Source organism: Microbacterium sp. ER1 (assembly GCF_023383675.1).
Classification (GTDB): domain Bacteria; phylum Actinomycetota; class Actinomycetes; order Actinomycetales; family Microbacteriaceae; genus Microbacterium.
Genome location: NZ_QCXO01000134.1, coordinates 1 through 112,239, shown reverse-complemented (window position 1 = coordinate 112,239; position 112,239 = coordinate 1). Strand labels below are relative to the sequence as shown.

The following is a 112,239-nucleotide window of genomic DNA, read 5'->3' as shown; positions in this document are numbered from 1 at the left end:
CATGCAGGGCGGTCGCCTCTGCGTGCGTTCCGTTCGAGGACCAGCCGATCCCCGCGCTTCGCGGCGTGGGCGCACTGGCCGGTGCGCTGCCGAGCGCCGATCGGGCACCGGACAGCGTCTCCTCGATCCGCCCCATGTTGCGTGACACGATGTTCGCGTCCGTCTTGTCGATCCGCATCGCCCCGTCGCGGACCGGATACTCGCCCAGGGTGGACGCGTCGAGGTTGTAGCTCACGAGATCACCGCGGATCGTCGCTTCGGCGGACGTCAGCATCGTGGCCAGCGCCTTCTCCTGGGCGGTGATCGTCTCGTCCAGCTTCTCCAGCGCGTCGGTCAGGGACTTCAGGATCGTGTCGTAGGAGCTCCCCGAGATCGCGGCATTGGCGGTGATACCGGCGAGGGCCGTGTTCGCCGCGAAGGCCACACCGCCCAGACCGGCGACGGCAGCGACGGTTCCCGCGCCCGCCGTGACGATCGATCCCACTGCACCGGCGACCGCGGCGAGCACCGTCAACTGGAACGTCGCGGTCGCCGCCGACGAGTTCTTCGCCTGGGTCTCCCAGGCCACCCGGGCGCTGTCGCAGATCGTCGCGACGTCGTCACCCACCGCCGGCCACATCGCCCCGCACGCGGCGTAGTTCGCCTGGAGGATCTTCGCGGCCTGCCCGATGCCCGGGTGCACCGCCGAGAACTGGGTGTAGTACTTGTCGACGAAGGGATCCCGGAAGCTCCCGTCCATCCGGTTCAGGACCACCTCGGCGACGGTCCCGTTGGATGTGGCGATATCGCTCCCGCCCATGGCGTTCGGATCCGTCCCCGAGGCGCCGAGCTGAGCTGCCGCCGCGTTGGCGGCACTCTGCGGGGTGGCACACGCGGAACCGTCCGGGAGATTCCGCCACCGCTCGACGAGGCCGTCGATCGTGGAACGGATGGCGTCGAACTGGGCGACGCAGGACACACCGTCCCCGTACCCCACGCTCTCACCGCCGCCGGAGCCGTCGGCTTCGGGCCGGAAGTACTGATACGGGGCCCAGCCCCACTTCGCGTAGGTGCCCTCGTTCCCCCACACGGGGTCGAAGCCCTGGTCCGCCATCCAACAGTCGATGGCGGCTCGTTTCATCTTTCCGATGATCTCGTCCAGCTCGGCGTATCCGGCCACTTCTCATCCCCCCGTCTCGTCGAATGAGGGCGGCATCGATCCGGTCGACCATGCGAACCGGAGGACGTCCGTATCCCCCCGGGTATGCTATTCGAACCGTCGATGAGCGGGAAGTGCTGTCCCAGCGAGAGGCCGCGATGACCCACCAGCAGACCCATTCCGACTCCGGTTCCGAGACCACCCGCGACGGCAGGCGGACTCGGACGCTCCCCACCGCGGCGATCGCCACGGGAGTCGTCTCTCTCATCCTCCTGGTCGCCCTCGCCGTTCCGTACTACGCGCTCCAGAATCCCTGGCTGATCCCCGTCTTCGTCCTCGGCGCCGCAGCCGCGATCGGCGGAATCGTCCTTGCCCGCCGCGCGCGCCGCGCTCCTTCGGACGAGCGCCGCACGGCGGGTCTCGGGCTGGCAGCCGCCCTCGCCGCCCTCCTCCTCGCGCTCATCCTGCTGATCGTCTTCCTGAGCGGACTCTGGTCACCCCCGCTGAACAAGGTGTTCCTCGAAGGAACGGGACCGCAGTCCGGGGTGACAGCCACCTTCAGCAGCGACACCGAGACCAGGACCCTCCCCTGGCCGGCGGTCGGGAACGCGCAGTACACCACGTCGGAGTCGTCGGCCTGGATCACGATCACGGCACCCACCGACAGCGACGATCAGACGGTGGGATGCAAGATCTACTGGAACGACGAGCTGGTCGTCGAGGAGACGTCGGATTCCGGCACGGTCAGCTGCGAGTACGACGCCGACTGAGAGCACTCGCCTCCGCTCCACACAGGAGCTATCCACAACCCCGGCCACGCGACCGAGCCGCCACGGGGCTTGATTCTCCGCGGCAGGTTGCCGTTCCCGACGACGATGACTAGCGTGGGCATCCGTAGTTATCCACAGGGCAGCCTCTCCCGCGCTCCCTTCCCGAACATCGTCCGGAGCACCATGTCCTCATCAGCCCAGCCCGAAGTCCCGATCTGGACCACGGTGCAGGAGCTGCTGGAAGCCGACGACCGGGTCACCCCCCAGCTCCAGGGGTTCCTGAGTCTCGCGGTACCGGCCGGCGTGATGTCGGCGACGCTCTACCTCGAGGTGCCGAACGACCTCACCGCGGCCCAGATCAACAAGCGCCTCCGGCTGCCCATCATGGAAGCCCTCGCGCACATCGGCGAGGAGGTCACCTCGTACCGGGTCGTCGTGAACCACGAACTGGCCGAGCAGCCCACCGCCCCCATCGCCGTGGCGGACTTCGGTCGGCAGGAACCGGTGCGCGCCGAGTCCCCGATGGAGCAGCCCGCGGCCGTGCGTCACGAGTCGCGCCTCAACCCGAAGTACACCTTCGACAACTTCGTGATCGGCCAGTCCAACCGGTTCGCCCATGCCGCGGCGGTCGCGGTGGCCGAAGCGCCGGCCAAGGCCTACAACCCGCTCTTCATCTACGGCGACTCCGGACTGGGCAAGACCCACCTCCTCCACGCCATCGGCGACTACGCGCAGTCCCTCTATGCGGGGGTCAAGGTGCGGTACGTGTCGAGTGAGGAGTTCACGAACGACTTCATCAACTCGATCGCCAACAACCGCGGTGCCGCGTTCCAGGCGCGCTACCGCGACGTGGACATCCTCCTCATCGACGACATCCAGTTCCTCCAGGGGCGCGCGGAGACGCAGGAGGCGTTCTTCCACACCTTCAACACCCTGCATGATCACAACAAGCAGGTCGTCATCACGAGCGATGTCGCGCCGAAGCACCTGACCGGCTTCGAGGACCGCATGCGCAGCCGCTTCGAGTGGGGCCTCATCACCGACGTGCAGGCACCCGACCTCGAGACCCGCATCGCGATCCTGCGCAAGAAGGCGCAGAGCGAAGCCCTCCACATCCCCGACGAGGTGCTCGAGTACATCGCCACGGTCGTGTCCTCGAACATCCGCGAACTCGAGGGCGCACTCATCCGCGTCTCGGCGTTCGCGAGCCTGAACCGCTCGGCCCTCGACATCTCCCTCGCCCAGACCGTGCTGCGGGACATCATCGACACGGCCGAGGACAACATCATCTCGCCGACCGACATCATCACGGCGACCGCACAGTACTTCAAGCTCACCGTCGACGATCTCTACGGCTCCAGCCGCTCGCAGCAGATCGCCACCGCACGGCAGATCGCCATGTACCTCTGCCGTGAGCGCACCAGCCTCTCCCTCCCGAAGATCGGGCAGCTCTTCGGCAACCGGGACCACACGACGGTCATGTACGCCTACAAGAAGATCAGCGAGCTCATGAAGGAGCGCCGCTCGATCTACAACCAGGTGACCGAGATCACCACGCAGCTCGGTCGTCGCTGACGCCTGAGCGCACGAGAGGGACGCCATCCGACACCGGAGGGCGTCCCTTCGGCGTTTGACAGGTCCCTGACCGCCGGATAAATACGTCTATGCACATGTGGATAACTTGTGGATGACCGTGGAACGCGCCGACGCAGATGTGTGTCGATCGGGGAAACCTGTGGATAACCGCGGGACGGTCTGATCGCGACGGACCCTCGTCCACCCGCGGATTCCTCAGGGTCTCCACAAGTGACAAGTGTGTAGTTCCTTACTCGCGCTTGCTTTCCACCGACTTATCCACAGTATCCACAGGTGTTAACACCGTTAAGGAGTTAAGTCATTCAGGGTGCGATCCGATCACCAGACGGTGGGGAGAACCGGTCCGGGGCATCACAAGTCCTCCGGCGTAGGGAAGCGCAGGACTGTGGGGCTAGCATGGGATTCCCTGCACAGGCAGGGCCCGACGACGACCCGTCATGTTCGACGACAAGGGAGCACCCGTGAGGTTTCAGGTCAACCGCGATGTCTTCAGCGAGGCTGTGTCCTTCGTCGTCAAGCTGCTCCCCCAGCGCAATCCGCAGCCGATCCTCGCCGGAGTGCTGATCGAGGCCGACGGTTCGGGACTCACGCTCTCGGCCTTCGACTACGAGGCCTCCGCACGGACCACCATCGAGGCGACGGTCGAGACCCCGGGCACGATCCTCGTCCACGGCCGCCTGCTCTCGGACATCGCGAGCCGCCTCCCGAACGCCCCCATCGAGATCGCCGTGGAGGATGACGGCGGGATCGCGGTGACCTGCGGCTCGGCGCGCTTCACCCTCGCGGCCATGCCGGTCGAGGAATACCCGTCGATTCCCGAGGTCTCCGGATCCTCCGGCGTCGTCCCGGCCGACGAATTCGGCACCGCGATCGCCCAGGTCGGCTTCGCCGCATCCCGTGACGACGTGACTCCGGTGCTGACGGGTGTCCAGCTCGAGGTCACCGGACACACCCTCAGCCTCGTCGCCACCGACCGCTACCGGGTCTCGCTCCGTGACGTGCCGTGGGATGGAGAAGCCGTCGAGGCCACCGCGCTGGTCCCCGCTCGCACGCTCGTCGAGGTCGGCAAGACCTTCGGGCACGCCGGCACGATCCAGATCGCGTTCTCGGGGGCCGGAGACCGCGAGATCATCGCGTTCACCGCCGGCAACAAGACCGTGACCTCGCTGCTCATCAAGGGCAACTTCCCCCCGGTCCGGCGCCTCTTCCCCGAGCAGACCGACCACTACGCCGTCGTCAACACCGCCGACCTTATCGAGGCCGTCCGCCGCGTGTCCCTCGTGCTCGACCGCGCCGCGCCGCTGCGCTTCACGTTCTCGACCGACAGCGTCACGATGGACGCCTCCGGTAGCGAGCACGCCCGCGCCTCCGAGTCGGTCGACGCCATCCTCTCCGGCGGCGACGAGGTGACCCTGGGGCTCAACCCGCAGTACCTCATCGAGGCGCTCGGCGCGGTCAAGAGCGAGTTCGTGCGGGTGACCTTCACCTCCAGCGACAACGCCAACAAGCTCAGCCCCGTGCTCATCACCAGCCAGACCTCGGTCGACCAGGCGGGCCTGGACTCGTTCAAGTACCTGCTGCAGCCCAACCTCCTCCTGCGCTGAGCGCGAGCTCTCGCCCCGAGGGAGTGTCCGACCCGGAAGGTAGGCTGGCTCCGTGATTGTGGAGCACCTCAGCCTGGTCGATTTCCGCAATTACGCGACCGCGGAACTCGCCCTGCACCGAGGGCCGAACGTCCTCGTCGGGCGGAACGGCCAGGGCAAGACGAACCTCGCCGAAGCCGTGGTCTTCCTCGCGACGCTCGGGTCGCATCGGGTGTCGTCCGACGCTCCGATGGTGCGGGACGGCCAGGACTACGCGGTCATCCGTGCGCGGCTCTCCCACGGTGAGCGGCGTGTGCTCGTCGAGGTACAGCTCAATCGACAGGGGTCGAACAAGGCGCGCATCAACGGCTCGCCGTCGAAGACCAACGAGCTCCCCCGCTACGCGCACGTCGTCCTCTTCGCGCCGGAAGACCTCCAGATCGTCCGTGGAGACCCGTCGGCTCGGCGCCGGTTCGCCGATCAACTCCTCATCCAGCGCACCCCGCGCCTCGCCGCGGTACTGGCCGACTACGATCGCGTGCTCAAGCAGCGCAACGCCCTTCTCAAGTCGGCGCGGGCCCGCGGCATACGCGGTGAGGCCTTGAGCACCCTGGACGTCTGGGACGACAAGCTCGTGTCCCTCGGATCGGAGATCATCACGGCGCGACAGCGGTTGGCTTCCGATCTGCAGCAGCCGGTGGCCGATGCCTATGCGGCGATCGCGGGCGCCGATCACCGACCGCAGCTGGACTGGGCCCTGTCCGTCGCCGGCAGCGATCCGGAGGACGACGACGATCGGGACGCCGCCGACGGCTCCACCCCCGTGGATGACGTGCGCGGAGACTCCCGTCGCATCGCCGAGATGTTCCGCGCCTCGCTGGCGGCCAAACGATCGAATGAGCTCGACCGCGGTCTCACCCTCACCGGACCCCATCGGGACGACTTGGTGCTGCGGGTCCGCGACCTTCCCGTGAAGGGCTACGCCTCGCACGGCGAGTCCTGGTCGGTCGCGCTCGCTCTGCGGCTGGCATCCGCCGAGCTGCTGCGCAGCGAGTCTCCCGCCGGCGACCCGGTGCTCATCCTCGACGACGTCTTCGCCGAGCTCGACGCCGATCGGCGCCAGCGTCTCGCCGCCCTCACGGCGGGCTATGAGCAGGTAGTGGTGACTGCCGCGGTGGAGGAGGATATCCCCGATGTGCTTCACGCCCACGTCGTGCGCATCGCAGCGGGGACCATCACCGACGAGCGCGACCGGTCGCAGGAAGAGGAGGGTGCGCAGGATGACTGACGTCGTCACGGACAGCGCAGCTCCGGCGGAGGCGCCGGAGACCGTCGCCACCTATCTGCGGCTGCGCGGGCTCAAGCCGAGCGCCAAGAACTGGAAGCGCAAGCGACGGATCTCGGTCGACGACGACAACGCGCCGTTCACTCCCGGACGCGATCCGGGAACCCTCGGTGCGGTCCTCGACACCCTCACCCGTGAATCCGGCTGGGAGACGACGCTCGCGCGGGAGGACCTCGTCCGGCAGTGGGCCGACCTCGCCGGAGCGGACACCGCGAAGCACTCGGAGCCGGTGTCGCTCGAGCGGGGACTGCTCACCGTGAAGTGCGATTCGACGGCGTGGGCGAAGAACCTGCAGTTCATGCGTGCGACCATCCTCACCGAGATCGGACGACGGTATCCGGAGGCGGGGGTGGAGAACCTCCGCTTCATCGGACCGGACGTCCCCTCGTGGAAATGGGGTCCCAGAGCCGTTCCAGGGCGGGGCCCGCGCGATACCTACGGGTAGGGCACCATGCAAGGGGTCCGAAACGCTCAGAGGGCCACACGCGGCCGTTGAGCGGCATTTCGACTCGAAACCCGGCTAGAATGGGAGTTCGAGATATCGATCTGGAGAATGCCCTCTGATGACGCCTGAATCCCCTGCTGACGAGACGGAACCGAACAACGACGCTTCGTCGGGCTCACAGGCCGGAGAATCGGCGGCACCCGCACCGAAGAAGCAGCAGCCCGGTGAGTACGGCGCCGACTCGATCCAGATCCTCGAAGGACTCGAGGCCGTGCGCAAGCGCCCCGGCATGTACATCGGCTCGACCGGACCCCGCGGACTGCACCACCTCGTCTACGAGATCGTCGACAACTCCGTCGATGAGGCGCTGGCCGGCTACGCCGACACGATCCTCGTCACCCTTCTCGCCGACGGCGGCGTGCGCGTGGTCGACAACGGCCGCGGCATCCCCGTCGACCCGCACTCCTCCGACCCGTCGAAGTCCACGGTCGAGGTCGTGCTCACGATCCTGCACGCGGGCGGCAAGTTCGGCGGCGGGGCCTACGCCGTCTCCGGCGGTCTGCACGGCGTCGGATCCTCGGTGGTGAACGCGCTGTCGACCCGCTTCGACGTGGAGGTCAAGCAGAAGGGCTTCGTCTGGCGGCACAGCTTTGCCGAGGGCGGCGTCCCGCAGCAGAAGCTCGAGAAGGGCGAGGCCACCGAGGAGACCGGGACGAGCATCACGTTCTGGCCGGACGCGGAGATCTTCCAGGAGACGGTCGAGTTCGACTACGACACGCTCCGCACCCGGTTCCAGCAGATGGCGTTCCTCAACAAGGGACTGCGCATCGAGCTGTCCGACGAGCGGCCGGAGTCGGCGTACGAGACGGAGGAAGACGGCCAGGCGGTCACGAAGCAGCCGAGCGACGTCTTCTTCTACGAGCGCGGTCTCGTCGACTACGTCGAGTACCTGAACAAGGTGCGCCACGCCGAGGTCGTCAACGAGGAGATCATCGCCTTCGAGTCGGAGGACACGGCGCGCAAGATCTCCCTCGAGGTCGCGATGCAGTGGACCACGTCCTACACCGAGAACGTGTTCACCTACGCCAACACGATCAACACGCACGAGGGCGGCACGCACGAGGAGGGCTTCCGGGCGGCGCTCACCACGCTCGTCAACCGCTACGCCCGTGCGAACAACCTCCTCAAGGAGAAGGACGACAACCTCTCCGGCGACGACGTGCGCGAGGGACTGACCGCCGTCATCTCGATCAAGCTCGGCGAGCCCCAGTTCGAGGGGCAGACCAAGACGAAGCTCGGCAACACCGAGGCGAAGGCGTTCGTGCAGAAGGTGGTCGGCGACCAGCTCGGCGACTGGTTCGACCGCAACCCGAACCAGGCGAAGAACGTCATCCGCAAGGCGATCGACGCCGCGACCGCGCGGCTCGCCGCCCGCAAGGCGCGCGAGACGGCCCGTCGCAAGAGCGTCTTCGAGTCGGCGGCCATGCCCGACAAGCTCAAGGACTGCACGAGCAAGGACCCGTCGATCAGTGAGATCTTCCTCGTGGAGGGAGACTCGGCCGGTGGTTCGGCGGTGCAGGGTCGCGACCCGCACACGCAGGCGATCCTCGCGCTGCGCGGCAAGATCCTCAACGTCGAGCGCGCGCGTCTCGACAAGGCGCTCGGCAACAAGGAAGTCCAGGCGATGATCCAGGCCTTCGGCACGGGCATCGGCGAGGAGTTCGACATCGAGAAGGCGCGCTATCACAAGATCGTGCTGATGGCCGATGCCGACGTCGACGGCCAGCACATCACCACCCTGCTGCTCACGCTGCTGTTCCGCTACATGCGCGGACTCATCGAGGCCGGCTTCGTGTACCTCGCGATGCCGCCGCTCTACCGCCTCAAGTGGTCGAACGCGGCGCACGAGTACGTGTTCAGCGACGCCGAGCGCGACGCGCTGCTGGCCTACGGGCTGGAGAACGGCAAGCGCATCCCGAAGGACGCCGGCATCCAGCGCTACAAGGGTCTCGGCGAGATGAACGCCAAGGAGCTCTGGGAGACCACGATGGACCACACCACCCGGACGCTCCGCCAGGTGACCATCGAGGACGCCGCCGCCGCGGACGAGATCTTCAGCGTGCTGATGGGCGAGGACGTGGAATCGCGTCGGAGCTTCATCCAGCGCAACGCCAAGGACGTCCGGTTCCTCGACATCTGATCACCGCGGGGTCCCTGAGCGTGTGCCAGGGGATCCGACGCCTCGACAAGCTCAGCCAACCAGGAAAGACACATGACTGACGAAGAACGCCCCGACATCACCGAGGGCCACGAGCACGGCAAGATCGACCAGGTCGATCTGCAGTCGGAGATGCAGCGCAGCTATCTCGACTACGCCATGGCGGTCATCGTCGGCCGTGCTCTCCCCGATGTGCGCGACGGTCTCAAGCCGGTGCACCGCCGAGTGATCTACGGCATGTACGACGGCGGATTCCGCCCCGACAAGTCGTTCTCCAAGTGCGCCCGCGTCGTCGGCGAGGTCATGGGTCAGTACCACCCGCACGGCGACTCGGCGATCTACGACGCGCTCGTCCGTCTCGTGCAGCCGTGGTCGCTCCGGTACCCGCTCGCTCTCGGCCAGGGCAACTTCGGCTCGCCCGGCAACATGGGCGCGGCGGCACCGAGGTACACCGAGACGAAGATGGCCCCGCTCGCGCTCGAGATGGTGCGCGACATCGAAGAAGACACCGTCGACTTCGCCGACAACTACGACGGCCAGACCCAGGAGCCGACGGTTCTGCCGTCCCGGTTCCCGAACCTCCTCGTCAACGGCTCGGTCGGCATCGCGGTCGGCATGGCGACCAACATCCCGCCGCACAACCTCCGCGAGGTGTCCGATGCCGCGCTCTGGGCGCTGGACAACCCGGACCTCCCCCGGGAGCAGCTGCTCGACGGGCTGATCCAGCGCATCCCCGGACCGGACTTCCCGACCGGCGCGCAGATCCTCGGCACGAAGGGCATCCACGAGGCGTACCGCACCGGCCGCGGCTCGATCACGATGCGCGCGGTCGTCAACGTCGAGGAGATCCAGGGGCGGACCTGCCTGGTCATCACCGAGCTGCCGTACCAGGTGAACCCCGACAACGTGGCGGTCAAGATCGGCGACCTCGCGCGCGACGGCAAGATCACCGGCATCGCCGACATCCGCGACGAGTCCTCGGACCGCACGGGTCAGCGCCTCGTCGTCGTGCTCAAGCGCGATGCCGTGGCGAAGGTGGTGCTGAACAACCTCTACAAGCACACGCAGCTGCAGGAGAACTTCGGCGCGAACATGCTCGCGATCGTCGACGGCGTCCCGCGGACGCTCGCGATCGACGGCTTCATCTCGAACTGGATCGCCCACCAGATCGACGTCATCGTGCGACGGACGCAGTTCCGGCTGAACGAGGCCGAGAAGCGCATGCACATCCTGCGCGGCTATCTGAAGGCGCTTGACGCGCTCGACGAGGTGATCGCGCTCATCCGCCGTTCCCAGACGACGCAGGATGCGAACGAGGGTCTGCAGAAGCTCCTCGACATCGACGAGATCCAGGCCGATGCCATCCTGCAGATGCAGCTCCGTCGCCTCGCCGCGCTGGAGCATCAGAAGATCATCGACCAGGCGAACGAGCTCGAGGCGCTCATCGCGGACTACAAGGCGATCCTCGCCGATGAGGGCCGGCAGCGGACGATCATCCGCGAGGAGCTCACCGCGATCGTCGACCGGTTCGGGGACGAGCGGCGCACGCACATCCTGCACGGCTTCGACGGCGACGTGTCGATGGAAGACCTCATCGCGGAAGAGGAGATGGTCGTCACCGTCACGCGCGAGGGCTACATCAAGCGCACGCGCAGCGACAACTACCGCTCCCAGCACCGCGGCGGCAAGGGCGTCAAGGGCGCCCAGCTGCGCGCCGACGACATCGTCGAGCACTTCTTCGTCACGACGACCCACCACTGGCTGCTGTTCTTCACCGACAAGGGCCGGGTCTACCGCGCGAAGACGTACGAGGTGCCGGAGGCCGGGCGTGATGCGAAGGGCACGCACGTCGCGAACCTCCTCGCGCTGCAGCCGGACGAGAGCATCGCGCAGGTCCTCGACATCCGCGACTACGCCGTTGCCGACTACCTCGTCCTCGCCACGCGCGACGGCCTGGTCAAGAAGACCCGTCTCGACAACTACGACACCAACCGTCAGGGCGGCGTGATCGCGATCCGGCTGAACGACGAGGACGAACTGGTCAGCGCCCTCCTCGTCAACGCCGAGGACGACATCCTCCTCATCAGCCGCAAGGGCATGTCGGTGCGGTTCCAGGCGACCGACGAGGCCCTGCGCCCGATGGGTCGCGCCACCGCCGGTGTGAAGGGCATGAAGTTCCGCGAGGGCGACAGCCTGCTGTCCGCTTCCGTCGCTGCACCCGGGAAGTATGTGTTCGTCGTCACCGACGGCGGCTATGCCAAGCGCACCGCCGTCGAGGAATACCGGGTCCAGGGGCGCGGCGGATACGGCATCAAGGTCGCCAAGTTGAACGACGATCGGGGCACTCTCGCGGGTGGTCTGATCGTGTCCGAGGACGACGAGGTCTTGGTGGTTCTGTCCAGCGGCAAGGTGGTACGCTCTGCCGTGGCCGAGGTCCCCGCCAAGGGTCGCGACACCATGGGAGTGGTGTTCGCCCGCACGACGGAGGCCGACCGCATCCTCGCCATCGCCCGGAACGGCGAGCGTGGTCTCACCGAAGAGGAGACCGAGCCGGATGCCGATGCCGAGGCCCCCCAGACGACTGAGACACCCGAGGATACAGACGCATGAGCACAGTGGCCGACAAGCTGGCGAAGAAGTCGACACGGAAGACCGGCGGTAAGCAGGTCCGTCTGCGCCTCGTCTACGTCGACTTCTGGTCCGCCGTGAAGCTCTCCTTCCTGGGAGCGGTCGCACTGGCCGTCGTCACGATGGTGTCGTTCTTCCTGATCTTCCTCGTGCTCCAGGCCACCGGCATCATGTCCACGGCCGACGAGTTCGTGCGCAGCTTCACCGACGGCGCCATCCCGCTGTCGGAGCTCGTGGGTCTGCCGCAGGTCATGGCGTTCGCCGCCGTCGTCGCGATCCTCAACCTCATCGTGTTCACGGTGCTCGGTGCGGTCGTCGCGGGTATCTACAACCTGGCCGTGAAGGTCACCGGAGGGCTGCTCGTCGGCTTCATGTCGAACTGAGCCTCCGAGACCCCGTCTTTCCGCCGAAACCCCGGCCTGCGCACCGACGCAGGCCGGGGTTTCGGCGATAGAGCGGGGTTTCGGCGGGGTAGGGAAAACCCGAACGGGAGTGTCCGGCTGACTCGGTGGGCGAGGTCGTGCGGCGGCCCTACCGTGGAAGCATGACCACACAGACTGCGACTCCCGAGGCCGCTGCGACCGGGAAGCCGCCGCTGCGCATCCCGCTCACGATCCTGCACCTCGCCGGAGTCGGGGTGATCGGGGGCGGCATCTTCGGGATGCTCGGCGGCCTCCTCGGCACCGGGCTCGGACTCCTCTTCGTCTTCGGCGTCGGCATCGTCGTGCTCGTGGGCCTCGTCTATGCGCTCTTCGGCGTGGGCTGGTTCGAGATCGCCCGCGTCGCCGGCCTGTACCGCGTGCCGAACGCCCCGCTCCGGCTCCAGCCGCGGGACCGTCCCGGCTTCGGCGGCTGGCTCCGCTCACTCGGGCGGCAGGCCATCGACGGACGGATGTGGCGCGCGGTCGCGAACTTCGCGATCACCGCGGTCCTCGGCTTCGTGGTGCTGCGGCTCTTCTGGGCCCTCCTCTGGTCGATCATCATCGCCTTCGCGCCGCTGACCTCGGCCGAGACGATCATCGGTCCCTTCGGCGGCGGGCAGATCCCGGTGTCCTGGGCGCCCCTGATCGGCATCCTCGGTGCGCTCGCCTCGGCCGCCGGCATCATCGGCCTCGCCCTCCTGGCTCGCACGCTGGCTTTGGCGATCGTCGCCCGGGCGCGGGAGGTCGAGCTCACCGAGCGCGTGCGGGCATCCACCGCCCAGCGGGAGGGAGCGGTCCGCGCGGCCGACCTGGAACGGACGCGGATCGAACGCGACCTCCACGACGGCGTCCAGCCGCGGCTCGTGTCCGTCGGGATGACCCTCGGGCTCGCGCAGCAGAAGATCGACACCGATCCCGACGCCGCGAAGGAGCTCATCTCCGAGGCGCACACGTCGACCAAGGCGGCGATCACCGAGCTGCGGCAGCTCGCGCGGGGCATCCACGCGTCAGTGCTCGACGACCGCGGCCTGGACGCCGCACTGTCGGCGCTCGCCAGCCGCTCCCCCATCCCCGTGCAGTTGGACGTGCGGATGGACCCTTCGACAGGCTCAGGGACCCAGGGTTACGGCGCAGGGACCCAGGGTTACGGCTCAGGGACCCAGGGTGGCGGCGCAGGGACCCAGGGGTACGGCTCCGGGGCTCCGCGGCCGGGGCGCGATGCGGAGGCGGCGGTGTACTTCTCCATCGCCGAGTCGCTGACCAATGCGGCGAAGCACTCCCGGGCCAGCGAGGCGCGGGTCACGGTCCGGCTCCGCGAGGGGAACACCGTCTGGGCGCGGGTCGAGGACAACGGCATGGGCGGAGCCCAGGTGATCCCGGGCGGAGGCCTCGACGGCATCGCGAACCGGATCCTCGCCGCGGGCGGGACGTTCCGTCTCGACAGCCCGCAGGGCGGTCCGACCAGCCTGGAGGTGAACGTGCCATGCGCATCCTGATCTGCGAGGACTCCGTCCTCCTGCGCGAGGGGCTCGTGCGTCTGCTCGAGGACGCCGGCCACGAGGTGGTCGCCGCCCTCACCGACACCACCGACCTCCGTGCCACTGTGGCATCCACCTCCCCGGACCTCTGCATCCTCGATGTGCGGCTCCCGCCCACGTTCACGGACGAGGGCATCCGCGCGGCGCTGGACCTGCGTGCCGTGCACCCGGCGCTCGCCATCCTCGTGCTGTCGCAGTACGTGGAGGAGCGCTACGCGTCCGACCTCATCGCCGCGCAGGGCGGTCCGCTCGGCTACCTCCTGAAGGACCGGGTGGCGGATGTCGCCGAGTTCATCGATTCGGTGCAGCGGATCGCCGACGGGGCCACGGTGCTCGACCCGGAAGTGGTGGCTCAGCTCCTCACCCGGCGGAACCGCGACGACCGCATGATGCGGCTCACCGAGCGGGAGCGCACCGTGCTGGCCCTGCTCGCCGAGGGCAAGTCGAACCAGGCGATCGCCGGCCTCCTCTTCCTCTCGGCGGCGAGCGTCGAGAAGCACATCACCTCCATCTTCCAGAAGCTGGGCTTCGAACAGGACGAGTCGGGCAACCGCCGCGTGCTCGCCGCCCTCGCCCACCTCGAGAACACGGGCGGCACGACGCCGCCGAAAGGCCAGACAGGAGTCACACGATGACCACCGAGAACACCGGAGCACAGGGCGGCCACACCCCGATCACTCCTCCCCCGCCGCCGTCCGCGGCTTCCCCCACGCCGGCGCCCGGCGCGCCCGGACCCCGGCGCTCGTCCGGAGCGACCGCCGTCATGATCGTCACCGCGGTGGTCGGTGGGATCGCGCTGCTCGGAGCCGGAGGCACGGCGGCCGTCGCGGCGACCGGCACCCTCCTCTCCTCCAGCCGACCGGATTCGGTGCAGACGGTGGACGTCGACGGCGTCACCGCGATCGATCTCGACGCCGACGCGAGCATGGTCCGCATCGACTTCGGCGATGTCGACGCGGCGGAGCTCTCCGTGACCAACGGCCGCGGTGCGTGGACGTTCGAGCGCGAGGCGGACGAGCTCGTCGTCCGGAGTCCTCGACCGGCCTTCGGCTGGTGGTTCGGCAACTGGTTCGGCGACGACGAGCGCGCAGTCCTCACGCTGCCGGAGGAGCTCAGCGGCTCCGACCTCGACGCGAGTCTCACTCTCGATGCCGGCGCTCTCGACGTCTCCGGTGAGTTCGGCTCCCTGGAAGTCCAGATCAACGCCGGATCCCTCGACGTCTCCGGTGCGGCCTCGGCCTTCGATGTGCAGATGAACGCGGGACGCGCGGACGTCCTCCTCGACGGCGTCGACCAGGCGGATCTCGGCATCGCTGCGGGCGATCTGACGGTGGAGCTGACCGGCGATGCGCCGACGACGACCACGATCGACGTGAGCGCCGGATCGCTGAATCTGACCCTTCCCGACGTGGAGTATCGGATCAGTCAGGACGTCAACGCGGGCTCGTTCGATGCCCGGGTCGACGAGTCCCCGAGCGCTCGCCGCACGATCGACGTGTCCGTGTCGGCCGGCAGCGTGGACGTCAGTCCGGGACGGTGACCGGCCGAGGGCGAGGATCCCGGAGGGGGTCCTCGCCCTCGATTCGGATTTTCGGCGAAACTCCGGTAAAGTTCTGGAGGTTGACGGGGCTATAGCTCAGGCGGTTAGAGCGCTTCACTGATAATGAAGAGGTCCCAGGTTCAAGTCCTGGTAGCCCCACCCTTTCAATTCAAGAATTCCCTCACGGGGCCTTAGCTCAGTTGGTAGAGCGCCTGCTTTGCAAGCAGGATGTCAGGAGTTCGAATCTCCTAGGCTCCACCATCCTCCCCCTCACCGGTCGGTCGCCGTGAGTTCATGCGGCGCCGTGTTCAGGCGCTCGGCCCCGTCCGCCGTCACGACCACGATGTCCTCGATGCGGGCGCCCCATTCGCCGGCGAAATAGATGCCGGGCTCGATGCTGAAGGCCATGCCCTCTCGCAGCACGAGGTCGTTGCCGGGGGCGATGTAGGGCTCCTCATGCACCGAGACGCCGATCCCGTGACCCGTGCGGTGCAGGAACGCCTCGCCGAGCCCCGCCTCCGTGAGAACCGAGCGGGCGGCCGCGTCGACCTCCGCCGCCGTGACCCCGGGGCGCACCGCGTCCACGGCCGCCTGCTGGGCGCGGACGAGGGTGGCGATGCGATCGGCTGCCACCGGATCGGGAGTTCCGACGACGTAGGTCCTCGTGCTGTCCGAGTTGTAGCCGCTCGGCACCGCGCCGCCGATGTCGACGACCACCACGTCGTCCTGCTCGATGACCCGGTCGGAGACCTCGTGGTGCGGGTCGGCGCCGTTGGGCCCGGAGCCGACGATGACGAACTCGACGGTCCGATGCCCCTCCTCCACGATCGCCGCGGCGATGTCGGCGGCGACCTCCCGCTCGGTGCGGCCGGCGCGCAGCCATCCGGGCACGCGGCGGTGCACGGCATCGATCGCCGTGCCGGCTCGGCGCAGCTCGGCGATCTCCTCGTCGTCCTTGGTCATCCGGCCCTCGCGGAGGACGGGTGTCGCGAGCTCGAGCCGGGCCTGCAGCCGTTCCCCGATCGGAACGACGTGCAGCGCGGGAAGCGCATCCGACACCCCGACGCGGGAGACGGGACCTGTCGCCGCGGCGACGAGGGCGTACGGATCGTCGCCGTCGACCCAGTCGGCGACGGTCAGTCCGAGCTCTCCGACGGCCGTGCTGCGCACCTTGGCGAGCTCCATCCGCGGGACGATGACCGTCGCCGCGCCCTGCGGCGGCAGGACGAGGGCGGTCAGCCTCTCGATGGTGTCACCCTCGACGCCGAGGAGGTACTGCAGGTCGGGGCCGGGGCCGACGATGATCGCGTCGAGACCAGCCTCCTGGGCGCGCTCCTGCGCGCGTGCCAGACGGCGGACGTAGACGGCGGCGGAGAAGGGAAGGGTGCTCACAGGCACCACGCTAACGCGAGCGGCCCCGCTGCGTCAGACCCACTTCGGGATCAGCTGATCGCCTGGCGGATGCGTCCGGCGAGGAACTCGAGGTCCTTCTCCGTGAGCGCGGTCACCGCGTACGCGGTCGGCCAGACGGTGCCGTCATCGAGGTTGGAGATCGGCTCGAACCCGAAGGTGCCGTAGCGGACCTTGAACTTGCTGGCCGGCTGGAAGAAGCACAGCACCTTCCCGTCGCGCCCCCACGCCGGCATGCCGTAGTACGTCCGGGGCACGAGTTCCGGCGCCACCTCGGAGACCAGCTCGTGCAGCTTCTCGGCGAGCAGCTTGTCCTCGTCGGTGAGCTTCGCGACGGCCTCCTTGAGATCGGCCTCTCCGGCGGCCCGCAGCTCCTCGGGCGACTTCTTGGCCCGCGAGCGTCGGGTGCGGGCCTCCTTGGCGGCGGCCTGCATGGCCTCGCGCTCCTCGGCGGTGAAGTTCTTCTCGGTGTCAGCCATGATGTTCCTCTCGTGGGCCGGATGATGCTCCCAGCGTAGGGACGGCCCGTGATGTCGGGCTTCTCGATTCGTGATCGATCACCCCGATCGTCACGCGGCGGGGGACGGCCCGAGACCCCGATAAGGTGTGACGCATGGACCTGCGCGTCGCCGCATACGGGGTCGTCACCGATGAGGGTGGGCGCCTCCTGCTGGCGCGGTGGACCGAGGGCCGGCGCGTGGCGTGGACGCTCCCGGGCGGCGGCCTGGAACCGGGCGAGGCGCCGGAGGACGCGGTGCGGCGGGAGCTCCGCGAGGAGACCGGGTACACGGTCCGGGTCGGACAGCTCCTCGGCATCCACTCCCGTGTCATCCCGGCCGGACGGCGCGTGCAGAAGTCGTCCGACCCCCTGCATACCCTGCGCATCGTCTATCGGGCCGAGGTCACCGGGGGGAAGCTGCGCTGGGAGACGGAGGGATCCACCGATCGCGCCGAGTGGTTCGCGCTCTCCGCGGTCGCCGGACTGCAGCGTGTACGGCTGGTGGACATCGCCCTGCGGATGGCCGGCCTGCTCTGAGGATCCGGCGACGGTCAGCGCTCTTCGGGCACCGAGATGTCGGCGACGGTCGCGCCGTACGCCGCGATGAGGTCGTCGGCGTCGACGAACAGGCTGTAGCCGTGCGCACCGGCACCCATCGCGATCCGCTTGCCGACGATGGACTCATCGGCGTAGACCGGCCACTCGGTGGTGCTGCCGATCGGGACGATGGTTCCGCGCTCGTAACCGGTCGCTGCGAGAGCGAGCTCGGGTTCGGGCAGACGGAGCTTGTTCACTCCGACGACGGCGCGCAGCTTCGGCCACGAGATGGACCGCCCACCCGGGACCAGCGCGAACAGATAGGTGTCATCCGAGCGCTTCACCACGAGGGTCTTCACGATCCCGGACGGCGGGATGCCGAGGATCTCGGCGGCTTCGACGAGGCTACGCGCCTGCGGCCGCTCGCGGATCTCGATGTCGAGTCCGCGGGCGGCCGCAGCATCCCTCACCCGCGCGTGCGGGTCGGGAGTGGTCACGCGTCGGGAGCCGACAGCGGGTCGTCGGCGACCCAGAGCTCGTCGTCGGCCCGCAGCGCCTGCCAGGCGGCGTAGAGCACGCCGACCGCGGCGGCGGCGCCCAGGACGATGGCGATGACGGATCCGAGGCCCGGACCCTTCTTCTGCGAGACGGCCTTGCGGGCCTTGTACTCGACGCCGTGGCGCTTCGCGTTCGCGACGTCCCAGGCGGTCAGCGCCGTACCCACGACCCCGCCGACGATGGGGACGACCTTGTCGTCCACCACATGCTTACCGGCCTTCACCGAGCGGTCGACGACCGGGGCGACGCGGCGGTTGTAGGTGTCCTGGACCACGGGGACGATCTGCTCGCGATTGAAGTTGCCGAGCTGGCGACCCGCCTCACGAGCGACGTCGGCGGCGTGGCCGACGAGCACCTGCTGGTCTTCCCACAGCTGGTTCGCGTCCTTCTGAAGACGACGAAGCTGCTTCTTCCGCTTGCGGCTGAGGCTCACGATGCTCTCCTGTCCATTGGAGTACGGGTTCCCCATCTTGCCACGAGAGGCTGGATGCGGCGAGGGAATCGCCCGCCCCTTGCATCATCGGCTCCCGCGTTGTACACGCCCGGCCCGCTCACCGGAAGCTCTGCGAGAATGAACGCATGGTTCACGCTTCCCACGTCGCAACTCTGCACACCAACCACGGTGACATCGTCATCAACCTCTTCGGCGACCACGCCCCGAAGACGGTCAAGAACTTCGTCGGTCTCGCCGACGGCTCCCAGGAGTGGACGCACCCCGCCACCGGCAAGCCGGGCGAGGGTCCCCTCTACAAGGACGTCATCTTCCACCGCATCATCCCGAACTTCATGATCCAGGGCGGCGACCCGCTCGGCCAGGGCGTCGGCGGTCCGGGGTACAACTTCGACGACGAGATCAACAACGAGCTCAACTTCAACGAGCCCTACATCCTCGCGATGGCCAACGCGGGCCTCCGCCGCAACGCCATCACCGGCAAGGTCGAGGGCACCAACGGCTCGCAGTTCTTCATCACCACCGACCCGACCCCGTGGCTGCAGGGCAAGCACACGATCTTCGGCGAGGTCGCCGACGACGCATCGCGCAAGGTCGTCGACGCGATCTCCGCGGTCCCGACGGCGGCGGGCGACCGCCCGATCGAGCCCGTGGTGCTGCAGTCGATCGACATCGTCGCCGCCTGACGACTGCGACGGCCGATCCGGATGACGACGCCCGAGTTCACGAACAACCGTGAGAACTTCTGCTACCGGCATCCGGATCGGCAGTCCTTCGTGCTCTGCCAGCGGTGCCTCCGCACCATCTGCCCCGAGTGCCAGACGCCCGCCCCGGTCGGCGTGATCTGCCCCGAGTGCATGGATGCCGAGCGCAAGAACCGCACCCCCGCTCAGAAGAAGGCCGCGCGACGCTGGCGCGGCGGCGGCGCCACGACCATGGGGGCCGTGCGCAGCGGCAAGCCGGTCGTCACGTACGTCCTGCTGGCGGTGACGTCGTTCATCGGCCTCGTGCAGCTCATCCCCGGGCTCAACGCCCCGATCATCCAGGCTCTCGGCTTCTACGCGCCGTTCCTCTACCCGAACCTCTCCCTCCTGCCGTTCGAGCCGTGGCGACTGCTGACCGTGCTGTTCGTGCATGGCGGCTTCGTGCATCTCGCCCTGAACATGCTCGCCCTGTGGATGCTCGGGCAGAACCTCGAACCGATGCTCGGTCGTGTCCGCTATCTCGCGCTGTACCTCATCAGCGGTCTCGGCGGATCCGTCGCGGTGGCCGTCCTCGCGCCGGAGACGTGGACGGTCGGCGCCTCCGGGGCGATCTTCGGGCTCCTGGCGTCGCTCCTGATCATCGGGCGCCACATCGGGGCCAACGTCACGGGCATCCTCGTGATCCTCGGCATCAACTTCGCCTTCGGGTTCTTCGCCGGTGGCATCTCCTGGCAGGCGCACCTCGGCGGCGCGATCACGGGCGCGCTCGTGGCCCTCATCTACGTCCGCACGAAGCGCCGCGACCAGCGGACCTGGCAGATCGTGTCGCTCGCCGCCCTGGTGGTGCTGTTGATCGTCGTGGTCGCCGTGGTGCCGCCCCTCATCCTTTTGGCCTGATCCCGAGTTGTTAACAGGGTTGTTAACCCCTGTGAATAACATCGGTGTAATTCTCCCCAGTGTGGGGATAACCTGTGGATAACCTCGCCTCTCGCACAGACGAAAGAACCCCTCGCCGCAGTGGCGAGGGGTTCTTGTCGTTGCGGCCGGTCAGCGCCAGCGTGTGGTCATGAGGAATCCGATGAGGGCGATGCCCAGACCGATGGCCAGATTCCAGTTGTCGAGGCCGGGGATGGGGAACTGCATGCCCGAGATGTAGAAGACGAGGATCCAGGCGAGGCCGAGGAGCATGAAGCCGATCATCACCGGCTTGAACCAGACGGCGTTGGGAGCGGCGTCGCCCTCGGCGCGCTCGACGGCGGGTTCTTCGGTCTTGCGGTCACGTGCCATGCCGTCATTGTACCCGGGAGACCTCGGCGCGGACGAGACGTGAGGACGCGGATCGGTGGTGCCCCGACTCCTGCTGCACAGGTCGGGCGGATATGATCACGCCCATGACTGCATCTGTCGTGCCTGGGGGGCGGCGCGGACGGCGGCAGCGACCCCGGTCGCGCGCCACGTTCGCGAGTGTGCTCGGCGAACTCCTCCTGACCGCCGGCGTCATCGTGCTCCTCTTCGTCGCCTGGCAGATGTGGATCGGCGACATCATCATCGCCGCCCAGAAGAACGAGGAGGGCGCCGCGATCTCGCAGCAGCTCGCCGCGGGCGAAGCCCCCGAGCCCCCGCCTCTCATCGAGACGGACGACGGCGAGACGGTCTATCAGGCGCCGGTCCCGGCGGCACCGGCCGACGGCGAGTGGTTCGGGCAGATGCACATCCCCCGGTTCGGGGCCGACTACAACTTCGGGATCTACGGGGGGACCAGCCGGGCGCGCACGCTCGATCAGAAGGGCATCGGGGTCTACACGCAGTCGAAGATGCCCGGAGAGGTCGGCAACTTCTCGCTCGCCGGCCACCGCACGACCTGGGGCAAGCCGTTCAACCAGCTCGACAAGCTGCACGTGGGCGACGCGATCGTGGTGGAGACTCCGGACGGGTGGTACACCTACCGGTTCCGCACCCTGGAGTACGTGAAGCCGACGCAGACCGACGTGCTCGCCGACGTGCCGCAGATGCCGGAGCAGCAGACGGGGGAGCAGTACATCACGTTGACGGCATGCTCGCCGCTGTACTCGCTCGCCGAGCGCATCGTCGCGTACGGGGTGTTCGAGAGCTTCCAACCGCGAGCCGAGGGACCCCCGCCGGCCCTGACCGATCCGCCACCGCCGCCGGCCGCGCCGTCCGTGTGACCCCCCCAGGAGAGAGAAGACCCATGTACGCCGCACTCTGGCGCCTGCTGCCCGGCCCGTGGTGGCTGCGCGTGTTCATCCTGCTCGTGGTGATCGCCGCGGTGCTCTACGCGCTGTTCTGGTACGTGTTCCCCTGGGTCAGCCCCCTCATCTCCCCCGGCGAGGTCGACGTCGAATGACGCGCGTCCTGGTGGTCGACAACCACGACAGCTTCGTGCACACCCTCGTCGGCTATCTCCGGGAGCTCGGGGCGGACACCACCCTCGTCGAGTCGGACGCGACGGACGCCGCGGCGGTGGAAGGCATGCTGGACTCCCACGACGCCCTCCTCCTCTCTCCCGGGCCCGGGGCCCCCGCCGACGCCGGGGTCTCGGTCGAGGCCGCCCGGATCGCGATGCGGCGCGGCGTGCCGACGCTCGGCGTGTGTCTGGGACATCAGGTCATCGGAGCCGCGCTCGGGGCGCCCGTCCGGTCGGCACCTGCGGTGATGCACGGCATGGTCTCGGCGGTCCGTCACGACGGCTCCGCGCTGTTCGCGGGGCTCCCGTCGCCGTTCGACGTCGGGCGCTACCACTCGCTCGCTCTCGCGGCGGGTGACCTGCCCGCCGACCTCACCGTGACCGCCACCGCGCCCGACGGCACCGTGATGGCCCTCGCGCACCGGACATTGCCGCTGCACGGGGTGCAGTTCCACCCGGAGAGCGTGCTCACCCGGGGTGGCTATCGACTGCTCGCGAACTGGCTCGGGCTGTGCGGCGACGAGGAGGCCGTCTCCCGATCCGCGCGCCTCGATCCGCTGGCGCGCTGAGCCGGCGGGTCCGGGTCAGGATCCGGTGCAGTAGCGGAGCTCGACCGACGACCCGACGGGAACGTCTCCCGGCGCGACGGACATCGAGTGCACGGTCGCCGGATCCGACGCCGGGCACTCCGGTGCCTCGGTCGGCACCGGGGTGAGCCCGATACTCTCGAGCTCCTCGGTGGCCGAATCCATGGACCAGCCGACGATGTTCTTCAGCGTCACCTTGCCGCTGGCGACCTCGAGGTTCACCACCGTGCCGGGGGCCACCTCGGCATCCTCTTCTTCACTGGCCGTCATGACGGTGTTCGCGGCAAGACCCTTGTCGTTGCGCTGGGTCACGGTGCCGAGCTCGAGTCCCGCGTCCTGGAGCGCCTTCGTGGCGGCATCGAGGGACATGCCCTCCAGCTTCGGTACGACGACCGTCTCCTCGCCCGAGGACACGTAGAGCGTGACGGTCGAGCCCTGCTCCACCGACACCCCGCCCTCCGGATCCGTGCGGATGACGTTGCCCTCCGCGATCGAGGGACTCGACTCGATGACGATCTTGGAAGAGAGGTCGAGTTCCGCGAGGTCGTCCTGCGCACGTTCCGAGGCGACGTTCGTCAGATCCGGGACAACGCGCGAGGTGCTGGGCACGTCGGCGGGCCGCATGCTGATGGTCCAGACCCAGAACAGCACGGAGGCCAGGAGCACCGCGAGCAGGGCGACGCCGGCCCAGATCCACGCGACGGGCGGCCCCGACTGCGTGCGGGCCATGGTGGTGTCGGTGCTGAGCTGACGGAGCGATCGCGCCGTCTCCTGCGCCTGCCGCGGATTGGGTCCGTAGAGCTCGCTGGTCAGCGCGCCGATCTGCTTGCGCGTCGGTGCCGCACCCGTCACCGCCGCGTCGAGGGCGGCGCGGAAGTGGGCGGCGTCCGGATACCGCTGGTACGGGTCCTTCGCGAGGGCGCGGAGCACGATCGGATCGAGGGCCGCGGGAGACTCCTCGTTGACCTCGGAGGGCGGCACCGGCGTCTCGCTGACGTGCTGGTAGGCCACGGCCACCGGGGACTCCCCGCGGAACGGCTGGCGTCCGGTCAGCAGTTCGTACAGCACGACCCCGGTGGAGTAGAGGTCCGCACGCGCGTCGACGGGCTCGCCCTTGGCCTGCTCGGGGGAGAAGTACGCGGCGGTGCCGATGATCTGCGTCGTCTCGGCGACGGTGGAGGAGGAGTCGGACACCGCGCGCGCGATGCCGAAGTCCATCACCTTCACCTGACCCTTGTCGGTGACCATGACGTTGCCGGGCTTGATGTCGCGGTGCACGACGCCGGCGCGGTGCGAGTAGTCGAGCGCTTCGAGGATGCCGTCGACATAACGCACCGCGTCCTCGACGGGCACCGGACCGTCGGCGATGATCTTCTTGAGGAGCGTGCCCTTGACGAGCTCCATGACGATGTACGGCGGCTCGTCGGAGGAGCTGTCGACCGTCGAGGGGTCGCCCGCGTCGTACACGCGGACGATCGACGGGTGCGACATGCGGGACGCCGACTGCGCCTCGAGACGGAACCGCGTCCGGAAGCTGGTGTCGCGGGCGAGCTCGGGATCGAGGATCTTGATCGCGATCTCGCGGCCCAGGGTCAGGTCGTACCCGCGGTACACCTTCGCCATCCCGCCATGCCCGATGAGCTCGTCGACGCGGTACCGGCCCGCGATGACTCGTGGCTCTGTGGACACGGATGAACCCCCTGGAATCGACTGCGGCTGGACTGGCTATTCAGGCTACCCTTCGGTGCTCTCCCCGCTGTCACCCTCGCCGTCCTCCGGAGCGACGATGGTGACGGACAGCGGCGGCGAGGCGTTCGACGTCCGCTGGTCCCCACCCGAGCACAGGCCCTGGTAGGTGGCGATGAGCTGCTGGCCCACGGCGTCGCCGACCGTCACCTGCGCGTTGCGCTGGGTCGGCTGGAAGTTCGGGCCGCCCGCGGCGAAGGTGCCGTTCTGCAGCGAGACGACGTAGCCGGACAGGGTGGTGCCGCTGGGGCACGTGAAACCGGTGCCCCAGGAGATGGTGACGGTGCTGCCCGCGACCGGGTCCCCGGTGATCGTCGGCTTGTCCGTCGGCGTCGGGAGAGGCGTGCGGCCGGCGTAGACGGTCAATGCGATCGGGGTGGTCGTCGCGACGTTGCCCGAGGGCTGCACGCGGTAGACCTTGCCCACCTCGCCGTCGCTCGGCGCGGGGTCGCCGTCGGCGCACGTGATGTCGCTGAAGCCGGCCTCCTTGAGCGTCGCCGTCGCCGTGGCGCAGTCCATGTCGGTGAGGTTCAGCGCCGTCACGTCGACGCGCGTCTCCTGAGGGGTGGGCGGCGCGGAGGGCGTCTCGGACTCGACCTGTGTGGGGGTGCGGCTCGAGCTCCCGGTGGGCTTGGGATCCGCGTCGTCGGTCTGGGGTCCGAACAGCGCCCACAGCGTGCCGCCGGCCACGATGAGCAGCAGCACGAGCAGCGCGATGAGCGGCCACGTCCAGGCGCTCTTCTTCTTCTTTTTCTTCTCCTGCTCCTCCGCGGCGGCCTCGTCGGTGGGAAGCTGCGCGGTGGTGGGGAGGATGCGTGTCGTGCCGTCGTCACCGGTCGCGGTGAGCATGCGCGTGGCGTCGTCGTCGCCGGCGATGCCGCCCGTCGCGATGGCGGGCACGGCGATGGCCGCGGAGTTCAGGTCGCCGCGACGCAGGGCCTGGGCCGCGCGAGCGACCGTGGCCGAGGAGGAGGGGCGATCCGCCGGCTTCTTGGCGATCATCGCCATGACCAGGTTCTGCACGGGGATCGGGACCGTCGGCGGCAGCGGCGGCGGCTGCTCGTTGATCTGCGCCATGGCGATCGCGACCTGCGACTCGCCGGTGAAGGGGCGCTTGCCGGCGAGGCACTCGTACGCGACGATGCCCAGCGAGTAGGTGTCGGTCGCGGGGGAGGCCGGGTGACCCGACGCCTGCTCCGGCGACAGGTACTGCACCGTGCCCATGACCTGGCCGGTCGCGGTGAGCGGGACCTGATCGGCGATGCGGGCGATGCCGAAGTCGGTGATCTTCACACGGCCGTCGGGCGTGATCAGGAGGTTCCCCGGCTTGATGTCGCGGTGCACGAGACCCGCGGCGTGCGCGGCCTGGAGGGCCGAGGCGGTCTGCGCGACGATGTCGAGCGTCTTGTCCGCGCTCAGCGAGCCGTCCCGCTCGAGGATCGTCGACAGGGCCTCACCCGGCACGAGCTCCATGACGAGGTAGGCGCTGCCGTTCTCCTCGCCGTAGTCGAACACGCTGGCGATGCCCTCGTGGTTGACGAGCGCGGCGTGACGCGCCTCCGCGCGGAACCGCTCGAGGAACCCGGGGTCCCCCATGTACTCGTCCTTGAGGATCTTGATGGCGACGGTGCGACCGATGACGTGATCCGTCGCCTCCCACACCTCGCCCATGCCGCCGATCGCAATACGCGACTGCAGCTCGTAGCGACCACCGAACGACACACCCTGCGTCGGCCTCATCTGCCCAGCACCGCCTCTATGACCTTCTTCGCAATCGGAGCGGCGATGGTGTCCCCGCTTCCTGATTGACCCTGTCCGCCGCCGTTCTCGACGACGACCGCTACCGCGACCGCGGGGTCGTCCGCGGGGGCGAACCCCGTGAACCACAGCGTGTGCGGCCTGTTTCCGTTCTCCGCCGTTCCCGTCTTACCGGCTACGTCGACCCCGTCTATTCTTGCACCCTGCGCCGCACCGTTTGAGACGCTCGCGACCATGGCGGAGGTGACGTCGTCGGCGACGTCGGCGTCCATCGCGCGCCCGAACTCGGTGCTCTCGAACGACCGGATCACCGAGAGGTCGTTGCCGATCACGGCGTCCACCATCTGCGGGTTCATGACCACGCCGTCGTTCGCGATGCCCGCCGAGACCATGGCGATCTGCAGCGGCGTCGCGGTGACCTGTCCCTGCCCGAACCCGGTGAGCGCGGTCTGCGCGTCGTCCAGGCCCTGGGGGTAGCTGGAGGGCGTCGAGGTGAGGGGCGTGTCGAAGCTGCGGTTGAAGCCGAACTTCTCGGCCATCTCCCGGATCGTGTCGTCGCCGAGCTCGACCGCGAGCTCGGCCATGGGGATGTTGCAGCTGAGGCGGATCGCCTCGGCGATCGTGACGGTCTCCCCGGGACCGCAGGCGCCTCCCCAGGCGTTGGAGACGCGATTGTTCGAGCCGGGGAGCGTGTACGACGTCGGGTTGGGCAGCGTCGACTCCGGCGTCCAGTCTCCGCTCGCGTAGGCGGCGGCCGCCACGACGATCTTGAAGGTCGAGCCCGGGGGGTTGAGGTCACCCGCGATCGCCCGGTTGGAGAGCGGCTTGCCCGGATCGGCCACCAGCTCGTCGTACGTGGCGTTGGCCGCGTTCGCGTCGTGCGTCGCCATGCGGTTCGTGTCGAAGCCCGGGGTGGAGGCCATCGCGAGGATGCGTCCGGTCTTCGGGTCCATCGCGACGACCGCTCCCTGCAGGCCGTCCAGGGCCTCGACGGCGGCGCGCTGTGCGGCGGTGTCGAGGGAGAGTTCGACGCTGAAGCCGCGCTGAGGCTGGCCGGAGAGGATGCGCTCGATCTCGGCGAAGAAGGCGTTCGAGCCGGTGCCGGAGAGATCGGCGTTCATCGCCTCCTCGATGCCGGTGGCCGAGCCCAGGGCGGGGTTGAAGTACCCGGTGACGGGTTCCCACAGGCCCGGGTCGGTGTACACGCGCTGGAACCGGTACTGGTCGTCGCTCGGGACCGAGTTGGCGATGGCGGTGCCGTCGACGATGATCGCGCCACGCTGGATCTCGTAGCTGTCCAGCCGCGTCCGCTTGTTGTGCGGGTTCTGCGACAGGACATCGGTCTCGACGACCTGGATCCAGCTCGTCGCGGCGAACAGCGCGACGAACATGAACAGCATGACGATGCTGAGTCTGCGGAGCTCTTTGGTCATGTCAGCCGATCACCACCCGGGGCTGACGGCGGACGCCGTCGGAGATGCGGAGCAGGAGCGCCACGATGAGCCAGTTCGCGACGAGGGAGGAGCCGCCGGCGGCGAGGAACGGCGTGGTCAGACCCGTCAGCGGGATGACCCGCGTCACGCCGCCCACCATGATGAAGACCTGGAGGGCGATCGTGAACGACAGCCCCGTGGCGAGCAGCTTGCCGAAGTCGTCCTGACCAGCGAGCCCGATGCGGACGCCGCGGCTGACGAACACCATGTAGAGGCAGAGGATCGCGAAGAGGCCGATGAGGCCGAGCTCCTCGCCGAGGCTGGTGATGATGTAGTCGCTGTGCGCCAGCGGGGTGATCTCCGGGCGGCCCTGGCCCCAGCCGGTGCCGATGAGGCCGCCACGGGCGAGACCGAACAGTCCCTGCATGGGCTGGTAGCCGGCGACGTCGGGGTCGACCTTGGAGGAGTCGAACAGGAACAGCCAGTTGATGAAACGACCCTGCACGTAGCTGAGGATCTGCGAGGCGGCGGCGACGCCGGCCACCACGAGGCCGAGACCGATCAGCACCCAGCTCGTCTTGCCCGTCGCGACATAGAGCATCGCCACGAACATGCCGAAGATGAGCGTTCCGGTGCCGAGGTCGCGCTGGAAGACGATGATGCCGAGCGAGACGAGCCAGACGACGAGGACCGGACCGAGTTCGCGCATGCGCGGCCAGGTGATGCCGAGCACCCGCTTGCCGACCGAGGTCAGGCTCTCCCGCGTGCGCACGAGGTAGCCGGCGAAGAAGATCGCCAGGCAGATCTTGGCGAGCTCGCCGGGCTGGAAGGCGAACATGCCGCCCAGCGACACCCAGACCTGGGCGTTCGCGTCGGGGATCCGCAGACCGGGCACGAAGGGCAGGAGCAGCAGGAGGATGCCGGCGAGGCCGAAGATGTAGGTGTACCGGAAGAGGATCCGGTAGTTGCGCAGCAGGATGACCACCGCGATCGCGCCGGCGAGGGAGATGGCCGTCCAGGCGAGCTGCTTGGTGGAGTAGGCGTTCCACCCGGTGTTCCCGAACGCGATGTCGATCCGGTAGATCATCGCGACGCCGAGGCCGGTGAGCAGCGTCGCGATCGGGACCACGAACGGGTCGGCGTCGGCGGCGACGAAGCGGAGCACGATGTGCAGCGCGAAGGCGAGGGCGGCGAGTCCGCCGCCGATCGCCAGGATCATCGGGTCGATCGTGCCGAGAGCGCCGAGCTGGACGAGGGTGAGGGCGGCGCCGCTGATCGCGCAGGCGAAGAGGAGCAGCCAGAACTCGCGGTTGCGCTGCGTCTGAGGCATGCGCAGGCGGCGCAGGGCCTTGATGACGGTGGTGTCGGCCTGGACGTCGGTGCTCATCCGGCACCTCCCGACGGCGTCTCGCTCGGCGAGGGGAGCGGGGTGGGCAGCGGCGTCTGCTCGATGATGTTGGCCTCGGCGCCGGAGCGGAGCCGGTCGACGATGGCCATCGCGTCCGAGAGCGAGCGGGCGCTGATGGTGCGCTCGACCGAGGCCCGCTGATACGGCGGCAGATCGGCGAGGAGGATCTCGGTGTCATCGACCGGGGTCGACAGGGTGATCGGACCGATGTTCTGCTGAACGCCCTGGAAGATCACCACGCTGTCCTCGTCGGCGCCGATGAAGTAGCGCGTCTGCGTCCAGCTGTATGCCGCGAACGCGGCGAAGCCGAGCATCGCGAGGACGACGACCGCGCCGGCGATCCAGCCCAGTCGGCGGCGCTTGGCGCGACGGCGATCCTCCTCGATCAGCTCCTCGAGGTACTCGGGCGCCGGCTCGAAGTGGCTCGGCTCGTTCGCGGCCTGCCGCACCGGGTGCAGCCAGTTGCTCCGCGGCGCGCGGACCGGCGGCACGTAGACCCCGGACGGGTTCGACGCCGCGCCGACGATCGTGGCGGTGCCGGAGTGGACGGGGTGCTGTCCGCCGACGTCGACGATCACGATCGTGACGTTGTCCGGGGCGCCGCCGTCGAGGGCCTGCTTGAGGAGGTTGTCGGCCGTGCGCCCCGGGGCGAGCCCGAGCTGCATGGCCTTGAGGATGCGCGCCTCGTCCACCACGCCCGAGAGGCCGTCGGAGCACAGCAGCCAGCGGTCGCCGGGCTGCGCGTGCATGACGAACATGTCGAGCTCGGGGTCGGCGTCCATGTCGCTGAGCACCCGCATGAGCACCGAACGACGCGGGTGGTATCTGGCCTCTTCCGGGGTGATCCGGCCGGAGTCGACCAGTCGCTGCACGAAGGTGTGGTCCGCGGTGATCTGCGTGAGCGCGTCGTCGCGGTAGAGGTAGATGCGCGAGTCGCCGATGTGGCCGATGACGGCGTACTCGTCGACCATGATGATCGCGCTGAGCGTGGTGCCGAGCCCGGCGAGCTCGGGACGATCCTTCGCGGCGCGGATGAGATCGCCCGCGGCTGTCGTGGCGGCGGCCTGGAGGGCGGCCTGCGCGTCCTCCGTGGAGGAGTACGGCTGATCCAGCGGCTCCATGCGCTGGATCGCGATGCTGGAGGCGACGTCGCCGCCCGCGTGTCCGCCCATGCCGTCGGCGACGACGAACAGGTTCGCCCCGGAGTACCCGGAGTCCTGGTTGTTGGAGCGGACCTTCCCGGTGTGGGAGATCGCGGCGCTCGAGCCTTCGAAGACCATGCCGGCGTCAGGCCCTCAGCTCGAACGTCGTCGCGCCGACCTTGACCGGGGTGCCGAGGCTGAGGGAGACCGGGCCGCCCGTCACCCGCTGGCCGGCCACGAACGTGCCGTTCGTCGAGTCGAGGTCCTGGATCGCCCACGTGTCGCCGCGGAGCAGGAGCCGGGCGTGATGGCTGGACGTGTAGTCGTCGCGGATCACCAGGGCGGATTCGCTGGAGCGGCCGATCGTCATCGCGTCGGAGCCCAGGGGCAGTTCGAGACCCGCCTTCGGTCCGGACGTGATCACGAGGCGCTTCGCCGTGGCCACGGTCGCGGGGCCGGTCGACGGTCGCGCCGACGAGGGACGGGGCGGGGCCGCCGGTGCCGCGGCCGGAGCGGCGGCGGGTGCTCCCGCTGTCGCCTCCGCGGGGAGCTTCCGAGCCCGCACCCCGAACAGGTCGGCGCGCAGGGAGTAGACGACCCCGAACACGAAGAACCACATCAGCACGAGGAAGCCGATGCGGAGCAGGAGCAGGACCAGTTCACTCATCCGAGGGCTCCGAACACGCGGGTCGCGTCGTCGTCGGGGCGCGACGACCGCGACGGGGTGGCGACGGGGACGATGCGGAACACGAGGTCGGTACGACCGATCGTGATCGTGGTGTCGGAGGGGAGGGCGGCCTCGCGGAGCTTCTGCCCGTCGACCTTCGTGCCGTTGGTGGATCCCATGTCGCGGAGCATCGCGCGCTCGCCGTCCCAGAGGATCTCGGCGTGACGACGGCTGGATCCCGCGTCGGCGATGGTGATGTCGGCGTCGGAGCCACGGCCGATCACGGTGCGGGCACGGGTGAGGGTGTGCCGGCGTCCGTCGACGTCGACCACGGCCTGCCAGCTCACGCGTCCTTCGACGGTGCCCGAGGTGACGCGCACGGTGCCGGTGGCGACCTTGTCGTCCGCCTCGAGTGTGAGGGACAGGGGGCCGGCGAAGCTGTAGCCCTGCGACTTCGCGTGCTTCGTGAGGAGTGCGTGCAGCTCGTCCGTCAGCGCGCCGCCGAGCCCGCGCATGCGCTCCGCGTCGTCGGGGCTCAGGCGCACGACGTAGTTGTTGGGCGCGATGATGCGGTCACGGCTCACCACGGCCGCAGTGGTATCCGCCTCGCGTCGCAGCGCCGAAGCGATCTCCACGGGCTGGATGCCGCTGCGGAAGGTCTTCGCGAACGCGCTGTTCACTGCGCGCTCGAGACCCTTCTCAAAGCTGTCAAGTAGTCCCACTGGGCTCCTCTGGCATGCCGACCGGTAGGGACATCGTAGCCAGGTGACCTGGGGGAACGCCGCCGACGCCCCTGCCGGGGTGTGCAACGCGGGCGAAAACGCGTGATATCCTCGGAAAGTTGAGTTCTTCGGAGCGAGACGCTCGCGCGAGTGGCGGAATGGTAGACGCGCTGGCTTCAGGTGCCAGTGTCCGTATGGACGTGGGGGTTCAAGTCCCCCCTCGCGCACAGCGAGACATTCATGAAAGAGTCGGTCAGAGTCTGACCGGCTCTTTCTGTTTCCCCGCGAACGCTTATCGAACGGTCTGCCGCATGAGCGCCTGGATGCACACCGTCGGACTCGTCCTCGTCCGCATCGTCTTCCCCGGCGCCCTGGCTCTGACCGCGTTGCTGCTCCTCTGGTACGGCATCGGCGTTCTGGACGAGACGCCCGGGTTCGCCTGGGTGATGATCGCGACGGGGGGAGCAGGGTTCCTTCTCTCCCTCTTCCTCCTCTGGCGTCTCAACAATGCCCGCGGTCGCGAGGATTTCCGGTGGTACGTCGTGCCGGAGGACGGGGCGGAGGAGTCCGTCCCGCCGGAGCCGATCTCGGCCGAGGAGAGGGAGCGCCTCACCCTCGAGCTGGACGAGGTGAACCGTCGGTGGCGGGAGGCGCTGGAGGCAGGTTTCCTCTCCGGTGGCTCGCTCGCCGCCCACGAGATCCGCGCGGAACTCGAGGAACGCGCCACGGCGCTGCGCCGTCGACTCGAGGCGCCTTCCACCCCCGATCGCTGACCTGAGTCCTCATCCTGGGGGGACGAAAGTCGCCCTGGAGTTCGCTGATCGCTCGCCTTACCCTCGGCGGTATCCCAGCTCGGGGAGCGGGTGAGCCGGGATCTGGACAGGGGAGTGTTCATGCGGGGTTCTCTGCGCACGCGGTCTGGTCGAGAAGAGAAGATGGATCGGAGAGCGCGACGACGGCCACGGTCATCACCGCGGACGTCGTGGGCGGTGGCGACCATGCTCGCACTCGTGCTGGGATCGCTCGTCGCGCCCGTGGTGCCCGCGACAGCAGCCCCGGGCGACCCGGCTCAGCTGTACCTCGGCGTGTCGTATGAAGGACCCGTCGTCGGGTCGGACAAGGATCTGACCGCCCCCACCGAGTGCCCGGCGAACTCCGTCCTCACGGCCGTGCGGACGGAGAACCGCTCCGCGGACGCGCCGGGCTCCTCAGCGAACTCGATCCTCACGCGCTTCAGCCTCCAGTGCTCGTCGATCACCGTGAGCAATGCGGGGGTCATCACCTCCACGGTTAACCCCACGTGGATCGAGGGGCCGGTCTACGACCAGGGTCGCGGGAACGTGCAGACGGCGACGTGTCCGGCGAACACCTTCGTACACCGCATCACCGGCACCACCTTCGTCGGCGACAACGGCGCGCGGTGGCCCTCGTCCGTGCAGATCACGTGCCGTCCGATGACTTTCACCGCCGCGGGGGAGCTGCGGATCGACCTCGCGGCCTCCGCCACCGTCCTCACCGCCGGGCAGAACTTCAACACGAACGGCGGCCTCAACACGCCGACCCCTCGATGCGGCCCCGCCGGGACCACCGGGACGAGCGACATCGTCGTGCGCGGCTACCGGGCGCAGAGCGGTGGCGAGGGCATCGACGGGTTCAACCCCTCCTGTACGACCATCCCCGACGACTTCGGCGATGCGCCGGCCAGCTACGGCTCGGTCTCCCAGGAGCTGAACGCGGCGACGTATCTGGGCTGGTCGGCCGATGCCGAGACGGCGATGCAGTACAGCGCGAACGCGACGGGCGACAACGTGGTCGGCGGCACGGCCCCGAACCAGACCATCAACGACGAGACGGGGGTGGCGTCGTTCGGGCCGATCATGGCCAGCGTGACGAACACCTATTCGGTGTCGGTGCTGGCGTCGAACAAGGTGCCGGGAGTGCCGGCAACCCTGGTCGGCTGGATCGACTTCAACCGCAACGGCGTGTTCGACGCGAACGAGGGCGCCACCGCGACGGTCCCCGCGGGCACGGCGGACGGCTCATCCGTGACACTGAACTGGTCCGGCATCGCCTCGCAGACGGTGGGCGGGCAGACGTTCGCCCGATTCCGCATCCAGAGCGGGACGGGGTTGACCACGGCGACGCCGACGGGGACGGGCGGTCCGGGTGAGGTGGAGGACTAGGCCGTCACGATCACGGCTCCGGCGCCCTCTCTGGCGTTGACGAAGACGGTCACGCCGACCACCGCCAGCGCGGCGGGGGACACGGTGACCTATTCGTTCGCGGTCACGAACACCGGCAACGTCGCCGTCTCGGGGCTCGGCATCCGCGAGTCCGCGTTCAGCGGTACGGGGACGCTCGGGGCGGTGAACTGTGCGGCGACGACGCTCGCCGTGGGGCAGAACACCACCTGTACGGCGGCGTACACGCTGACCCAGGCGGACATCGACGCGGGCACGGTGACGAATACCGCGCTCGCCACCGGAACCTCCGAGGCCAACACCGGCGTGGAGAGCAACCCGAGCACCGCGACGGTCACGACGACCCGTACCCCGGCGCTCAAGGTCGTGAAGTCGGCGACCCCGTCCGGACCGGACGACTTCACGGTCGGACAGGTGATCGACTACTCGTTCATCGTCACCAACACGGGCAACGTGACCGTCTCGAACATCGCGGTGAACGAGACGGCGTTCACGGGCTCCGGGACGCTCTCGGCGGCCGTATGTCCGACGGCACCGCTCGCCCCGGGCGCGCAGGCGACCTGTACCGCGAGCTACACCCTGACCCAGGCCGACGTGAACGGGGGATCGGTCAGCAACACGGCGACCGCCACCGGTGTGCCTCCCGGGTCGCTGACGCCTCCGGTGTCTCCGCCGTCGACCGTGCGCGTGCCGGTGGACCCGGCTCCGGCGATCTCGCTGGAGAAGCGCTCCGAGACGACCGCGATCACCGGCGCCGGGCAGACCATCGACTACTCCTTCCTCGTCACGAACACCGGGAACGTGACCCTGACGAACGTCAGCATCGACGAGGAGTCCTTCTCCGGCACCGGAGCCCTCGACGTGACCTGCCCCGCCGGCGCCGGATCCCTCGTTCCGGGAGCGCAGGTGACCTGCACCGCGAGCTACACCGTGACGGCCGCGGACTACAACACCTCGGCGCTCACGAACACGGCCACCGCGACGGGAACGCCGCCGACGGGCGCGGCACCCGTGTCGTCGCCGTCCACGGTCGAGATCCCCGTCACCGCCGCCCCGGCGCTCACGGTGGCGAAGTCGGCGGACCGCACGGAGATCACCGCGGCCGGACAGACGATCACCTACTCGTTCCTCATCACGAACACGGGGAACGTGACGATCGCCGACGTCGGCGTGACGGAGACGGCGTTCACCGGAACGGGAACCGCCCCCGTCATCACCTGCCCCGCGGCCGCCGCCTCCCTGGGCCCGGGCGCGCAGGTGACCTGCACCGCGCCCTACGTGGTGACCCAGGCCGACATCGACGCGGGCGGGGTGACCAACACCGCGACCGTGACCGGGGAGCCGCCCACGGGCGAGCCGCCGGTGTCACCGCCCTCGACCGTGGTGGTCCCCGCGGACGAGACGCCCGCGATCACCCTCGTCAAGACGGCCGATCCGACGTCGATCACCGCCGCCGGGGCGACCGTCGACTACGCCTTCCTCGTGACGAACACGGGCAATGTGACCCTCACCGACATCACCGTGACCGAGACCGCGTTCTCCGGCACGGGCACGGCGCCGGAGATCACCTGCCCCGCCGCCGCGGCGACACTCGCTCCGGGTGCCCAGGTGACCTGCACCGCGTCCTACGAGGCGTCGCAGGCGGACGTCGACGCGGGTCAGGTGACCAACACCGCCACCGCGACGGGCACGCCGCCCCGCGACCTCGAACCGCCGGTGTCGGCGCCCTCCACGGCGATCGTCACGGTGCCCGGCGCGCCCGCCCTCACGGTCGCGAAGACGGCCGACCGGACGGAGATCACCGCCGCGGGGGACGTCATCACCTACTCGTTCCTCCTGACGAACACGGGCAACGTGACCATCGCGGACGTGACCGTCGACGAGGTGTCGTTCTCGGGTACCGGTGCGACTCCCGTCGTCACCTGCCCCGCAGCGGCCGCGTCCCTCGAACCCGGAGCTGAGGTGACGTGCACGGCGACCTACGAGGTGACGCAGGCCGACATCGATGCAGGCGGCGTGACGAACACCGCCACCGTGACGGGCGACCCGCCCGGAACCCTCGAGCCGCCGGTGTCGCCGCCGTCGGAGGTCGAGGTGCCGTCGATCCAGACGCCCGGCATCACGGTCGTGAAGTCGGCCGATCCCTCCACCGCCGCGGGCTACACGGTGGGGACGGAGATCACCTACACCTTCGTGGTGACGAACACGGGCAACGTGACCCTCACCGACGTGACGGTGGACGAGACGGCGTTCACGGGCTCGGGAGAGGTGTCGGCGATCACGTGTCCCGCGGGGGCCGCATCGCTCGCGCCGGGGGCGCAGGTCGAGTGCACCGCCACGTACACGCTGACGCAGGCCGACATCGACGCCGGGCAGCTGTCGAACACGGCGACGGCGACGGGCACGCCGCCGTCGGGGACGCCACCGGTGTCGCCGCCGACGACGGTGGAGATCCCCGGCGACCCGGCCCCGGCGCTGACCGTGACGAAGACCGCTGACCGGACGGAGATCACGGCAGCGGGGCAGACGATCACCTACTCCTTCCTCGTGACGAACACCGGGAACGTCACGGTGCGCGACGTCACGGTGGAGGAGGGCACCTTCACCGGTACGGGTCCTGCCCCGGTGGTGACCTGTCCGGCGGGTGCCGCCACGATGGTTCCCGGCGCGCAGGTCACGTGCACCGCCGAGTACGTCGTCACCCAGGCCGACATCGACGCGGGTGGGGTGACCAACACCGCCACGGTGACGGGCACGCCGCCGTCGGGGGAGCCGCCGGTGTCGCCGCCGTCCGAGGTCGAGGTGCCGTCGGAGCCGTCGCCGGGGCTGACGGTGTCGAAGACGGCGGACCGGACCGAGATCACGGCCGCGGGCCAGACGATCACCTACACGTTCGTCGTCGCGAACACCGGCAACGTCACTCTGACGGACATCGAGGTGACGGAGGCCTCCTTCACCGGTACGGGGACTCCGCCGGTGATCGAGTGCCCGCCTGCGGTGTCCTCGCTCGCACCGGGGCTCGACGTCACCTGCACCGCGGAGTACGTCGTCACCCAGGCCGACATCGACGCGGGCGGAGTGACCAACACGGCGACCGCCACGGGCACGCCGCCGTCGGGGGAGCCGCCGGTGTCGCCGCCGTCCGAGGTCGAGGTGCCGTCGGAGCCGTCGCCGGGCCTGTCGGTGGTGAAGTCGTCCGACCGGTCGACGATCACCGCAGCGGGTCAGACGATCACGTACTCCTTCCTGGTCACCAACACGGGCAATGTGACGATCGCGGACGTGACGGTGGACGAGACGGGCTTCACCGGCACCGGCACGGCTCCGGTCGTGACGTGCCCGGCGGGCGCCGCGTCCCTCGCGCCGGGAGCCCAGGTCACCTGCACCGCGCCGTACGTGGTGACGCAGGCCGACCTCGACGGCGGCGGGGTGACGAACACCGCGACCGTGACCGGCACGCCGCCCTCGGGCGAGCCCCCGGTGTCGCCGCCGTCGACCGTCCTGGTCCCCGGTGACCCGGCTCCCGCGCTGACCGTGGCGAAGACGGCTGACCGCACCGAGATCACCGCGGCGGGCCAGACGATCACGTACTCGTTCCTCCTCGCGAACACGGGCAACGTCACGCTGACGGATGTCGGGGTGGACGAGGTCTCGTTCACCGGCACCGGCACGGCGCCGGTGGTGACCTGTCCCGCGGGAGCGGAGTCGCTCGCTCCGGGAGCGGAGGTGACGTGTACCGCGCCGTACGTCGTGACGCAGGCCGACATCGATGCGGGTGGCGTCACGAACACCGCCACCGGCACGGGGACACCGCCGTCGGGGCAGCCGCCGGTCTCGCCGCCGTCGACGGTCGAGGTGCCCTCGGACGGGTCGCCGGCCCTCACGGTGGCGAAGACCGCGGACCTCACGCGGATCAGCGCCGCAGGGCAGACGATCACGTACTCGTTCCTCATCACCAACACGGGCAACGTCACGATGACGGATGTCGGCGTGGACGAGGTGTCGTTCTCGGGGACGGGAACCGCGCCGGTGATCACGTGTCCGGCCGCGGCGGCCTCGCTGGCCCCCGGTGCGTCCGTGACCTGCACGGCGCCGTACGTGGTCACCCAGGCGGATGTGGATGCCGGGCGACTCACGAACACGGCCGTCGCGACGGGAGAGCCGCCGACCAGCGAGCCGCCGGAGACGCCTCCGTCGACGGTGGAGGTGCCCGGTGACCGGAACCCGGCGATCGCCGTGGTGAAGTCGGCCAGCCCCGACACGGCGGCGGCCTACGTCGTGGGCCAGGACATCACCTACTCCTTCGTCGTGACCAACACCGGCAACGTCACGCTGACGGATGTCGCGATCACCGAGGGCGACTTCTCCGGGACGGGTCCGCTGTCGGCGATCGACTGCCCGGCCGGGACCGCGTCGATGGCCCCCGGGGCCCAGCTCATCTGCACGGCGACGTACATGCTGACGCAGGAGGACATCGACGCCGGCCAGGTGACGAACTCCGCGACCGCGACCGGTGTGCCGCCCGGGGACCTGCAGCCCCCGGTGTCGCCGCCGTCCGAGGCGCGCGTCCCCGCGCTGCCGACCCCGGGCCTCAGCATCGTGAAGTCCGCGACCCCGGCCGTGATGACCACCGTGGGGGAGACGCTGGAGTACTCCTTCGTCGTGACCAACACGGGCAACGTGACGCTGAGCGACGTGGCGGTCGAGGAGACCGAGTTCTCCGGAGAGGGCGACCTCTCGGCCATCTCCTGCCCCGATGAGGCCGCGCGCATCATCCCCGGGCAGACCGTGACCTGCACGGCGACGTACACGACGACGCAGGCGGACGTCGACTCCGGCCGGCTGACCAACACGGCCACGGCCACCGGCACACCGCCATCGGGCACGCCGCCGGTGTCGCCGCCGTCGACCGTCGAGGTGCCCTTCGACGGGACGAACGAGCTTGCGATCGAGAAGCGCGCGACGACCGTGGACGTGAACGGCAACGGGATCGTCGACCTCGGCGACCGGGTGGAGTGGACGATCGTCGTCAGCAACATAGGGGCGCAGACGGTCTCCGACATCGTCGTGTCCGATCCGACCGCGGGCCCGGTGACCTGCCCGGCGACCAGCCTCGCCTCCGGGGAGCGGATGACGTGCACCGTGCCGCCGCACACCATCGATGCCGCCGACGTGCGTCGCGGTGAGGTGCGCAACGTCGCAGCCGTGAGCGGGAACACGCCGGGCGGGCCGATCGATCCGCCGACCTCGCAGACGGTCACCCGCGTGGTGCCGACGCCGCCGACCGGGCTCGCGGTCACGGGCGGCACGCTCGCCGCCGGCGGCCTGCTGCTGGGCGGAGTGATGGTCCTCGCCGGCCTGGGTCTCGGCCTCACGCGGGTGCGACGGCGAGAGGAAGAGCAGGAACAGCGCTGACCGAGCGTCGTCCGTGGCGGGTGCGTCCACCCGCCACGGGCGATCCCGGTCGAAGGAGGAGCCCATGATGTCCACACGCCACCGCAGCACTTCGCGCCTCGCGGCACCGATCCTGATCCTCGGTCTCCTGCTCAGCGGTTGCTCCCCCGCCGCCGAGGAGCCGGCCCCGACGCGCACGGCCGCGGAGGGGGCGCCGCAGATCCCCGGTGAGGACGAGGGGGTCGTCGGAGCGACGAGCGTGCCGGAGGACGTGCCGGACGCCCCAGAGGTGCGCGCCGGGACCCAGATCACGACCTGCACCACGGAGGACGACGGCGGGACGGCGGAAGGCGTGGTCGGCAATCCCACGGACGCGGACGCGACCTACGTCGTGACCGTGTTCTTCACCACCGATGCGGCCACGGTCGTCGGGTCCGGTCAAGCGACGGTGGAGGTCCCCGCCGGCGAGGAGGCCGACTGGTCCCTCACCGCGGACTTCGTGCCGCCGAGCGACCTCCGCTGCGCGCTGCGCGGAGCGGGCGCCGCGTCCTGACCCGATCCCGGTCGCGGGGGCGCTACGACACGGGCACGTAGCGCGCGATCGGCTCGAAGGGCGGCTGCGAGGAGAGGTCCGCGACAGCGGCCGCGCCGACAGCGCAGGCCGTCTGCAGGGCCGCTCGCGGGGAGAGTCCGCTCTGCAGGGCAAGCACGAGCGCGGCGCAGAAGGCGTCCCCCGCGCCCACGGTGTTGACGGCGCGGGTGGGCACGCCGTCCGCCCGGGCGATCTCCTCGCCGCCGCGGAACAGGGCCGCGCCCGCGGCGCCGTAGGTCACGGCGACGAGTGCGGCATCCGCCAGCTCGGGCATCAGCTCGCGCTCGGTCTCGTTCACGATGAACAGATCCACCCGCTCGAGCAGCGCGTCAGGGAGGGGCCGTGCGGGGGCGGCGTTGACCGCGACGAACCCTTCGGCGCGGGCGACCACGTTCTCGACGACGGACAGCGCGATCTCCAGCTGCAGCAGAACGGCCTCGTCCGGCGCGAAGGCGACGCCCTCGGGGGAGACGAGCTCGTTCGCGCCGGGACACACCGCGATCTGGTTCTCGGCCTCGGCGTCCACGACGATCAGCGCGGTCCCGGTGGGTGCGGCGACCTGGCGGAGATCGGTGGTGTCGACGCCGGCCCTCGCGAGCTCCTCGCGCATCCAGGCGCCGTCGGCGTCCGCCCCCACCGCGCCCACCATGCGGACCCGCCCTCCCAGCTTCGCGGCGGCGACGGCCTGGTTGGCGCCCTTGCCGCCGAGGTCGCGGGAGAGTCGGCCCCCGGCGACCGTCTCCCCGGCGGTCGGGAGCCGGTCGACGAAGGCGGTGAGGTCGACGTTCGCGCTTCCGACGACGACGAGGGCGGGGGCGAGGACGGCGTCCGGCTTGACGTTCATGAGAAAGAGTGTAAACGTTTACGCACACCCGATTGCAAAGGAGCACCCCATGCCCGTCCCCGTCCTCCTCGACTGCGACCCCGGCCACGACGACGTCTTCGCCATCTGGCTGGCGGCCGGGAACGAGCAGATCGACCTCCGCGGCGTCACCACCGTCGGCGGCAACGGCTACCTGGAGCACACCACCCGGAATGCGCAGATCGCCCTGACGGTCGCGGGCGTGACCGGCGTGCCGGTCGCGGCGGGAGCCGACAAGCCGCTCCGCCGTGAGCTCACGCCGGGGGCCTGGATCCACGGCGACAACGCCCTCGGCGGACCCGTCCTCCCTGAGCCCACGGTCCCGCTCGACCCGCGGCACGCCGTCGACTTCCTCGCGGAGACCCTGAACGCGTCCCCGGAGCCGATCACGGTGATCCCCACGGGCCCCCTGACGAACATCGCCCTGCTCCTCCAGCAGCACCCGGAGGCCGCCCGCAAGATCAAGGAGATCATCTGGATGGGCGGATCGACCGGGCGAGGCAACGTCGGCGCCTACCCCGAGTTCAACGCCTGGGCCGACCCCGAGGCGGCCGCGGTCGTGTTCGCGTCCGGTCTGCCGCTCACCATGGTCGGACTCAACATCTCCCATCAGGCCCTCATCACCGAGGAGGTCGTGCAGCGGATCGCGGCGGTCGGCAACCGCACGGCCGCGTTCGGTGTCGAGCTGCTGCGCTTCTTCTCCGCGTCGTACGACCGGGCCGAGGGGATGCCGGAGGGGCCGCTGCACGATCCGATCACCGTCGCCATCGCGATCGATCGCGCCGTCGCCACCGTGCAGCGCTGCCACGTCGACATCGAGACGGCGGGCGAGTTCACGGCCGGTGCGACCTGCGTCGACCTCCACGACATGCTGGGCAAGGAGCCCAACGCCGACATCGCGCTGACCCTGGACGTGCCGGCCTTCTGGAATCTGGTGACGGATGCCGTCGCAGCGCTGGCCTGACGATCACGCGCCCGGCGGGGGAGACGTCGACTCCGCCACGCGCAGAGTCGGCGTCACGCGCCGCAGGGCGTATGGCGTCTCCGGATCGTCCATCCGCCGCACGAGCGCTTCCACCGCTTCCGCGGCGAGCTCGTCGAACGGCTGGACCACGGTCGTGAGCCGCGGCTCGCACACGTCCGCCAGCATGGTGCCGTCGAACCCTGTGATGAGGATGTCGCCCGGGACGCGCAGGCCTGCGCGCTTCAACGCGGCGATCGCGCCCGCGGCGACCAGGTCGTCCCCCGCGACGATCGCATCGGGAAGCGGACCGCGGGCCCGCAGCCGCGCGACGGCGGACTCTCCGAAGGAGAGAAGGTACTCACCGAACACGTTCTCCTCCACCGGCAGCGACCGCGCGCGGACGATCGACTCGAACGCGGCGCGGCGCTCGCGGCCGACCGACGTCACGTCGTTGCCCGACACAAGGACGATGCGAGAGGCGCCGCGGGAGGCCAGATGGTCGACGGCGAGCCCGATGCCATGATCGTTGTCCACCCCGACGAAGTCGGCATCGAGGTCCAGCACCCGCCGGTCGACCTGGACCAGCGGGAGCCGCTGGGCGGTGTCGGCGACGGCGTCGAAGGACAGCTCCGCGTCGGACGGAACGACGAAGACCCCCTCGACACGGCGCTCGACGAGCATGCGCAGGCGGGCGCGCTCGCGGTCGACATCGCCGTGCGAGTCCGCGATGACGAGATCGAACCCGCGACGCTGCAGGTGGTCCTCGAGCCGATGGACGAGTTCGCCGTAGAACGGGTTGCTGATCACCGGGACGACGACGCCGATGGTCGCGACCGTGCCCTCGCGCAGACCGCGGCCGATGAGGTTGACCCGGTAGCCGAGCTGCTCGGCCACCCGCGCCACATGCTCCGCGGTGGCTCCGGACACGCGCTCCTTGCCGTTCAGCGCGCGGGACACCGTGGCGATCGACACCCCGGCCGCGGCTGCCACATCGTGCAGCGTCACCGACGGCTTCCTCATCCGCACCTCGACTCCCGACGGGCACCGACATCGGCGCCTCGACTCCCAAGATAAGCCGCGCGTAAAGGATTACGCATTCCGGCGCCCCCGCACCGACACGAAGAAGTGAGTACGACATGCACACCACCGCCCTCCGGCCCCGAACGGCCGTCGCGCCCCTGATGGTCGCCCTCCTCGCGGCCTGCCTCGCGTTCCAGCTCAACGCGAGCATGCTCAGCCCGGCGCTGGTCACGATGGAGCGCGAGCTCGACGCGACGGCCTCCGAGATCGCCGCCACCCAGACGGTGTTCTTCACCGCCGCCGCCCTGTTCACGCTCTTCCTCCCGCGGCTGGGCGACCTCATCGGACGGCGCCGGGTGCTCGTCGGCATGCTCGTGGTGATGGCGGTCGGCTGCGTGGTCGCGGCGCTCGCGACCAACGTCCCGATGCTCTTCGTCGGCCGCCTCATCCAGGGTGTCTCCGGTCCCGTCGTCCCGCTGTGTCTGATCATGCTGCGCGCGGCCGTCAGCGACCCGAAGATGTACGGCACCCTGCTCGGCGTCGTGACAGCCGTCAACGGCGGGATCGCCGGCGGCGACGCGCTGCTCGGCGGCTACCTCGCCACGAACCACGGTTTCGCCTCGATCTTCTGGACCATGGCCGGCGTCGCCGTGGTCGCGGCACTCGTCGTGCGCCTTCTCGCCCCGGAGACGATGGCGGAGGACCGCCCGCGCATGGACTGGTGGGGGTCGTTGCTCCTGGTCGTCTCCGTCGGTTCGATGCTCATCGCCCTGAACGAGCTCGGGAAGCTCGCCGAGGCGGACGTGCTCCTGGTGGTCGTGCTGGCCGTCGTCTCCGTGGTGTCCTTCCTCGCGTTCTGGAAGCTCGAGGGTGCGCTGCGGGACCCGCTCGTCTCGCCCGCCCAGTTGAAGCAGCGTGCCACCTGGGCGCTCTCCGCGACATCGTTGCTGACCCTCTCCGGGATCTTCGCGGTGATGAACGGCGTGGTCCCTGCACTGGCGCAGGACACCGCGATGGGACTCGCGATGAGCGCGGAGGAGGTGTCGTTCTGGATCCTGATGCCGTACGCGCTGGCGGGCCTGCTGATGGGACCCCTCACCGGACGGCTCGCCGCGACGGTGGGCTACCGGGCGATGTTGCGGATCGGGCTGGTCGGCACGATCGTGGTGCTCCTGCTGATGGTCGCGAACGTCGGGACCTCGTCGCGGATCACCCTGCTGCTCCTCTCAGTCGCCGCCGGCATCACCTACGCCGGCATCGGCAACATCATGTTGAACGGCCTGGGGGTCGTGCTGTCGCCCACGGAGAAGCCGGGCTCCCTCCCCGGGCTGAACACCGGTGCGATCAACCTCGGGGCCGGGCTGAGCTTCGTCGTGATCTACGCGGCCCAGACGTCGTTCGGCGGCAGCGGGGACGCGGCGGGTGGCTACGTCGCCGCGCTCCTCACCGGTGCCGTCGTGCTCGCCGGCGCGTTGACGTTCTCCCTCTTCATCCCGAAGCCCGTCCATGCCGAGCTGACCCGCTGAGGCGGCTCAGCTGAAGAGGATGAGGACGTAGACGGCGAAGGTCGCCAGGTGCGCCGCACCGTGCATCGCGGTGACCCGCTTCGCTGCGAACGTCGTCGCCGAGAGCAGCAGCGTCACGGCGAGCATGAGGAGGTTCGCCGGCGACTCGGCGAGCACCACCTCCTGGCCGGTGAACATGCCGATCAGGAGGACCGCCGGGATGGTCAGGCCGACCGTCGAGACGAGCGCGCCGTGGCAGAGGTTGTTCACCCGCTGCGCCTCGCCGTTCAGGGCGGCGCGGATCGAGGTGATCGACTCGGGGAGGAACACGATGCCCGCGATCAGCAGTCCCGCCAGGGCGACCGGAGCGCCGAGCCGGCCGAGACCGTCGTCGAGCAGGGCCGCCATGTCGTGCGAGAGCAGCACGATCGGGACGACCGTGACGACGAGGAGCACGAGGCGGGCCAGCACCTCGACGCGGTGGGCCGCGAGCACCTCCCGGATGGGCGTCCGGGGTGCTTCCCTCCCCGCCGCGTGGACGGCCGGTCGCAGCCGCTCGTCCACCTCGGTGAAGTCATCGGCCTGCGCACCCATCTGCCGGAACAGGAAGAACGCGTAGAGGGCGAGGGTGAGCACGATGATCGGGATCTCCTGGCCGATCGTGTACGCACCGTTGTCGCCGATGAGGCCGGGGAGCCCGAACGCCAGGGCGACGAGGACCACGAGCATCGACAGGTACGCGGACGTGCCGGTGCGGTTGTGCGCCATCCCCCGATGGCGGAGGCCGCCGAGGAGGAGGGCCAGACCGATCACGAGGTTGAGGATGATCATCGACACGGCCATGACCGAGTCGCGCGCGATCGTGGCGTGCTCGCCCGGTCCGAGCATGACCGCCGAGATGAGGATCACCTCGATGAGCACGATCGACAGCGTCAGCACCAGAGAGCCGTAGGGGTCGCCCAGTCGGTGGGCGAGGGCCTCGGCCTGCTTCACGACCCCGAAGGCGCACACGAGGATGACGGCGACGATCGCGAGGAGGGCCACCACCAGGAGCGGTCCGGGCACGGGCGGCGCGAGCAGCGGGTGCAGGGCGAACAGGGCGGCGAACGCCCCCCACCCCAGCGCCACGCGCAGCACATCGGTAGGGGTGATGAACGACCGGATCATGACGGACTCCTTCATGAGTCAGTCGTCGTGTGCGGGTACTGCTCCCTCGTCCGCTGCTCCGGGTGCCGGAGACACCCTCAGGATACCCGTGCTCCCGGAACAGCGGCTGAGCAGCGCGGGACTCAGCCCTGCGGGGCGTCGTTCCAGGACCAGATGTCGTCGCCGCGCAGCACCGCGTCGGCCCCGCCGTCGCAGTAGATCGTCTGTCCCGCCATGTGGGTGTTGGCCGGGCTGGTCAGCCAGACGAGCAGCTCGGCGATGGAGGACGCCGGCTGGTGGTAGTTCAGCGGCATCGGCACGGCGGCGTCCACCATGGCCAGGCCCTCGGGCGAGTCGAGCAGGCCGGCCGTCATCGCCGTGGTGACGGTGCCGGGGGCGACCGCGTTCAGCGGGATGCCCGCTCCCGCCCACGCCGGGGTGACGCTCTCGCGACGGACCCAGCGCGACAGGGCGCGCTTGCTGGACGAGTAGTTGAGGAACCCGGCCTCGGGGGTCGCCGCCAGACGGTCGCCGATCTCGATCGCGCGCGCCTCGTCGCCGGCGAGTGCGGCGTCGACGAGCTCGGGCGACACCGGCTGCAGCGAGGCCATCGACGACACCACGGCGGCGCGCGGCGCATCGGCCAGGCTCAGCGTGGGCTGCAGCGCGGTCAGGAACTCCGTCACGCCGAAGAAGTTGATGGACACCGTCTTCGAGATCGGAGCCGAGATGCCGGCGCAGGCGATGACGGCGTCGATCCCGTCGTCGGCCGCCTCCACCACGGCGCTCGCCGCGGCCAGCCGGCCCTCGTGGGTGGACAGATCCCCGTCGACCTCGGCGCCGGCGAGGTCGACGCCGATCACGGTGTGGCCTTGGGCGCGGAGCAGCTCGGTGGTGGCGGCGCCGATGCCGGATGCGGATCCGGTGACGACATAGGTGCGGGTCATGAGGTTTCCTCCTTGATGGACACGACCGGCGGCGTGCCGGACAGTGCGGTGACGAAGCGGCCGAGCTGGCGGCGGAATCCGTCGATCTCGTCCGGTGACCAGCCTGCGAGCGCATCGTCGACCATCCGATGGCCGGCCTCGACCAGGCGCGCATAGGCCGTCCGGCCCGCGTCCGTCAGGCGCACCTCGACCGTGCGTCCCGAGCGCACGGGGTCGACGACGCCCTGCGTCGCCATGCGGGCGACGAGCTTCGACGTGGTCGGCCGCGACAGTGTCGCGTGCGCGGCCAGGTCGCCGAAGCCCATCGCACCGCCGTTCATCCCGAGCAGGTAGAGCGCGCGGATGGCGGACGGATCGAGGGCGACGTCGACGGCTTCGGCGACCTGACGTTGCAGGTCGCTCTCACTCCATTCCGACACCACCCGGACGAGGGCCAGGTGGATGCCGGCGACGTCTTCGCCGGTGGTCATGTGTCCAGGGTACGCCTCAAAGTTGCCTCAGGCAACAGTTGTGATGTACCCCGCGCTCGCCGTGTCCTCCACGAGCGCGAAGAAGTGTCGACCGCCCGCGCGCCGCGCGCGCCGCCACCGGCGCTGCTGCCCGTCGCCGTAGTCGAGCACGATCCACGCGGGCGCAGGCGTGCCCTGCGGGCCGAGGACGAACGAGCACGCCCCGAGGCCGGGGGAGGCGAGCTCGGCGACGAAGCGGTCGTCCCCGGGGGTGAACGGCGCCGTGTCATGGAGCTCGGCCGGCTGCAGGCGGAGGACGGTGTCGGCGTGTTCCTGGGTCTCCGTGCGGAGCCGGCGCCTCATGCGGCACCGCCCTGGCGTGCCGCCCACTCCCGGGTGTCCCGAAGGCCGTGCGCATCGAGGTAGGCGCGGATCACGTCCGCGGTCAGGCGGATCTGCGCCTCCGTGCCCATCGCCGCCTGCATGACGCCGATCGCGGGCGCCGGCTTGCCGTCCACCCGCTCGAGCGCCTCCCAGACGATGTCCTCGCGGCCGCCGCGGCCGAGGGCGTGCGGCATCGAGGTGAACCCCGTCCTGCGCTGATCAGTGGGTCGTGTCTCTGGCATGCGTGTTCCTCTCTCGGGGCGGATGGGCAGGCTCGCGCCGAGGGACTTGGGTCCCTCGCGAGGCGCACGTCGGACGGCGGGGTGGTCTCCCCGGGGTTGGTGCGCGTGATGGGGTGGCGCGCGCTCCGCCGGCGGCCCGGTGAGGGGCGTGCGGAGCGGTCGGCCTGGCTGGTTGCTGTCCTTCGACGGTACCACGTTATTTTGAGTCATTCAAAAGAAGTGGCGAATCGTCTGCACGCCGGGTGGGGTCCTGAGCGATTGCCGCGTGCGTTTTTCTCCCGTTCAGCGGGAAATTTGACTTCCCTGTGCTTCCGGGTATGGTCGGGGGTTACGCCAGCCAGTCACAAAGGGGAAGCGCCATGTCAGGAAAGTCCACACCGGGTCGCGCAGGGAAGAAGGCGCCGCAGCTCTCGCTCAAGGAGAAGCGGGCGGCGAAGCGCGCGAAGAACGCCCCGAACGAGTTCCTCAAGCCTCGCAAGGGCGCGAAGAGCTGAGGACTCCGGCCCGGTGGGGGTGGCGGTGCTCCGCCGCGCCCACCGGGGCTACCGGGGCGACGGCGACCTGTCAACGGGCCTTGTCCTCAGCGCGGATCCGACGCACTCTGGAGTCCCCGCTACGAGAGGAGCGCGTCATGTCGAATCCGGAAGCCTTCATGTACCCGGACGAGCCGTTGCTGTCGGAGGAGGCTCTGCGGCTCGCGGAGGAGGACGCCGCCGCCGAGGCCGAGGAGGAACCGTCCCGCGAGGGCGTCGCGGCGCATCTCGCCGAACGGGGCGGCGACGACCCCGACGCCCTGCAGGACGTGCCCGCCGGTGGCGCCGGTGCGGACGCCGGTGCCGGAAACGCGGCCCGCGTCGACCCGTCGTCGAAGAACCCGCCGGAGCCCGCCTACGAGTCGACCCACAGCAAGGAGCCGGGTGTCGGTCCGCGGCACGAGGGCGACTGATCCGACGCTCAGCGGAAGAGGCGGGTGATCCCGCTCTCCACCTGCGCGAGCTGGATGAAGACGAGGCCGCGCCAGAGCGGACGCAGCGGTGCCCGCAGTGCCCGTCGCACCGGACCGCGGGGCCCGGTCTCCCACGTGATCGTCGCGCGGAGCTGCGTCCCTCCCGCGGCCGGTTCGAGTGCCATCGTGAGGGTGCGCGGATTCGCATGGGGCGCGTCGGGGTACTCGAAGCGCCAGGTGAGCGCCCCGTCATTTTCGTCCCGGATCACGCAGAGGCGATGGAATTCGGGCTTGCGGCGCAGGGGTCGTCCGTCCGGCGATGTGGTCGGGGCGAACGCCTCCCAGGGGCCGTCACTCCCGGCGGGGAGGACGCCGGCGACGCTCTGCTCCCACTCCGGGAGCCGTTCAGGATCGGCGAGCACCGCCCGGACCTCGGCGTCGGCGGCCGGCACGAACATCGAGCGGGACCCGGTGATCCCCCCGGCGACCGGCTTTCGGCCCGGCTGAGGGGAGCGCGCGGTGCCTTCGACCTCGTCGAGCTGGGCCGTGAGGTCGTCTTCCGTCACGGCCAGCCGGCCGAGGATGGCGGCGATCAGGCCGCTGGGTTCCGCGAGCAGGGCGCGAAGCACGGCGGCGGAGTCCCCGCGGCGACCTCCTTGGGATGCGGCTCGGAGGACCGCGAGGGCACGCTCGGTCCAGTCGTAGCCGTCGGTCTCGTGGAAGACGATCCGACCCGGACCCACCGCCGGGGCATCGATCCCCATGGCGAGGAGCTGCCCCGCGTGCTGCGCCTCGACGGCGGCCCGGGCGGAATCGAGGCGGATCCCGGCCCTCCGGAGCACCTGCCCGCCGGTGTCCGCATCGAGCGTGAGAGCGAGCAGCAGATGATCGATGTCCGCGTCATGCACGCCGAGGCGCGACGCCTCCTCCATCGCCGCGAGCGACAGCGTGTGCATGGTGGCAGCCGCCTGCGTGAACCGGCTCATGCGTTCCTCCGCGGCACCGGGATGGTCGGATCGATGCGGCGGCTGTGCTTCTTGTGCACGGCCTGCCGCGTGACGCCGAGGGCATCCGCGATGGTCTGCCAGCTCATTCCGGCGCGGAGCGCGGCCTCCACCTGACGCAGCTCGAGCGCGTCGGCGAGGGTCCGCAGCGAAGCCACGGCGCGCAGCCCGGCACGCGGATCGGTCGTGTCCGCCGCGGTGCGGGCGATGTCGAGGGACTCCATGCTGTCAACCTACGTTGCTTGCCGAGGCTCTGTCAACCCGGGTTGCTCCAGGGCCCCTCGACGTGCCCGTCAGGCGCTGGAGGGGTGCAGCACGACCTTGATGCAGCCGTCCTTCTTCTCCTGGAACGTCCGGTACAGCTCCGGGGCGTCCTCCAGCGCCGCGTGATGCGTCGTCAGATCCATCACGCCGAGCGGGTCGGATGGGTCCTCGACGAGGGGGAGGAGGTCGTCGATCCAGTTCTTCACGTTGCACTGCCCCATCCGCAGGCTGATCTGCTTGTCGAACAGGGTCTTCATCGGCAGGATGTCGGCGTCGCCCGCATACACACCGCTCAGCGAGACCGTGCCGCCTCGGCGGACGGCGTCGATCGAGGCGTACACCGCCGCGAGCCGGTCGACACCGGCCTTGTCGAGCATCTGCCGCGCTGCGGGATCGGGCAACAGGCCCACCGCTTTCTGCAGGAACTCCACTCCGCTGTTGCCGTGCGCTTCCAGCCCCACCGCATCCACCACGGCGTCGGCGCCACGGCCTTCCGTGGCATCGCGGATCTCCTCGACGGTCGTGTCGGTGAGGTCGAGCGTCTCGATGCCGTGCCGCTCGGCCATCGCGCGCCGCTCCGCCACCGGTTCGACCGCGATGACGCGGTGGCCGCGGTGGCGGGCGATCCGGCTGACGAACTGTCCGACGGGTCCGAGGCCCATCACCGCGAGGGTGCCGCCTTCGGGGAGCTGCGCGTACTCCACGCCCTGCCACGCCGTCGGCAGGATGTCGCTGAGGAAGAGGTAGCGCTCATCGGGCAGGTCCGGCGCCACCGGGATGTGGTTGTAGTCCGCCAGCGGCACGCGGAGGTACTCCGCCTGCCCGCCGGGGACCTGGCCGTAGAGCTTGGTGTAGCCGAAGAGCGCCGCGCCGCTGCCGTACTTGCGCACCTGGGTCGTCTCGCACTGCGATTGCAGCCCGCGGAGGCAGAAGAAGCACACGCCGCAGGCGATGGTGAAGGGGATCACCACGCGATCGCCCGGCTTCAGCTTCGTGACGTTCGCACCGACCTCCACCACGACGCCCATCGGCTCGTGTCCGAGGATGTCTCCACGGTCGAGGAACGGCCCCAGGAGCTCGTAGAGGTGCAGATCGGAGCCGCAGATGGCCGACGAGGTGATCCGGATGATGGCGTCCGCCGGCTGCTGGATCACCGGGTCGGCGACCTCCTCCACCGTCACGTTCCGCTTGCCCTGCCAGGTGAGTGCCTTCATCATGTCCTCCACGTCTCGATGTCCGTCGTCCCTCCACGCTCTCGGGCGCGCCGCAGCATGGCCACCCGGTTGACAGGCCCTGGACGACGTGCGACCCCGGGACTCAGTGGAACGGGCAGCCGCGCCCGGAAGCGGCGGCGCGCACCCGCGCTCCGGACGTGGGCTTGGTGGGCAGGCGGCGGCGATTCACGTCGAGCCCCTCGTCGAGCACCGTCAGCTCCGGGTCGCTCAGGACGGCGACGGCGGCGGAGAGCCCGGCGATGACGAGCTTCTCGCCGGGGCAGCGGTGACCGGTGGCGACGTCGCCCCCGCCTTGGGGGACGAAGGTCGTGATCTCCTCGTAGTCGTCCACGTCGGTGAACCGCTCGGGGGCGAAGCGCTCCGGGTGGGACCACGACCGCTCGTCGGTGTTCGTGCCGAGGATGTCGAGGACGACCCGGCCGCCCTCCGGGACCGTGACGCCGTCGATCTCGACCTCGGCGATGGTGCGACCAGGCAGCATCGGCACGAACAGTCCGGTCCGCCGCACCTCCTGCGCGACCAGGACGGCCAGCGTGCCCCCGACCAGGGCGCCGCGCTCCGTCGTCTCCGCTGCGATCCGGGTACGCCACTCGGGGTGGTCGTGCAGCTGCTTCGCGGCGAAGGCCACGAACCGCGCGGCGGCGATCATCGGGCGGATGCTGTTCTGCAGCTCGACGCCGGCCACCTGGGCGGGCAGCAGCTCGCCGTTCTCGTCGCGATGCGAGGCCCACAGGGCGAGCGCGGTGCCTTCCGGCGCTGCCAGATCGCCGGCGCGGACGGCTTCGATGAGGCGACGCGCGTGCCGGTCCGAGAAGATCCGGTTCGCGAAGGCCTCGACGTAGGCGGGGGAGTAGGGGGCGCCGAACCCGTCCACGATCTGCGCGAGGCGCGCGGCCCAGCGGGTCTGCGCCGCCGCCGTCCCCGGCAGTCCGGCCCAGCGCATCATGGCGCGCCCGAAGGCGCCGACGGCCGCGTCGTAAGCGCTGCGGGTGCCGCCGGCGCGCCAGTCCTCACGCTCGGCCGCCCATTCCCGTTCGAGGAACGGTGTGAGCCGTTCGACCTGCGTATCCTCGTACGCGGCTTCGACGAAGGTGGCCTTGCGGTGGCGGTGGGCGGTGCCGTCGAGCGCGTGCACGGACCCGTGCCCGAACAGGGGCTCGCGGACGATCCCCGGCATGGCGCCGGCGCGGGCGATGCGGCTCTCGTCGTAGAACAGCTCCACCCCCTCGGCACCGCGGACGAAGGCCGCCGGGTGCCCGAGGAGGCGCATCGGGGCCGACCGGGCGCCGGGGCGGGCTCGACGCCAGATGTGCTCGCCGAAGTCGTAGCCGCGGGTGAGCAGCGACGGCGAGTCCTCGTGCAGGACCGCGTCGACACCGTCGGACAGTCGGGAAGTCAGTCGCTGAAGCATGATGCGACCCTGACACGGGATCTCGACGGGGCCCAGGGGGAAGCATCCTCGAGACGTTTGTGCTAGCCGGACGGTCGGCTCTGCGGATGTCAAGCACCTGTCCGACCGTCTTCCGGAGCGCGCAGGATGAGGTCGGAACGGAGGAACCATGGCCACCAACACCCGCGACCTGACGTGCACCACCCATGACGTGTTCCGCGTGCTGGCGAACGGCTGGCTCTACCCCGCGTGGGTGGTCGGCGCCTCCCGCATGCGCGACGTGGACGACTCCTGGCCCGCGGCCGGGGCCCAGCTGCACCATTCGGTCGGCACGTGGCCCGCGCTCCTGGACGACACCACCGAACTGGTGGAGTGGCACCCGCCGCACCGTGCGGTCATGCGGGCGCGCGGCTGGCCGGTGGGAGAGGCGCAGGTGACGATCCGCGCGCGGACGACCCCGAGCGGATGCCAGGTGCGCATCGATGAGGAGCCGGTCAAGGGCCCGGCGACGATCCTGCCCCGGTTCCTGACCACGCCGATGCTCCGCTGGCGGAATGCGGAGACGCTGCACCGTCTCGGCTACCTGGCCGAGGGCCGCGCCTCCTGACGCGGGCTCTGTGCATCAGGCTCCGGCGCGCATGAACTCCTCGGCGGCGCGCACCTGCTCCGCCGAGGGGCGGATGCCGGTGTAGAGGACGAACTGCTCCAGCGCCTGTCGAGTCGCGACCTCGGCTCCCGAGATCACGGCCTTGCCTGCAGCGCGCCCGGCCGCGATGAGCGGCGTCTCGGCGGGCAGCGCGACGACGTCGAACACGACCGCGGCGGCGTCGATGGCCGGCTCCGGGAAGGCGAGGGTGTCGGCCTCCGCACCTCCGGCCATGCCGAGCGGGGTGACGTTCACGATCACGTCGGCCCTCGCGTCTCCGACCTCGGCGCGCCAGGCGAACCCGTACAGCTCGGCGAGGGCGCGGCCCGCCGTCTCGTTCCGGGCGACGATGGTCACGTCCGTGAAGCCGGCGTCGCGGAACGCGGCGGCCGTCGCCTTCGCCATGCCGCCCGAACCCCGGAGGAGGACCGACGACTCCGGGTCGAGGTCGTTCTCCGCGATCAGCTGCGCGATCGCCGAATAGTCGGTGTTGTGGGCCGTGAGGACGCCGTCGTCGTTCACGATCGTGTTGACGGAGTCGATGGCCTGTGCCGAGGGGTCCATGCGGTCGACGAGCGCGATGACGTCCTCTTTATAGGGCATCGAGATCGCGCACCCGCGGATGCCGAGGCCGCGCACCCCCGCGATGGCCTGCGCCAGATCGGTCGGCGCGAACGCCTTGTAGATCCAGTTCAGACCGAGGGCCTCGTACAGGTGGTTGTGGAAGCGCGTGCCGTTGTTGCTCGGCCGTGCGGACAGCGAGATGCAGAGCGTCATGTCCTTGTTCAGCATGGTCACCGAATCAGGCTACCCCTGCGTCTGTCAAGGTCCATGGCGGGAGATCGCGTCCTCCCCTATGGTGAAAGTGCATGCAAGGGGATCGATCGTCTACGCCTCTCCCCAGGAGGCGGAGGCCCTCCCCACGGGCCGGGCGATCCGTGCATGCGATTGGGCCCTCTCGAGTAGTTCAGTCCCCAATGAACTCCTCGAGAGGGCCGCTACCCGGCCGTCCGCCACGAAGATTTTCAAATTTGTCCCCCAAAAGGGGGACAAGAAGCGCGCGGAGGGGTTAGGCTGTTTCTGACGCACCCTCCGGTCGTCTTCGGCCCTCATCGCTCCCCCCGCGGTGAGGGCCACACCATTTTCCGGGCGCGTCCGCTCATGCAACATTTGGATTACCTTCTCGCAACGGCTATTCCGCCGGGGGTCCCCTCCACTAGCGTTAGCGATGTCGGTGCACCCCTGCGTCGGCTTCTACATCAGCAGAACAGGCAGTACATGAGCACCCAGGGCACGGTCAAGTGGTTCAACTCGGAGAAGGGCTTCGGCTTCATCTCCCCCGACGACGGAGGCGCTGACGTCTTCGCGCACTACTCCGCCATCCAGTCATCCGGCTACCGCTCTCTCGAAGAGAACCAGCGGGTCGAGTTCGATGTGGCGCAGGGTCCCAAGGGCCTGCAGGCAGAGAACATCCGCCCCGTCTGAGGCGGAAGCAACACCGGGAACTCCCCGTCGGATCCACGCGCAGGCGCTGACCCGGCGGGGAGTTTCGTCTTCCCTGACGGCCCTGGAGCCGGTCAGGGCAGCAGGAGTGCGCGCAGCTCGTCGACGGTCGAGACGCGGAACGCCGCGTCGTCGCCCTCGTGCGGGTCGCTGAAGCCCCAGCCGACGAAGATCACGGGCACGCCGTTGGCGAGACCGCCCTCGACGTCGTGGTGCCGGTCGCCGACGAGGACCGGGCGGGAGGTGTCGGCACCGAGCGCGCGCAGCCGTCGCAGCGCCTCGGCCACGATGTCGGTCTTGGACGCGAGCGTGGCCTCGTCCGGCGTGGCGCCCACGGTCGTGAGGAACGACGGCCGCAGTCCGAAGTGATCCACCAGGGCGTCGACCTGGTTCTCGGGCTTCGAGCTCGCCGTCGCCTGGGGGACTCCCGCCGCGTGCAGGTCATGGATCAGCTCGGCGACCCCCGGATACGTCTGCACGTCGGTCGTGTACCCGTCCGCCTTGCCGAGGGTGCGGTAGAACGCCACCGCCTCGGCCGACTGCTCCGGCGTCATCCCCGCCTGGTCCTGGAAGGACTGGAACATGGGAGGGCCGATCCAGTGCACGAGCTCCTCGCGCGTCGGCGCCGGGTGGCCGAAGTGCGTCAGGGCGATGTTCAGGCGACGCAGGATCCCGACCGAGGCGTCGACGATGGTCCCGTCGACGTCCCAGAGCACACACGAGTAAGGCGAAGAGGGCATGCCTCCAGCCTAGGGTCCCGCGAACGGGTGCCCGCCCGTCCTGCACAGGTGTGCACGAAACGGGTTCATCCACCGAACGCGTGAACACCCTTCACGCCGATCTAGAGTCGTGACAGCGGCGGGATCACGGGTGAGAATGGGGGCATGTACGTGTCGGTGGAAGTCATCACGATGCTGGCGACGGCCGCGACGACTCTCGTCGCGATCATCAGCGGATTCGGCTGGATGATCGGTCGGATGGACACGCGGTTCGCCGCGGTGGACGCGAAATTCGACCGGATCGAGCACGAGCTCACCGAGGTCAAGATCGCGATCGCGCGGCTGGAGGGTCCGCGGCCGCGACTGGTCTCGACGCGCTGAGGTCAGAAGAGGCGGGGGATGCCCGACTCGATGCCCTTCATGTCGTCGTAGTCGAGCACGAGGCACCGGATGCCGCGATCCTCGGCGAGGACGCGGGCCTGCGGCTTGATCTCCTGGGCGGCGAACACGCCCTGCACCGGGGCGAGGTGGGGGTCGCGTCCCAGGAGCTCGAGGTAGCGGGTGAGCTGCTCGACGCCGTCGATGTCGCCGCGGCGCTTGACCTCGACCGCGATCGCCACGCCGTCGGCGTCGCGCACCAGCAGGTCGACCGGGCCGATGGCCGTGGGGTACTCGCGCCGGACCAGGGTGGCGCCCTCGGCGACGCGGTCCACCTGTTCCGCGAGCAGCCGCTGCAGGTCGGCCTCGACGCCGTCCTTCTGCAGACCGGGGTCGATCCCGAGCTCGTGGCTGGAGTCGTGGATGACCTCGTAGATCTGCACGCGGAGGGCATCGCCGGTCTTCTTGTGGGTCACGCGCCACACCTCGACGACGCCGGCGCCGGCCTCCTCCTCGCCCGGTTCCTCGGTCGCGAGCACACACGGCGGGCTCATCCAGTTCAGCGGCTTGTAGCTGCCGCCGTCGGAGTGCACGAGCAGACTCCCGTCACCCTTGTGCACGAGCAGGCGGGTGGCGAGCGGAAGATGGGCGTTGAGTCGGCCGGTGTAGTCGACCGAGCAGCGGGCGATGACGAGACGCACCCGACGAGCCTACTTCGTCGTCGCCGGTCACGCGGTCAGAGGAACGCATCGAAGAGTCCGAGCTCCGTCGCGGCCGAGCGGGCGATGAGGAAGCCGATGATGCCGATGATCCACGCCGTGTTCTCCGCGCCCGTCCGCTCCATCCAGGCAGCGAAGCGCTCCAGCGGACGCTGCACGAGCGGGGCCGCCACGAGTCGGAGCACGAGGAGCACGAGCGCCGGGGCGATCATCAGCGCGCAGTACCCGGCGAGGGAGAGCACCCGGAGCGGCGTGTCGACGCCGGCGTCCGCGAGCATCGTCATCGCCACGATGTACGGGAGCATCGTCGCGACCTCCACGAGCCCCGCGGCGATGGCGACGGCCATGACCGCGAACCCCCGAGTCTGCGGGTCGAGCAGGCGTTCCCGCCACCGAACGATCCGACCGGGACGCGCAGCGGCCGTCGCGGCGGCGGACGGAACGGGAGGGGATGCCGGGGCGTTCGGCCCGGACAGCGGTTCGCCGGCCGGTCCGCCGGGGCCGGTCGCCGCGGTGGTGGCCGCGGGCGCTCCGACCGGCGCCGCCTCCGCAGGCTTCGTCGGCATCACGAAGGCGGTGACGAGCAGCGCGGCACCGACGACGAGACGGGTGATCATGCCCGCGGGAGAGCTCAGGAAGTCGGAGGCGACGTCGACGAGGTTCACCAGCCCCCAGAGGAAGAGGAGCCCGACCACGAGATAGAACACGGCGATCGTCGCGAGATAGAGGAGGATCCGTCCGGCGCGTACGCGTCCGGGGTGCAGGAGGAGGAAGACCGGGATGAGCAGCGTCCCGACGCTCAGACCGTCGATGAGCGCGAGCACGGCGAGGGAGAGGGGCAGCGGCAGCCCGCCGAAGAGTTCCATGCTTCCACGATCCCGGCGGCACGCCGAGCGCGGATCGGGCGAAAGTCGGGGTCGTCCGGATGCCCTCATCCTTTGGTCGGATGCGACGCCGATCGCGCCGTGGTTGCATGAGGACATGCACGATCCGGCCGACGGAGGGCCCGCCGCCTGGTACCGGCGGCACCGGTGGTGGGTGGACCCGCTGGGCATGGCCGCTCTCGCGACGGTCATGGCGGCGCTCGGGTTCCACGGCATCTGGGGACCCTTCTCCCTTCTACCGGAGGACGTCTCGCCGTGGTGGGCCCTGGTTCTCGCGATCCCGGCCTGCGCTCTCGCGCTCGGCAAGCGGCGTCATCCGTGGACGGTGCTCGCGCTCGTCGCCGGGCTCTTCGTCGCCGACCTCCTCACCGTCGGCGGCGTCGGGACACTCGTGGTGCTGCTGGATGTGCTGTGGACGGCGGCCTTCCTCGCCGGCCCACGCGGGCGCCGCGTGCTGCTCGTGCTCCTGGGCGCGGCGACCGTCGTCCTCTTCCTCGCCGCCCTGCTCCTCTCGGCGGCGACGCCCGCGGTCGCGGTCCTGTTCGCGGTGCAGTTCGGCGCGATCTTCGGTACGGACTACTGGTGGGCGGTGGCGGTGTCGCAGGCGCACGAGTTGGCCGACCTGCACCGTCAGCGGGCGGAGGACGCCGCAGCGACCGCCGCCCGAGATCGGGCACAGGCCGTGCAGCGCGAGCGCGAGGCGATGGCGCGCGAACTCCACGATGTGGTGGCGGGGCACGTGATGGCCATGGCCATCCGGGCGGAGGCGGCGCTCGCCGCGCCCGCGGCACGGTCGGACGATCGCGCCGCGCTGCAGGCCGTGCGCGATGCCGGGCTGGACGCGCACGGAGCCCTGCGCACCATGATCGGGGTGCTGCGCCGCGGCGACGGGGCGCTCGCGCCGACCCCGGGATGGGCCGACCTCGAGGGCCTCGCCGCGGAGGCCCGACGCTCGGGCTTGGACGTGCGCCTCGCCGTCGAGGATCCGGGTGCGCTCGGCGGCGGCGGAGAGCAGGCGGTCGTGCGGGTGGTGCGTGAGGCGTTGGGGAACTGCGTCCGCCATGCGAACGGCGCCGTGGTCGACGTGGCCATCGGCCCTGTCGACGGTCAGGCGCACGTGACGGTGCGGTCGCGAGGCGGCGCGCCGACCGTCACCGCCGGGCAAGGCGGCGAGGGGTGGGGGCTGCAGATGCTTCGCGAGCGCATCACCGCGCTGGGCGGGACGTTCCGGGCCGGTGCGGAACCCGACGGCTGGCTGGTCGAGGCGCGACTGCCGGTGGGGGGCCGGGCATGACCGCACCGACCGTGCTGCTCGCCGACGACCACGGCGCGATCCGGGCCGGCCTGCGCATCATGCTGGAGACGCACGACATCACGGTCGTCGGGGAGGCCGCCGACGGCGAGGTGGCCGTGCGCAACGCCGCAGCGCTCCGGCCGGATGTCGTCCTCATGGATCTGCGCATGCCGGGACGCGACGGGGTCTCGGCCACCCGCGAGATCGTCGAGCGCGGACTGGGGGATGTGCTCGTCCTGACGAGCTTCGACGAGGACGAGCTCGTGCTCGCGGCGATCCGGGCGGGAGCGGTCGGATTCCTCCTGAAGACGGTCGACGCGCCGACTCTCGTCCAGGCGGTGCGTGCTGTCGCCGCCGGAGAGGGAGCGCTGGATCCGCGGGTCACACGCCGCGCGCTCGCCGCGGTGGCGGCGTCCACCCCGGAGCCGGCGCCGATGACGACGTTCGCGCTGCCGGAGCTGACGCCCCGGGAGCGCGACGTCCTCGACGGGATCCTGCAGGGGTGGTCGAACGCCCAGCTCGCCGCGCGCCTGCGGATCTCCGTCCCGACGGTGAAGACGCACGTCTCGAACGTCCTCACCAAGCTCGGCGCGCGCAGCCGGTCGCACGCGGCCGCGCTCGTCCGCGGGGTCGAGGACTGAGTCAGCCCTCGACGGTCGGAACCGCCGGAGCCTTCTCCTCCGCGCGGAGCGGGCGGGCGGCGCCGGAGAAGAGCCCGGAGAGCACCACGAGCGCGACGAGGATGAAGAGCGTATTGAGCAGTCCGATGTGCTCGCTGATGACCCCGAGCACGGGCGGGCCGCCGAGGAACGCCACGTAGCCGATGGTCGCCGCCGCGCTCACCCGTGCTGCGGCCTTGGCGGGATCGTCCGCGGCGGCCGACATGCCGAGGGGGAAGCCGAGCGACGCGCCGATGCCCCACAGCGCCGCGCCGACGAGGACCAGCGGCAGCGTGGGCGCGAGGATGAACAGCAGGATTCCGGTGGCGGCGGTCGCGGCCAGGATGCGCAGCACCAGCACCCGGCCGAAGCGGTCGACCAGCGGTCCACCGAAGAGGCGGACCACGGTCATGCCGACGGAGAAGACCGCCAGGGCGACGGCCCCGGTGCCCTCCGCGAAGCCGTGTCCCTGCTCCGTGCCCAGGGCGATCCAGTCGTTGGCTCCGCCCTCCGCGAAGGACATGCCGAGCATGACGGTTCCCAGCAGATACGTGCGCGGTTCGCGCCAGGCCTCGAGCGCCGTGTGCATCCGCTGGCGGAACGGAGGCTTCTCGTGGTCCTCGGGGTCGAGCGCGGCCTCGCGGACGGGCACCTGGAAGAAGCAGACGACGGCGATCACGGCGATGAGGACGCCCATCGACACCGCGTGCGTGCCGACGTCGACCTGGAGGGCCGCGGCGAGGGCGCCGATGCCGGCGCCGAGCACGGTGCCGAAGCTGAAGAACGCGTGGAAGACCGGCAGGATGGTGCGGCCCATCTGCTGCTCGATGGCGGTGGCCTCGACGTTCATCATGACGTCGACGCAGCCGTTGCCGAAGCCGAAGAGCACCATGCCGATGAGGACGACCGGCACGGAACCGAAGACGGTCGCGCCGAGGCCGACGAGCGCGATGCCCGTGGCGAACGTGAGCATCGCCAGGAGCATCCCGCGCCGCGCACCGGTCCGGGCCATGACGGCGGGGCTGGTCGAGATGCCGAGGATGGACGCCACGCCCATGCCCAGGAGGATCAGGCCGACCTGCGCATTGTCGAGGTCGAGCGCCTCCTTGATCCCGGGCACGCGGGAGGCCCAGGTCGCGATCGAGAGGCCGCTGGCGAGGAAGATGGCGAAGATCGCGGTGCGCCAGCGCACGAACTGCGAACGGGAAAGGGCGGTGTCCATGGCGGACAGCCTATCGAATCGATTCGACCTTGCGCGACCGAACCGGGTTATCCTCGGAGTATGACCAGGGAGACGCCGCGCCGGCCCACGATCGCCGATGTGGCTCGCGAGGCGGGGGTCGCCACCTCGACCGCGTCGGTCGTCTTCAGCGGCAAGGCCAAGGTCGCACCCGCCACCCGCGACCGGGTGCTGGCCGCCGCGACCGACCTCGGCTACACGGGGCCCGACCCGCGCGCCGCCTCCCTCCGCCGCGGACGCAGCGGCATCGTGGCGGTGGTCCTCGAGGGGCATCTGCGCGCCGCCTTCCTCGACCCCGTGACGACCGCCATGATGGACGGCCTCACCGACGGCCTGGCCGACCTCAGCGCCGGAATCCTCCTCATGCGCGACGAGCCGGGCGAGGACGGCTCGGCCATCGCGAGCGCCCCCGTCGACGCGGTGGTGCTCATCGGCTGCTCGGGGCGCACCCGCGCGTCCCTGGAGATCGTGCGCGGACGGGGTCTCCCGGTCGTCGTCATCGAGGGGGACGCGGGGCTCGACGTCCCGCGCATCACCCTGGACAACGTCGCCGCCTCCGCCGAGATCGCCCGGCACATGCGCGACCTCGGACACCGGGACGTCGCGCTCGTCACGCTCTCGCTGGACGCCGAGCGCGAGCGCACCCTCATCACGCCGGAGCGTCTGGCCCGCGCCACCGTCGACGTGACGGTCGACCGCCTCGCCGGCATGCGGGAGGTCTTCCCGGACGCACCGGCGATCTCGGCCTCGGGCAGCCTCATCGACGAGGGCATCCTCGTCGGGCGGATGCTGCTCGCCGATCCCTCCGCCCGCCCGACCGCCGTGCTCGCGCAGAGCGACCTGCTGGCCGTCGGTGTGATCCGCGCCGCGGAGGAGCTCGGACTCCGCGTTCCCGAAGACCTCTCGGTCGCGGGTTTCGACGGCATCCCCCTCGACGGCCTCGGCGACCTCACCCTCACCACGAGCGTGCAGCCGGCGGTGGAGAAGGGCAGGGCGGCGGGAGAGCAGGTCGCCAGGATGCTGCGCGGTGAGCCGGGCATCACGCAGGACCTGCACTGCGTCTTCCGCGCCGGCACCACGACCGCGCCGCCTCCGTCGCGCTGACCGCGCGCACCGGTCAGGAGCGAACGGGTCCGAGGGGAAGCGTCGCCGGGGCGTAGTCGAGGATGCGGTATCGCCCGCACGCGATGACGGCTGTCGGGGCCGCAGCGGTCGGCAGGTTCCACGCCACCGTCTGCGCGTCCTCGACGAGGAACGACACCTCCCCCGCCGCGAAGTCGCGGCGGTCCACCAGCCACGCGTACCCGTGGAGCTCGTGGTCGACCTGCACGAGCCGGGCCGGGTCGGTCGCGTGCAGCTTCGGCAGCCGCACGGTCCAGAACTGTCCTGCCCCGGTGCGCCCCGACGAGTCCACCCAGTCCGTGACGCAGGCGAGGTCGGGGTCGGGAGCGCTCGCCGCCTGGACGATGCGGGGTACGGACGCGGAGCCGCCGACGAGGAGGACGACGGCGACGACGGCGGAGACGACCCGCGTCAGCGTGGCTCGCCGCGTCCGGACGCGCGGCAGGGTGAGGAGAGCCAGGATCGGGGCGAAGACGAGCGGCTGCAGGTATCGCGCCGCGTGCGTCCCCGCCGCGATGCCGCCGACGAGCACGATGAGCGGGAGTGCCCAGGCGGCCGTGGCCACCAGGCGGTCACCGGCGTCCGACGCGTGGGCCGTCCGCACGACCGCGAGCAGCGTCAGCGCCAGGACGGCGACCGTGCCGAGCACCCCGCCGGGGGACGACAGCCGATCGATCGCGAGGTCGGCGTAGTACGCGGCGGAGTGGATCCATTCCGCGGGCTGGATGTAGCCCGCGCCGGAGTTCGCGATCCATGCCGAGAAGGGAATGCGACCGAGGAAGCCGAGGATGCTGCCCCCGACCAGCGCGGCGATCAGCGCGAGACCCCGGCGCCGGACCGCGAGAGTGGTGAGACAGAAGCCGCCCAGGACGAGGGAGAGCGGCACCGTGGCCCAAGCGGCGAACAGCGGATTGCTCAGGGTCGCCACCGTCGCGACCATCCCCAGAGACACGGGCAGTGCCGCACCCTTGCGGGGGCGATCGAGGAAACGCCGACACAGGCCGACGGCGAGCAACACGCCCACGACGGTCGCGGAGTAGTACGTGGTCGTCAGCATCAGCGATGCGAGTTCGAGCGCGTCGCGGGACGGCGAGGACTCCGTGGCGATGAGGAGACAGAACACGGCGAGGGCGCCGACCGACCAGGCGACCGGTGCGCGACCCTCGACGCGCCGCCCGGCGACGAGCCGGATCGCCCCGTAGAGCGCGAGGACGTTGACCACCGCATTGACCGCCAGCACGCCGTTCACGTCGAACGGCAGCACGGCATCGAGGGCCGTGAACACCGCGATCTCGGGGAGGAAGAGCACGCTGGACAGCGCCCAGTCGCCCCCACCCCCATCCAGGATCGATCGGCCGACGAGGGCCACGATCAGCGAGTCCCCGTCGTCGAACATCAGGATCGATCGGGGTGACGTCGCCAGGTGTCCCACGGCGAGCAGCGCCAGCGCCAGCGCGGCCGCCCACCCCGCCAGCTCGCGCCCCCAGACCCGCCGCATGCGACCACTCTGACACGCGATCTCGAAGCTCGCGGGGCCGACAGGCGCCTCGGCCCGGTAAACTGTACGGAGACCGCCCGCCTGAGCCACACGGCCGACGAGCCCCGAGGAGCCGCGTATATGCTGATGCTCCTCGCAGTGTTCCTTCTCGGGTCGCTCTTGATGCCCGTCCTGGTGCGCTGGCTGGGAGCTCAGGCTTTCGCCGTCGCCGCCCTCGTCCCGGCCGCAGCGTTCGTGCATGCACTCGTGCTCACGCCGCAGGTGCTCGACGGCCCCGTGCCGTTCGTCTCCGTGCCGTGGATCCCGCAGCTCGGACTGAACCTGTCCATGAACATGGACGTCCTCGGGTGGGTCCTCACGCTCATCGTCACGGGCGTCGGCGCGCTGGTGCTCCTCTACTGCCGCTGGTACTTCCACGACGAGGCCGCCGGCATCGGGCAGTTCGCGGGCGTCCTCCTCGCGTTCGCGGGGGCGATGTACGGTCTGGTCCTCACCGACGACCTCGTGATGCTCGTGATGTTCTGGGAGGCCACGAGCATCCTCTCCTATCTCCTCATCGGTCACTACCGCCGCCGCGCCGCCAGCCGACGCGCCGCGCTGCAGGCCCTCCTCGTGACCACCCTGGGCGGACTGGTGATGTTCGTCGGCGTCGTGCTGCTCGTCGTCGACACCGGGACGTCGAGCATCCGGGAGATCCTCGCCATCGCGCCGACCGGCCCGATCGTCGATGCGGCGATCGTCATGCTCCTGATCGGCGCCATCAGCAAGTCGGCGCTGTTCCCCTTCCACTTCTGGCTGCCCGGCGCCATGGCGGCCCCCACCCCGGTCAGCGCCTACCTGCACGCGGCGGCCATGGTGAAGGCAGGCATCTACCTCATCGCCCGCTTCGCGCCCATCTTCGCCTTCAGCCCGACGTGGCGGCCGATCGTGCTCACGCTCGGCATCCTCACCATGCTGCTCGGCGGCATCCAGGCGCTGCGGGAGACCGACCTCAAGCGCGTGCTCGCGTTCGGCACCGTGAGCCAGCTCGGCTTCTTCGCGGTCGTCGTCGGCTACGGCACGCAGGCGGCGGCGCTCGCCGGCATCGCCCTCGTGATCGGGCACGCGCTGTTCAAGTCGGCGCTGTTCCTCATCGTCGGCGTGATCGACCGGCAGCTCTCCACCCGTGACGTGACCGAGCTCTCCGGCGTCGGCCGCCAGGCACCGGTCATGGCCACGGCCGCGTTCATCGCCGTGGCGTCGATGGCCGGCGTGGCCCCGACCATCGGATTCGTGGCGAAGGAATCGACGCTCACGGCACTCCTGGACGACGCCCTCGGCGGCTCGGTGTGGGGCCTCGTCGCCCTGATCGGCGTCGCTCTCGGATCCATGCTCACTGCGGCATATGGCGTCCGCTTCCTCTGGGGCGCGTTCTGGACCAAGCGCGATGCCGACGGACAGCGGCAGCCGGACACGGTCTGGCCCGACCCCCCGGTGGGTTTCCTCTCCGCGCCGATCATCCTCGCCGGAGTGACGCTCGCCGCGGGTATCGGCGCCCCGGCCCTCGACGTCGCCCTGCAGCCGTATGCGCTGACCGCGACCCCGGGACTCGACCACGAGGGGGCAGCCGTCGAGGGACCTGGTCACCTCGCCCTCTGGCACGGCCTCGAGCCCGCTCTCGGCATCTCGATCCTGTCGATCCTGCTCGGCATCGGACTCTTCCTGCTCACGCGCCGGACCGGGTGGGACCGCCGCCCCCGCCTGCTGCCGTTCACCGCCGCCGACGCCTATTACGTGGTGATGCGCGGCATCGACAGGCTCTCGGTGCTGAGCACGACGCTCACCCAGCGCGGCTCGCTGCCCGTCTACGTGGGGACGATCTTCGTCGTCTTCGTCGCCGCCGAGGTCACCGCGCTGGTGGCGAGCGACATCGACCGCTACCAGCTCTCGCTGTGGCACACGCCGGCCCAGCTCGCCGTCGCCCCGATCATGGCCGTCGCCGGCGTCGTGGCGGTGCGTGCGCGCAAGCGCTACACCGGCGTCGTGCTCGCCTCGGTCACCGGTCTGGGCATGGTCGTGCTCTTCGCCACCAGCGGGGCACCGGATCTCGCGCTCACCCAGATCCTCGTCGAGACGGTGACGATGGTGACCTTCGCGCTCGTCCTGCGCCGACTGCCGGCGCGCATGGGCGAGCACAACGCCTCCGTGAGCCGCATCCCGCGCGCTCTCCTCGGCATCGGCGTCGGCCTCACCATGGCGTTCGTCGCCGTCGTCGCGACCCAGTCCCGCGTGGCGGACCCGATCTCGGCGATCTTCCCGGAGATCGCGTACGAGATCGGCCACGGCAAGAACGTGGTCAACGTGGCGCTCGTCGACCTCCGCGGCTGGGACACGATGGGCGAGCTCTCCGTGCTCGTGCTCGCCGCGACCGGTGTCGCCTCACTCGTGTTCGTCACGCACCGCGCCGATCTCCTCGCCGCCACGAAGACCCTGCCCCGCTCGGTGCGGAAGTCCGCGCGCAGTCGGCCACTCGTGGAGACCACGGACGGCGTGCGGTTCCAGACCGCGGAGAACCGCTCGGCGCCGCGCGCCTGGCTCGTCGGTGGCCAGAAGATGAAGCCCGAGAACCGGTCGATCCTGCTCGAGGTCATCGTCCGCATCCTGTTCCACACGATCATCGTCGTGTCGATCTTCCTGCTCTTCGCCGGGCACAACCTCCCCGGCGGCGGCTTCGCGGGCGGGCTCGTCGCCGGCATGGCGCTCGTCATGCGCTACATCGCGGGAGGGCGCTGGGAGCTGGGCGCTGCGGCGCCGACCGATGCCGGTCGCCTCCTCGGCACGGGTCTGATCCTCGCCGTGGGCACCGCGGTCGTGCCGCTGTTCTTCGGCCTCGCGCCGCTCACCAGCACCTTCTGGGAGTGGGAGATCCCCGGCATCGGGCACATGGAGTTCGTCACCTCGACCATCTTCGACATCGGCGTGTACCTCGTCGTGATCGGACTCGTCCTCGACGTGCTCCGCAGCCTCGGTGCGGAGGTCGACCGACAGGCCGCGCTCCGCCCCGGCGAGAGCACCGCCGTCGACTTCTCCTCGCGGACCGGGGGGAACGGCTGATGGACGTCTCGCTCGCCCTCATCGCGATCATGGCCGTGCTCTTCGCCTGCGGCGTGTACGCGATGCTGGAGCGCAGCCTCACCCGCGTCCTCATCGGTTTCCTCCTGCTCGGCAACGCCACGAACCTCCTGCTGCTCATCGTGATGGGCGTGCCGGGCAACGCGCCGTTCTTCGGCACCGAGGGCGACCTGAGCGACCCGCTGCCGCAGGCCCTGACGCTCACCGCCATCGTCATCACGTTCGCAGTCTCCGCGTTCCTGCTCGCGCTCATCTACCGGTCGTGGCAGCTCGGCCAGGCGGACACGGTCGAGGACGACGAGGCCGACATCGCGCTGCGCGAGCGCACCGACGCCGACGAAGACCTCATGGACGACGAGTCCGAGTCGGGCGACGACGACGCCACCACCGACTTCGTGGGCGTGCAGACCGCTCCGATCACCGTCCTGCACATGCGCGACAACCCGGCGATCCACGATGACGCGCCGTACGACGCGCCCTTCGTCCCCGAGCCGGAGCCCGAACCCGATGGCGCCGCCGACGGCGCTGCAGACCGGGACGACGACACGACAGACGGGGAGGGCAGGCCATGACCACGCTCGTCCCGCTCCTCGTCGCCCTGCCGCTCCTCGGTGCGGCGATCACCCTGGTCTTCGGTCGCAATGCGCGCCTGCAGGTGTTCGTCACCGTCGCGACACTCGCGGTCGTGTCCGTCATCGCGGCGGTGCTGCTCGTCGTCGTCGACGCGGGCTCCCCGCTGGCGGTCTCGGTGGGCGGGTGGCCGGTGCCGTTCGGGATCGTCCTCTACGTCGACCGTCTCGCCGCGCTCCTGGTGCTCGTCTCCAGCGTGGTGCTGCTCGCGGTCCTCCTCTTCTCCATCGGTCAGGGCGTGGCCGACGGGGCGGACGAGACCCCGATCTCGATCTTCAACCCCTCGTACCTGATCCTCGCCGCCGGCATCTTCAACGCCTTCATCGCCGGCGACCTGTTCAACCTGTACGTCGGGTTCGAGATCCTCCTCGTGGCCTCGTACGTGCTGATCACCCTGGGCAGCACGGAGTCGCGCATCCGCACCGGCGCGGTCTACATCGTCGTCTCGCTCGTGTCGTCGATCCTGTTCCTCGCGTCGATCGCGATGATCTACGGCGCCCTCGGCACGGTCAACATGGCCCAGATCGCCGAGCGGATGGCGGAGCTGCCGCAGGACACGCAGCTCGTGCTGCACCTCATGCTCGTGGTCGCCTTCGGGATCAAGGCCGCGATCTTCCCCGTGTCGTTCTGGCTGCCCGACTCCTACCCGACGGCCCCCGCGCCGGTGACCGCCGTGTTCGCCGGCCTGCTGACCAAGGTCGGCGTGTACGCGCTGATCCGGACGGAGACGCAGCTCTTCGCCTCGAACAGCATCGACACGCTGCTGCTCATCATCGCGCTGGCGACGATGATCGTCGGGGTCCTCGGCGCCGTCGCGCAGGCCGAGCTCAAGCGGATCCTGTCGTTCACGCTCGTCAGCCACGTCGGCTACATGATCTTCGGTCTCGCGATCGCGACCCCGGCGGCGATCGGCGCGACCGTGTACTACATCGTCCACCACATCGTCGTGCAGACCACCCTGTTCCTCGCGGTGGGACTCATCGAACGTCGGGCCGGCAGCACCTCCATCCTCCGGGTCAAGGGTCTGCTCAAGATCGCTCCCGTGATCGCGCTGCTGTACTTCATCCCGGCGATCAACCTCGGTGGTCTGCCGCCGTTCTCCGGGTTCATCGGCAAGTTCGCCCTGTTCGAAGCGGCCGCGTCCGTGGGCACGCCGCTCATGATCGTGCTCATCTTCGGCGGCATCATCACGTCGCTGCTCACCCTCTACGCCCTCATGAGGGCCTGGAACCTCGCCTTCTGGCGTGAGGAGGAGGACTCGACCGAGACCGAGGGGCGCATCTCGTACCTCACCGGAGCCCCCGCCGCGGATGAGCAGCAGGAGCGCCGGCACATCCCCAAGATCATGACGGTGGCCACCGCCGGGATGGTCACCGTGACGGTGGCCCTGACGATCTTCGCCGGACCGCTGTACGCTCTGTGCGACCGTATCGGGGCGGGCCTGCTGCAGCCGGTCAACCTCGTCCAGCTGGAAGACGAGGTGGAGGGATGAGCCCCGAGACCAAGAGCGTCTGGCGGGACATCGGCATGCAGCTGCCGTTCCTCGCCTGGCTGATCGTGCTGTGGATGCTGCTGTGGGCCCAGTTCACGGTGCTCTCCTTCCTCACGGGGCTCGTGGTGGCGATCTTCGTGACGCGGGTGTTCCGCCTGCCCACGGTCGAGCTCTCCGGCCGCATCAACCTCTGGTACGGCGCGCTGTTCGTCGTGCAGTTCCTCTTCGCGATCCTCCGTGGCGCGCTCTCGGTGACGGTGCAGGTGTTCGACTTCCGCCGTCAGCCCGGCACCGCCATCATCGCGGTGCCGCTCCGCTATGCCGACGACCTCGTCATGACGCACGTCGCCGTGGTGTCGTCGCTCATCCCGGGCTCCCTGGTGGTCGAGGCCGATCGCGACCGCGGGATCCTCTACCTGCACGTGATCGGCGTGCGCAGCCGGGAGGACGTCGAGAAGCAGCGGCAGGGCGTGCTCGGCTGGGAGAAGCGCATCGTCCGGGCGCTCGGCAATCCGACCCAGTACCGGGCGCTCAAGGCCGACGAACGTGCCGGCCGCATCGACCCCGCGACGATCGGCGGTGCCCGATGAACACCCTGCTCCTCATCATCCTCGCCGTGTTCGGTGTGGCCGCGATCCTCGCCGTCATCCGCATCGTGCGTGGTCCGTCGATCCTCGACCGTGCCGTCGCCGCCGACGTGCTGCTGACCGAGGTCATGTGCGTGCTCGGCGCCGAGATGGCCATCAACGGCCACACCCGCAACATCCCCGTGCTCCTCATCATCGCGGCGGTCGGTGTGTTCGGATCGATCGCGGTCGCCCGGTTCGTCGCGAGAAGGGACAACACGACACCATGAACGTGTTCGGTCTGATGATCCCTGACGCCGTCGTCGACGTGGCGGTGCTCGTGCTCATCCTGCTCGGGGCGATCCTCTGCCTCTCCGCCTCCGTGGGGCTCCTGCACTTCCGCGACGTGCCCACGCGACTGCACGCCGCGACGAAGCCGCAGGTGCTCGGGCTGCTGCTGATCTGCGTGGCGATCGCGCTGTCGCAGCGGTCCGTCGGCGGTGTGCTGTTCGGCCTCGTGCTCGTCGCCCCCGTGGTGCTCATGCAGTTCGCGACTGCGCCCCTGTCCGCGCACATGGTGGGCCGGCAGGCCTACCGCAACGGCACGATCGAGCAGCGGGGTCTCGTCGTCGACGAGCTCGCCGAGTCGAAGCAGACCCCTCCCGCCGCCGGCTGACCGTTTCGAATCGCGCACTGTGCTCCATTTCGGCCGCAGATGCCGCACAGTGAGCGATTCGAAGGGCTAGGTGCGGGCGGCGAAGGCCTCGATGAGGCGGGCGGCGGGCTCGGAATCGCTGATGAGGGTGCCGTGTCCGTGGTCCGGGATGACGGCGAGCTCCGCCCCCGGGATGGCGTCGAGGATGTCCTGGCACCAGCTCATCGGGGCCAGCGGGTCGTCCTCGCCGCGCAGCACCAGCACCGGGCAGGCGATACGCACGAACGCCTTCTCCGGCTGATGCACGATGGTCGCCCGCATCTTGCGGATCAGGTGCGGGCCGCCGCGGAGGTACTCGCGGGCACCGCGCCAGATCACGAGGGGGCGCTCGCCCAGGAGGTCCTGGAGGAGGTAGCGGGCCTGGGCGCCGATGTTCCGTTCGGCCTTGTCGACGGTCGGGCCCGCCAGCACGACCCCGGCCACGAGGGACGGATGCCGGGCGGCGAGTTCCGCCGCGATCTGACTGCCCATGGAGTGCCCGATCACCACGACGGGATCCGCGTCGACATGCCGGAGATAGGCGGCCACCAGGTCCGCGTGCCGCTGCATCGTCAGCGTCCGCGTGGGCTCCGGGGCCTCGCCGAAGCCGGGGAGGTCGAGCGCGATCACCCGCCCCTGCAGCCGCTGGGTGAGGTCGAGGTAGACGCTGCGGCCCATGCCGATGCCGTGCAGCAGCAGATAGGTGGGCGGGCCGTCGCCGAAGGTCTCGGCGATCAGGGTCGCACCGCCGTGCTCGAACTCGAGGAGGGTGGCCGGCGTCCCCTTCGGGGCGAGGTAGCTGGTGGGCATCTGTCCACGCTAGCCGAGCACCCTCCACCCGCCTCTCAGCCGGCGGGCGTGAGTGTCAGGGTGTCGACCGATGCCGCCTTCACGGCCTTCGGCGTGAACGCCCAGCGACGCTGGACCCCCGTCGACCAGTCCTTCGTCTGATCGACGTAGTGCGCGTGGAACGCGTGACCGGAGGCGCCGGTGAGGTGGATCCAGGTCGAGTCGTCGAAGTCGGCGAGGTCGACGACCATGCGCATGGAGGGGACGGTGGTGGTGGCGTACGAGACGCCGAGCTGCCACCCCGTCGCATCGACCACGGAGGCCCCGCCGCCCACCGGATAGGGCCCACGGTTGAAGAGGGCCTCGATCGGGGCGATGCCGGAGGAGCCGAACGTGTCGCTGGTGAGGGTGAGGGCGTGCAGGTCGCCCCAGCTCCAGCGCGCCACGTCCGTGCCCTGGATCCCGGACAGCTCGTCGTACGCCTCCTCGGCCGACAGCGCGAGCATCTCGTCCCGGCCGTCGACATCGAGCTCGGGGTTGCTCCACAGCGGGTCGTCCGGGTCCTCCAGCATCGCGCCGACGACGGTGAACAGGCGGCCCTGGCCGTCGATCGGGAGAGGCTGCTCCCGCTCGGCGAAGATGTTCTGCACGAGGTTCGACCACAGCACGTTCGCGTACGCGGCCCCGGCGGACGACGCGCTGTTCTGCCCGTCCCACCCGCGCAGCAGCTCGACCGCGCGCTGCGGACCCGCTCCCTCGACCTCGACGTCGGCCATCGCGGCCACGAGCTGTGTGCCGATCCACATCTCGCCGTCCATCTGGATCTCGCGCATGTCGTCGGCCGTCAGTGGCCCGGCGGCGGCCCGGCGTTCGATGAGGTGGGCGATGCGGGCGGCGCGGTAGCCCTGGTCCCAGTCCCGCGAGAGGAAGTGCTCGTAGTCGTCGGTGACGATGGCGTTGTTGGCCGTGACGATGTATCCGGAGCGGGGGTTGTAGGACACCGGCAGCTCCTCGAACGGGATGTACCCGGTCCAGTCGTAACTGCTGTCCCATCCGGGCTGCGGCATCCAGCCGTCGCCGGCCCCGCGGATCGGGAGGCGGCCGGGGGTCTGGTAGCCGATGTTGCCGTCGACGTCGGCGTAGATGAGGTTCTGCGCCGGCACGTCGAACAGGGAGGCCGCGCGGCGGAAGTCCTCGAAGTCCTGGGCGGTCGACAGCGCGAAGATCGCCGTCGCCGTGGTGCCGGGGTCGAGCGCCGTCCACCGCAGGCTCACGGCGTACTCGGCATCGTCGGACCCGGGGGCGTCGGGCACGGTGCCCTCCGCTGTGAGCCCGGGCGTCGGGTCGTCCGCGATCGCGGTGAAGTCGTCCGTGAGGCCGGAGATGATCGGTCCGTGCACGGTGGAGCGGATGGTGAGCTCGATGTCGTCCCCGCCGGCGACCTCGATGGTCTCCGTGCTCTCCTCCAGCGGCACGAGCTCGCCGTCGCGCCAGTAGGAGTCGCCCTCGATGCGCTCGACGTACAGGTCGGTGACATCGGTGGTGAGGTTGGTGAAGCCCCAGGCCACGCGCTGGTTGTGGCCGATGACGATGCCGGGCAGTCCGGAGAAGGAGAACCCGCCGACATCGAACGGGCAGTCCTCGTCCACCGTCGAGCACTTGAGCTGCACCTGGTACCAGACCGACGGGAGCGAGGCGCCGAGGTGCGGGTCGTTGGCGAGCAGCGGCATCCCGGACTCGGTGAGGTCACCAGAGACCACCCAGGAGTTAGAGCCGATGCCCTCGCCGACGTCGCCGACGAGCATGCTCGCCGCCTCGATGACGGAGGACGTCTCCTCCCACTCCACCGTGGTGAGCGCCTGCTGCGCCTCGCCGTCGCCCTGAGGCGTGGGGAAGGCCGCAGGCTCGGCGCCGGGCTCCAGCGGCGGGACGGTGGAGATGGTGGGCACGATCACCGGGTTCCGATCGAAGGGGTAGTCCGGGTAGAGCGTGCCGAGCAGGGCCTCCACGTCGGCGTCCGGGTCGTCGGCGAGCTGCCCGGCGAGCAGTGCGCGCTCGGTCTCGTCCTCGACGTTGGTGCGGAGATCCCAGGCCATCGCCTTCAGCCACGCCACCGAGTCCGCCGGCTCCCACGGCTCCGGCTCGTAGTCGGGGTTCTGCAGCCCGAGGACCGCGTACTCGAGCGACAGCTCCGCGCCCGAACGCGAGGACAGGTAGGCGTTGACACCGTCCGCGTAGGCCTCGTAGTAGCCGCGGGTGACGTCGTCCATCGCCTCGACCTCGGCCTCGGCGGTGGTGCGCCAGCCCAGGGTGCGCAGGAACGCGTCGGTGCCGGCCTGGGATGCGCCGAACAGCTCGGCGACCCGCCCGGAGGTGACGTGGCGGCGGAAGTCCATCTCGAAGAACCGGTCCTGCGCGTGCACGAAGCCCTCGGCGAAGAAGAGGTCGTCCGAGGAGTCAGCGGTGATCGAGGGCACCCCGCTGGCGTCGCGCTGCACGGTGACCTCCGCCTTCAGGCCGTCGAGCGTCGTGGTGCCGGAGGTCTGCGGGAAGGAGCGCTGGATCGTCCACGTCACGAAGAACGCGGCGGCGACGGCCACGATCACGACAGCGGCGACCACGAGGAACGCGATGCGTCCGATGCGGGCACCCAAGGAGAGGCGCGGGGGAACGGCGGACGCCGGCGAATCGGTCATCATCGTCGAGAACTCTTTCGGGTAGCCAGGTGGGACTCAGTCCCACCGAGCCCCAGTACGCGTTTCACGGGTACGCGCTCTCGCATCATAGCCTTCCCGCGCTCGCCGCGGGACGGACCGCGGCGAGCGGGAGGCTCAGCCGATGAGGCTGGGCTGCAGATCCCGCAGCGTGCGGCGATGCGTCATGCGGGTCACCCCGATCATCGCCAGCAGCAGGGCCCCCGCCAGCCAGGCGCCCAGCACCGCCAGATCCCAGCCGGCCCGGGCGTAGTCGCCGCCGTACATGAGCTGGCGCATGGCGTCGACGACGTAGCCGAGGGGCAGCACGTGATGCAGCGCGGCGAGGGGAGCGGGCAGGGTCTGCCACGGGAACGTCCCACCCGCGGTGACGAGCTGGAGCACCATGAGGACGAGCCCGAGGAACTGCCCCACGGAGCCGAGCCAGACGTTGAGGGCGAGGATGATCGCGGCGAACGTGGCCGAGGCGAACATCATCACCCCGAGGGTGCCCAGCGGATGATCGAACGTGAAGCCGAGCGTGAGCGCCAGGATGCCCATCAGCCCGAGCATCTGCACCGCGCCGAGCATCGCCGGCGTCAGCCAGCCCGCGAGCGTGATCCGGATCGGGGAGTGCAGCGCCGTGACCGCGCGGCGGGAGATCGGCTTCACGATGAGGAACAGCGCATAGATGCCGATCCACGCGGAGAGGGCGGCGAAGAACGGGGCGAGGCCCGCGCCGTAGTCCTCGGCGGAGGCGACCTTGTCGCTGGAGACCTTCACCGGGTCGGCGATCGTGTCGGCCTGCAGTGAGCGCAGGTCGGGGGTGGAGGCGGGGATGGCCTGCACGCCGTCGGCGAGGCCGTCCCGCAGCTCCGTGGTCCCGGAGGACAGGGTCTGCAGACCGTCGCGGAGCTGGGCCGCGCCCGCGTTCGCCGCGGCCGCGCCCGTCGCGAGGGTGCCGGCGCCGCCGGCGAGATCACTCGCCCCCGCGGCCAGCGAGGCGGAACCGGCGGCGAGCTGATCGACCTTGCCGACCGCGTCCTGCACCTGGGCGTTGCCCTCCTCGATCCGGGTGCCGAGAGGATCCAGGCGCGCGAGCACCGCGTCGATCTCCTCGGGCGCGAGTCCCTGCTCGGTGAGGACGTCGGTGATGTCCGCGCGCACCTGCGGCAGCGCATTCGTCGCCTCCTGCACTGCGGCTCCGGCCCGGTCGGCGACGTCGGCGAGCTGGCGGTTGCCGGCACTCACCTGCTGGGCGCCGTCGGCGAGGGTCTGCGCCCCGGAGGCGAGCTGCGCGGAGCCCTCGGCGAGCTGCGCTGTGCCGTCGGCGAGGGACGTGCTGCCGGAGGCCGCGGTGCTCGCGCCGTCGGCGAGCTGCGTGGCGCCGTCCGTCGCGGAGACCAGGTTGTCGCGCACGTCGCTGAGCCCGGTCAGCAGTCTCTCCGCGGCCTCGCTGCCGACCATCTCGGCGACGGAGCTGCGGATCTTCTCCACGGCCTGCGAGCCCATCGACGAGGCGAGGTAGTTGTTCGCGTCGTTCGTCTCCAGCTCGATCCGGGCCTGGTGCGGGTCGTCGCCCGCCGCGGAGGTGAGGGCGGCGGAGAAGTCGGCCGGGATCGTCACGGTGAAGTCGACCACGCCGTGCCGCAGGGCGTCGGCGGCCTCGTCCTCGGTCATGCGCTGCCAGTCGAAGGCGTTGCCCTCGATGAGGTTCTCCGCCACGTCCTCGCCGTAGTTGACGGTCTCGTCGGTCGCCGGCTCGGTACCGGTCGTGGGGGCGGGAGCGCCCTCGTCGTCGACCACGAGGGCCACGGGGACCTCGGAGAACTTCGCATACGGATCCTGGTTCGCCCAGAGGTAGAGGCCGCCGTAGAGGATCGGCACGCAGATCAGGGCCACGAGGGCGAGGATGCCCATCCGGCTCGCGGTCAGGCGGCGGAGCTCGGCGGCGATCATGGCGGGAACCTTCATCGCGCTTCTCCTTCCTCGTCGGTCGTGGGTTCGCCCTGGTCTGGGGCGTCATCGTCGGTCGCGGATCCGTCCGCCACCATGCTCTCCTCCGGCGCGTCCGCCGCGGGTTCCGGACGTTCGAGCACCAGGGGCTCGATCGGTCCGGACGCGTTGATCGCATCGAACTCGTGCATCCGCTCGAGGGCGACGGCGGCGGAACCGCCGACGATCACGAGCATCGCGTACCCGCGGTCCGCGAACTCGGCCGCGATGCGCCACCATCCGTCCGGGCTGCCGCCGTGACGATCCGGGGCGACGAGGACGATGCCCTCGACGCCCTCGCGGAGGACCGCGAGCTCGCACAGGATGCGCACGCGCGCGGCCGGGTCGACCGAGCCGATGGGGACGGAGGCGAGCTCCTGGTACCCCACCCGGCCGAGCCAGCGGCGGGCGTGGAGCGGGGTCGCGCCGCGTCCGGCGAACATCAGCTCCTCGCCCACCACCCCGGCGACGGTGATGTCCGGGTGCGGGTCGCTCACGTCGGGGGCGTCCACGAGCGCGACGCGGCGGCGCAGCTCCTTCGGGCTCGCCGCCGCATCGATCGTGACGCGGCCCGTGTCCGGACGCATCCGCCCGCTCGCGATGAGGCCGAGCACGGTCGGCCGCTGCTCGGTCTCCGCGAGGGCGTAGCGGACGGCGCCGGAGTGGAACTCGAGACTCATGGACGGAAGCGCCTGGCCGGCGCGGCCCTTGCTGACCTCGTGCAACGTGATCCTCATGCGCGGACCTCCTGGTCCTCGGCGGTGATGTCCTGGTGAGTGGAGAGCAGTTCGTCGGCCTCGCGCCAGGAGAGCCCCGCGATGCTGAGCACGGCCCGGACGGCGACGTCTCCCGCGCCGCGGCTCTGCGCGTCGGTGCGGGAGACGACGGTGCGCGCCATCTCCTCGATCAGTCGGGCGAGCGTCGGGGCGGCGAGGTCCGTGCGGAAGCTGCCGTCCTCCTGTCCCCGTCGTACGAGGGCGGCGACGCTCCGGCGCAACGGCGCGAGGGCCGCGGCGGTGTGCTCGACGTGCGCCTCGTCGAGGGCGAGCGCGGCGGCGACCTGGATGTGCCCCGCCTCCTCCCAGAGCCGGGCGGCCAGTCGGGCGAGAGCGAGGCGGGCGTCGGGGTCGTCGATCGAGGCGGCGATGGCGTTGAAGCGCTGGGCGCCGGTGGAGACGAGTTCGCGGATCAGGGCGTCCCGATCCTCGAAGTGCCCGTAGAGGGTGCGGCGGGACAGGCCGGCGGTGCGGGCGATCGCGTCGAGGGAGGCGTGCGGGTCGGTGGCAAGGGCGCTGCGAGCCGCGGACAGGATGCCGGCGCGGTTCTCCGCAGCGTCGCGACGAAGGGCGCGAGTGGTCATCCCTTCATGGTAATAACATGCACAGCGCTGTGCAAGATAACTCAGCAACCTCGCAGCGTTCCGGCCGTGCGGAAGGACGCGGAGGTTCCTTCGGGCCGCGCTGTGTTATGTTACGCGTCGCGCTTCGGCGCATCTCAGCGGAGAGACCGGTCCGGACCGGGACTCCGGCGGGATCGGTCCAGGGAACGGCGGGGGGACGCCATGATCGAGAAGAAGGATGATGTGCGCGCGGGGAGTGCGACATCGGTGGCAGGGGATCGGCACCGCGGTCTGCAGGACAGACTGACGGACGCGATCGTCTCGGGGGCGCTCGCGCCGGGGACACGGCTGGACGAGCGCGACCTCGCTGCCGCACTCGACGCCCGGGCGGCCGAGGTGCTCCGCGCGCTCGACCGCCTCGCCGCGGTCGGGCTCGTCGCGGTGCGCCGCGATGGCACGCGGTGGGTGACCGCGCTCGACGGCGACCGGGCGCGTGACGTGGTGGCCTTGTTCGGCGACGTCTGGATCGGTTCCGTCCGGCGCACGATGACCGTGCTCCACGCCGACGACCTCGCGTACCTGGACGAGCTCGTCGACGATGTGGCCCTGGCTGTCCGGTGGCGGGACGGAGCCGCGTTCGGCGGAGGCCTGCGTGCTCTCGCCGTGGCCTTCGCCCGGATCGAGGGCAACACGGAGCGTGCCGAGCTGGTCGGGAACCTGGGCACGCTTCTCGCGTGCGTCGCCCGTCGCGCGGGAAGTGTCTTCGACTGGTCGGATGTGCGCGCCGCGGTCGCACGGATCGCCGTCGTGCTCCCGGGACGAGACGCCGCGGCGATGCGCGCCGCCCTCATGACGCTGTTCGATGACGTGCTGCCGGGGATCGTCGACCGCGCGGTGGCACCGACGCGTCCGCTCGCCGCCGCGTCCTGATCGCGGCCCCAGGGAGGGGCGCCCGGTGAGCCGCGGCGCCCCGTGCGCTCAGTCGGTGCCGGAGTCGAAGGCCGCGCGCTCGGAGGCGGTGTCGACCGCGTCCGCGAGGTTCTCGTCGGCCTCCGAGATCGAGCCGTGCACCGATTCGGTGATCTCCGCGGACTCGCCTGCGGTCACGCGTCCGACGAGCTCGCCCGTCGCGCCGCCGACGAGGCCGAGGCCCGCGTACTGCTCCAGGCGGGCGCGGGAGTCGGCGATGTCGAGGTTGCGCATCGTGAGCTGGCCGATCCGGTCCACCGGGCCGAACGCGGCGTCGCCGACGCGCTCCATCGACAGCTTCTCCGGCCCGTACGACAGGTTCGGGGAGACGGTGTCGAGGATCGTCCAGTCGTCGCCGCGGCGCAGGCGGATCGTCACGGTGCCCGAGATCGTCGAGCCGACCCAGCGCTGGATGGACTCGCGGAGCATGAGCGACTGCGGCTCGAGCCAGCGGCCCTCGTACATGAGGCGGCCGAGGCGGCGACCCTGCTCGTGGTAGGTGGCGAGGGTGTCCTCGTTGAGGATGCCGTTGACGAGGCGCTCGTACGCGATGAAGAGCAGCGCCATGGCCGGAGCCTCGTAGATGCCGCGCGACTTCGCCTCGATGATGCGGTTCTCGATCTGGTCGCTCATGCCGAGGCCGTGGCGCCCGCCGATCGCGTTCGCCTCCTGCACCAGGGCCACCGGGTCGCTGAACTCGACGCCGTTGATCGCGACCGGACGGCCGCCCTCGAACGTCACCGAGACGTCCTCGGTCTCGATGGCGACGGACGGGTCCCAGAACTTCACGCCCATGATCGGGTCGACGGTCTCCAGCGACACGTCGAGGTGCTCGAGCGTCTTCGCCTCGTGGGTCGCGCCCCAGATGTTCGCATCCGTCGAGTACGCCTTCTCGGCCGAGTCGCGGTACGGGAAGCCGTGCGCGACCAGCCATTCGCTCATCTCCTGGCGACCGCCGAGCTCCGTGACGAAGTCCGCGTCGAGCCAGGGCTTGTAGATGCGCAGGCGGGGGTTGGCGAGCAGGCCGTAGCGGTAGAACCGCTCGATGTCGTTGCCCTTGTAGGTCGAGCCGTCGCCCCAGATGTCGACGCCGTCCTCGCGCATCGCACGCACGAGCAGGGTGCCGGTGACCGCGCGGCCGAGCGGCGTGGTGTTGAAGTAGGTCTTGCCGCCGGAGCGGATGTGGAAGGCGCCGCAGGAGAGCGCGACGAAGCCCTCCTCGACGAGCGCCGTCTTGCAGTCGATGAGACGCGACGCCTCAGCGCCGTACTCCAGCGCGCGCCCGGGGATCGAGGCGATGTCGTCCTCGTCGTACTGTCCGAGGTCACCCGTGTAGGTGAAGGGGACGGCGCCCTTGTCGCGCATCCAGGCGACGGCGACGGAGGTGTCGAGTCCTCCGGAGAAGGCGATGCCGACGCGCTCGCCGACGGGCAGGGACTGGAGGACCTTGGACATGGCTCCCAGTCTATCGGCGGCGGCGTGTCGTCCCGTCTCGCCTCAGACGAGCCGCGTCATGACGCCGAGCACCGCATAGGTGCCCAGCGCGCGGCGATCGCACGTGACGAGCGGGACGCCGGCATCCCGTGCGGCGAGGCCGACGAGGCCGTCATAGACCGCCCCGCCGGAGATCCCCGCATCGGCGAGGACATCGACGGCGGTGAGCGCGGTGTGCCCCGCGAGTGACGCCGAACGGGGAAAGGCGGTGCGGATGGCGAGCGCCGCGGCCGAGGGGGTCAGTCGATTGGGGGGCGGCAGGCGGGTCAGGACGGAGTACGTCTCTGCCGAGGCGTGTCCGGCGAGGCCGAGGGCCGCACCGGCGCAGAAGGTCTGCACCGCGCCGTGCGCCGTGTGGTCTTCCACGAGAAGAGCGACCGCCGCACTCGTGTCGAGGACGAAGTCAGCGCTGGTCGGCAAGGCGGAGCTCGCGAACGTCATCAGGTGTGAGGGTGGTGCCGGAAGAGCGGACGACGAGGCGGCCGTCTTTCTCGACGAGGTTGTCGGGGGCCTCGATCTCGATCCGGATGCCGTTGCCGTCGAGGACGAGGTCCACCGGCCCGGGAACCAATCCGACACGCTCGCGGAGTGCGGCAGGGATCACGATTCGTCCTGCCTTGTCCATGGTTGCCTTCATGCCGAGAGAATACCATTCGGGTGGGCGGCACGAGTGTCGGCTGCGGGAAGTGAGAGAGTGGGCGCACGGGAGGTCGGACATGGATGGAGCGATTCTGTGGGGAGCCGTCGCGGCGGCTCCGCTGTTCGTCGGCGCGGTGCTCGCGATGCTGCGCACCTGGCCGCCGCGGTGGCTGGGCATCGTGCTGGGTTTCGGCGCCGGAGCGCTGATGGCCTCCATCGCCTTCGAGCTGTGGGAGGAGGGTCTCGACCGGGGTGGTCCGATCCCGCTCGTCACCGGCGTCGCCCTCGGAGCCCTCAGCTACTACATCGCCGCCCGCATCCTCGACGCCAGGGCCGCGAGGAAGAAGGGCGAGGCCGGGGGAGGCCAGCTCGCGGTGGGCGCCCTCCTCGACGGGATCCCGGAGCAGCTCGTCCTCGGCATCGGTCTCGCCTCGGGGGAGCCGGTGAGCATCGCGCTCGTCGTCGCCATCCTCGTCTCGAACCTCCCGGAGTCCATCGGCTCCGCCGCCGATCTGCTCGACGGCGGCATGCGACGGTCCAGAGTTTTGCTGCTGTGGGCCGGCGTCGCCGTGGTCTGCGCGCTGGCGACGGTCGCCGGCTTCGCGCTGGCCAGCGTGACCGGCGAGGTCTTCCGTTCGGGGGCGAGCGGTTTCGCCGCGGGCGCCCTGCTCGTCATGCTGGTGGACTCGATGGTCCCGGAGGCGCAGTCGAAGGCGAAGGAGTCCACGGGGCTGGCGACCGTCCTCGGATTCGCGCTCGCCGCCGGTCTCGCCTTCGCGTCCTGAGCGGAACGCGCGCTCGGCGGCTCAGACGCCGCCCGTGCGGGCGTCGCGGCGGACGCTGCGCCCGGTGATGCGCTCGATGCGGAACGACAGCGGGAGGTCGCGGTCGTCTCCGGCCCACGGATGCACGCGCGCCGCCGCTCCGGCCGCATCCTCCTCGGGTACCTGCGACAGGACACCGTGCATCAGCACGCTCCAGCCCAGGCCGCCGATCGGATCGTGGTAGTCGACCTCGAACGACACCTCGGCCGACTCGCGGGAGAGGGTCGCCAGGTGGCCGTCCGGAGATGTGCGCAGGAGCAGCTCGTGCCCCGAGACGACGAAGTTCACCGGATGGATCTGCACCAGGCCCTCGTCGACGAATCCGATGCGGCCCACCGTGGTGGTCGCCAGCAACTCGTAGGACTGCTGCTCGTCGAGTTCGTGGATCATGCGGACGCTCCCTCCCCCTGTGCCGCCAGTGTAGCCACGGCGCGTCGGATCATCGAGGGCGTCCGACCGGAATCACCCGGTGAGCGTCAGTCCGACCACCGCTCCAGGTCGGCGGTGAGCGAAGCGAGGTAAGCGGGAGGGCCGGCCTCCGCGAACCACAGCCACAGCTCCGCGGCGTGCACCGGGTACCACGCGCGGACCCGGGCGGGATCGGCGCCGTAGCCGTCGATGAGCGCCCGCTCCGACCGCGGATCCTTCCGGGCGGCTCCCCACGCGGCTCGCGCCAGCTCCCGCAGCGGATCGCCACGGTGGGACGCCTCCCAGTCGACGATCCCGGAGATGCGGCCGTGCTGCGCGAGCAGGTTGCCGTCGGTCCAGTCGCCGTGGCAGAAGACGGCCCCGGACGACGGCGGGACGCGCAGTCGGAGACGAGGCGCACCGGCGGCGCGATACCGCTCGATGATCATGGCGTCGTCGGGCGCCGGAAGGAGGTCGTCCGGCGGGTCGAGCCGATGCAGGGCGCGGAGCAGCGGTGCCGACGAACCGAGGCCCAGGATCCGGGCGTCGGCGGCGGCGTCGTCGAGGCGGGTGCCGGGGAGCGCCGTCATGAGGATCGCCCCCGGCCGCTCCTCGACCACCTCGGGCACCGGGAGCGCGGAGCCGACGAGTCCGCGGAGGGCCCGCAGCTCGTTGTCGTGCCGTGCCGGATCGGCGAGGCGCTTCTCGACCAGCCGGCGTCCGCCGTGCTCGACGAGCCGCACCGCGCCGACCGCTCCCTGCCTCATCCCGTCATCCTCGCACCGGGCGGGTGGTCACTCGAAGCCGGGATAGTCCTGCAGCCGCTCCTCGAACTCCGCGCGGTCGGCCTCGCTCAGCACCTTGCCGGCGATGACCACGAGCTGGAGCCCCTCGACCGGCTCGCCGGTGCGCGCCCTCTGCGCCTCTCGCGAGGTGCGGAAGCCGCCGTCGGCATCGTTCGACAGGTCATAGATGTTCGCGTAGAAGCGCAGCGGGTCGGGGTAGTTCTCCGTGTAGTACTCCCACGTCGTCTGCGTGCGCGGGTCGTCACTGCCGTAGAGCTTGGCGATCATGGACGGGTCGATCCCGGAGTTCGCCGGGTCGTTGAAGGAGTACAGGTTCCACAGGCCGTGCGCCGCCACCACCTCGTCGATCGCAGCCATCACCTCGAGCTTGCGCGCGTAGCCCTGCACGGGCTGCTCGGTCGCCCAGGCCGCCGAGGTGTACTCCGACAGCATCGACTCACCCCCGTACCCGTTCCGCTCCGGTCGCACGTCCTCCTCGCCGACCTGGACCCAGGTGAACCCGAAGTCGGCGCTGAGCCGCTCGCGGATGTCGGCGAAGAGAGCCTCGGCCTCGGCGCGCACCTCCTCCATGGACTGCTGGGTGAGCGCTTCCTGCGGGGCCGTGCCCTTGATCCCGGGGTAGGCCTCCGCATGCCGCTGCTCCGCGGTCTTCACGCCTTCGTAGTTGCCGGACGCCGAGGTGCGCAGTGCGCTGAGCGCCCCGACGGTCGCGACGTTGAACAGGATGGTGAGGACGAGCGCGATGATCCCGAGCCGCCGTCCTCCCGGGGTGAAGAGCGCGGCCACGATGACGGCGAGCACCACGAGCTGCAGCGTGATCATCGTCACGCCGTACAGCAGGTCGGTGCCGCCGACCACGAGCGTGCCGAACAGGATCAGGACGAAGAGGATCGCGGCGACCAGCGCGATCCAGCCCAGGGCGTTCGCCGAGGGCGTCTTCTCCTCGGGCGGCAGCGGGGAGAGGGCGGGCGGCGTGGGACCTACCTGCTGCTGCCGCCGGGCGCCGCGATAGCCCCCGGGCGGCGGGACCGGCGGGGCGCCCTCGGTGCCGCCCACATACCGGGCGCGCTGTCGCTCGTGATCGCTCACCATGGCTTGTCCGCCCCGGTGCCGCCGGGCTCATCGCCCTGCTGCTGATCGCGTTCCTGCGTCCCCTGCTCGAGCTTGTCCTGGAGATCCTGCAGCTTGTCCTCCGACGGCTGCGGCTCCTCCTGCTCGTCCTGCGGCTCCTGCGGCTGCTGTTGCTGCTCCTGTTCCTGCTGCTTCTGCTTGAGGCGGTCCTCGGTGCTGTCGAGAGTGTCCGTCATGTCGCGCTCGGGATCGGGAGACTGCTGCTGCGCCTCCTCGCTGTGGCACTCCTCCGGGGTCTCGACCGTGATCGTCAGCGCCTCGCCGTAGAGGGCGGTCGCCCCGGCACCGTCGCCCTCGGCCCTGGCGGCGTCGCCCATCCGCTCGACCACGAGGGCGAGGTTGATCCGGACCGGGCAGACCTCGAGCCCGGTGGCGAGATCCAGGGCACGCTCCAGTTCTGCGCGGGAGGCGGGGAGTTCATCGGCCCCGGCCAGTGCGGTGCCGATGTTGTACGGCGCCTTGAACGGCTCGAACCAGTTCAGGACGTCCTGTCCTCGCGCCGAGGACTCGGAACCCGCGAAGTCGTCGACGACGTAGGCGGTGATGGCCTGATGGGCGAACGCGTACATGCTGAGCAGCTTGCCGACGAAGAGCAGCGCGGCGAGGGTGAGCGGGATCGTCCCGATCGCGACCCAGCGGCGGATGAGCCGGCGACGGCGGTTCGAGCGGAGGAGGTCTGTGGCGGCCTCGTCCCGGGCAGGCATCACGACGCACCTCCTCCCCTGTCGTCGGCGTCTGAACATCCTATCCGCGGCCAGTGGACGGGAGGCTCCAGACGACGGACGCCGGCCCCGAGGCGATCGAGGCCGGCGTCCGTGCGTGAGCGGTCCGGTTACTCCGCCGCCCTGACGCGGAACGTGTCGAAGGACACGCCGAGCGGTGCGGTGGCGCTCGCAGAGCGGCTGCCGCTGAGACCCACGCCACCCGCCGGAAGCGGGGCGGCGTCGGTCGCCCGCAGCTGCCAGTCGGCGGGCTCCGCGGCATCGGTCGCCCAGAGCTTCGCGACGAGGGAGGCCTTGTCCGCCCCCGTCACGGCCGCCTTGAGCGTGTAGGTGGTGCCCGGGGTGACCGTGACGCCGTTCAGTGCCCGGGTCGCGAGGACGGTGCCGTCGCGGTGCGCCACGAGCCAGACCGTGCCGTCGGAGCGGAGCCAGGCGCGCACGAGATACCGACCGGCGGACGAGTCCCGGGCGATGACCCCGATGTAGGAGCCTCCCGTGCTCGACGGCTGATCCACGCGGAAGGTCGTCTCCAGCGCCGGGTTCGGCACCGACGGGGCGTTCAGCGTCGCGTGGCGGGTGTCTCCCGCGGCCAGCTTCAGCTGCCCCGAGCCGTCGGCGACGCTGGCCGCGGCGGCGGATCCGCCGGTGATCTTCCAGGCGCCGCCGGCGAGGGCTTCGCCCCAGCCGGGACCCGCCGTGCGCTCGAACTCGTCGCTCGCGAGCGGCGCGGGCTCCGCCACCACGGCTTCCCGGGTGGTCGTCGCCGAGCCCCCGACGTCGTCCGTCACGGTGAGGGTGACCGTCCGCGTGCCGGCGGTCGCGTAGGTGTGCGTCGCCGACGCGCCTTCGCCGGTCGTGCCGTCGCCCCAGTCCCAGCGGTAGCTGCGGACGCTGCCGTCGGCGTCCGTCGATGCCGACGCGTCGGTCGACACCGTCAGCCCCGAGGCCGAGAGCGTGAACGAGGCCGTGGGCAGCGCGTTGGCGCCCTGGACGACGACCGGTTTCGTGACCGATCCCATGAGGCTCTGGCTGTCGGTGATCGTGAGCGTGACCGCGTACGTGCCGGGCTTCGCGTAGGCGTGCGACGGCGTCTTGCCCGTGCCGGTCGTACCGTCGCCGAAGTCCCAGCGATAGTCCGAGATCGTGGTGGTCCCCGGCGGCACGGAGGTGCTCGCGTCGAAGGTCGCGGTGAGGCCGCTTGCCGTGGCCGTATAAGCGGCGACGGGGGCTGTGGAGCCATTCCCGACGCTGTAGTGGGTCTTGACCTGTCCCGCGGTCAGGCCATACGGGTAGACCGCGAACTCATCGACATTGCCGACCAGGTGGGCATCGCCGGCAAGGTTGGCAGGGGCGGCAAGCGTCTTGGTCGGCTCATTCGCCCAACCCTTCAGCCTGCCACCGCCAATCTTCCAGTACCCGTTGAAGTCCTGTGCTTTGGTGACGGTAGGGAGCTGGCCGTCGAGCTTTCCGTCGATGAAGAGCTTCATTCCCTCGGGGCTCACCGACGCGACGACATGATGCCAGCGGTTGTCGTTGTATGCCGTCGCGGTCGTGAGCACTTTGGTGCCGTCGTTGTATACCCCGAAGTTCAGGCGGCCATTGTCTGACATGTAGACGGTTCGGTCGTAGTTCTTCGAGAAGAAGCCAGCGGCCGAGCTCTCGAAGTCGAACAACACGCCGCCCGCGGTCGTCGAGGTCTGGAACCACATCTCGGCCGAGAACGATGCTGGCGCCGCGGCCTTCGTGGTCGTGTCGACTCGTCCGGTCTCCGTCCCGTCGAGGGCTGTCGCCCCGGCCACGCCCTTCGGCACGCCTGATGACCGAGGCGTCGCTCCTGAGCGGATGAGCGGGCTGTTCGTACCTGCCACATCCTGCGCGACGGTTCCCAACGGGTAGTACAACTGGGGGCCGTCAGCGAGCACGGCGTTGGAGTACGCAGGTGTGGACGCGGCCGCCGTGGCGGTCGTCGTCTTGCTCGAAACCGTGTGGCCGTTGCTGTCCGTGGCGGTGAAGGTGTACTGCTGCTGTGCGCCGACCGGAGCCGTCGTGTCCTCGAAGCTGACTGCGGGCAGGTTCCACCACGTGGAGTCCACCTTGGTGGTGAACAACGGGGTGGTCGAGTCGGCGCGGCGCAACTCGTATGTGAGCGTGAGATCGTCACGGTCCCAGTTGGCGGGAATGGTGACCTTCACGCGCCCGGGGGTGAGCGAAGTCGCGGTCGGCACCCACTTGTCGCCGGAGAGGCGCGGTCCGTCCTTCGGGCCCTCTGGAGGCGTGGTCGAGAAGCGGACGAGTCCTTCGAACTGTCCGTTGTTGACGGAGCGGAACTCGCCGCCGATGGAGATCATGTTGCCGGTGCCGGTGATCGACAACCCGGCCTGACCGAGTCCTGTGGTGGTCCCGACCGCCCAATCGGGTGACCAGGCGTACGGCGACGGGGCGGGCGTGCCGCCCCAGTCCTTGCGACTGGGCGCGGTCGGCGCGGGTGCCAGCGTTCCGCGAGCATCCGCCGTGTATGCCTCGGAATAGCGGTGTACGCGCGGAGCCTGCTCCGGGTGGAGTCCCAGAGTTTCGCATGAATGCGTGTGACTGGTCGTGTAGACGACCTTTCCCGTGGAGTAGACGCCGTAATGGTCGCCGAGGCAATCCGCGATCCAGCGCACCTTACCGGTGCCGGCCTCGGCGGCGAAGGTGCCCTCGAGGCTGCCCGTCGCCGCGTTGGCGAAGCCCCAGCCTGTGCCGTACACGCCGGTCGCGTCGGTGGCGAGACCGAACGTCCCGGCCTTGCCGGCGTAGATGCCGGATCCCGCGCCGTTCTTGACCGTCTTCGCGAGCTCCCACTCGGTGTTCAGGGCGCCCGTGGTCTTGTCGACAGAGGCGCTGCCGCGCATCTCGGTGTTGCCGTTGACCTGGGAGAAGCGTCCGCCCACGATGGTGTCCGCACCCGCAGGGTCCATGACCATGGCATCGACCTGGAGGTCGGTCTGCGGGGCCCACGGACGGAGGGCGCCGTTGGTGGTGTCGAAGGCGGCCAGGTTCTTCCGCGGCGCGCCGTTGGCCTGGGTGAACAGGCCGCCCGCGTAGACCGTCGTGCCCGACGTCGCCAGCGCGTAGACGCCGGATCCGCCGATGGAAGGCACGAAGCCCGGGACGAGCTCGCCGGTCTTCGCATCGATCGCGGCGATGTTCCAGCGGTCCTTGCCGTTGACCTTGTTGAACGAGCCGCCGATGTAGATGCGGGTGCCGTCGGGCGAGGCGGCGACGGCCTTGATCACGCCGTTGACCTGCGGAGCGAACGGCAGGAGCGCGCCCGTGTCGATGTCGTAGGCGAGGACGTTCGAGCGCGCCGTCAGTGCGGTCCCGGGAGGGGCCTTCGGCTCGCGGGCGTTGTCGAACTTGCCGACCGCGTACACGGTCGAGCCGATCGTCGTCTGGGCCCAGACGTACCCGTTGTCGATCTGCACGGTCGGGATCGGATCGGAGGTGACGACGTTCTCGTCCCGCTGCAGCAGCGGAGGCAGTCCGCCCGGATCGTCGGCCGCCGCGGCGGCACCGCCGCCGAGGGCGACCAGTCCCGCGGTGACCATCACCCCCACGATCGCCCCGGCCACGCCCGTGCGTGCGCGCTTCCAGACAGCACTGTTCCCCATGTGTGTTCCCCAGTCATTCGATGGCCGACCCCACGTCGGCACGACATCGTCGGACGATCGACCGCGAGAGCTCCCCCAGAGATGCTCGGACCGCGGCGGTTCGTCCCGACGAACCCCCACCGAAGGCACAAAAGCCTCCGGCGGGTAACACAATACCATCGCCGGACGCGGAGTACACGCCGTACCCGCACGGATGCCCGGGGTCTCGGGGCCTGTCAGGGAGTGTCGAGTGGAGCGGGCCGTGCCGAGCGGGGAGCGCGCAGCCCGCGGAGCCGGGCGACCAGGATCGTCGCGCGCGTGAGCTCCACGCCGAGCGCGGCGAGGACGACCAGCGCGGCGACCCAGTACAGCTCGATCACGTTCCCCACCTCGCCGGCGTCGGCGTAGGCGGTGGTGCTCGACGGTGCGGCGGGGAGGGCCGGGGCGACATCCGCCTCCCGGTGCTCGTACTCGACGCCGAGCTGCCCGGCGATCGTCTCGAGGTTGCCCTCGTCGATGACGGACAGCGCGTCCGCACCCTGGTACTGGATGTACTCGGATTCGCTCTGATCGAGTCCCCCCGTCGTCACGCGCATGGGCCCGCCCTCCGCCGTCCCGTATCCGAAGACGGCTCCGGCGTCGGTGTACCGCGCGCTGTCGGCGAAGGACTCCGGGTCGGACCCCGTGGTCTGCTCGCCATCGCCGAAGTAGAAGACCATGCGCGAACGGTCCGGCGACGACTCCGCCGCGGCGGCGAGGGTCTCGCTCAGCAGCGGAGCGGCCACGCCGATCGAGCTGCCGCGCGACTGGCTCGTGACCTCGGGGCGCAGCACGTCGAGTGAGCCGAGCAGGGCGGTGGTGTCGGTGGTCAGCGGGATCCTCAGCTGGGCTGCTGCATCCGAGGTGAGGAGGGCGAAGCGGGCGCCGGGGTACTCCTCCACGAGCGCGCGCACGTCGGCGCGCACACCGTCGAGCCGGGGGGAGTCGTCGTCCCAGTCCTCGGCCACGATGCTCGCGGTGGTGTCGACGACGAGCACGATGTCGGTGTCGGTCGCCAGGGTCTGCGTGGAGCCTCCGGGGAGCCCCGGCCGCAGCAGCATCACGGCGCAGGCGAGCACCATCACGAGGCGCAGCGCCCAGAGGGACCGATGCACGGCGAGAGCGCGTCGGTCGGTCACGACCTCACCCCCGGCCCGCGGAGCACGCACGAGCATCCAGACCGCCACGCCGGCGACGCCGGCGCACAGCAGCAGGATGAGGAACACGGGGAGCACGGGCTGGAAGATCACAGGCGCACCCTCCACACCAGCACGACGAAGCCGAGCGCGAGGACCGACAGGACGGCGATCCACAGGTTCGGGGTGTCCGTCCAGACCACCTGCGCCTCGCCGCGCAGCGCCGTGGCCTCCTGCTTCTGGACCTCGTCGATGATGTCCCCGACGGTGGTCGTGTCGCGGAGCCCGTAGGCGGCGCCTCCCGTGGCCTCGGCGGCGGCGGCCAGCTCGGCGCTGACGTCGGCGTCCTTGCCCTCGACCGGGTTGATCGCGAACACCCGCACGTCCTTGGAGGCCGCATACGCCGCGGCCTCGTCGAGCGTCACGATCGAGGCACCGTTGATCTCGTTGTCCGTCGCGAAGATCACCGACCGGGACCGGTCGTCGTCCGGGTGATCGAAGCCCATGGTGCAGGCCGCGAGTCCGTCGCCGATGAGGGAGGCGCCGTCGCCGTTGAGCGTGCCCAGCCAGTGCTCCGGGATCTCGTCCACGTAGTCGAAGCTCGACATCATGCTCGCGAGGTGCTCGCGGATGAAGTCGTAGTCGTCGGTGAGGGGGAAGATCTGCACGGGAGAGCTGTTGAAGATCGTCAGGCCGATGCGCTCGCCCTCGAAGCCGTCGAGCAGCTCGTCGAACACGGAGAGCACCTCGACGTCGACCTCCGACATCGACCCCGACACGTCCAGGCAGAGCATGATGTCGCGGCTCGTGTCGACGGGTTGGATCGACTGGGCGGACATCGGACGCGCGGCCACGACGCCGGCGACCAGCGCGGCCCCCGCACCGAGGGCGAGTAGACCCGTCAGGGCGGCGGCGCGACGGGACAGCGCCTGGCGGAAGGACGGCAGGGCCCGCAGCCGCTCCGCCCTGGCCACGCGAGCGGTGTCCGCCGCCCGCCGGTCGCGGTGGCGGCGCAGGCCGACCGCGAGACCGATCGCCACCGCGGCGACGACGACCGCCGCGGCGAGGACCGGCATCCAGACGTTCGCTAGTGCCACGCGCGCACCACCGTCCTGGCGGCTTCGGCGCCGGCGGCCGGATCGATGGCGGGTCCCTGCCGGAAGATGCTCGGATAGTAGTGGCGGCCCATCGCGTCGATGAGCGCCGGGTGCACGCCGCGGGAGACGAGGTCGTCGAGGGTGAGCACCGGTGCTTCCAGACCGCTGTACTCGTTGACGAACGTGCGCACGACGCGGCTCAGCTCCAGGTTCGCCTGCCGCGCGGAGAGATGGCGGTCCCGGTAGTCGTGCTCGACGCGGTCGATGCGGTCGAGGTACTCCGAGCGCAGAGCAGACAGCACGTCGAGCGTGGACGGCTGACCGGCACCCGAGGCCGCTGCGGAGGCGGCGGTGCGGGGGCGCGTGAGCCGGAACAGCAGCCACGTGCCGACGATCAGCAGGGCCAGGATGCCAAGGGCGAGCAGCATCCATCCCCACCCGTACTGCGCGGGCGGGTAGAGCTCGTCAGAACCGGGCATCGGACCTCCGGTTCAACAGGTGCAGCAGCTGGGGAACGGCGTCGTCCTGACCGTCGAGCGCGGCGTGACTGATCTCCATCCGCGTGAGCAGGTCGGCGAGTCGGGCGGCGTCGGCCGCCCGCTGCGCACGGAGCTCGTTCACGATCGTGCGGTCGCCCTGGATGAAATCGGGGACCTCCCAGAGGCTGTCGACGTCGGCGCGCATCCGGGCGGAACGATGGTCGAGCACCGGTTCGGCGTCGCGCAGGGTGAGCCAGAGCACGTCGTGCTGCACGCGCAGGCGGCGCAGCAGGCGCTCGGTCTCGGTGGTGACCGGGGCCTCGTCGGTGAGCACGACGACGATCATCCGCCGCGCGATCGTCCGCGTGACGAAGGACAGCAGGGCGTCGCGATCGCTGGGGGCCGCCGCGTCGTCGACCGCGCGGTCGATCGTCCGCAGCGCGTGTTCGAGGGCGCCCTCGCTGCGGCCCGGCGCCAGCCGGCGGACGCGGGAGGCGTCGCCGTAGACGACCGTGAAGTCGTCGCCGTGCCGGAGTGTCAGCACCCCGAGGGCTCCCGTCGCCAGGATGGCCAGGTCCTTCTTCGAGCGCTCGTCCGCGGCGAGAGCGGTCATCGAGCGTCCCGTGTCGACGACGAACATCACCGTGTGCATGCGCGTGGCCCGCGACCGCTTGACCAACGGTGTGCCGAGGCGGGCGGTCGCGCGCCAGTCGATGTCGCGCACCTGGTCGCCGTACTCGTACTTGCGCAGGTCCTCGAAGTCGAGGCTCCGCCCGTGCAGCAACGACGCGTAGGCGCCGTCGAGCGCGTGCAGCGACTTGCGGTTCGAGTGGATGAAGAGCTTGCTCTTCACCTGCGTGATGAGACTGGGCATCGGGCGCGGGATCCCTGGACGTGTCGGCGGGTCAGGGGGTGGGCACGGCGGCGAAGATCTGGTCGATGATCTCCTCGCTGCGGATGCCCTCGGCGTCGGCCTCGAACGTCAGCAGCACGCGGTGCCGCAGCACGAGGTGGCGCAGGGCGCGGATGTCCTCGGGGAGGACGTGGGTCCGGCCGCTGAGGAGGGCGAGGGCGCGGGAGGCCTGGAGGAAGGCGATGCTGGCCCGAGGGCTCGCGCCGTACTTGATGAAGCGGGCACGCTCCTCCCCGATGTACGGCGCGGGATTCCGGGTCACATACGCGATCGACACGATGTAGTTGCGGATAGCGGGGTCGACGTAGACGCGGCTCGCGACGTCCTGCAGCAGGTGCACGTCGTCCAGGGTGACGGCGCTGTGCACGTGCCGGTCGGGGTCGAGCACTCCCGAGTCGATGCGGCTGAGGATCTCGAACTCCTCCGCCGGGCTCGGGTACTCCACGATCTCCTTGAGGAGGAACCGGTCCATCTGCGCCTCGGGCAGCTCGTAGGTGCCCTCCTGCTCGATGGGGTTCTGCGTCGCGATCACGAGGAACGGCTTCGGCAGCGGGTGGATCTCGCCGCCGATGGTGGTCTGGTGCTCCTGCATCGCCTCGAGCATGGCGCTCTGGGTCTTGGCGCTGGAGCGGTTGATCTCGTCGAGCAGCACGAAGTTCGCGTGCACGGGTCCGAGCACCGTCCGGAAGCTGCCCGTCGCGGCGTCGTAGATCTGGTTGCCCGTGATGTCGCTCGGCAGGAGGTCGGGCGTGCACTGGATGCGCTTGAACTTGGCCTTCACGGTGTCCGCGAGCGTGCTGGCGGCAGTGGTCTTGGCGAGGCCGGGCACGCTCTCCAGGAGGATGTGGCCGCCGGCGATGAGCGCGACGAGCAGGCTGGTGCGCAGGCGTTCCTGGCCCACCATCTTCGCGGAGTACGCGTCGGAGATCGTCTGCAGCACGGCACCGGCGCGCGCCATCTCGGCGTCGGTCGGTGCCGCGGAGCCAGCGGCGGGTGCCGGCGCGGAGATCGGCGCGGCGGACGCGGGCGGCGGCGGGGGTGCGGAGATCGTCGGCGGGGTCTGCGCGTCGGCGTCGGTCATCGGTCTTCGTCTCCCTCGGTCACACGCGGGCCCGCACGGCGCGCCCCTCCGCCGACCAGCGTAATCGCATCCGCGCGGACCGACCTCGACCCGCGCGGGCGGCGCGCTCAGCGCGAGCGCCGCCCGCGCATGCGCGTGATGAGCACGCCGAGCAGGCACAGCGCGCCACCCACGAACATGAGCGGGGTGGGCACCTCCCCGAGGATCAGCCACGACAGGAGGATGGCGAGGGCCGGGACCACGTAGGTCGTCGCGGAGGTCTTCCCCGCGGTGCTGCGCTGCAGCACGTACGCCCAGGTGGTGAAGGCGATGGCGGTGGGGAAGATGCCGAGGTAGACCACCCACAGCGTCGCGTCGAGGGGCGCCGTCTGCACGTCGGCGATCAACGCGCCGAGCCAGGGAAGCAGGGCGATCGTGCCGGCGGCCGCTCCGAGCCAGGTCAGCGTGGTGGCGTCGACCCCCGAGGTGAGCAGGTGTTTCTGCAGCAGGGTGCACCCCGCGTACATGACCGCGGCGAGAAGGCCCAGCAGGAGGCCCGTGAGGTCGGGGCCGGTGCTGCTGGTGGAGTTCATGCCGATGAGGACCACCCCGAGGAAGGCGATGGGGGCGCCGATCACCAGGGGGCGGGGGAATCCCTCCCGGAGGAAGAGACCGCTGAAGACGACGACCATGAGCGGCGCCAGGTTCACGACCATCGCGGCGGTCCCGGCGTCGAGGGTCCGTTCGGCACTGTTGAGGGCCAGGTTGTAGATGCAGAACCATCCGACACCCCACGCGGCGATCAGCAGCCAGTGGCGGCGCTCCGGGAGCCGGATGCCGTGCCGCAGCGCGATGATCGTCAGCACGAGGGTGCCCACGGCCATGCGCAGCAGCGCCAAGGCCCCGGCGTCGTAGTGCGGCCCTGCGCCACGGATCCCGATGAAGGCCGAGGCCCAGAGCACCACCGTCACCGCGGCCGCGAGCAGGACCAGGGCGCCGCGCGATCGCGCGGGCGAGCCCTGCGGGTCGAGCCGCTCCGATGCCCTGATGTCCTGTCGCACCGTCCGATCCTGGCACCGGCCGCCGACATCGGCGATGCGCGGAAGCGACACCCGTCGTCGCATTCCCGCCAGCGTCGCCGCGCGGCGCTGCTAACGTCGAAGAGCAGCCACTGTCCGGGCAGGTCGAGCGTTCCGCTCCCACCGGGGAAGAACTGTCCTCCTCTCCCGGATACGGCTGCGCCCGATACATGACGGAAGAGTTTGAGGACGATACGTGACGAACAGTGAACGAGTAGCGATCATCGGCGCCGGCCCCTCGGGGATGGCGCAGCTGCGGGCCTTCGAGTCCGCGGCCCGTGCGGGGGCGGAGATCCCCGAACTGGTCTGCTTCGAGAAGCAGGCCGACTGGGGCGGCCAGTGGAACTACACCTGGCGCACCGGGCTGGACGAGTACGGCGAGCCCGTGCACTCCAGCATGTACCGCAACCTGTGGTCGAACGGCCCGAAGGAGGCCCTGGAGTTCGCCGACTACACCTTCGACGAGCACTTCGGACGGCCGATCTCGTCGTACCCGCCGCGTCCGGTGCTGTGGGACTACATCGCCGGGCGCCTCGCGAAGACGCAGGTGCGCGACCTCATCCGCTTCGAGACCGCGGTGCGCTGGGTGGAGTTCGACGAGGACCGTGAGGTGTTCCGTCTCACCAGCGAGCACCTGCCGACCGGGCGCACGACCACGGAGGAGTTCGACCGGGTGGTCGTGGCCAGCGGGCACTTCTCCTTCCCGAACGTGCCGCACTTCGACGGCATCGAGACCTTCCCCGGATCCGTCGCCCACGCGCACGACTTCCGGGGCGCGGAGGCCCTCGCCGGGCGGGACGTGCTCGTGATCGGGTCGAGCTACTCGGCGGAGGACATCGGCAGCCAGGCCTTCAAGATGGGCGCCCGCTCGGTCACCGCGAGCTACCGGACCGCGCCGATGGGCTACGACTGGCCGGAGGGCTTCGAGGAGCGCCCGTGCGTCGAGCGCTTCGAGGGCCGCACCGTGCACTTCGCCGACGGCACCTCGAAGGAGGTCGACGCGGTCATCCTCTGCACCGGCTACCTGCACAAGTACCCGTTCCTGCCCGCGGAGCTCGCCCTGTCCTCGCCGAACAACGTCTACCCCGACGGGCTGTACCGGGGCGTGCTCTGGCAGGGCAACCCGCGCCTGGCCTACCTCGGCGCACAGGACCAGTGGTTCACGTTCAACATGTTCGACGCACAGGCGTGGTTCGTGCGCGACGTCATCCTCGGCCGGATCGCCCTGCCCGACGAGGGTGAGCGTGCCGCGTCCATCGCCGCGTGGCGGAAGCGGTTCGCGGAGATCGACTCGGCGGCGACGGAGATCCGCTTCCAGGCCGACTACATCCGCGACCTGCTGGAGTGCACGGACTATCCGGCGTTCGACCTCGATCGCGTCGTGGAGATCTTCCTCGCCTGGAAGCACGACAAGAAGGCCGACATCATGGGCTACCGCGACCGCGTGTACCCCTCGGTCATGACCGGGACGCTCGCCGCCGCACACCACACCCCGTGGCTGGACGAGCTCGACGACTCCCTCGAGCGCTATCTCGAGGCCGACGCGCTCCTCGTCTGATCGCCGACCCACCCCCTTCCGGTCGTCCCACCCCTTTTCGTACGTCCGCAAGGGGGTGGGGCGCACGGGAAGGGGTGGGTCACGGCCGGGCCCGACGCCGCCCGATCCCCACGACGAGCGCGGCCGTGGCGAGGATGATCGCGGCGATGAGGAGCACCCAGAGCGCGACGCCGCCGTAGCCGCCGTTCAGTGCGGGATCGAGGAAGGGGTACGGGTACCACCACGGGTTCCCGGTCGCGGGTGCGGTCACGAGGTTCGCGCGGAGCAGCGTGTAGACCACCCACACGATGGGGAAGATCGCGGCGATCCCCACGGTGCCCCAGCCGAGGGCACGACGACGCGGCGCGAACAGCACGTCGGCGAGCAGGACGAGCGGGATGACGACGTGCAGCACCTCGTTCGACCAGGCGACCGTGGCCCCCTGCGGCAGCGCGATCCCGCGGAGCAGCGTGTTGTAGACGACGCCCGTGACGATCATGTAGGTGCTCGCGCACACGAGCAGCGTTGCCAGCCACGTCGGCTCGACTCTGGCGTCGCGGTGCGTCAGCCCCCAGATCCCGCCGACGGCCAGCACCACCGCGGCCAGCACGTTGGAGAGGATCGTGAAGAAGCTGAAGAAGTTCGCGAAGACGGTGGGCAGGTGCGCGCCCCACGCGGTGTCCGCGGCGAGGGCGATCTCCAGTGTGCGCACGAGCTGCGCGACGATCGCCGCCACCGCGAGCGCCGCCGCCGAGAGTCGGATGTAGGGCCACCACCGCGTCATCGCCACCTCCGTCGCCACTGTAGCGGCCCCCCCCGCGCCGTCCCCGTTACGCGCTCGACCCCGCGCCCCTCCCGGCGCGAGGCGGGGCCGAAAAGGTGCCTCCGCGGCCCCGGGAAGGCGCGTATTCCGTCCCGTATCGGCCTTCCCGGGGGCTGTCCGAGGCCTGCCGATAGGATGGGAGCGCCCGAAGAGGGCCAGCTCATCGGCCGGTGCAAACCCGGCGAAAGCCAAGGGGTTACCCATGCCAGGAATCGTTATCGTCGGCGTGCAGTGGGGCGACGAAGGAAAGGGCAAGGCCACCGATCTGCTCGGTGAGCGCACCGACTGGGTGGTGAAGTTCAACGGCGGCAACAACGCCGGGCACACCGTCGTCGTGGGCGATGAGAAGTACGCCCTGCACCTGCTGCCCTCCGGCATCCTGTCGCCCGGCGTGAACCCGGTCATCGGCAACGGCGTGGTCATCGACCTCGAGGTGCTCTTCTCCGAGCTGGAGGCCCTGTCCGCCCGCGGTATCGACGTCTCGCGGCTCAAGGTCAGCGCCAACGCGCACATCATCACCCAGTACCACCGCACACTCGACAAGGTCACCGAGCGCTTCCTCGGCAAGCGCAACATCGGCACCACCGGCCGCGGCATCGGTCCGGCCTACGCCGACAAGATCAACCGCGTGGGCATCCGCGTGCAGGACCTCTTCGACGAGAACATCCTGCGCCAGAAGGTCGAGGGCGCCCTCGACCAGAAGAACCACCTCCTGGTGAAGGTCTTCAACCGCCGCGCCGTCACCTGCGACGAGATCGTCGACGACCTGCTCTCCTACGCAGAGCGTCTGCGCCCGATGGTCGCCGACACGGGCTACCTCATCGACCAGGCCCTGAACCGCGGCGAGGTCGTCGTGTTCGAGGGCGGCCAGGCCACGATGCTCGACATCGACCACGGCACCTACCCGTTCGTCACCTCGTCCTCGGCTACGGCCGGCGGCGCCTCGACCGGCTCCGGGGTCGGCCCCGGCGCCCTCGACCGCATCGTGGGCATCGTCAAGGCCTACACGACCCGCGTCGGCTCCGGTCCGTTCCCGACCGAGCTGTTCGACGAGCAGGGCGAGTGGCTGCGCAAGCAGGGCTTCGAGTTCGGCACCACGACCGGGCGTCCGCGCCGCGTGGGCTGGTACGACGCCCCCATCACGCGGTACGCCACGCGCATCAACGGCATCACCGACCTCGTGCTCACGAAGCTCGACATCCTCACCGGGCTCGAGAAGATCCCGGTGTGCGTGGCCTACGACGTGGACGGGGAGCGGTTCGACGAGGTGCCGGTGAACCAGACCGACTTCCACCACGCGAAGCCGATCCTGGAGTACTTCCCGGGCTGGAGCGAGGACATCTCGACCGCGCGCACCTTCGAGGACCTTCCGCAGACGGCGCAGGACTACGTGCTCGCGCTGGAGGAGATGAGCAACACGCGCATCTCGGTGATCGGCGTCGGTCCGGAGCGCGATCAGGTGATCGTGCGCCACGACCTGCTCGACTGACCGGCATGACGCGGTTCTGGCTCGGGGGCTACGGCCCGGCGATGGAAGGCTCCGCCGAGGGGATCGGCGTGCTGGCAGGCGACGAGGGCCGGGAGGCCGCGACGCTCGCCTACCGCGGACCCGTGACGCAGACGCCGTCGCCGTCGTGGCTGGCGGCGCATCCGTCCCTCGACGTCGTGTATGCGGCGCTGGAAGGCGATGCCGCCGTGCAGGCGTTCGCGCGCACCGGGGAGCTGGCGCTGACGCCGCTCGGCGATCCGGTGGCGACGGGGGACGGCGTCTGTCATCTCGCGGTGTCGCCGAACGGCCAGACGCTCGTCGCCAGCTGCTACGGCGACGGGCGGGTCGTCCGTTTCGGACTCGCCGCGGATGGTCGTCTCGTGCCGGCGAAGGAAGATGCGGCGGCAGCCCTGCGTGCCGCCCTCTTCGGCGACGGCGACCCGGATGCGGCCCCCGCCACGCCCGCCGGGGACGGCATCGCGGCGGTCGACCCGTACGGCGCCACGGGCCGCGCATCTCACGCGCACGCCGCCGCCTTCCTGCCGGACGGCCGCGTGGCGACGACAGACCTCGGCTTCGATCTCGTCCGGTTCTGGCGCCTGCAGGGCCCCGGGCTCGTCCTCGACCAGGAGGTCGTGCTTCCGCGCGGCACCGGTCCGCGCCACATGGTCGTGCATCCGAGCGGTCACCTGCATGTCGTGACCGAGTACTCCTGCGAGGTCTTCACGCTCGCGGCCGCCGCCGACGGCACCTGGGGTGTCGTCTCCTCGGCTCCGGCCAGCCCCATCGCGCAGGTCGGCGTGGACTTCCCTGCCGAGCTCACCCGCTCCAAGGACGGTCAGTTCCTCTACACCGCCCTCCGTGGCAGCAACACCATCGCGGCGCTGCGGGTGCGCGGCAGCGGCGAGGCCCTGGAGCCGGTCGCGCTCGCCGACTCCGGAGTCGACTGGCCGCGACACCACCTCGTCTACCAGGGCAAGCTCCTCGTCGCCGGTCAGCGCTCCGACACCGTCACGCTGCTCGACCTCGACGAGCGGACGGGAGCACCGCTCGGAGTCCGGCACGAGGCGCAGGCTCCCGCGCCGACGAGCATCCTCCCGCTCCGCTGACTCCCTTCCGGACCTGCGTCCATCCGGGACTTGACCTCAACCATTCTTGAGGTTCTAGCGTCGTCCTCATGACGACCGAGACCGGGCGCACCGCGCCGTCCACGCCCGCCCCGTCCCGCATCCTCGGCGGCGAGTACGTCTGGATCACGATCGGCGCGTGCGCCCTCGTGTTCCTCGGCGCCTTCGAATCGCTGGCGGTCACCACGGTGATGCCGGCGGTCAGCGCCGACCTCGACGGCGAGCGGCTGTACGCGCTGGCCTTCGCCGGACCGCTCGCGACGAGCGTGATCGGCATGGTGGTCGCCGGCAACTGGTCCGATCGGCGGGGCCCCGTGGCGCCGCTATACGCGTCCGTCGCCCTGTTCACCGCGGGACTGCTCGTCGCGGGGCTCGCGCCGACCATGGAGGTCCTCGTCGCGGGACGCTTCGCGCAGGGGCTCGGCAACGGCGGACTCATGGTGGCTCTCTACGTCGTGGTCGCCCGGGTGTACCCGACGTCCCTGCATCCGGCGATCTTCGCGGGGTTCGCCGCCGCGTGGGTCATCCCCTCGCTGATCGGTCCGACGATCGCGGGTGCGGTCACGGAGGTATGGAGCTGGCACTGGGTCTTCCTCGGGGTCGTGGTGCTCGTCGTGCTCGCGCTGCTGATGGTCGTCCCGGCCCTCCGCGGCCTCGCGCGCAGCGGAGACGCCACCACGCCGTGGGCTCTCGGACGGCTGGGGTGGTCGGTGCTCGCCGCCTCCGCCGTGCTCGCCCTCGACCTCGTGGGCGAGGTCCCGGTCGCCGGGCCGTTCCTGTCGGCGGCCGCGGTGGTGATCGCGATCGCGGCGGTGCGCCCGCTCCTTCCGCGGGGCGCGCTCATCGCCCGCCGGGGCCTGCCGTCGGTGATCCTGGTGCGCGGTCTCGGGGCGGCGGCGTTCTTCGGGGCGCAGATCTACCTGCCGTACCTGCTCACCGATCGGTACCTGCTGTCGCCGACCCTCGCCGGGCTCGCGCTGACCGGGGGTGCGCTCGCCTGGTCGGCGGCGGCGACCGTCCAGGGGCGGATGGGCGAGCGCCTGTCGAGCGTGACCGCGGTGCGGGTGGGGACGGTCCTCGTGGTCATCGGGATCGCCTTGATCCTGGCGATCACGGTTACGCAGGCCACCCCGCTGCTCGCCGCCCTCGCCTGGGTCGTCGCGGGTGCGGGCATGGGGTTGATGAGCCCGCGATCCAGTGCGCTCGTCCTCGCGATGTCCTCCCCGGCGGAGCAGGGGTTCAACAGCGGGGCGATGACCGTGGCCGACTCCTTCGGAAGCGCGCTCGCCCTCGCCGTCACGGGCTCGCTCTTCGTCACGCTCGGGGCCATTGCCGGAGTGGATGCGTTCGCGGGAGTCTTCGCGCTCGCCGCGGTGATCGGTGCGGCGGCGGCCGTCCTCGCCCCGCGGACCAGGAGTGTGGAGCCCGCTGCGGAGTGATTTGCGCGGGATGTGCGGGCGCCCCTACCCTGGTGAACGGTGTTCAGGTGAACACCGTTCAGGAAGGGACACCCGATGGCATCCACCCCCCGCGACACCTCCGCGACCCTCGGCCGCGTCGCTGTCTTCGCCGCGCTCATCATCGTGCTCGGCACGGTCGTCGTCCCGCTGCCCGGTGGGGTGCCCATCACCGGACAGACGCTCGCCGTCATGCTGGCCGGTCTCGTCCTCGGCCCCCGGGTCGCACCGTGGTCGGTCGCCCTCGTCCTCGTGCTCGCGGCGGTCGGTCTTCCCGTCCTCGCGGGCGGACGCGGAGGTCTCGGGGTCTTCGTCGGCCCCACGGCCGGGTACCTGCTCGGCTGGATCGCGGGCGTCGTCGTCATCGGACTCCTGATGCGCACCGGCCGCCCGACCTGGTGGCGTACCGCGCTCGCGGCCTTCGTCGGCGGGGTGCTCGTCGTCTACGCCTTCGGCATCCCCGTCCAGGCCCTCGTCACCGGCGTTCCCCTCGACCTCACGGCCCTCTCGACCCTGGCCTTCCTCCCGGGCGACCTCATCAAGGTGACCGCGGCCACCCTCATCGTCGTGGCCCTCCGTCGCGCCTATCCCCGGGCCTTCGCCGACACGCGTCCCGCGCGCCCCACCGTCGTCGCCTGACCCCAGTACGGTCCCGGACGGTCCCGTCGGCACCGTCCGTCCCGTCGACTCCGTCTGTCCCGTCGACTCCGTCGGTCCTGTTGCGGATGCACGACCAGGACACGACTGCCGGCGGATCGCCCCGTCCCGATCGTGCATCCGTCCCCAGGTCGTGCATCCGGAACGTCGGACCCGACCCTTCTGACCCGACCTCTCTGACCCGACCCTTCTGACCGGACCCTTCTGACCGGACCTCTCTGACGGGACCACGAAGAACGACTCGGCTGGGATCGAACCACCCCCGGGCTGGTCCGGGCAGTCCCGGTCGTTCAGGTTTCGGATGCACGACCGGGGCACGGCTGCCGGCGGATCGTCCCATCCGAGTCGTGCGGCCGTCTCCAGGTCGTGCATCCGGAGCGTCGGAATCAGGAACGTCGGAATCGGAAACGTCGGCGGAAGGAACGTCGTGCATCCAGGTCGTGCACCCGGAACATCGGAACCGGGAACCGAACGGGAAGGACGGGCATATCGGCGGACGGGAACAACTCACCCGTGACTCGACGTTCCTCATGAGCGAGACTGGGCCACGGACCGCCGCGGCCACGAGAGGGGCGAGCATGACTGCTGCCGACAAGACCGACGAATACGACCTCATCGTGCTGGGCGGTGGTCCGGTCGGGGAGAACGTGGCGGACCGTGCCGTGCAGGGTGGTCTCACAGCGATCATCGTGGAGAGCGAGCTCGTCGGCGGGGAGTGCTCGTACTGGGCGTGCATGCCGTCGAAGGCGCTGCTCCGCTCGGCCCAGGCGCTCCGTGCCGCGCAGCACGTCGCCGGCGCCGCGCAGGCCGTGACCGGCTCCCTCGACGTGCGCGCGGTGTTCGAGCGTCGCGACTCCTTCACGAGCAACTGGTCCGACGACGGGCAGGTGAAGTGGCTGGAGTCCGCACACATCGACCTCGCCCGGGGGCACGGCCGGCTGACCGGCGAGCGCGAGGTGACGGTGACCGACCAGGACGGCGGCACCCGGGTGCTGCGCGCGCGCCACGCGGTCGCCATCAGCACCGGTTCGGATGCGGTCATCCCGCCCATCGAGGGTCTGCGGGAGGCCTCGCCCTGGACGAGCCGCGAGGCGACCAGCGCCGAGGAGCTGCCCGACAGTCTCGCGGTCATCGGCGGCGGCGTGGTCGCGGTCGAGATGGCCACCGCGTACGCCGCGCTCGGCTCGTCGGTGACGCTGCTGGCGCGCAGCGGGCTGCTGGGCGGGATGGAGCCCTTCGCCGGGGAGCGGGTGGCCGACGGCCTGCGTGAGCTCGGCGTCGACGTCCGCACCGACACAGGTACGACGGCGGTGCACCGCGACGGTGAGCGGGTCACGATCACCCTCGACAACGGCGAGACGGTGACCGCGGCGGAGGTGCTTGTCGCGACCGGACGCTCTCCCCGCAGCGCCGACATCGGGCTCGAGGCGGTCGGGCTCGAGCCGGGCCGCTGGATCGAGACGGACGACACCCTCCGCGTCCCCGGGCATGACTGGCTCTACGCCGTCGGCGACGTCAACGGCCGCGTGCTGCTGACCCACCAGGGCAAGTACCAGGCGCGCGCCGCGGGCGACGTCATCGTCGCGCGGGCGAAGGGCGACGCGGTGGACGACGCACCCTGGGGCCGTCACGTCGCCACGGCCGACCACGCCGCGGTGCCCCAGGTCACCTTCTCGATCCCGGAGGTCGGGTCCGTCGGGCTCACCGAGGCGGCAGCGAAGGACGCCGGCACCGCCGTCCGCGTCGTCGACTACGACCTCGGGTGGGTGGCGGGCGCGAGCCTGTACGAGGACGGCTTCGCCGGGCAGGCGCGCCTGGTCGTCGACTCCGACCGCGACGTCGTGATCGGTGCGACGTTCGTCGGCCCCGAGGTCGCCGAGCTCGTGCAGGCCGCGACCATCGCGATCGTCGGCGAGGTCCCGATCGCCCGACTCTGGCACGCCGTGCCCTCCTACCCCACGATCAGCGAGATCTGGCTGCGGCTGCTGGAGGGCTACGGCCGCGACTCGGCCTGATCCGGGCAATCCGATCCCGGTCGCGTGACGAACAGAACGCGCATTGTGTCCCAGATTGACGACCACGCGCGCAACCCCGTGCCGGATGTCGCACCCGTCTTATACGCTCGAACCCACATCCGAGGAGGCAGGACCATGAAGGCTGTACTCGCAGGAAACGTCATCGCCGAGGCCGACCAGGACGACCTCATCCGCATCGAGGGGAACTGGTACTTCCCGCCGGCAGCCGTCGCGCCGGACGTCCTCGTCGAGAGCCCCACGCCGTACACCTGTCCGTGGAAGGGCGAGTGCCAGTACTACTCCGTCCAGGTCGACGGAGAGCTGCACAAGGATCTCGCGTGGTCGTACCCGCACCCGTACCCGTCGGCGTTCGACCGGGTCGGCAAGGACTTCTCCGGCTACGTCGCCTTCGCCCCGGGCGTCGAGGTCTCGGCCTAGTCCCACACGACCCACGACCGCACGTCCGCACGACCGTCGGAGAGACACCCTCATGATCGAGTTCCGCAACGTCACGAAGCGCTTCCCCGACGGAACGCTCGCCGTAGACGACTTCAGCCTCGTGCTGCCCTCCCGCAAGACCACCGTGTTCGTCGGCTCGTCCGGCTGCGGCAAGACCACCCTGCTGCGGATGATCAACCGCATGGTGGAGCCGACGTCGGGAGAGGTCGAGATCGACGGGGAGAGCGTGCTCTCGGGCGACCCGGTCGCCCTGCGCCGGCGCATCGGCTATGTGATGCAGAACTCCGGGCTCATGCCGCACTTCACCGTCATCGACAACGTGGCCACCGTGCTGCGGCTGAACGGAGTGAAGCGCGCGCAGGCGCACGAGCGTGCTCGCGAGCTGCTCACGACCGTCGGCCTCGACCAGGCGCTCGCCGACCGGTACCCGAGTCAGTTGTCGGGTGGTCAGCAGCAGCGTGTCGGGGTGGCCCGCGGGCTCGCCGCCGATCCGAATATCCTCCTCATGGACGAGCCGTTCGGTGCGGTCGACCCCATCGTCCGCGCCGACCTCCAGCAGGAGACCCTGCGGCTGCAGCACGAGCTCGACAAGACGGTCGTGTTCGTCACGCACGACATCGACGAGGCCTTCCTCCTCGGCGACCAGGTCGTCATCCTCGACAAGGGCGCCCGGATCGTGCAGGTCGGCAGCCCCAGCGAGATCATCGAGAACCCGGCCGACGACTTCGTCTCCTCCTTCATCGGGGCCGACCGCGGCCGCCGCGCGCTGCACCTCAAGCAGACCCCGCGGGGAACCGTGGTCGTCGACTCCGAGGGCCGCACGCAGGGGGCGATCGTCGATGCGCCGGAGGGCGTGGTCGACGGAGCCGACACGGTGAAGGCGGCCCCGTGAACTGGGTCGGCGACAACCTCGGGCTGATCCTCGAGCTCACCGCGGTGCACCTGCAGCAGAGCGCGATCGCGATCGTGCTCGGTTTCGTGCTGGCGCTCCCGCTGGGGTGGGTGGCCTGGCGCTATCAGCTTGTGAAGGGTCCGGTCATCGTCCTCACCGGGCTGCTCTACACGATCCCCTCCCTCGCCCTCCTCATCCTGCTGCCGTCGGTGGCGGGCTACCCGGCGCGCAGCCCGGCCAACCTCGTCATCGGCCTGACGATCTACGCGATCGCGATCCTCGTCCGCGCGGTGTCCGACGGCCTGGACTCGGTCGACCCCGCGATCCGGCAGTCGGCGGTCGCGATGGGCTACGGCGGGTTCCGCCGCTTCTGGACGGTCGACTTCCCGCTCGCCGGGCCGGTCATCCTCGCGGGCCTCCGAGTGGCGGCGGTGAGCACCATCTCGCTCGCGACGGTCGGCATCCTCGTCGGCGTCACGAACCTCGGCTACCTGTTCACGAACGGCCTCCAGCGCCGCATCCTCGCCGAGGTCTTCACCGGCATCGTCGCCGTCGTCGTCATCGCCCTGGTCATCGATCTCCTGCTGGTCCTCCTCGGGCGGGCCCTCATGCCGTGGACGCGGGCGGCGGCCACCCCTGCCGCTGCGCGGCGGACGATCACGTTGAGGACGGCCGCATGAACGTGTTCACCGAGGCCTTCGCCTGGCTGTTCTCTCCCGACCGCTGGGTCGGGACGTACTCCCTCCCCGTCCTGTTCAGCCAGCACGTCTTCTACACGGTGGTCTCCGTGCTGATCGCCGCGGTGATCGCCGTACCGCTCGGCTGGCTCATCGGGCACACCGGGAAGGGGCGGGAGATCGCGGTCGCCGTCTCCGGAGCGGCCCGCGCCATCCCGTCCTTCGGCCTCATGGTGCTGCTGGTGCTCCTGCTCGGGGTGCTGCGCACGCCCCTCGCGGCGATCATCACCTTCGTCGTCCTGGCGATCCCGTCCCTGCTGGCCGGCGCCTACACGGGCCTGGAGGCGGTCGATCGCCGCACCATCGACGCGGCGCGGGCGATGGGGATGACCGGCTGGCAGGTGTTCTGGAAGGTCGAGGTGCCGCTCGGCATGCCGCTGCTGGTCGGCGGCCTCCGCTCGGCGCTGCTGCAGGTCATCGCCACGGTGACGATCGCGGCCTACGTGAACCTCGGCGGCCTCGGCTGGCCGATCATCCAGGGCATCCCGCTCCGCCGCTTCGACCAGGTGCTCGGCGGCGCGATCCTCGTCGCGGTGCTCGCGCTCCTCGTCGACCTCCTGCTCGCGCTCGCCCAGCACGCCGCGGTGCCCCGCGGTGTGCGCACCCGTCCGCAACGCCGCCGCGCTCGGGCGACCGCCCCCGCGGCCGCACCCGCCTGAACCACAGCATCGTCCCCCAGAGAAGAGGAAGTCCATGTTCACTGCACGAAAGTCCCGCCTCGCCCTTGCCGGCGGCGTCGCGCTCGCCGCCGCCCTCGCCCTCTCCGGCTGCGCCAACAGCAACCCGCTGGACGCGCCGACCGACGACGCCGGCGACGGTGGGGGCAGCGACACCATCGTCATCGGCTCGCAGGCCTACTACTCGAACGAGATCATCGCCGAGATCTACGCGCAGGCGCTCGAGGCCGCCGACTTCGACGTCGACCGTCAGTTCAGCATCGGCCAGCGCGACGCCTACATGCCGGACGTCGAGTCCGGGGCGATCGACCTGTTCCCCGAGTACACGGGCAACCTGCTCGAGTACCTGGACAAGGATGCGACCGCCACCAGCCCGGACGACGTCTACGCGGCCCTGAAGGACGCGCTCCCGGACGGCCTCACCGCGCTCGACTACGCCGAGGCCTCCGACCAGGACACCTACACGGTGCTCAAGAGCTTCGCCGAGGAGAACGACCTCACCTCGATCGCCGACCTCGCGGACGTCACCACCCCGGTCACGATCGGCGCGGCTCCGGAGTTCGAGCAGCGTCCGTACGGTCCCGCCGCGGCCAAGGAGGTCTACGGCGTCGACCTGGCGTTCTCGGCCACCGGTCCCACGACGCTGGAGTCGCTGCTTGCCGGCGAGATCCAGGTCGCGGACATCTACTCGGCCGACCCGGCCTTCCAGACCGAGGACATCGTGGCGCTGGAAGACCCGGAGAACATCATCCTGGCCTCGAACGTCGTCCCGATCGCGTCCAGCGACGTGGCCGACGAGATCGCCGACGTCATCAACGGCATCAGCGCCAAGCTGACCGCCGAGGAGCTCGTCGCCCTCAACGTGCAGAGCACGGTCGACCAGAAGTCGGCGGAGGACATCGCGAAGCAGTGGCTGACGGACAACGACCTCATCTGAGTCGTCTCCCCGCGAAGCGCCCGGCCCTCAGGGGTCGGGCGCTTCGTCGTTCTCGACCGCCGCGTGCACAGCTTCGGAGATCTCGCCCGACACGCCGCGGAGGACCCTGGGCTCACGGCGTGTCGCCTCGGATCTCCGAAGTTGTGCAGGGGTGGGGTCAGGTGCGGGAGTCCTGCTTCGGCACGACCACCTGCTTGACGATGATGAGGATCGAGGCGGTGACGGGCACGGCCACGAGGGCGCCGAGCAGACCGAGGAGCGTGCCGCCGGCGAGGGCGCCGATGACGACGAGCGAGCCCGGCACGGCCACCGCCTTGTTCATGACCCGGGGGGTGAGCACGTACGCCTCGATCTGCATGTAGACGAGGTAGATCGCGGCGAAGACCAGCGCGGCGATCGGGTTCGTGAACAGCGCGAGGATGGTGCCGATCATCCAGAACAGCACGGAGCCGACGAGCGGGATGAGTGTGACGCAGAAGGCGATCGCGGCCATGAGCGGCGGGAACGGCAGGCCGAGCACGGTGTAGAGGATGAGGGCGAGGGTCGCGTTGCAGAACGCGAGGACGACCATCCCCATCACGTAGCCGCCGACCGAATCGGTGATCTGCTGGGAGATGTCGCCGGCGCGGTCGCGGTCGCGGGCCGGGACGAGACGCAGCATCCCCTGGCGCATGGCCGGCAGGGTCGCGAGGAAGTACAGCGTCAGCACGAGCACCACGATCGCGCCCGAGATCCCGCTCGCGATGGACGCGCCCACCTGGAGCGCCCCGCCGCCGATCGTCGCGAGGTTGCCGAAGTCGGAGAGGAACTTCTGCACCTCCGACACGAGGTCCTGGAACTGGTCACCGAACTGGTTGTTGAGGGTGGCGTAGAGGTCGGACTTCGTGAAGTCCTGGATCATGCCGGGGACCGACTTCACGAACCCCGCGATCTGATCGACGACGATGGGCACGATCATCCAGAGGACGAGGGCCACGACGACGATGAGAGCGAGGATCGTCACCACGACGGAGAGCGCGCGGGAGATACCGCGGCGTTCGAGGAAGCGGACGGCCGGGTCGAGGCCGAGGGCGCCGAACAGGGCGAGGGCGATGTAGATGAGGACCGTAGAGAGGTTCGACAGCGCGAGGCCGATCACGATCGCCCCGAGACCGCCGAGCGTCACGAGGAACCCGAACACGAACGGCCGATCGATCCGCGTCCAGAACGACCGGTTCGGCGTGGTCGGCTCGATCAGCACAGGGCGGGACGGCTTCGCGGCGGCGTCGGGCGCCTCCACCGCAGCGCCGACCAGCGCGGCATCGACGGGGACGGCTTCCGGGGCGGGACCGCCCTGGCCGTCGTGCGGAGCGGAGGCCGGCGACTGGTCGTTGCTCATGAGCACACGATAGCGGTGCCCCTCGTCGGAGGCCGGGTGATCCGCGGCTCTAGAGTAGGGGCATGACTGCCGCTGAGGATCCGAAGGCCGAACTGCTCCGGCTGCGTGCGAGCATCGACAACATCGACGCGGCCCTGATCTTCCTGCTCGCGGAGCGGTTCCGCGCCACACAGCAGGTGGGGCACCTCAAGGCCGAGCACGCGATGCCGCCGTCCGACCCGAACCGTGAGGAGCAGCAGGTCGCCCGGCTCCGCGCGCTCGCGGAGGACGCCCACCTCGACCCGGAGTTCGCGGAGAAGTGGTTCAACTTCGTCGTGGCCGAGGTCATCCGCCACCATACCGAGGCCGCCGAGGGGCGCTGAGCCCGCGCGTCAGGCCCCGCGCTCGGCGAGCAGCCGGTCGCGCACTTCGCGCCGCAGCACCTTGCCGATGAGCGACCGGGGGAGGTCGTCGACGGCGGTGATCCGGCGCGGCACCTTGTAGGCGGTCAGGTGGGTGCGGCAGAAGTCGCGGAGCCCGTCCATGTCCGCCGCCGCACCCTCGCGGAGCACCACTGCCGCGGCGACCTCCTCGCCGCCGCTCGCCCGAGGGAGCCCCACGACGGCGGCCGCGACGACGTCGGGGTGGGCTTCCAGCGCACTCTCCACCTCGCTGGGCGCGACGTTGAAGCCGCCGGTGATGATGAGCTCCTTCCGGCGGTCGACGATGGTGACGAACCCGTCGGGAGAGACCTCGGCGATGTCGCCGGTGCGGAGCCAGCCGTCCGGCAACAGGGTCTCAGCCGTATCGCCGGGGCGCCCCCAGTACCCCTGGAAGACCTGCGGTCCGCGCAGCAGCAGCTCACCGGGCTCGCCCGTGGGCACGTCGACATCGGGGTCGTCGGGGTCGACGACGCGGATCTCCGTGCTCGGGAACGGGACGCCGACGGTGCCGGGGCGCCGCGTCGGACCCATCGGGTTGCCGAGCGCGACCGGGGAGGCCTCGGTCATCCCGTACCCCTCGACGAGCAGTCCCCCGGTGGCCTCCTCCCAGCGTCGCACCGTCGCCACGGGGAGGCTCATGGCCCCGGAGATCGCGAACCGCACCGTCGAGAGGTCCACCGTGCCGCGGGCGGCCGCGCGGGCCAGCTGGTCGTAGATGGGCGGGACGGCGGGGAGGAAGGTCGGCGGGCTCGTGCGGGCGGCATCCGTGACCAGGCTCACATCGAAGGCCGGGAACAGCACCACCTTCGCCCCGATGCTCAACGCGAACGTGAGGCACAGGGTGAGTCCGTAGGCGTGGAAGAGCGGAAGCACGGCGTAGAAGGTCTCCTCGCCGTCGCGGAGTCCTGGCACCCAGGCCCGCCCCTGCATCGCGTTGGCCCGCAGATTCGCGTGGGTGAGGATGGCGCCCTTGGGGACCCCGGTCGTCCCGCTCGTGTACTGCAGGACGGCGGTGTCGCCCAGCGACGGCCCGGGGCTGCGGCGGGGGAGCCGCCGGTGTGACACGAGCTTCTTCCACGGCGTCAGGTGCCGCGCGCGTGGCGTGCCGGTCAGCTTCGCCCGCGATGCCCGGGCCTTCGGGACGGGGAGTCGCAGCAGGAGGCGCTTCGACAGGGGCATCGCCGCCGTGAGGTCGACGCTCACGATGTGGCCGACCCGGAGGTCGTCGGGGAACCCCGCGACGGTGTCGGCGACCTTGTCCCACACGATCGCGACGCGGGCCCCGTGGTCCTCGAACTGGTGGCGCAGCTCCCGCGCGGTGTAGAGCGGGTTGTGCTCGACGACGATCGCGCCGAGACGCAGGACCGCGTAGAACGCGACGACGTGCTGCGGGCAGTTCGGCAGCACCAGCGCGACCCGGTCGCCCTTCGTGACCCCGAGGTGGCGGAGTCCCTCCGCGGCGCGGTCGATCTGCTCGCCGAGCTCCCGGTAGGTGGTCACGGCGCCGAAGAACTCGAGGGCGGGGCGGCGCGCATACCGCCGGACGCTGGCGGTCAGCATCTGCGGCAGGGTCTGCGTCGGCTCGTCGATGTCGGCCGGCACGCCCTCGGCATAGGAGCGGAGCCAGGGACGGGAAGACAGCGGCGCGTCGGTCATGCCCTCATCTTCCGACACGGACCTGTGCTCCGCCTCCCCCTTGCGCTCACCACCGCTCGGCGTGCAGTCACCCGTCCGCGAGGACGCCCATGACGATGGCGTCGACCCACTCGCCGTCCCAGCGCAGCGCCTCCCGACGCCGGCCCTCGACGACGAACCCGGCCTTCTCGTAGGCGCGCTGCGCCCGAGGGTTGAACGCGTACACCTCGAGCTCCACGCGATGCAGTCCCACGGTGTCGAAGGCGTGCCGGATGACCGCGCCCGTCGCCTCCGTCCCGTATCCGGCGCCGAACCACCGCGGGCCGGCGAGGGCGATGCGGAAACCGGCCGAGCCGTTGTCCTCGTCCAGGTCGCTGAGGACCACCTCGCCGATGTGCGCGCCGTCGTCGCGCCGGAGGATCGCCCAATCCGCCCGGTCGTCCCGGTCGGCGAGCGACCGGAGCCAGGTCTCGACGCCCTCGCGGGTGAAGCGCGCGTGGGTTCCGGTCAGCCGCAGCACCTCGGGCTCCTGCAGGGCCGCCCAGGTGCCGTCGAGATGCTCCGGTCCGAGCGGCACGAGGTCCAGCCGTTCGGTGGTCAGGGTGGGGACGGGAGTGAGGGAGAGCGCCATCAGACGGGGAGCACCCGCCCCGTGACGATGCCCTCGACCGCGCGCACGTACGCCTGGCCGACCTCGTCGTCGGTGACAGGGCGGTGGCCGGGGAAGGTCGAGAAGTACCCGGGGGAGTTCGCCAGCACGTCGGGGGAGACCGCATTGATGCGGATCCCCCGCGGGGCCTCGGCCGCCGCCGTGATCACGAACGACTCCAGGGCGCCGTTGGCCATCGCCGCCGCCGCTCCCGTCGCGATCGGCTCCCGCGCGAGCACGCCGCTGGTGAGGGTGATGGAGCCGCCGTCGGTCACGTGGTCGAGGGCGACCCGCACGACGTCGAGCTGCGCGAGGGTCTTCCCGGTGAAGGCGGCGAGATAGTCGTCGCGGTCGAGATCGGTGAGCGGCTTGAAGGGCACGGAGCCCACGGCGACCACGACGGCGTCGACCGGGCCGACCCGCTCGAAGAGGCTGCGGATGGAGGCGGGGTCGGTCACGTCCACGTTCTGCTCGCCGGAGCGGGACGCCCGCACGACCTCGTGTCCCCGTACGTCGAGGGTGGCGGCGACCACCCCGCCGATGCTGCCGGTCGCGCCGATCACGAGTACCTTCATGCGGATTCCCTCCCAGGACGGATCGAGACGACGGACGGCCGCCTCGCGGGATCGAGTCTCCCATCCCTTCCGGGCGGGAGGGGACGGATGACGGGCGCGTCCGTCAGCGCGGGCTGAACTCGGCGGCCACCACGCGGGTCGCCGCGCCCAGCAGGACGGCGTCGTCGAGCGTGCTCGGCACCACGGTCGGTCCGAGGGAGGGGTGCGAGGCGGCACGGACCGCGGCGGCCGTCGCGTCCACGAACTCCGGGGAGACGATCCCGTCCGGACCGCTCAGGACGATCGTGGGCAGGTCGACGGCGGCGGCGATGACCGAGAGCGACGTGCCGAGCCGGGCGCCGGCGGCGGTGAGCACCGTCGCATGGTCTCCGCCCGGGGACTCAAGGCGCCGGGCGATCGCGGGAGCCGCGGCCCACGCGTGGACGCAGCCGTCGCGGCCGCACAGGCACAGCTCGCCGGGGTCGCCACCCGCACCGACGTGCGCGAGCTCTCGGGCGCCGATGGAGCGTTCCACCGGGGCGCCGTCGTCGCCGACGACGCGGATCGCGGTGCCGATGCGGGTGCCGATGCGGACGAGCAGGAAGTCGGTGCCGACGGAGCCGAACCGCTGCGCGGCGTCGGCCACGAGATCGGCGTCGTCGAACAGGTGGACGGGCGCGTCGAGGACGTCCGCGAGTCGAGGCCCGAGACCGAGCAGCGCGGAGGAGCCGGTGGGCACGCCGATGCCGATGCCGAGCGCGGGACCGTCGGCGAGGGCCCGCAGCTCGGCGACGAGACCGGCGATCGCGGCGGCGGCGTCCGCAGTGCGCGGCCGGCGGAGGCGGTGCGCGATGCGGCCGTCCGGCGAGGCCAGTGCGCCGACGATGTCGTCGGGTGCGGAGAGGTCGAGCGCGATGACCTGGACGGCACGCTGGTCGAACTCGAGCATCACGGCGGGCTTCCCCGGCCGGGACTCCTGGCTGGGTCCGCTCTCCCGGATCACACCGTCGGCGAGCAGGTCGCGCACGACCTCGGAGACGGTGGGGCGGGCGAGGCCGGTGAGCCGGGACAGATCGGCGCGGCTCAGGGCGGACTGCTCCATGAGGGTGCGGAGGACGAGGGCGCGGTTCCGCTCCCGGATACCGCGGGCGTGACCGTTGCCCGGTGGCTGCGCGGCTCGTGCCCGATCCGCGGGGCGCTCTAGGATCTGGGGGTAGCGCACGATGCTCCTCCCGATCGACGCTCGGGCTGACTAAGTTCAATGAATAAACTAACGGACCGAGCGTACGGAGCGGTACGCGCGCTGTCAATCGACGGACCTCGGCCCCGAGAAGGAACCCGCAGATGTTCACCCACGACGACGCGCTGGACACCCAGGCGGCGGTTCGGCGAGCGAACCTGCGACGGGCGCTCCAGCTCGTCTTCCAGGCCTCCGGTTCGCAGACCCGCGCCGGCATCGCGCGGGCGACCGGCCTCACGGCGGCGACCGCGTCGTCCCTCGTCGCCGAGCTCATCGAGAACCGCTTGATCGCGGAGGGTGAGCAGGCGGTGAGCACGGGGGGCAAGCGCGCGACCACGCTCAGCATCGACGCGGAGCATCACCTGATCCTCGTGCTCGTCGTGCAGCCGACCAGCGCGTACCTGGCGCTCGTCGCGCTCGACGGCTCCGAGGTCGACCGCCGCAGCATCTCCTACACGATGCAGACCCGGGACCGGGTCCTCGACGAGACGGTCGCGGAGGTCGTCGCCGCAACCGGGTCGCGGCTGCTCGCGGTCGGTGTGCAGGTCCCGGGGACGACCGACGGGCGCACCGTGCTGGAGAGCGTGCAACTGGAGTGGCACGAGGTGCCGCTGGCGGAGCGCTTCGAGAGCATCGCGGGCGTCCCGGTCCTCCTCGTCAACGACGTCGACGCCGAGGCCATCGCGGAGGCCGGGCTGGACGCCGCCCCCTCGGGCTACCGCCTGTTCATCCACAGCGGCGGGGGCATCGGCGCCGCGGTCACCCTCGACGGGGAGCTCGCGCCGGGACCCCGCGACCGCGCGGGGGAGATCGGGCACGTGCAGGTGGTGTTCGGCGATGCCGCCCGCCCGTGCCGCTGCGGGCGGCGCGGCTGCCTGGAGTCGGCGGCCGCGATGGGACCGATGCTCGGCGAGGAGTTCTCGGATGCCCTGGACGCATCGGCGGTCCGTGCCCTCGTCGCCCGGGCGGATCAGACGCTGATCGACGACGGCGCGCGGGCGCTGGCCCGCGCCATCAAGCTCATCGGGGCGCTGCTCGATCCGATCGAGGTCGTCATCGGCGGCCCGGCGACGGAGCTCGGCCCCCGGTTCCTGGAGCGGGTGCGGGCCGAGAGCGGCTACCCCGCCCGCGGCACCGCCGACATCCCGATCCGGTACGCCGATCCGCGCGTCGCCCCCTCCGCCGGCCCCGCGCAGGCCGCCCTCACCGCCGTCCTCGGCGTGCGATGGAGTCCCGAGCAGCTCCGCGCCGGCGGCCCCCGCCCCTGACCTCTCTCCCCTGACCCGCCCCCGACCACTCACGTCGGATGTTCCGGCGGCACGATCCGGGTACGGGTGCACGAC

At 70.4% G+C, this 112,239-nt stretch carries 107 protein-coding genes and 3 tRNA genes (1 of these 110 only partly in view); 55 read left to right on the top strand and 55 right to left on the bottom strand.

Annotated features, from left to right (window positions below):
- Positions 1–1,120, bottom strand: the 5' portion of a protein-coding gene (locus BV453_RS09140; protein WP_249521418.1) for a hypothetical protein. It extends 164 nt beyond the left edge of the window; the window shows 1,120 of its 1,284 coding nt (coding positions 1–1,120); the start codon lies at positions 1,118–1,120; the stop codon falls past the left edge of the window.
- A gap of 152 nt (positions 1,121–1,272) precedes the next feature.
- Here BV453_RS09140 and BV453_RS09135 point away from each other — a divergent pair, with 152 nt between their 5' ends.
- The 13 genes from BV453_RS09135 (at position 1,273) to BV453_RS09075 (ending at position 15,484) form a co-directional block, all read left to right on the top strand.
- Positions 1,273–1,908: a hypothetical protein gene (locus BV453_RS09135; RefSeq protein ID WP_025102870.1), complete on the top strand. Its 636-nt coding sequence runs from the start codon at positions 1,273–1,275 to the stop codon at positions 1,906–1,908.
- 105 nt (positions 1,909–2,013) lie between these two features.
- On the top strand, positions 2,014–3,483 hold the full coding sequence (gene dnaA / locus BV453_RS09130) for a chromosomal replication initiator protein DnaA (RefSeq protein ID WP_374209028.1): 1,470 nt from the start codon (positions 2,014–2,016) through the stop codon (positions 3,481–3,483).
- A 482-nt stretch (positions 3,484–3,965) separates the two neighbouring features.
- The gene (gene dnaN, locus BV453_RS09125; protein WP_025102872.1) at positions 3,966–5,108 is read left to right on the top strand and encodes a DNA polymerase III subunit beta; all 1,143 of its coding nucleotides are present in this window, start codon (positions 3,966–3,968) and stop codon (positions 5,106–5,108) included.
- Between the two features lie 52 nt (positions 5,109–5,160).
- On the top strand, positions 5,161–6,375 hold the full coding sequence (gene recF, locus BV453_RS09120) for a DNA replication/repair protein RecF (protein WP_249521417.1): 1,215 nt from the start codon (positions 5,161–5,163) through the stop codon (positions 6,373–6,375).
- Entirely contained in the window at positions 6,368–6,877 is a 510-nt protein-coding gene (locus BV453_RS09115; protein WP_025102874.1) for a DUF721 domain-containing protein, read from the top strand. Before recF ends, BV453_RS09115 begins: the two co-directional genes overlap by 8 nt.
- Before the next feature lie 118 nt (positions 6,878–6,995).
- Positions 6,996–9,077: a DNA topoisomerase (ATP-hydrolyzing) subunit B gene (gene gyrB, locus BV453_RS09110; RefSeq protein WP_082758468.1), complete on the top strand. Its 2,082-nt coding sequence runs from the start codon at positions 6,996–6,998 to the stop codon at positions 9,075–9,077.
- A 72-nt stretch (positions 9,078–9,149) separates the two neighbouring features.
- Positions 9,150–11,705 carry a DNA gyrase subunit A gene (gene gyrA, locus BV453_RS09105; RefSeq protein WP_249521416.1) on the top strand — a complete coding sequence of 852 codons (2,556 nt, stop codon included), beginning with the start codon at positions 9,150–9,152 and terminating at the stop codon, positions 11,703–11,705.
- The gene (locus BV453_RS09100) at positions 11,702–12,106 is read left to right on the top strand and encodes a DUF3566 domain-containing protein (RefSeq protein ID WP_025102877.1); all 405 of its coding nucleotides are present in this window, start codon (positions 11,702–11,704) and stop codon (positions 12,104–12,106) included. The genes gyrA and BV453_RS09100 overlap by 4 nt, the downstream gene beginning before the upstream one ends.
- A 161-nt stretch (positions 12,107–12,267) precedes the next feature.
- Positions 12,268–13,641 carry a histidine kinase gene (locus tag BV453_RS09095; RefSeq protein ID WP_249521415.1) on the top strand — a complete coding sequence of 458 codons (1,374 nt, stop codon included), beginning with the start codon at positions 12,268–12,270 and terminating at the stop codon, positions 13,639–13,641.
- Positions 13,629–14,318, top strand: coding sequence for a response regulator transcription factor (locus tag BV453_RS09090; RefSeq protein WP_249521414.1), 690 nt, complete (start codon positions 13,629–13,631; stop codon positions 14,316–14,318). The genes BV453_RS09095 and BV453_RS09090 overlap by 13 nt, the downstream gene beginning before the upstream one ends.
- Positions 14,315–15,223, top strand: coding sequence for a DUF4097 family beta strand repeat-containing protein (locus BV453_RS09085; RefSeq protein WP_249521413.1), 909 nt, complete (start codon positions 14,315–14,317; stop codon positions 15,221–15,223). Before BV453_RS09090 ends, BV453_RS09085 begins: the two co-directional genes overlap by 4 nt.
- An 85-nt stretch (positions 15,224–15,308) precedes the next feature.
- Positions 15,309–15,382: transfer RNA gene (locus tag BV453_RS09080), tRNA-Ile, on the top strand.
- A gap of 26 nt (positions 15,383–15,408) precedes the next feature.
- Positions 15,409–15,484 (top strand) — tRNA-Ala (locus tag BV453_RS09075).
- 9 nt (positions 15,485–15,493) lie between these two features.
- On the opposite strand, the gene BV453_RS09070 is transcribed toward BV453_RS09075, so the two are convergent.
- Positions 15,494–16,615: a Xaa-Pro peptidase family protein gene (locus BV453_RS09070; protein WP_249521412.1), complete on the bottom strand. Its 1,122-nt coding sequence runs from the start codon at positions 16,613–16,615 to the stop codon at positions 15,494–15,496.
- A 50-nt stretch (positions 16,616–16,665) separates the two neighbouring features.
- Positions 16,666–17,112 (bottom strand): hypothetical protein, encoded by a 447-nt coding sequence (locus BV453_RS09065; RefSeq protein ID WP_025102882.1) that lies wholly within the window; start codon positions 17,110–17,112, stop codon positions 16,666–16,668.
- A gap of 134 nt (positions 17,113–17,246) precedes the next feature.
- Between BV453_RS09065 and BV453_RS09060 the strand changes: the two genes are divergently transcribed.
- Complete coding sequence (locus BV453_RS09060) at positions 17,247–17,669, top strand: NUDIX hydrolase (protein ID WP_025102883.1); 423 nt, start codon at positions 17,247–17,249, stop codon at positions 17,667–17,669.
- Positions 17,670–17,683: 14 nt separating this feature from the next.
- Here the strand turns inward: BV453_RS09060 and BV453_RS09055 are convergent, their stop codons facing one another.
- Both BV453_RS09055 and BV453_RS09050 read right to left on the bottom strand, forming a co-directional pair.
- The gene (locus BV453_RS09055; RefSeq protein ID WP_249521411.1) at positions 17,684–18,166 is read right to left on the bottom strand and encodes a YbaK/EbsC family protein; all 483 of its coding nucleotides are present in this window, start codon (positions 18,164–18,166) and stop codon (positions 17,684–17,686) included.
- The gene (locus BV453_RS09050; RefSeq protein WP_025102885.1) at positions 18,163–18,660 is read right to left on the bottom strand and encodes a hypothetical protein; all 498 of its coding nucleotides are present in this window, start codon (positions 18,658–18,660) and stop codon (positions 18,163–18,165) included. The genes BV453_RS09055 and BV453_RS09050 overlap by 4 nt, the downstream gene beginning before the upstream one ends.
- Positions 18,661–18,806: 146 nt before the next feature.
- Here BV453_RS09050 and BV453_RS09045 point away from each other — a divergent pair, with 146 nt between their 5' ends.
- Positions 18,807–19,364, top strand: a complete 558-nt coding sequence (locus tag BV453_RS09045) for a peptidylprolyl isomerase (protein ID WP_025102886.1) — start codon at positions 18,807–18,809, stop codon at positions 19,362–19,364.
- A gap of 21 nt (positions 19,365–19,385) precedes the next feature.
- Positions 19,386–20,279 (top strand): rhomboid family intramembrane serine protease, encoded by an 894-nt coding sequence (locus BV453_RS09040; RefSeq protein WP_025102887.1) that lies wholly within the window; start codon positions 19,386–19,388, stop codon positions 20,277–20,279.
- Between the two features lie 150 nt (positions 20,280–20,429).
- On the opposite strand, the gene BV453_RS09035 is transcribed toward BV453_RS09040, so the two are convergent.
- Positions 20,430–20,669: a cell division protein CrgA gene (locus BV453_RS09035; protein ID WP_025102888.1), complete on the bottom strand. Its 240-nt coding sequence runs from the start codon at positions 20,667–20,669 to the stop codon at positions 20,430–20,432.
- 104 nt (positions 20,670–20,773) lie between these two features.
- On the opposite strand from BV453_RS09035, the gene BV453_RS09030 reads away from it, so the two are divergent.
- The 3 genes from BV453_RS09030 to BV453_RS09020 are packed head-to-tail and all read left to right on the top strand — an operon-like array spanning position 20,774 to position 22,376.
- A complete protein-coding gene (locus BV453_RS09030) occupies positions 20,774–21,568 on the top strand; it encodes a class E sortase (protein WP_062638016.1) in 795 nt (264 codons plus the stop codon).
- Between the two features lie 23 nt (positions 21,569–21,591).
- Positions 21,592–21,747 (top strand): hypothetical protein, encoded by a 156-nt coding sequence (locus tag BV453_RS09025; protein WP_249521410.1) that lies wholly within the window; start codon positions 21,592–21,594, stop codon positions 21,745–21,747.
- Positions 21,744–22,376, top strand: a complete 633-nt coding sequence (locus tag BV453_RS09020) for an aminodeoxychorismate/anthranilate synthase component II (protein WP_062765909.1) — start codon at positions 21,744–21,746, stop codon at positions 22,374–22,376. Before BV453_RS09025 ends, BV453_RS09020 begins: the two co-directional genes overlap by 4 nt.
- A 15-nt stretch (positions 22,377–22,391) precedes the next feature.
- Here BV453_RS09020 and pknB read toward each other — a convergent pair whose 3' ends face one another.
- The 7 genes from pknB to BV453_RS08985 are packed head-to-tail and all read right to left on the bottom strand — an operon-like array spanning position 22,392 to position 31,270.
- Complete coding sequence (gene pknB, locus BV453_RS09015; RefSeq protein WP_303709542.1) at positions 22,392–24,083, bottom strand: Stk1 family PASTA domain-containing Ser/Thr kinase; 1,692 nt, start codon at positions 24,081–24,083, stop codon at positions 22,392–22,394.
- A 45-nt stretch (positions 24,084–24,128) separates the two neighbouring features.
- The gene (locus BV453_RS09010) at positions 24,129–25,880 is read right to left on the bottom strand and encodes a serine/threonine-protein kinase (protein WP_240183548.1); all 1,752 of its coding nucleotides are present in this window, start codon (positions 25,878–25,880) and stop codon (positions 24,129–24,131) included.
- Positions 25,877–27,331: a penicillin-binding protein 2 gene (locus BV453_RS09005; RefSeq protein ID WP_025102893.1), complete on the bottom strand. Its 1,455-nt coding sequence runs from the start codon at positions 27,329–27,331 to the stop codon at positions 25,877–25,879. The genes BV453_RS09010 and BV453_RS09005 overlap by 4 nt, the downstream gene beginning before the upstream one ends.
- A 1-nt stretch (position 27,332) precedes the next feature.
- Entirely contained in the window at positions 27,333–28,718 is a 1,386-nt protein-coding gene (locus BV453_RS09000; protein ID WP_249521409.1) for an FtsW/RodA/SpoVE family cell cycle protein, read from the bottom strand.
- Positions 28,715–30,019, bottom strand: a complete 1,305-nt coding sequence (locus tag BV453_RS08995; RefSeq protein WP_025102895.1) for a PP2C family serine/threonine-protein phosphatase — start codon at positions 30,017–30,019, stop codon at positions 28,715–28,717. The genes BV453_RS09000 and BV453_RS08995 overlap by 4 nt, the downstream gene beginning before the upstream one ends.
- Before the next feature lie 7 nt (positions 30,020–30,026).
- Complete coding sequence (locus BV453_RS08990; protein ID WP_025102896.1) at positions 30,027–30,548, bottom strand: FHA domain-containing protein; 522 nt, start codon at positions 30,546–30,548, stop codon at positions 30,027–30,029.
- On the bottom strand, positions 30,545–31,270 hold the full coding sequence (locus tag BV453_RS08985) for a DUF3662 and FHA domain-containing protein (RefSeq protein ID WP_025102897.1): 726 nt from the start codon (positions 31,268–31,270) through the stop codon (positions 30,545–30,547). Before BV453_RS08985 ends, BV453_RS08990 begins: the two co-directional genes overlap by 4 nt.
- A 144-nt stretch (positions 31,271–31,414) precedes the next feature.
- Between BV453_RS08985 and BV453_RS08980 the strand changes: the two genes are divergently transcribed.
- The 5 genes from BV453_RS08980 to BV453_RS08960 all read left to right on the top strand — a co-directional run bounded on the left by BV453_RS08980 (position 31,415) and on the right by BV453_RS08960 (position 39,418).
- Positions 31,415–31,497: transfer RNA gene (locus BV453_RS08980), tRNA-Leu, on the top strand.
- An 84-nt stretch (positions 31,498–31,581) separates the two neighbouring features.
- Complete coding sequence (locus tag BV453_RS08975; protein ID WP_025102898.1) at positions 31,582–32,043, top strand: hypothetical protein; 462 nt, start codon at positions 31,582–31,584, stop codon at positions 32,041–32,043.
- 225 nt (positions 32,044–32,268) lie between these two features.
- Entirely contained in the window at positions 32,269–33,453 is a 1,185-nt protein-coding gene (locus BV453_RS08970) for a GEVED domain-containing protein (RefSeq protein WP_249521408.1), read from the top strand.
- Positions 33,454–33,489: 36 nt separating this feature from the next.
- Entirely contained in the window at positions 33,490–38,886 is a 5,397-nt protein-coding gene (locus tag BV453_RS08965; RefSeq protein WP_249521407.1) for a hypothetical protein, read from the top strand.
- Positions 38,887–38,950: 64 nt separating this feature from the next.
- Entirely contained in the window at positions 38,951–39,418 is a 468-nt protein-coding gene (locus BV453_RS08960) for a hypothetical protein (RefSeq protein ID WP_025105166.1), read from the top strand.
- A gap of 22 nt (positions 39,419–39,440) precedes the next feature.
- Here the strand turns inward: BV453_RS08960 and BV453_RS08955 are convergent, their stop codons facing one another.
- A complete protein-coding gene (locus tag BV453_RS08955) occupies positions 39,441–40,301 on the bottom strand; it encodes a ribokinase (RefSeq protein WP_249521406.1) in 861 nt (286 codons plus the stop codon).
- Positions 40,302–40,350: 49 nt separating this feature from the next.
- On the opposite strand from BV453_RS08955, the gene BV453_RS08950 reads away from it, so the two are divergent.
- On the top strand, positions 40,351–41,283 hold the full coding sequence (locus tag BV453_RS08950) for a nucleoside hydrolase (protein WP_249521405.1): 933 nt from the start codon (positions 40,351–40,353) through the stop codon (positions 41,281–41,283).
- Between the two features lie 3 nt (positions 41,284–41,286).
- On the opposite strand, the gene BV453_RS08945 is transcribed toward BV453_RS08950, so the two are convergent.
- Positions 41,287–42,288, bottom strand: a complete 1,002-nt coding sequence (locus tag BV453_RS08945) for a LacI family DNA-binding transcriptional regulator (protein WP_249521404.1) — start codon at positions 42,286–42,288, stop codon at positions 41,287–41,289.
- A gap of 131 nt (positions 42,289–42,419) precedes the next feature.
- On the opposite strand from BV453_RS08945, the gene BV453_RS08940 reads away from it, so the two are divergent.
- Complete coding sequence (locus BV453_RS08940) at positions 42,420–43,829, top strand: MFS transporter (RefSeq protein WP_249521403.1); 1,410 nt, start codon at positions 42,420–42,422, stop codon at positions 43,827–43,829.
- A 6-nt stretch (positions 43,830–43,835) separates the two neighbouring features.
- On the opposite strand, the gene BV453_RS08935 is transcribed toward BV453_RS08940, so the two are convergent.
- From BV453_RS08935 to BV453_RS08915, 5 genes are all read right to left on the bottom strand, one after another.
- On the bottom strand, positions 43,836–44,975 hold the full coding sequence (locus BV453_RS08935) for a calcium:proton antiporter (RefSeq protein WP_249521402.1): 1,140 nt from the start codon (positions 44,973–44,975) through the stop codon (positions 43,836–43,838).
- Positions 44,976–45,097: 122 nt separating this feature from the next.
- Positions 45,098–45,901: an SDR family oxidoreductase gene (locus tag BV453_RS08930; RefSeq protein WP_126893803.1), complete on the bottom strand. Its 804-nt coding sequence runs from the start codon at positions 45,899–45,901 to the stop codon at positions 45,098–45,100.
- Positions 45,898–46,371, bottom strand: a complete 474-nt coding sequence (locus tag BV453_RS08925; protein ID WP_062637668.1) for a MarR family winged helix-turn-helix transcriptional regulator — start codon at positions 46,369–46,371, stop codon at positions 45,898–45,900. Before BV453_RS08925 ends, BV453_RS08930 begins: the two co-directional genes overlap by 4 nt.
- Before the next feature lie 27 nt (positions 46,372–46,398).
- Positions 46,399–46,713, bottom strand: a complete 315-nt coding sequence (locus BV453_RS08920) for a hypothetical protein (RefSeq protein ID WP_025105174.1) — start codon at positions 46,711–46,713, stop codon at positions 46,399–46,401.
- Positions 46,710–46,976 (bottom strand): hypothetical protein, encoded by a 267-nt coding sequence (locus BV453_RS08915; protein ID WP_071328022.1) that lies wholly within the window; start codon positions 46,974–46,976, stop codon positions 46,710–46,712. The genes BV453_RS08920 and BV453_RS08915 overlap by 4 nt, the downstream gene beginning before the upstream one ends.
- 359 nt (positions 46,977–47,335) lie before the next feature.
- On the opposite strand from BV453_RS08915, the gene BV453_RS16615 reads away from it, so the two are divergent.
- Positions 47,336–47,470 (top strand): hypothetical protein, encoded by a 135-nt coding sequence (locus BV453_RS16615; RefSeq protein ID WP_283398921.1) that lies wholly within the window; start codon positions 47,336–47,338, stop codon positions 47,468–47,470.
- Positions 47,471–47,607: 137 nt separating this feature from the next.
- Positions 47,608–47,922, top strand: a complete 315-nt coding sequence (locus tag BV453_RS08910; RefSeq protein ID WP_126893805.1) for a hypothetical protein — start codon at positions 47,608–47,610, stop codon at positions 47,920–47,922.
- An 8-nt stretch (positions 47,923–47,930) separates the two neighbouring features.
- Here BV453_RS08910 and BV453_RS08905 read toward each other — a convergent pair whose 3' ends face one another.
- The 4 genes from BV453_RS08905 to BV453_RS08890 form a co-directional block, all read right to left on the bottom strand.
- A complete protein-coding gene (locus tag BV453_RS08905) occupies positions 47,931–48,908 on the bottom strand; it encodes an SRPBCC family protein (protein WP_249521401.1) in 978 nt (325 codons plus the stop codon).
- Positions 48,905–49,150 (bottom strand): hypothetical protein, encoded by a 246-nt coding sequence (locus BV453_RS08900; RefSeq protein WP_062637658.1) that lies wholly within the window; start codon positions 49,148–49,150, stop codon positions 48,905–48,907. The genes BV453_RS08905 and BV453_RS08900 overlap by 4 nt, the downstream gene beginning before the upstream one ends.
- Positions 49,151–49,219: 69 nt before the next feature.
- A complete protein-coding gene (locus BV453_RS08895; RefSeq protein WP_249521455.1) occupies positions 49,220–50,404 on the bottom strand; it encodes a zinc-dependent alcohol dehydrogenase in 1,185 nt (394 codons plus the stop codon).
- Between the two features lie 103 nt (positions 50,405–50,507).
- On the bottom strand, positions 50,508–51,836 hold the full coding sequence (locus BV453_RS08890; RefSeq protein ID WP_249521400.1) for a cytochrome P450: 1,329 nt from the start codon (positions 51,834–51,836) through the stop codon (positions 50,508–50,510).
- Between the two features lie 148 nt (positions 51,837–51,984).
- On the opposite strand from BV453_RS08890, the gene BV453_RS08885 reads away from it, so the two are divergent.
- The gene (locus tag BV453_RS08885; protein ID WP_126893808.1) at positions 51,985–52,422 is read left to right on the top strand and encodes an SRPBCC family protein; all 438 of its coding nucleotides are present in this window, start codon (positions 51,985–51,987) and stop codon (positions 52,420–52,422) included.
- 15 nt (positions 52,423–52,437) lie between these two features.
- Here the strand turns inward: BV453_RS08885 and BV453_RS08880 are convergent, their stop codons facing one another.
- The gene (locus BV453_RS08880; protein ID WP_308195717.1) at positions 52,438–53,259 is read right to left on the bottom strand and encodes a shikimate 5-dehydrogenase; all 822 of its coding nucleotides are present in this window, start codon (positions 53,257–53,259) and stop codon (positions 52,438–52,440) included.
- A 480-nt stretch (positions 53,260–53,739) separates the two neighbouring features.
- Between BV453_RS08880 and BV453_RS08875 the strand changes: the two genes are divergently transcribed.
- Positions 53,740–53,946 (top strand): cold-shock protein, encoded by a 207-nt coding sequence (locus BV453_RS08875; protein WP_017203899.1) that lies wholly within the window; start codon positions 53,740–53,742, stop codon positions 53,944–53,946.
- A 92-nt stretch (positions 53,947–54,038) separates the two neighbouring features.
- Here the strand turns inward: BV453_RS08875 and BV453_RS08870 are convergent, their stop codons facing one another.
- The gene (locus BV453_RS08870) at positions 54,039–54,704 is read right to left on the bottom strand and encodes an HAD hydrolase-like protein (protein WP_249521399.1); all 666 of its coding nucleotides are present in this window, start codon (positions 54,702–54,704) and stop codon (positions 54,039–54,041) included.
- A 144-nt stretch (positions 54,705–54,848) separates the two neighbouring features.
- On the opposite strand from BV453_RS08870, the gene BV453_RS08865 reads away from it, so the two are divergent.
- Complete coding sequence (locus BV453_RS08865) at positions 54,849–55,064, top strand: hypothetical protein (protein WP_085604211.1); 216 nt, start codon at positions 54,849–54,851, stop codon at positions 55,062–55,064.
- A gap of 2 nt (positions 55,065–55,066) precedes the next feature.
- On the opposite strand, the gene nucS is transcribed toward BV453_RS08865, so the two are convergent.
- Both nucS and BV453_RS08855 read right to left on the bottom strand, forming a co-directional pair.
- Entirely contained in the window at positions 55,067–55,762 is a 696-nt protein-coding gene (gene nucS, locus BV453_RS08860; protein WP_060923428.1) for an endonuclease NucS, read from the bottom strand.
- A gap of 35 nt (positions 55,763–55,797) precedes the next feature.
- Positions 55,798–56,646 carry a GAP family protein gene (locus BV453_RS08855; RefSeq protein WP_029989914.1) on the bottom strand — a complete coding sequence of 283 codons (849 nt, stop codon included), beginning with the start codon at positions 56,644–56,646 and terminating at the stop codon, positions 55,798–55,800.
- Positions 56,647–56,761: 115 nt separating this feature from the next.
- On the opposite strand from BV453_RS08855, the gene BV453_RS08850 reads away from it, so the two are divergent.
- Both BV453_RS08850 and BV453_RS08845 read left to right on the top strand, forming a co-directional pair.
- Entirely contained in the window at positions 56,762–57,958 is a 1,197-nt protein-coding gene (locus tag BV453_RS08850; protein ID WP_025105187.1) for a sensor histidine kinase, read from the top strand.
- Positions 57,955–58,599 carry a response regulator transcription factor gene (locus BV453_RS08845; protein ID WP_025105188.1) on the top strand — a complete coding sequence of 215 codons (645 nt, stop codon included), beginning with the start codon at positions 57,955–57,957 and terminating at the stop codon, positions 58,597–58,599. Before BV453_RS08850 ends, BV453_RS08845 begins: the two co-directional genes overlap by 4 nt.
- A gap of 1 nt (position 58,600) precedes the next feature.
- On the opposite strand, the gene BV453_RS08840 is transcribed toward BV453_RS08845, so the two are convergent.
- The gene (locus BV453_RS08840; RefSeq protein ID WP_025105189.1) at positions 58,601–59,839 is read right to left on the bottom strand and encodes an MFS transporter; all 1,239 of its coding nucleotides are present in this window, start codon (positions 59,837–59,839) and stop codon (positions 58,601–58,603) included.
- 60 nt (positions 59,840–59,899) lie between these two features.
- Here BV453_RS08840 and BV453_RS08835 point away from each other — a divergent pair, with 60 nt between their 5' ends.
- Positions 59,900–60,961, top strand: coding sequence for a LacI family DNA-binding transcriptional regulator (locus tag BV453_RS08835; RefSeq protein WP_249521398.1), 1,062 nt, complete (start codon positions 59,900–59,902; stop codon positions 60,959–60,961).
- Between the two features lie 13 nt (positions 60,962–60,974).
- On the opposite strand, the gene BV453_RS08830 is transcribed toward BV453_RS08835, so the two are convergent.
- Positions 60,975–62,477 carry a hypothetical protein gene (locus BV453_RS08830; protein WP_249521397.1) on the bottom strand — a complete coding sequence of 501 codons (1,503 nt, stop codon included), beginning with the start codon at positions 62,475–62,477 and terminating at the stop codon, positions 60,975–60,977.
- A 120-nt stretch (positions 62,478–62,597) separates the two neighbouring features.
- Here BV453_RS08830 and BV453_RS08825 point away from each other — a divergent pair, with 120 nt between their 5' ends.
- Genes BV453_RS08825 through mnhG form a run of 6 tightly spaced genes read left to right on the top strand, consistent with a single transcriptional unit; the run spans position 62,598 to position 68,952 of the window.
- A complete protein-coding gene (locus BV453_RS08825; RefSeq protein WP_249521396.1) occupies positions 62,598–65,570 on the top strand; it encodes a Na+/H+ antiporter subunit A in 2,973 nt (990 codons plus the stop codon).
- Entirely contained in the window at positions 65,570–66,160 is a 591-nt protein-coding gene (locus BV453_RS08820) for a Na(+)/H(+) antiporter subunit C (protein ID WP_025105193.1), read from the top strand. Before BV453_RS08825 ends, BV453_RS08820 begins: the two co-directional genes overlap by 1 nt.
- Positions 66,157–67,710, top strand: coding sequence for a Na+/H+ antiporter subunit D (locus BV453_RS08815; RefSeq protein WP_249521395.1), 1,554 nt, complete (start codon positions 66,157–66,159; stop codon positions 67,708–67,710). The genes BV453_RS08820 and BV453_RS08815 overlap by 4 nt, the downstream gene beginning before the upstream one ends.
- A complete protein-coding gene (locus BV453_RS08810) occupies positions 67,707–68,300 on the top strand; it encodes a Na+/H+ antiporter subunit E (RefSeq protein WP_062637626.1) in 594 nt (197 codons plus the stop codon). Before BV453_RS08815 ends, BV453_RS08810 begins: the two co-directional genes overlap by 4 nt.
- The gene (locus tag BV453_RS08805; RefSeq protein WP_025105196.1) at positions 68,297–68,566 is read left to right on the top strand and encodes a monovalent cation/H+ antiporter complex subunit F; all 270 of its coding nucleotides are present in this window, start codon (positions 68,297–68,299) and stop codon (positions 68,564–68,566) included. The genes BV453_RS08810 and BV453_RS08805 overlap by 4 nt, the downstream gene beginning before the upstream one ends.
- Entirely contained in the window at positions 68,563–68,952 is a 390-nt protein-coding gene (gene mnhG / locus BV453_RS08800; RefSeq protein WP_025105197.1) for a monovalent cation/H(+) antiporter subunit G, read from the top strand. Before BV453_RS08805 ends, mnhG begins: the two co-directional genes overlap by 4 nt.
- Positions 68,953–69,018: 66 nt before the next feature.
- On the opposite strand, the gene BV453_RS08795 is transcribed toward mnhG, so the two are convergent.
- The 5 genes from BV453_RS08795 to BV453_RS08775 form a co-directional block, all read right to left on the bottom strand.
- Positions 69,019–69,780: an alpha/beta fold hydrolase gene (locus BV453_RS08795; protein WP_249521394.1), complete on the bottom strand. Its 762-nt coding sequence runs from the start codon at positions 69,778–69,780 to the stop codon at positions 69,019–69,021.
- A 35-nt stretch (positions 69,781–69,815) separates the two neighbouring features.
- Positions 69,816–72,458: a penicillin acylase family protein gene (locus BV453_RS08790; RefSeq protein WP_249521393.1), complete on the bottom strand. Its 2,643-nt coding sequence runs from the start codon at positions 72,456–72,458 to the stop codon at positions 69,816–69,818.
- 132 nt (positions 72,459–72,590) lie between these two features.
- On the bottom strand, positions 72,591–74,426 hold the full coding sequence (locus tag BV453_RS08785; RefSeq protein WP_249521392.1) for a YhgE/Pip family protein: 1,836 nt from the start codon (positions 74,424–74,426) through the stop codon (positions 72,591–72,593).
- Positions 74,423–75,184, bottom strand: coding sequence for a hypothetical protein (locus BV453_RS08780; RefSeq protein WP_249521391.1), 762 nt, complete (start codon positions 75,182–75,184; stop codon positions 74,423–74,425). Before BV453_RS08780 ends, BV453_RS08785 begins: the two co-directional genes overlap by 4 nt.
- A complete protein-coding gene (locus BV453_RS08775; protein ID WP_025105202.1) occupies positions 75,181–75,807 on the bottom strand; it encodes a TetR/AcrR family transcriptional regulator in 627 nt (208 codons plus the stop codon). The genes BV453_RS08780 and BV453_RS08775 overlap by 4 nt, the downstream gene beginning before the upstream one ends.
- 201 nt (positions 75,808–76,008) lie before the next feature.
- Here BV453_RS08775 and BV453_RS08770 point away from each other — a divergent pair, with 201 nt between their 5' ends.
- Positions 76,009–76,716 (top strand): GntR family transcriptional regulator, encoded by a 708-nt coding sequence (locus BV453_RS08770; protein WP_249521390.1) that lies wholly within the window; start codon positions 76,009–76,011, stop codon positions 76,714–76,716.
- 48 nt (positions 76,717–76,764) lie between these two features.
- On the opposite strand, the gene argG is transcribed toward BV453_RS08770, so the two are convergent.
- The 3 genes from argG to BV453_RS08755 are packed head-to-tail and all read right to left on the bottom strand — an operon-like array spanning position 76,765 to position 78,886.
- Complete coding sequence (argG, locus tag BV453_RS08765) at positions 76,765–78,210, bottom strand: argininosuccinate synthase (RefSeq protein ID WP_025105204.1); 1,446 nt, start codon at positions 78,208–78,210, stop codon at positions 76,765–76,767.
- A gap of 42 nt (positions 78,211–78,252) precedes the next feature.
- Positions 78,253–78,690 carry a PIN domain-containing protein gene (locus BV453_RS08760; RefSeq protein WP_249521389.1) on the bottom strand — a complete coding sequence of 146 codons (438 nt, stop codon included), beginning with the start codon at positions 78,688–78,690 and terminating at the stop codon, positions 78,253–78,255.
- The gene (locus tag BV453_RS08755) at positions 78,653–78,886 is read right to left on the bottom strand and encodes an AbrB/MazE/SpoVT family DNA-binding domain-containing protein (protein ID WP_249521388.1); all 234 of its coding nucleotides are present in this window, start codon (positions 78,884–78,886) and stop codon (positions 78,653–78,655) included. The genes BV453_RS08760 and BV453_RS08755 overlap by 38 nt, the downstream gene beginning before the upstream one ends.
- A gap of 79 nt (positions 78,887–78,965) precedes the next feature.
- Here BV453_RS08755 and BV453_RS08750 point away from each other — a divergent pair, with 79 nt between their 5' ends.
- Positions 78,966–79,673 carry a ZIP family metal transporter gene (locus BV453_RS08750; RefSeq protein ID WP_249521387.1) on the top strand — a complete coding sequence of 236 codons (708 nt, stop codon included), beginning with the start codon at positions 78,966–78,968 and terminating at the stop codon, positions 79,671–79,673.
- 21 nt (positions 79,674–79,694) lie between these two features.
- Here BV453_RS08750 and BV453_RS08745 read toward each other — a convergent pair whose 3' ends face one another.
- The 11 genes from BV453_RS08745 to BV453_RS08695 form a co-directional block, all read right to left on the bottom strand.
- Positions 79,695–80,102 (bottom strand): pyridoxamine 5'-phosphate oxidase family protein, encoded by a 408-nt coding sequence (locus BV453_RS08745; RefSeq protein ID WP_060922018.1) that lies wholly within the window; start codon positions 80,100–80,102, stop codon positions 79,695–79,697.
- 86 nt (positions 80,103–80,188) lie between these two features.
- Complete coding sequence (locus tag BV453_RS08740) at positions 80,189–80,887, bottom strand: phosphotransferase family protein (RefSeq protein WP_249521386.1); 699 nt, start codon at positions 80,885–80,887, stop codon at positions 80,189–80,191.
- 27 nt (positions 80,888–80,914) lie between these two features.
- A complete protein-coding gene (locus BV453_RS08735; RefSeq protein WP_249521385.1) occupies positions 80,915–82,018 on the bottom strand; it encodes a DUF4064 domain-containing protein in 1,104 nt (367 codons plus the stop codon).
- The gene (locus BV453_RS08730) at positions 82,012–82,761 is read right to left on the bottom strand and encodes a hypothetical protein (protein ID WP_126894406.1); all 750 of its coding nucleotides are present in this window, start codon (positions 82,759–82,761) and stop codon (positions 82,012–82,014) included. The genes BV453_RS08735 and BV453_RS08730 overlap by 7 nt, the downstream gene beginning before the upstream one ends.
- A gap of 128 nt (positions 82,762–82,889) precedes the next feature.
- Positions 82,890–86,429, bottom strand: coding sequence for a PKD domain-containing protein (locus BV453_RS08725; RefSeq protein WP_249521384.1), 3,540 nt, complete (start codon positions 86,427–86,429; stop codon positions 82,890–82,892).
- A 215-nt stretch (positions 86,430–86,644) separates the two neighbouring features.
- Positions 86,645–87,697, bottom strand: coding sequence for a VWA domain-containing protein (locus BV453_RS08720; RefSeq protein ID WP_085604249.1), 1,053 nt, complete (start codon positions 87,695–87,697; stop codon positions 86,645–86,647).
- Positions 87,694–88,680, bottom strand: a complete 987-nt coding sequence (locus tag BV453_RS08715) for a VWA domain-containing protein (protein ID WP_249521383.1) — start codon at positions 88,678–88,680, stop codon at positions 87,694–87,696. Before BV453_RS08715 ends, BV453_RS08720 begins: the two co-directional genes overlap by 4 nt.
- Positions 88,671–89,159 carry a hypothetical protein gene (locus BV453_RS08710; protein ID WP_085604255.1) on the bottom strand — a complete coding sequence of 163 codons (489 nt, stop codon included), beginning with the start codon at positions 89,157–89,159 and terminating at the stop codon, positions 88,671–88,673. The genes BV453_RS08715 and BV453_RS08710 overlap by 10 nt, the downstream gene beginning before the upstream one ends.
- Positions 89,146–90,033 (bottom strand): DUF58 domain-containing protein, encoded by an 888-nt coding sequence (locus BV453_RS08705; RefSeq protein ID WP_085604257.1) that lies wholly within the window; start codon positions 90,031–90,033, stop codon positions 89,146–89,148. Before BV453_RS08705 ends, BV453_RS08710 begins: the two co-directional genes overlap by 14 nt.
- A gap of 31 nt (positions 90,034–90,064) precedes the next feature.
- Complete coding sequence (locus tag BV453_RS08700) at positions 90,065–91,153, bottom strand: MoxR family ATPase (RefSeq protein ID WP_249521382.1); 1,089 nt, start codon at positions 91,151–91,153, stop codon at positions 90,065–90,067.
- Positions 91,154–91,260: 107 nt separating this feature from the next.
- A complete protein-coding gene (locus tag BV453_RS08695) occupies positions 91,261–92,193 on the bottom strand; it encodes a DMT family transporter (protein ID WP_249521381.1) in 933 nt (310 codons plus the stop codon).
- A 214-nt stretch (positions 92,194–92,407) separates the two neighbouring features.
- On the opposite strand from BV453_RS08695, the gene BV453_RS08690 reads away from it, so the two are divergent.
- Positions 92,408–93,769 (top strand): NAD(P)-binding domain-containing protein, encoded by a 1,362-nt coding sequence (locus tag BV453_RS08690; RefSeq protein ID WP_085604283.1) that lies wholly within the window; start codon positions 92,408–92,410, stop codon positions 93,767–93,769.
- A gap of 79 nt (positions 93,770–93,848) precedes the next feature.
- On the opposite strand, the gene BV453_RS08685 is transcribed toward BV453_RS08690, so the two are convergent.
- Positions 93,849–94,532 carry a Pr6Pr family membrane protein gene (locus BV453_RS08685; protein ID WP_085604286.1) on the bottom strand — a complete coding sequence of 228 codons (684 nt, stop codon included), beginning with the start codon at positions 94,530–94,532 and terminating at the stop codon, positions 93,849–93,851.
- A gap of 241 nt (positions 94,533–94,773) precedes the next feature.
- On the opposite strand from BV453_RS08685, the gene BV453_RS08680 reads away from it, so the two are divergent.
- From BV453_RS08680 to BV453_RS08635, 10 genes are all read left to right on the top strand, one after another.
- The gene (locus tag BV453_RS08680; RefSeq protein ID WP_025104217.1) at positions 94,774–96,060 is read left to right on the top strand and encodes an adenylosuccinate synthase; all 1,287 of its coding nucleotides are present in this window, start codon (positions 94,774–94,776) and stop codon (positions 96,058–96,060) included.
- Between the two features lie 5 nt (positions 96,061–96,065).
- Positions 96,066–97,169 (top strand): beta-propeller fold lactonase family protein, encoded by a 1,104-nt coding sequence (locus BV453_RS08675; RefSeq protein WP_085604289.1) that lies wholly within the window; start codon positions 96,066–96,068, stop codon positions 97,167–97,169.
- Positions 97,170–97,237: 68 nt separating this feature from the next.
- Positions 97,238–98,626, top strand: a complete 1,389-nt coding sequence (locus BV453_RS08670) for an MFS transporter (protein ID WP_085604292.1) — start codon at positions 97,238–97,240, stop codon at positions 98,624–98,626.
- Between the two features lie 75 nt (positions 98,627–98,701).
- Complete coding sequence (locus tag BV453_RS08665) at positions 98,702–99,283, top strand: biotin transporter BioY (RefSeq protein WP_085604295.1); 582 nt, start codon at positions 98,702–98,704, stop codon at positions 99,281–99,283.
- Positions 99,284–99,879: 596 nt separating this feature from the next.
- On the top strand, positions 99,880–101,316 hold the full coding sequence (locus tag BV453_RS08660; protein ID WP_249521380.1) for an NAD(P)/FAD-dependent oxidoreductase: 1,437 nt from the start codon (positions 99,880–99,882) through the stop codon (positions 101,314–101,316).
- A 135-nt stretch (positions 101,317–101,451) separates the two neighbouring features.
- Entirely contained in the window at positions 101,452–101,754 is a 303-nt protein-coding gene (locus tag BV453_RS08655) for a DUF427 domain-containing protein (protein WP_085604301.1), read from the top strand.
- A gap of 52 nt (positions 101,755–101,806) precedes the next feature.
- On the top strand, positions 101,807–102,667 hold the full coding sequence (locus tag BV453_RS08650; RefSeq protein WP_025104211.1) for an ABC transporter ATP-binding protein: 861 nt from the start codon (positions 101,807–101,809) through the stop codon (positions 102,665–102,667).
- Positions 102,664–103,347 carry an ABC transporter permease gene (locus BV453_RS08645; RefSeq protein WP_025104210.1) on the top strand — a complete coding sequence of 228 codons (684 nt, stop codon included), beginning with the start codon at positions 102,664–102,666 and terminating at the stop codon, positions 103,345–103,347. Before BV453_RS08650 ends, BV453_RS08645 begins: the two co-directional genes overlap by 4 nt.
- The gene (locus BV453_RS08640; protein ID WP_249521379.1) at positions 103,344–104,063 is read left to right on the top strand and encodes an ABC transporter permease; all 720 of its coding nucleotides are present in this window, start codon (positions 103,344–103,346) and stop codon (positions 104,061–104,063) included. Before BV453_RS08645 ends, BV453_RS08640 begins: the two co-directional genes overlap by 4 nt.
- 34 nt (positions 104,064–104,097) lie before the next feature.
- Positions 104,098–105,018, top strand: coding sequence for an ABC transporter substrate-binding protein (locus BV453_RS08635; RefSeq protein ID WP_025104208.1), 921 nt, complete (start codon positions 104,098–104,100; stop codon positions 105,016–105,018).
- Between the two features lie 157 nt (positions 105,019–105,175).
- Here BV453_RS08635 and BV453_RS08630 read toward each other — a convergent pair whose 3' ends face one another.
- Positions 105,176–106,396, bottom strand: coding sequence for an AI-2E family transporter (locus tag BV453_RS08630; protein ID WP_249521378.1), 1,221 nt, complete (start codon positions 106,394–106,396; stop codon positions 105,176–105,178).
- A gap of 62 nt (positions 106,397–106,458) precedes the next feature.
- Between BV453_RS08630 and BV453_RS08625 the strand changes: the two genes are divergently transcribed.
- Entirely contained in the window at positions 106,459–106,758 is a 300-nt protein-coding gene (locus BV453_RS08625) for a chorismate mutase (RefSeq protein WP_025104206.1), read from the top strand.
- A gap of 9 nt (positions 106,759–106,767) precedes the next feature.
- On the opposite strand, the gene BV453_RS08620 is transcribed toward BV453_RS08625, so the two are convergent.
- From BV453_RS08620 to BV453_RS08605, 4 genes are all read right to left on the bottom strand, one after another.
- A complete protein-coding gene (locus BV453_RS08620; protein WP_249521377.1) occupies positions 106,768–108,474 on the bottom strand; it encodes a long-chain-fatty-acid--CoA ligase in 1,707 nt (568 codons plus the stop codon).
- A gap of 67 nt (positions 108,475–108,541) precedes the next feature.
- The gene (locus BV453_RS08615) at positions 108,542–109,084 is read right to left on the bottom strand and encodes a GNAT family N-acetyltransferase (RefSeq protein ID WP_249521376.1); all 543 of its coding nucleotides are present in this window, start codon (positions 109,082–109,084) and stop codon (positions 108,542–108,544) included.
- A complete protein-coding gene (locus BV453_RS08610) occupies positions 109,084–109,677 on the bottom strand; it encodes a short chain dehydrogenase (RefSeq protein WP_249521375.1) in 594 nt (197 codons plus the stop codon). The genes BV453_RS08615 and BV453_RS08610 overlap by 1 nt, the downstream gene beginning before the upstream one ends.
- 103 nt (positions 109,678–109,780) lie before the next feature.
- Positions 109,781–110,878, bottom strand: a complete 1,098-nt coding sequence (locus BV453_RS08605; protein ID WP_249521374.1) for an ROK family protein — start codon at positions 110,876–110,878, stop codon at positions 109,781–109,783.
- A gap of 122 nt (positions 110,879–111,000) precedes the next feature.
- On the opposite strand from BV453_RS08605, the gene BV453_RS08600 reads away from it, so the two are divergent.
- Positions 111,001–112,164 (top strand): ROK family protein, encoded by a 1,164-nt coding sequence (locus BV453_RS08600; protein ID WP_249521373.1) that lies wholly within the window; start codon positions 111,001–111,003, stop codon positions 112,162–112,164.
- The last annotated feature ends 75 nt before the right edge of the window (positions 112,165–112,239 follow it).

Coding starts and splice junctions, on each gene's coding strand:
- dnaA (WP_374209028.1), top strand. CDS start 2,014: ATGACTAGCGTGGGCATCCGTAGTTATCCACAGGGCAGCCTCTCCCGC.
- BV453_RS09115 (WP_025102874.1), top strand. CDS start 6,368: ATGACTGACGTCGTCACGGACAGCGCAGCTCCGGCGGAGGCGCCGGAG.
- gyrB (WP_082758468.1), top strand. CDS start 6,996: ATGACGCCTGAATCCCCTGCTGACGAGACGGAACCGAACAACGACGCT.
- gyrA (WP_249521416.1), top strand. CDS start 9,150: ATGACTGACGAAGAACGCCCCGACATCACCGAGGGCCACGAGCACGGC.
- BV453_RS09100 (WP_025102877.1), top strand. CDS start 11,702: ATGAGCACAGTGGCCGACAAGCTGGCGAAGAAGTCGACACGGAAGACC.
- BV453_RS09095 (WP_249521415.1), top strand. CDS start 12,268: ATGACCACACAGACTGCGACTCCCGAGGCCGCTGCGACCGGGAAGCCG.
- BV453_RS09090 (WP_249521414.1), top strand. CDS start 13,629: ATGCGCATCCTGATCTGCGAGGACTCCGTCCTCCTGCGCGAGGGGCTC.
- BV453_RS09085 (WP_249521413.1), top strand. CDS start 14,315: ATGACCACCGAGAACACCGGAGCACAGGGCGGCCACACCCCGATCACT.
- BV453_RS09065 (WP_025102882.1), bottom strand. CDS start 17,112: ATGGCTGACACCGAGAAGAACTTCACCGCCGAGGAGCGCGAGGCCATG.
- BV453_RS09060 (WP_025102883.1), top strand. CDS start 17,247: ATGGACCTGCGCGTCGCCGCATACGGGGTCGTCACCGATGAGGGTGGG.
- BV453_RS09045 (WP_025102886.1), top strand. CDS start 18,807: ATGGTTCACGCTTCCCACGTCGCAACTCTGCACACCAACCACGGTGAC.
- BV453_RS09040 (WP_025102887.1), top strand. CDS start 19,386: ATGACGACGCCCGAGTTCACGAACAACCGTGAGAACTTCTGCTACCGG.
- BV453_RS09035 (WP_025102888.1), bottom strand. CDS start 20,669: ATGGCACGTGACCGCAAGACCGAAGAACCCGCCGTCGAGCGCGCCGAG.
- BV453_RS09030 (WP_062638016.1), top strand. CDS start 20,774: ATGACTGCATCTGTCGTGCCTGGGGGGCGGCGCGGACGGCGGCAGCGA.
- BV453_RS09025 (WP_249521410.1), top strand. CDS start 21,592: ATGTACGCCGCACTCTGGCGCCTGCTGCCCGGCCCGTGGTGGCTGCGC.
- BV453_RS09020 (WP_062765909.1), top strand. CDS start 21,744: ATGACGCGCGTCCTGGTGGTCGACAACCACGACAGCTTCGTGCACACC.
- BV453_RS09010 (WP_240183548.1), bottom strand. CDS start 25,880: ATGAGGCCGACGCAGGGTGTGTCGTTCGGTGGTCGCTACGAGCTGCAG.
- BV453_RS09005 (WP_025102893.1), bottom strand. CDS start 27,331: ATGACCAAAGAGCTCCGCAGACTCAGCATCGTCATGCTGTTCATGTTC.
- BV453_RS09000 (WP_249521409.1), bottom strand. CDS start 28,718: ATGAGCACCGACGTCCAGGCCGACACCACCGTCATCAAGGCCCTGCGC.
- BV453_RS08995 (WP_025102895.1), bottom strand. CDS start 30,019: ATGGTCTTCGAAGGCTCGAGCGCCGCGATCTCCCACACCGGGAAGGTC.
- BV453_RS08990 (WP_025102896.1), bottom strand. CDS start 30,548: ATGAGTGAACTGGTCCTGCTCCTGCTCCGCATCGGCTTCCTCGTGCTG.
- BV453_RS08975 (WP_025102898.1), top strand. CDS start 31,582: ATGAGCGCCTGGATGCACACCGTCGGACTCGTCCTCGTCCGCATCGTC.
- BV453_RS08970 (WP_249521408.1), top strand. CDS start 32,269: ATGCTCGCACTCGTGCTGGGATCGCTCGTCGCGCCCGTGGTGCCCGCG.
- BV453_RS08960 (WP_025105166.1), top strand. CDS start 38,951: ATGATGTCCACACGCCACCGCAGCACTTCGCGCCTCGCGGCACCGATC.
- BV453_RS08955 (WP_249521406.1), bottom strand. CDS start 40,301: ATGAACGTCAAGCCGGACGCCGTCCTCGCCCCCGCCCTCGTCGTCGTC.
- BV453_RS08950 (WP_249521405.1), top strand. CDS start 40,351: ATGCCCGTCCCCGTCCTCCTCGACTGCGACCCCGGCCACGACGACGTC.
- BV453_RS08940 (WP_249521403.1), top strand. CDS start 42,420: ATGCACACCACCGCCCTCCGGCCCCGAACGGCCGTCGCGCCCCTGATG.
- BV453_RS08935 (WP_249521402.1), bottom strand. CDS start 44,975: ATGATCCGGTCGTTCATCACCCCTACCGATGTGCTGCGCGTGGCGCTG.
- BV453_RS08930 (WP_126893803.1), bottom strand. CDS start 45,901: ATGACCCGCACCTATGTCGTCACCGGATCCGCATCCGGCATCGGCGCC.
- BV453_RS08925 (WP_062637668.1), bottom strand. CDS start 46,371: ATGACCACCGGCGAAGACGTCGCCGGCATCCACCTGGCCCTCGTCCGG.
- BV453_RS08920 (WP_025105174.1), bottom strand. CDS start 46,713: ATGAGGCGCCGGCTCCGCACGGAGACCCAGGAACACGCCGACACCGTC.
- BV453_RS08915 (WP_071328022.1), bottom strand. CDS start 46,976: ATGCCAGAGACACGACCCACTGATCAGCGCAGGACGGGGTTCACCTCG.
- BV453_RS16615 (WP_283398921.1), top strand. CDS start 47,336: ATGTCAGGAAAGTCCACACCGGGTCGCGCAGGGAAGAAGGCGCCGCAG.
- BV453_RS08910 (WP_126893805.1), top strand. CDS start 47,608: ATGTCGAATCCGGAAGCCTTCATGTACCCGGACGAGCCGTTGCTGTCG.
- BV453_RS08905 (WP_249521401.1), bottom strand. CDS start 48,908: ATGAGCCGGTTCACGCAGGCGGCTGCCACCATGCACACGCTGTCGCTC.
- BV453_RS08900 (WP_062637658.1), bottom strand. CDS start 49,150: ATGGAGTCCCTCGACATCGCCCGCACCGCGGCGGACACGACCGATCCG.
- BV453_RS08895 (WP_249521455.1), bottom strand. CDS start 50,404: ATGAAGGCACTCACCTGGCAGGGCAAGCGGAACGTGACGGTGGAGGAG.
- BV453_RS08890 (WP_249521400.1), bottom strand. CDS start 51,836: ATGCTTCAGCGACTGACTTCCCGACTGTCCGACGGTGTCGACGCGGTC.
- BV453_RS08885 (WP_126893808.1), top strand. CDS start 51,985: ATGGCCACCAACACCCGCGACCTGACGTGCACCACCCATGACGTGTTC.
- BV453_RS08875 (WP_017203899.1), top strand. CDS start 53,740: ATGAGCACCCAGGGCACGGTCAAGTGGTTCAACTCGGAGAAGGGCTTC.
- BV453_RS08870 (WP_249521399.1), bottom strand. CDS start 54,704: ATGCCCTCTTCGCCTTACTCGTGTGTGCTCTGGGACGTCGACGGGACC.
- BV453_RS08865 (WP_085604211.1), top strand. CDS start 54,849: ATGTACGTGTCGGTGGAAGTCATCACGATGCTGGCGACGGCCGCGACG.
- BV453_RS08855 (WP_029989914.1), bottom strand. CDS start 56,646: ATGGAACTCTTCGGCGGGCTGCCGCTGCCCCTCTCCCTCGCCGTGCTC.
- BV453_RS08850 (WP_025105187.1), top strand. CDS start 56,762: ATGCACGATCCGGCCGACGGAGGGCCCGCCGCCTGGTACCGGCGGCAC.
- BV453_RS08845 (WP_025105188.1), top strand. CDS start 57,955: ATGACCGCACCGACCGTGCTGCTCGCCGACGACCACGGCGCGATCCGG.
- BV453_RS08840 (WP_025105189.1), bottom strand. CDS start 59,839: ATGGACACCGCCCTTTCCCGTTCGCAGTTCGTGCGCTGGCGCACCGCG.
- BV453_RS08835 (WP_249521398.1), top strand. CDS start 59,900: ATGACCAGGGAGACGCCGCGCCGGCCCACGATCGCCGATGTGGCTCGC.
- BV453_RS08830 (WP_249521397.1), bottom strand. CDS start 62,477: ATGCGGCGGGTCTGGGGGCGCGAGCTGGCGGGGTGGGCGGCCGCGCTG.
- BV453_RS08825 (WP_249521396.1), top strand. CDS start 62,598: ATGCTGATGCTCCTCGCAGTGTTCCTTCTCGGGTCGCTCTTGATGCCC.
- BV453_RS08820 (WP_025105193.1), top strand. CDS start 65,570: ATGGACGTCTCGCTCGCCCTCATCGCGATCATGGCCGTGCTCTTCGCC.
- BV453_RS08815 (WP_249521395.1), top strand. CDS start 66,157: ATGACCACGCTCGTCCCGCTCCTCGTCGCCCTGCCGCTCCTCGGTGCG.
- BV453_RS08810 (WP_062637626.1), top strand. CDS start 67,707: ATGAGCCCCGAGACCAAGAGCGTCTGGCGGGACATCGGCATGCAGCTG.
- BV453_RS08805 (WP_025105196.1), top strand. CDS start 68,297: ATGAACACCCTGCTCCTCATCATCCTCGCCGTGTTCGGTGTGGCCGCG.
- mnhG (WP_025105197.1), top strand. CDS start 68,563: ATGAACGTGTTCGGTCTGATGATCCCTGACGCCGTCGTCGACGTGGCG.
- BV453_RS08795 (WP_249521394.1), bottom strand. CDS start 69,780: ATGCCCACCAGCTACCTCGCCCCGAAGGGGACGCCGGCCACCCTCCTC.
- BV453_RS08790 (WP_249521393.1), bottom strand. CDS start 72,458: ATGATGACCGATTCGCCGGCGTCCGCCGTTCCCCCGCGCCTCTCCTTG.
- BV453_RS08785 (WP_249521392.1), bottom strand. CDS start 74,426: ATGAAGGTTCCCGCCATGATCGCCGCCGAGCTCCGCCGCCTGACCGCG.
- BV453_RS08780 (WP_249521391.1), bottom strand. CDS start 75,184: ATGAGGATCACGTTGCACGAGGTCAGCAAGGGCCGCGCCGGCCAGGCG.
- BV453_RS08775 (WP_025105202.1), bottom strand. CDS start 75,807: ATGACCACTCGCGCCCTTCGTCGCGACGCTGCGGAGAACCGCGCCGGC.
- BV453_RS08770 (WP_249521390.1), top strand. CDS start 76,009: ATGATCGAGAAGAAGGATGATGTGCGCGCGGGGAGTGCGACATCGGTG.
- argG (WP_025105204.1), bottom strand. CDS start 78,210: ATGTCCAAGGTCCTCCAGTCCCTGCCCGTCGGCGAGCGCGTCGGCATC.
- BV453_RS08760 (WP_249521389.1), bottom strand. CDS start 78,690: ATGACGTTCGCGAGCTCCGCCTTGCCGACCAGCGCTGACTTCGTCCTC.
- BV453_RS08755 (WP_249521388.1), bottom strand. CDS start 78,886: ATGAAGGCAACCATGGACAAGGCAGGACGAATCGTGATCCCTGCCGCA.
- BV453_RS08750 (WP_249521387.1), top strand. CDS start 78,966: ATGGATGGAGCGATTCTGTGGGGAGCCGTCGCGGCGGCTCCGCTGTTC.
- BV453_RS08745 (WP_060922018.1), bottom strand. CDS start 80,102: ATGATCCACGAACTCGACGAGCAGCAGTCCTACGAGTTGCTGGCGACC.
- BV453_RS08740 (WP_249521386.1), bottom strand. CDS start 80,887: ATGAGGCAGGGAGCGGTCGGCGCGGTGCGGCTCGTCGAGCACGGCGGA.
- BV453_RS08735 (WP_249521385.1), bottom strand. CDS start 82,018: ATGGTGAGCGATCACGAGCGACAGCGCGCCCGGTATGTGGGCGGCACC.
- BV453_RS08730 (WP_126894406.1), bottom strand. CDS start 82,761: ATGCCTGCCCGGGACGAGGCCGCCACAGACCTCCTCCGCTCGAACCGC.
- BV453_RS08725 (WP_249521384.1), bottom strand. CDS start 86,429: ATGGGGAACAGTGCTGTCTGGAAGCGCGCACGCACGGGCGTGGCCGGG.
- BV453_RS08710 (WP_085604255.1), bottom strand. CDS start 89,159: ATGCCCGGTTCTGACGAGCTCTACCCGCCCGCGCAGTACGGGTGGGGA.
- BV453_RS08705 (WP_085604257.1), bottom strand. CDS start 90,033: ATGCCCAGTCTCATCACGCAGGTGAAGAGCAAGCTCTTCATCCACTCG.
- BV453_RS08700 (WP_249521382.1), bottom strand. CDS start 91,153: ATGACCGACGCCGACGCGCAGACCCCGCCGACGATCTCCGCACCCCCG.
- BV453_RS08685 (WP_085604286.1), bottom strand. CDS start 94,532: ATGACGCGGTGGTGGCCCTACATCCGACTCTCGGCGGCGGCGCTCGCG.
- BV453_RS08680 (WP_025104217.1), top strand. CDS start 94,774: ATGCCAGGAATCGTTATCGTCGGCGTGCAGTGGGGCGACGAAGGAAAG.
- BV453_RS08675 (WP_085604289.1), top strand. CDS start 96,066: ATGACGCGGTTCTGGCTCGGGGGCTACGGCCCGGCGATGGAAGGCTCC.
- BV453_RS08670 (WP_085604292.1), top strand. CDS start 97,238: ATGACGACCGAGACCGGGCGCACCGCGCCGTCCACGCCCGCCCCGTCC.
- BV453_RS08665 (WP_085604295.1), top strand. CDS start 98,702: ATGGCATCCACCCCCCGCGACACCTCCGCGACCCTCGGCCGCGTCGCT.
- BV453_RS08660 (WP_249521380.1), top strand. CDS start 99,880: ATGACTGCTGCCGACAAGACCGACGAATACGACCTCATCGTGCTGGGC.
- BV453_RS08655 (WP_085604301.1), top strand. CDS start 101,452: ATGAAGGCTGTACTCGCAGGAAACGTCATCGCCGAGGCCGACCAGGAC.
- BV453_RS08650 (WP_025104211.1), top strand. CDS start 101,807: ATGATCGAGTTCCGCAACGTCACGAAGCGCTTCCCCGACGGAACGCTC.
- BV453_RS08640 (WP_249521379.1), top strand. CDS start 103,344: ATGAACGTGTTCACCGAGGCCTTCGCCTGGCTGTTCTCTCCCGACCGC.
- BV453_RS08635 (WP_025104208.1), top strand. CDS start 104,098: ATGTTCACTGCACGAAAGTCCCGCCTCGCCCTTGCCGGCGGCGTCGCG.
- BV453_RS08630 (WP_249521378.1), bottom strand. CDS start 106,396: ATGAGCAACGACCAGTCGCCGGCCTCCGCTCCGCACGACGGCCAGGGC.
- BV453_RS08625 (WP_025104206.1), top strand. CDS start 106,459: ATGACTGCCGCTGAGGATCCGAAGGCCGAACTGCTCCGGCTGCGTGCG.
- BV453_RS08620 (WP_249521377.1), bottom strand. CDS start 108,474: ATGACCGACGCGCCGCTGTCTTCCCGTCCCTGGCTCCGCTCCTATGCC.
- BV453_RS08615 (WP_249521376.1), bottom strand. CDS start 109,084: ATGGCGCTCTCCCTCACTCCCGTCCCCACCCTGACCACCGAACGGCTG.
- BV453_RS08610 (WP_249521375.1), bottom strand. CDS start 109,677: ATGAAGGTACTCGTGATCGGCGCGACCGGCAGCATCGGCGGGGTGGTC.
- BV453_RS08600 (WP_249521373.1), top strand. CDS start 111,001: ATGTTCACCCACGACGACGCGCTGGACACCCAGGCGGCGGTTCGGCGA.